Genomic DNA, 115343 nt, shown 5'->3' with positions numbered 1-115343 from the left:
TTAGCTATGTATGTTTTGATATTCTCTGGTTAACTTAGTATATCCGTATGATTTTATGTGTTTCTCCCAGTAGTATGTATAATTTTTCAAGTCAACTATATTGTTAACTGTTTAATGCATTATTTTCAAGTGTTTCACAATTCGCTATGATGAAAGTCTAAATTACTAAGTACGCATGTACTAAAAGGTAACGCCCATGAGTATCAATATTGTCACTCTTGTTGGTCGTGTAGGTAGCGACCCTGATATAAAATATTTTGAATCTGGTAGTGTTAAGTGTAGATTGACGCTAGCTGTAAAAAGGCGATCGCGCAACAGTGATGAACCTGATTGGTTCACTCTGGAATTATGGGACAAGACGGCTGAGGTAGCAGGTAATTATGTGCGTAAGGGAAGCTTAATTGGGATAAAGGGTTCCTTGAAGTTTGACACATGGAGCGATCGCCAAACAGGAGCAAACCGTTCAACACCAATTATTAGAGTAGACCAACTAGATTTATTAGGCTCTAAGCGCGATTCAGAAGGAGGCGGAGATTTTTCGCCAGAGAATTTCTAATTGGGCATTGGGCATTGGGCATTGATTATTAGTCCTTTGCCCTCACAAATGACAAAGGACTAATGACAAATGACAAATGACTAGTAACTAATTTGCAGCGTCACCGATGCTTCTACTTGCTGTTCACCACCAACGACAGGAGTAGAAGCATCAGCTACTTTGGCAGCTTCTGCCCTTAACAACATCGGTGGTGGTGGAGGCGCACTGGCATTATTAACTTGAATGCTCACCACTTCTTTGGATTTGAAACCCAAGGCACTGAAAACAGCATCAGCTTGCTGCTGGGCATCTTGAGTAGCTTTTTTTAATGCTTGTTTTTGAGCAGATGCGATCGCTTCATCATTAGCAACAAAACTAATACCGTTAATTTGTGTCGCACCCGCTTTCACTGCATTATCTAATAATGTCCCAGCTTTCTCAGTAGGAATTCTAAAACTTACAGTGTTATTGGCAGCATAGCCTGTAATCCTTTGCACATTATTGGTGTAACTGTAAACAGGATTAAGCTGGATACCAGTAGTTTGTAATTTTTCAACATTTTGGCTCTTGAGGAACGCAACTACAGCTGATGACCTCTGGGCAGCTTCTTGTTGTACCTCTTGGGCTGTTTTCCCCTGAATTTCTACTCCTAAATTGACCTGCGCCAAGGTTGTAGGAATTGTTTCTACTCCACGACCACTAACACTAAGAGTTCGCCATAATTTCTCTTTTTCTTGTGCTAACGTAGGCAATGTAAAATTTACACATAAAAGCATTGCTAAAGGCAGTATTTTCCACAATTTTCTATTAGAAAACTGTGAACCGGATAAAGCGGCTCTAGTCATAAGATTTGCACTCCTCAAAGTATCCACAGATGTTTTTAATCAACGTATCTAGGAATTTTCTGGTGGCTGTTGAAAATCAACAGTCACCACAAGTTTTTCACAACTCAAGTGCGATCGCTAGATACGATTTGTATGTTCTTACTTTGACACTGCCATAATCAAAAGCTGAAATGGTTACATTTTTGGAAACTAAAAAAATTACACCAGTACTTTCTTAAGCTAGTTTTGAGGATTTGTAATGAGTTAGCGCGCTCTTCTCCCAAGGGTAGACGCCAAGGGCGATAGCGCAGCGTTAGCGAGTCCGCGAGCGACGAGCGTCACCCGTTCGCGCAGCGTCTCCGTTAGGAGAAGGGTAAGCACTTTAGTGCTTAGAAATAAAGACTGAAGTCCTTACTACGAACTAGGGACAAATTAATTTATTTAATCTGTCCATCGTATTTCCATAGGATGTTTTTCAGAAACGCGTCAAAATCAAAGAGAAGGATTTTCAGAGAACCCATGCATTTGTTAGATCCAATCAACTTCTCTTTTCCTCTGCTGGCTACCGCAACACAAGCCGCAGACAGTTCAATGGTAGTAGCAGCAGTGTTACTAAGCTTAGTAATCGTTTATCTCGCCAGCAAAGTTGGTGGAGAGTTATCAAACCAAGTGGGTTTACCGCCTGTCTTAGGCGAACTTGTAGGTGGTGTGGTAGTTGGTATCTCTGTTTTCCACCTTTTAGTATTTCCAGAAGGCGGCACAGACAGTTCTAACTCTTTGATCATGTCCTTCCTTCAAATCACTGCTGGTTTAACGCCAGAAGCTACTCCAGCCGTGTTTGCAGCGCAGTCTGAGGTCATTTCGGTTTTGGCAGAATTGGGTGTAATCATCCTACTGTTTGAAATCGGCTTGGAATCGAACTTAAAAGATTTAATGGCAGTTGGTATCCAAGCCACAGTCGTTGCAGTAGTGGGGGTAGCAGTACCCTTTGCTGCTGGTACTGTGGGGCTGATGACTTTGTTTGGTATTAGTGCTGTACCCGCAATTTTTGCCGGGGCGGCTTTGACTGCCACTAGTATTGGTATTACTTCTAAAGTGCTGTCAGAGTTGGGGCGACTCAATTCTAAAGAAGGGCAGATTATTTTGGGTGCTGCCGTAATTGACGACGTTTTGGGAATCATCGTTTTAGCGGTAGTTGCCAGCCTAGCTAAAGATGGCGTGGTGGATGTCAGCAAAGTCATTTATTTGATTATCAGCGCCACTGGTTTTATTTTGGGAGCAATCCTACTAGGGAATGTTTTCAATAAGTCCTTTGTAGCGATCGCTGATAAACTCAAAACACGCGGTGGATTGGTAATACCAGCATTCATCTTTGCTTTTGCTATGGCATACCTTGCCGCCGTCATCCACTTAGAAGCAATTTTAGGAGCTTTTGCGGCGGGTTTAGTTCTAGAAGAGACAGATAAGCGCAAAGAACTACAAACGCAAGTCTGTCCCATTGCCGATATGTTAGTGCCAATTTTCTTTGTAACTGTTGGCGCAAAAACCGATTTGGGAGTTTTAAACCCAGCAATTCCCGATAATCGGGAAGGTTTAATTATGGCAACTTTCCTGATCATAGTAGCCATTCTCGGTAAAGTAATCACAGGCTTAAGCGTGTTTGGTCAACCGGAAATCAACCGTTTAGCGATCGGTGTAGGGATGATTCCTAGAGGGGAAGTCGGATTAGTATTTGCTGGTGTCGGTGCAGCCAGTGGCGCTCTCTCGAAACCATTAGGGGCAGCAATTATCATGATGGTAATCTTGACAACTTTTTTAGCTCCTCCTTTGTTACGATTTGTATTTCCAGATCCCAAAACTGTGGATTCAGTCTCAGACCAACTGATTTTAGATGGTACCTCTGGAACCTCGTTGGTAATTGAACCACCTCAGCCAAGAGTACCAGCATCAAATGACACTAGCAATTTGGAAGTAACCCCAGAATCTAGCGATCGCTAATCTTTGGGAATGGGGAATGGGAGGAAACTTGTTCAACAAGAGGCAGAGGCAGTTCTTGCTGGAGGGAAAGGAGCAGGGGAACATGACCCCTGACTCCTGCCGTGGGAATGAAGGGGGAACATGGGTCTGATTCCCGCAACAAGAGCTAAGTGGTTTTCGTATTGAAGGGGTCAAATCCCCTTTCTGTTCTATCCCCCTTGCTCCCTGCTCCCTGCCCCTTTTCCTCTTCTTCAATAACTCTCCCTCATCTCCCTCATCCCCCAATTATGCAGTGGAAACTTCTCTTCCTAAATTTCCGTCCCGTCTGATTGTAAAATAATCGTCTGTTTATAATTTCTACCACCATTTGGAATGTTATTTATTTCCAGTTTCCTTTGGCTTGTGAGCCTTTATTTGAAAATCTTCCAGGTAATTGGGGAGTAACACCCATAAATTTTGCTAGATCCCTCAAAGGAATGGGAATTATCTATTTAGTACATTGATGGCGAAAAACAAAAAACAGTTATCAGTTATCAGTGAACAGTTATCAATTATTAGTTTTCTAGCTTCCTTGGGAGTCAGAATTCCTACCTCTAAAGGTGGAAATTTTCACATGGGAATTTAGACCCAATATAAAACCTGGTAACTGATTTAAGCGCGTCTTTATACCATCTGAAAAAATCAGAAAAGGCATCAGAGGTCAAGTTTAGATGGTGACGGTGTGATGATTTACCAATGAGTTGAGATATTGAACAAGAGGTAAGGGAGCAGAGAGCAGGGAGCAAGGGGGATGGAAAAGAAGAATTGGGGCAGAGTGGAGCTTGGCTGGAGAAGAGGAATTAGGGACAAGGGGGAAGACTTGTTGCAAGTTCTTACCTCTTGTCACGTTGTCACCTTGTCTCTCCTGCTCCCTGCCTCTTCATTGACGCCTCCCATGAACGTGAATTAGGAGAAAGAACTGTGAAATTACATTGGTTACTACCCAGCACTATTGGAACTATCTTCATGCTATCGTCGCCGGTAATGGCTGCGAGACTTGAATCTTGGCGCTTTGATGCCAATCAAAACAGGCTGGAAATTAATACTGTAGGAGCAGTTCAACCCCAGGCACAACTAATTTTCAATCCAACTCGGCTGGTAATTGATTTGCCAGGAACCACATTTGGGCGTCCGCAGCTAACCCAACAGGTGGGCGGTGGAATTCGCTCGATCCGGGTTGGGCAGTTTGATGCAGAAACAACCCGGATAGTTGTAGAACTGACTCCTGGTTATACTTTAGACCCTAAAAGAGTGCAATTTGTAGGTACAACTGGCGATCGCTGGAGGGTGCAATTACCTAGACCAGAAGTGGATAGAGTAGCGTCATCTCCCACTTTATCTCCCAGAAGTGCCTACACTGTTGTTACCCCAGACTCTGAACCTCAACCTAGTATTGCAAGGGTTGCCACTACTACTCAAGGGGCAACTAAAATTGAGAACTTACAAGTAACAGGCGATGGGTTGTTCATTCGCACCAGTGGTGGTGGTAATTCTCCAATTCGGGTAATTCGGAGCCGCGATCGCGCTAGTATCTTCATGGATATCTCTGACGCATCTTTATCACCACGTCTGGCGCAACAGAATAATATCCCTGTGAACAGACATGGTGTTAGCCGCGTCGAATTCACCCAACTACAAAACCAACCTCCTAGCGTTCGCCTGACTTTGCGGGTAGATAAAAATAGCCCCGACTGGCAAGCCACTAATACTAACAGTGGTGGATTAGTAGTTCTACCTAGTCGCGTTGTCAGATTGCCTGGAAATAATAATTCTGACAATCAGACACAATCATCCTTCTTTCCCACCAGTAGACCATCTGCCGATAACTCGCCAGCTACAATTGAGTCTGTAAAACTGGCTGATAATGGCAGACAACTGCTAATTAGAGGCGACCAAACTTTATCTGCCACGGGAACCTGGGATAGATCCTTAGGTGTGTTCCGCGTCACAATTGCTAATGCCAAGTTAGCTAAAAGAGTTACAGGCCCGACTTTTGCTCCCAATAGCCCCATTGTTCGAGTCCGTCTGCAACCCCAACAATCCAACACAGTTGTTGTTTTAATTCAACCAGCAGCCGGAGTGCAACTTGGGCAACCCCAGCAAATTGGTGACCAGCTTTTGGTTCCAATACAAGGTTCTCGGCGAGTTGTCGCCCTCCCTGGAAGACCCCCCTATGCTTTACCTGGGCTACCACCACCAAATCGGGGGCCATTCCCAGACCCAAACAATCCCAATCTCCAACCGCCAATACAACCACTGCGCCGAGTTACCAATGGGCGAGTGGTAGTGATTATTGACCCCGGACATGGTGGCAAAGACTCTGGAGCGCTTGGCATTGGGGGCGCGCGCGAAAAGGATGTTATCTTGCCTATTGGTAAGAGACTGGCTGAGATTTTGCAGCGAAATGGCGTACAAGTTATTATGACCAGGGATTCTGACTATTTTGTTACCCTTCCAGGACGGGTGCAATTAGCAGAACGAGCTAATGCTGATGTGTTTGTTAGCATCCACGCTAATTCGGCAGGTGCGAGTCGTCCCGATGTTAATGGCTTGGAAGTATATTATTACGATAGCGGTCTGGATCTAGCTCGCATTGTCCGTAGTAGCATTCTTCAAAACATTAGTACTATCAAAGACAGGGGAGTGCGGCGAGCCAGATTTTATGTGCTCCGAAAAAGTTCTATGCCCTCCATTCTCGTGGAAACAGGTTATATGACTGGTCGACAGGATATGGCTAGGCTCAGAACTTCAGCTTACCAAAATCAAATGGCAGAAGCGATCGCTCGTGGCGTGCTTCAGTATCTAAAGAGAAGATAAGTAATTTAATCGAAATTATTGAGTAAATACATCTAATCTTTACCAACTTTATCCAATTTAGTAGTAAACAATTTAAGTATTTTTGCGGCGGGTTCAAAGTAGCTTCTTGGTTATTGTCATCTGATGATTTGCAAGCCGAGCAATTTTGGATTTTGGATAGCGAAGCGTTAGCGAGTCCTCGAGCGTCTTTTGGATTTTGGATTAACCCCAGTAATAAAGGGATGGGGGTTGAGAATTTTAAATTTTCGATAATGGAATTATTTCACACCACAAGGAGTGTTAGTGTATCAAAGTGTTAGTCCGCCATGAACCAAAAATAAAAAAATCTAAAATTAGGAATCTAAAATCTAAAATTGACAGTCAAATTTATATAGGTCATGGCATGGCAAAATCAAAGGAGCGTGCTATATTTTACGCCATTAGCTGTGTCTTAATAACAGCGCAAAACTCAAGTGTGCGCGGTGACGGTGTGAGGATTTGCCAATATGTTGAGATGTTGACGGCTCCCATGAATGTGAATTAGGAGAAAGGACTGTGAAATTACACTGGTTACTATCCAGTATTATTGGAACTATCTTCATGCTGTCGTCGCCGGCAATGGCCGCGAGACTCCAATCTTGGCGTTTTGATACCAACCAAAATCGTCTGGAAATTAATACTTCGGGGGATGTTCAACCCCAAGCACAATTAATTTTTAACCCCACTCGTTTGGTAATTGATTTGCCAGGAACCACATTTGGGCGTCCGCAGTTAACACAACAGGTGGGCGGTGCAATCCGCGCTATCCGTGTTGGGCAGTTTGACGAACAAACAACGCGCATAGTTGTGGAATTGACTCCTGGTTATACTCTTGACCCCAAGGAAGTACAATTTGTTGGCACAACTGGCAATCGCTGGATGGTACAATTACCTAGACCAGTAGCTGAAAATGTTCCCTCAAATACTGGAGGACAACAAGAACAAGCTATAGCAACAGAGACTTCACCGAGAACATTTCCACCAGTGTTCTCCCAAAGAAATATTTACAACGTAGTGACACCAAACTCTGTCAATCCACCTAAAAACGGAATGCTTGCCGCCAGGGTTACTCAAATTGAGAACTTACAAGTCACAGGCGATGGTTTTTTCATCCGTACCAATGGTGGTAATCCTCAGATTCAGGTAAATCGTAGCAACGATCAAAGGGCAGTTAACATCGATATTACTGGCGCTACTTTATCACCAAATTTAGGGCAGCGCGATTTGCCGATTAATCGCTATGGTGTCAGCCGCATTCAGTTCAGCCAATTACAAACAAGCCCATCTGTTGTTCGCATGACTTTACAGGTGGACGAAAATAGTCAAAATTGGCGGGCAACAACTAGCAGTATTGGTGGTTTTGTAGTTCTGCCCAGTCGTGGCATTGCCCAGTTGCCTGGAGGCAATAGTTCCCGTCCAATACTATCTAATAACAACTCACCTGCTACCATTCAGTCTGTGCAATTGGCTGGTAATGGGACACAACTACTGATTAGAGGCGACCAAGCTTTATCTGCTACAGGAGGCTGGGATAGAACTTCTGGTCTGTTCCGTATTACCATCAACAATGCTCGGTTAGCTCCCAGAGTTACAGGCCCGAATTTTAATGCTAATAGCCCTATCCTGCGGGTTCGTCTGCAACCACAAGAATCCAATACTGTCGTCGTCTTGGTTCAACCAGCAGCCGGAGTACAAATTGGGGAACTCAATCAGGTTGGCGACCAGCTTTTAGCTTTAGAATTACAACGCTCTAGTAGCGTCACACCGTCGATTGGTTTACCTCCTCTGCCATCGCCAAACCTAAGTCAATTCCCAAACCCCACAGACAACCCCCGTCCTATCTCCCAGCCACAGCCGCGCCCCTCCGTTCCTAGAGGGAAATTACTAGTTGTGATTGACCCAGGACATGGTGGAAAAGACTCAGGTGCCCCAGGTTTAGGCGGACTTTTAGAAAAGGATGTAATTCTGCCTATTGGTAAAAGGGTAGCAGCCATTTTAGAGAAAAATGGTGTACAGGCAGTACTCACACGCGATGCTGACTTTTTCGTAGAACTTCAGGGACGGGTAGAAATTGCCGAGCGGGTTAATGCGACTGCCTTTGTTAGCATTCACGCTAATTCGGTTGATAATCGCCCTGATGTTAATGGGTTAGAAGTATATTATTATGATAGCGGTTATGCTTTGGCTGAAGTAGTTCGCAATACCATCCTCCAGAATATCAGTACAATCAAAAACCGGGGAACTCGCAAAGCCAGATTCTATGTCCTTAGAAAAAGCTCTATGCCCTCGATTTTAGTAGAAACAGGTTATATGACTGGTCGAGAAGACAATCCCAGATTGGGAACACCAGAGTATCAAAATCAGATGGCAGAAGCGATCGCTCGTGGCATCTTAAAATACTTACAGCGATAATATAGTACAAATTACTATTAAAAGGTGGTATTTAGACTTTTTTGGCATCCAGAATTTAGTAGTCAATTTGGAGATTGTCTGCTAAATTCTGTATTTTAAATCCCAAAACCTAAATTTATATTTGCCCGTGTATTCATCTTCGATTTTTGAAGCGAATCTTGACAATTTTTCTGATCAAGAACCGCAACGTGCCCCAATTGGCATCTTTGACAGTGGTGTGGGTGGTCTGACAGTACTGCGACAACTATATCGGCAACTCCCCAATGAATCAATTATCTACTTTGGGGATACAGCCCGACTCCCTTACGGAATTCGTTCCCAAGCAGAAATTTTACAATTCACGCATGAAATTATTACCTGGCTACAACAGCAGCAGGTAAAAATGGTAATTATGGCTTGTAACACCAGTTCTGCCCTAGCCCTGGAAACCGTGCGTCAGGAATTCAACATACCGATTTTGGGAGTAATCCTACCAGGTGCAAAAGCTGCGGTGCAACAAGGAAAGCGGATTGGTGTAATTGCCACTCCCGCTACAGCTAAAAGTAATGCTTATAAGCATGCAATAATCGAAATTGCTCCTGAAGTTCAAGTCTGGCAAGTTGGATGTCCAGAGTTTGTGCCACTCATCGAGCAAAACCGGATTCACGACCCCTACACTGCTGAAGTAGCACGAGCTTACCTGGAACCTTTACTAGAGCAGGAAATTGACACCTTAGTTCACGGTTGTACCCATTATCCCCACCTTACACCAGTATTGCGATCGCTCCTCCCTTCCCATGTCCAACTGATTGACCCAGCTGTTCATGTCGTAGCAGCTTGTGCTCAAGAGTTAGACTTACTAGGCTTAAAAAATACCCATCTCCCACTGCCAACTCGCTTCGCTGTTAGTGGTTGTCCAAAACAGTTTTCCCAGTCAGGAGTACAGTGGCTAGGCTATACCCCAATGGTTGAAGAGGTTTGCTTCACTGATACCGCTATTTCCCAACTCTAATAAAACTAATTTGTCCTTAGTCATTGGTCATTGGTCATTTGCCAATGCCCAATGTCTACTGACTATTAACTGCTTCAGTCACCTTTGCCCTTACTGATATTTCCTGCTTGTGTTTTCCTTCGGTAGATGAAGAAAAACTTCTAGCAACAGTCTTTGTACCCGTTCGCTTTGCCAGTGCTAATAATAGGTAGACTGTGAACAAATATCCAGACGCTAAAATAAAAATCATCATAGGTATACTTCCGTAAATCATTGTTCTACTAGCACCTTTCTAAAGAAATATAAAATTCTATAAAATTAGCAGAACCTCAGCCAAGCAAGTGCATCTTGATGGCTGTAGCTTCATAATGGCAAAATTACCTATAGAGATAAAATTCTCTATAGACAGATAATTTATTTTCTAATACGACTTCTTGCAGACCATAGATCCCACAGCAGTTAGATTGCTAAAAAACAATCTAAAACCATGATTCTTTGCGGTCTACTTGATCTGCTTTATTTTTGATCACATTGCTGTGAAAGGAGCAATGCTTGCGCTCAACGTGCGCTGAAGACGTGTAGCGGCTTCCCATAGGGATATCGCATAGCTCCAAACCAGGAGTTTCGCGGCTCGTAGGAAAAATTAAAGGAATTATTTCCTGAATTTTAAACTACGACTAATTATTTTAGACCTACATCACCAAGTCAGTAAAATCAACTACTAGGTGACTTACTTTTGGGGTGTGAATATCTGAAAAATTTAAAATTCCTATATTTTAGCGTAACACAACGACCTTAAATTTTGAGCCTATTCGACTGCTAAATTTCAAATTTTTTGAGTAGCTACACTTCAGTCCTGAATAAACTTAGTCTGATTCGTTGGTGACTAATCTAAGTAAAATCCGTTTTGTCAATAAGCAATATTGCTTAATTTATGTTTTGAATTGTAGCGAGAAAGGTGTACCGAGAAACTACTGAATATAATTTAAGCCAATATTTATTCCCATGTACTTATAACTCGTGTATGAAGTTATTGTTAAACCTGAGTTATCAAAAATTAAGCATAATTGCTTATTGACAAACACGTTATTAACCTTAAGTATCACCTATAGACTCATGAAAATGGGATTACCTTATGAAAACTTTGCGCTGGCACAGGGTTATCTTAAAATGAGTGTAGGATATGTAAACTTTCGTAACCTAAGTCAGAGTCCGCCCATCCATGACCCCAGCCACCTCCCTGTTTACCCCTGTGGAAGCAGACCTGCGACTACTAGCAGATAACCTAAAAGAGCTAGTTGGAAATCGCCACCCCATTCTGTTTGCAGCAGCCGAACATTTATTCGGTGCTGGGGGAAAGCGTATCAGACCAGCAATTGTCCTGCTAATATCGCGGGCAACAATGTTAGAACAAGACATTACGCCGCGTCATCGACGCCTAGCTGAGATTACAGAAATGATTCACACAGCTAGCTTGGTACATGACGATGTGGTAGATGAATCAGATGTGAGGCGAGGCGTTCCTACCGTTCATAGTTTGTTCGGTAATCGCATTGCCATATTAGCAGGAGATTTTCTTTTTGCCCAATCGTCCTGGTATTTAGCAAACTTGGACAATTTGGAGGTAGTAAAACTTCTCTCAGAAGTCATTATGGATTTGGCTACTGGTGAGATCCAGCAGGGATTGAATCGTTTTGATGCTAGTATCTCTATTGAAACTTACCTTCAGAAGAGTTATTACAAAACAGCTTCATTAATCGCCAACAGTTCTAAAGCTGCTGGGTTACTCAGTGAAGTTTCGCGAGAAACTGTTGAGCATCTATATAGCTACGGTCGTCATTTTGGTATAGCATTTCAAATCGTTGACGACATTCTAGATTTCACCAGTACAACAGATACCTTGGGTAAACCAGTAGGGTCGGATCTGAAAAGTGGTAATCTGACTGCACCCGTTTTATTTGCTTTAGCCCAAAAACCATCCTTGGAAGTGCTAATTGAGCGAGAGTTTGCTCAAGAGGGAGATTTAGAGCAAGCCCTAGCACTAATTCAAGATAGTCAAGGCATACAGCAGGCGCGAGAGTTAGCTGCTCACCATGCGAAGCTAGCAATTGAACATCTTGCAGTTCTCCCACCCTCAGAATCCCACCAGGCATTGATTAATATAGCTGAGTACACACTGAGCCGCCTTTATTAAATCATTTAGCAGTTAACAGGTACTTTAGGGGAATTTAAACCCCAAGTAAAATCTTCCACCTGTTCTTAGGTGGAGAAATTTTGCTCAATGGTTAGCTAAATTTTGAAAAATGTTCACTGATAACTGTTTGTTAAGCAATTTTAGATTAGGCGAAAAATTAAGCCGATCGCTTGGTTCTTTAAAGAACTAAAAGGTTAGTAACTGGCATTAATTTATTTTCATCAAAAACTTTTTCAAACAAATTTGAGATTTAAAATTTTGGATGTGGGATTGTATCTAAAAAATCCCACATCCAAGTTTTTTCTATGCAATATCAGGGGGTATCTGTTTAGGCGATCGCTGTTGTCGTAAGTGTTTCTGTATGAGTTTTTCTAGTTCAGTTCGTCGAATTTCAACGGTATGGGTGGTCTTACCCGGCGTCTCCAAAAAAACGATACTATCTACGGGTTCCAATGCCACCAATTGGAACAAAATATGGGTGACAGGGATAATTTTAGCTAGCATTTGAGGGTCAAGCCCAGCAGGGGAAATTAGAGAGACATCCTGTATGGTAGGGAAAGCGTAAACAACGCGCTTTTCCAGTCCTGGATTAGTAAGATTGCTCAATGTAGTTAAAACCCAGCTTGATTCTGAATTTTGGAGAATATAGTACTGGGAGTGACGTAATTTTTGAGCGATCGCTCTAAGGGCAGGAGCAATTGCTGCAATCAAATTTGGTGTCATACCATCGCGGGGTGCATTGTCAATCAGCAATTGAATTTGTGCTTCTAAATCCATAATGACTTGTATACGGCTTTTGGGTAATGGCAATAACATCTATCAAAATGTGAACAATCCCATCCAAGTTGGGAATAATAAAATCAGCCACATTCTCAATATAGGATTGGTCTGCGTTTAGCTTATACGTAAAACCGAAAAAGCCAACACCCACAGTCGTACAGGTTGTATTTAAATACTTAGGGTCTTTTGAAAACCGAGACTATGAATTCAGCCGCAACCGCAACTATTCCATCTGCAAATATTCTGGGAGAAAATTCTAAAGGCGTGGAGGTGATCTTTCAACTCCTGTCCAGGGAGTTTCAACAATCAACCAAAGCTTCGGAACAGAATTGCCACGATGTAGCAAGACGTATTACCACCGAAGTCTATCGGATTTGCCAGGAAAGCAAACGTATCCAAGCTTCTGGATCTGTAGAAAGCTCGGCGATGACCCTAGCTCGGCATCGGCTACAACAGTGTCTCAGGTACTATCAGTTGGGTTCAAACCGGGGCAGGGTAGAATTACACAGTACTTTGAGTGCCATTATTTATCGATACATTAATCCGCCTCAGAAGCAATTGAGTTATCAAGGGCGACTGACTATAATTGAAGATTTTTTACAGAGTTTTTATCTGGAGGCATTGAACGCTTTCCGGCGAGAAAATCAACTTGGTGCTACTTATCGCCCTCAGACGCTTCTAGAATTGTCCGAATACATGGCATTTACCGAGCGCTACGGCAAACGACGCATTCCCTTACCAGGCCGTCAGCAGCAGCTAATTATCTTGCGGGCGCAAACTTTTTCTCAACAACAGCCCCCAGAAACTAGCGTAGATATAGAACAAGCCGCAGAAGGCAGCAATAATGAAGGCGATGGTTGTTGGGAAGAACCAGCAGTGCATCAATTACGCTCCACAATGGCAACGCAAGCCGAACCCGAACCTGAAGAAGATACCTTGCGTTCCGTTGTAGTTACAGAATTAATGAATTATCTCGAAGAACGGCAACAATCTGACTGTGCTGATTACTTTTCTCTCCGCCTCCAGGATTTATCAGCACAGGAAATTGAGTCAATTTTAGGTTTAACCCCTCGTCAGAGAGATTACTTACAACAGCGCTTCAAGTACCATTTGATTCGGTTTGCCTTGTTACATCGTTGGGAATTAGTTCACGAGTGGCTGGAAGCTTCTTTACATACCAATTTGGGTTTAACTCCCCAGCAATGGCAAGTATACACAGCACAACTGGACAGTAAGCAACGATCTTTACTAGAGTTGAAGCAGCAAGGACAAGCCGATGAAAAAATCGCAAAAACTTTAGGGCTGTCAATGGCACAACTTCAAAAACGATGGTTTAAGATTCTTGAGCAAGCTTGGGAAATTCGTAACTCATTAGTGTCCGGATCAGGTGCATCTACTCATGAATAGTGACTCAGAATCCTTACAATCTCAGTGTCTCGGTTGGTTATTGACAGATGATGTCAAAAATAACAACCAATCTGTAGAATGTCAGGAAAATGACGGGGTAAAAAACCTCCACAATGAAGCCACTGCTTCAAAAAGCAGTGAGCCAAAATTGGGAGGAACGCCCCAGACCTTTCAATTAGGAGAAATTCCTACTGTGCTAGATCGTTTCCAAGCTGTCCTTAAGCATCGCTTACAAATTCAAGCCCAAGAACACCCACCTTTATTTCCTTGGGAAACACAATTAATCGACTATCCCGATTGTGTAGATGAGCCTTCAATGACGCTCGTTCCTAGCTGGGGGTGGATGGTACAACAGTCGAAGCTGAATCTGCCACGTCCTTTGCCTGAGAAAGTTTTTCAGCAATTGCTAGAAAAATGTCAATCAATGGTGACATCTTCGGTGCCTCTGGGAGCAAAATTAGTTCAAGTGGTGGAGAACTTTTTTCCCAACGAGTCTCAAGCACTAAATGATATCGCGGGATTGGTGCTAAGAAGCACCTATCGGTCTGTAAATACTTTGGATGTGCCCAATATTCAGAGCGATTATTCAGATTTACAACCGCGTCAACAAATGGCTTTGTCGTTGCTGGCAGCTAAACAACTGCTGGAAAATCTGACTCTACCACTTTCAGCAGCTAGTCCAGTGGTGGAAAGACAATGGCTAACCACTGTCGGTAATTTGAATATCAAAGTAGAGTATCAGTCTGTAGGTATTACGAAGTTACTTGTTGAGGCTGAGTTACCTGTTAAAGGAACTTTGACACTTCGCACAAGTGGAACTTTAGCAATGGCAACATCTTCAACTCCCGGATACTTAAGTGTAGAGTTAGGCTGTGAGCAACTTAACCCAACTTATACTCTGGAAGTTGAGTTTCCAGAAGTAGACGAACAGTCGCTTTTGTTTGTGATCAATCTCACTGTGTAACCTTAATTACCACCGCTAGCACGTAATGTCGAATATCTTAAGGTAACTATTGCCTAGCTGTTGCCTTGGGGCTTTTTTTGTCTTTAGATACTACTAGCAACAGGGTGCTTACTTATACTTAAAGCGTGGTTACAGGTAAGCAGTGGGTGTAAACTTACCCTCCATTCCATAATTGATTTTTGTGGGTAATGGTCAGTCTACTGGGTTACTAGCAAAGCCTGGGAAACGAGTCAGTTTTGTTGTGCTGATTTCGCCTTTATTTTATCAAGCCACCAATTTTTCATAACGAATTTATTCGATTGGATTGTTTTTTTATACAAAGTTATGTTCCAATACGGTTCAGTTAAGGCTAAAACTCTTTGTCAAACTCAATTTTTTTAACGTAGACGCTTCTCTACGAGACGCTACGCGAACGGCTTGCCGCAGGCTACCGCCAAGGACGCCAAGGACGCAGAGAGAAGAAAGAAATGCTTAACTGAACTGTATTGAGTTATGTTCGCGCTTGGCGTTACAGTTCGTGGTAACGTCATATCATGTTCGCTTGATTACTTTAAAATCGAAGAACCCCACCCCCAACCCCCTCCCCACTCTTCGAGAGGGGGCTGTGATGGGATCTTATGTAGTTAGGAAATGTTATAAAGTCAAACTTTTAACATTTAAAACTCCTGTGAGGAATTTAATTTGTAAAATAGGCACTAAACCTTAACAGATACATCAAAACAGGATAATAAAGCTTCTTCTAACGGGAATACTTTAAATTAGGGGGAACAGTTTCGTCCTCAGCATTGTTTCCGTGGAATTTTCACTTAGACTCGAAATGCTTAACTTATCCAGGATGAATCGATTTTGGCGTGTCTCTGTAGGTAATTTATGGCAGCAAAATCCGCAGCGATCGCCTTTAATAGAAGTAGAAGATTCAATTTCCTTGCGGGTGCTGGTGCTAGCATTGGTTGTTTTGGGAATTGTGGCGACGGATATCGCTGCCGAAACTTCATTTAGCTTTTGGGCGTTACCTCTGAGCGTATTGGGTGCGATTTGGAGTTACTATCGTCGCCGCGATCGCAATGTTGCAGTTAAGTTTTGTATCGCCATCGGAATGTTAGTGGCACTGGGTGCTTTCTTTGGGCGATTAGTGGGAGAGTTGAATGATACACGGTTGGGTTTAGCGGAGTTATTAATTCAACTCCAGGTGTTACATAGCTTTGATACACCCCGCCGCAAAAATTTGGGCTATTCGATTGTTATAGGACTGATTTTATTGGGTGTGGCGGCAACGTTAAGCCAGACTTTAGCATTTGCACCTGTGTTGCTGTTATTTTTAGCGATCGCTCTCCCAACTTTAGTATTAGATTATCGCTCACGCTTGGGTTTACAGCCATTAAAAACTCAAAATGAAAAATTCAATCAGAAGAATTCTTCAACTCTTAATTTTAAATTTTTAATTCTGAATTTCTTCCTAATTGTCGGTCTGGGACTGGCAATTTTTGCTGTTTTACCCAGATTTCCTGGCTATCAGTTACGGAACTTTCCTGTAAGTTCTGCGATTCCAATAAAAGGTAATTTCACGGGACGCAGTATTATTAATCCCGGTTATGTCCGCGAAGGTAAAGGTGATAATCAAGGCAGTGGTACGGGACAAAATCAAAATGGTCAACCAGGTAAAGTAGATAATAACTTTTATTACGGTTTTAATAGCCAAATTAACCAAAACCTGCGGGGCGAGATGAAACCGAAAATTGTGATGCGGGTGCGATCGCAAGCTGAGGGTTTTTGGCGAGTTCTAGGATTTGACCGTTATACGGGTAAGGGCTGGGAAGTTTCCCGTAATGAAGATGTTACAACTATCAAGCGATCGCCTTGGTCTTACCAAATCTTCCTGAATCGACCTTTGATTACTGGTAAAACCCAAGAGATAGTACAAACTTATACAGTGGTTGCGGATTTGCCTAACCTAATTCCGGCGATGGCTTATCCCAAAGAGATTTACTTTCCCACACCAATGATCGCTGTTGATAAGGAAGACGGATTGCGATCGCCTGTAGAGTTATCAGAAGGACTCACTTACACAGTAGTTTCTGAAGTACCATACCGCGATCGTACTCAATTAGGTGAAGCTTCTACTAAATATCCACAAGATATTCAACAGCATTATCTGCAAATTCCTCCCGAAATTTCCGAAAAAGTCCGGCAACGTACCGAAGAAATTCTTGCTAACTACAATCAAGAACGAGTTGCAAAGTCCACTAAAAGTCTAGATTCAGCCTATGAAAAAGCTCTTTACTTAGCTCAATATTTAAAACAACGTTACTCGCTTCCCCAAAATCCCTTAGATTTGCCTTATTTGGGAGAAAAAGATGACTTAGTAGAAGCTTTTTTATTCAAATATAAAGGCGGTTATCCAGACCACTTCTCAACAGTTCTGACGGTAATGTTGCGTTCCATTGGCATCCCAGCCCGGTTGGTAGCAGGGTTTAGTGCAGGAGAATTTAATCCATTTACAGGACTATATGTTGTCCGTAATACTGATGCTTATGCGATGACGGAAGTATATTTTCCTAAATATGGGTGGTTTGCCTTTGACCCGATTCCCAATCATCCCCTTATACCTCCATCAGTGGAAGATACTCAGACTTTTAGTGTCTTGCGTCAATTGTGGCATTGGGTTGCTGGATGGCTGCCTTCTCCAGTGACAGGTTTGTTGAATAATGTATTTGAGACAATATTCAAGTGGGTGATTAGAGCAATCGCTTGGTTTTTAGCTTTATTCTCTCAAGGTTGGTTTGGTGTATTAACTGGCTTAATCTTGGCAACTACAGCAGCTTTCTTTGGTTGGCTGGGTTGGGGACAATGGCGAGAGTGGCATAATCGTCGATGGTTAAAGAAATTGCCAGCAATGGAGAGCCTTTATCAACAAATGTTGCAATGGACAACCCAAAAAGGTTTAGGTAAGCATCCAGCACAAACACCTTTAGAGTATGCCAAAGGATCGTACCAGCATCATGCCCCAGCAACTGCTGAGGTCATAGATGAGATTAGCCAAGCTTATGTTAGTTGGCGTTATGGTGGTCATGCTCCTAATTTGAAGCGACTGCGAGAAAGATGGCAAGAATTGAAAAAGACTCCTAATTGACACTCCCCGCGCTGAAGGAGCATTTCTGGCTTGTTATATCGTTTACAAAGTCTACAAAGTTTATCTGATAGACATTTCACGTTGTTTATATTTTCTACAACATCGTTCATTTGCCATACTTCTTGATGTTGAGTTAGGTTGAGGGGGAGTATTATCTCCCACCCCTCCCAATTAAAACCGGATGTGCAACTCTTGGTTCTAACAAGGGTGAAATCTTTAATATTAATAAGTAGTTATACTAATATTGTCTGCATCACAAATGTAATAAAATCAACACAGTAAAATATAAAAACAAAATATGTCAAGTAAAGAATCGAGAGAATGGCATTTAACCCCCAGTGGATGGGTTGCTGGAACATTGCAACACGATAGTGGACGTAATCCCATTTCGCCACCTGACAATAAAGTTTTAACTTGTATCTATAAAGAGACTATAGTTCCCGATGCTATGGCATTATCAGGTTATGGCGAACCAGGCTTTAATCTATCTAGCAATGTTAGCGTCATTTGGGGTTGTTCAAATCATCAGCTTATATCTGAGCTTTTAGATAAATTTGGTTCATGTCCTGAGCGTATATAAATTGTTAAGTATTTCTTGTTTTATAAACATATATGGGTCAATTTATTACTGAAACCCTTATTTTTAGTGTTGTTTTAATTCCACTAGCTTTAGGTTTAGGTCATTTTTTAGATTTTGACAAAGTTCAAGGTATGAGCCAGAAAGAATATAAATCTTATATGAAAATTATAATTTTTAAATGTTGGATAATTTTATTCTTACCTCTCAGTCTGTGGCTACGATTCCAAGCGACTCATGAATGTACTAAAAATTTATTTTAAAAAATAAGGTGATTTAACGAACTCAAACAGAAATAAATAATATCTACTTAAAATTTTAAACGTATTTTTGTAGCGCTATAGTGAATCATTTTTTTGAGCTTCAAACTGTCTACTCAAATCAGGTTGAACACTGGACAAACGTTGCTGTACAGATTCAGCTAACTGTTCTCTGTGATTAAGGTAGGATTTTACAGCGTTTTGATGCCGAAGATAGTAAGCAATGGTGCTGTAAATATCTGACAATGATAGGGTAGAGTACCTTTGGACAATAGACTCAGGGGATGCGCCATCCTGAAAAGCTCGGATTACGACCTCTAGCAAAACTCTTGAATTGCCAACTCGAATTGCTCCAGTTTCATCTTCTCGGAGAGGAGGTGTGTCACCCTCTAAAACGAAACTCATGGGCTAATTTCCCTAATTGATTGGATGTAATGGTAACTTAACTCGGGTGCGATCGCTGCCACTTCAATTAAAACAGGCGATCGCAATTAGTGAAATACAATATAATTTAAGCGAATTTACCAAATTAGCTGTTATTTTGGATTTCGTCTAATTTGGCACGCACTGCTTGGATATCCTGCCACATCAACCATTTTGGCGCACCTCTTTCTTTAGAAGGGTTACGCAGCAAGTAGGAAGGATGAAAAATTGGCATACATAAACGCCCTTCCCACTCTAGCCACTGTCCGCGAATTTTCGTAATCCCCCGCTTATCGCCTGTGATGCCTTTGACAGCAGTTGCACCTGTTAACAGGATTATTTTGGGGTCAATTATACGAATTTGTTCTAGTAAGTAGGGTAAACAAGCTGCCACTTCTGTTGGAGTAGGAACTCTATTATCTGGTGGGCGACATTTATTGATATTAGCTATATATACATCTTGCTCAGTAGTCAGATGCACGGATGCCAAAATTTTCTCTAGCAACTGCCCCGATCTGCCTACAAATGGTAAGCCGGTTTCGTCTTCATTTTGACCAGGCGCTTCCCCTATAACCATAATTGGGGCTTTGAGATTACCGCGTCCGACGACAGCATGAGTCCGAGTGTCTCCCAATGCACAACGGTGACAGCTATTGCAATGCTGTGCCAACTCTGTTATGTCAGAATAAGTTCCCGGAGCGATCGCAATTTTAGCGTCTGTAGGAATCAGTTCTCGTTGGTTAAGGGTTGAGTCGTCGAAGAGGCTGAGTTGGGTTTCGCTGCTCATGAAAATTAGGATTTTGGCATCAGCACCATCTGTCTTATCTGAATTAAATACTGCTCTGGTTGGAGATTTATCAGAATCAATAGACTTTTGCTGAATACTTAGTTATTTATACAAATCTTATTGTATCAGTTAATTTGAGACAAAATTCAGTCATCATAAAAGCAGTACCGTCCTGATATGCTGGGGGAAACCATGTTACATACCCCGCTTTTTGCCGATCGCACCCATGCGGGTGAGGAATTGGCGCGAGTTATTCATGATGTTTTGACTCAGCAAACTATTGATTCTGGGGTAAAGCCTATACCAATTGTTTATGCTTTGCCAAGAGGGGGTATACCAGTAGCAGCACCAATAGCACGTCTTTTGGATTGTCCGTTGACAATTGTTGTGGCGAAAAAGATTAGCCATCCAGAAAACCCAGAGTTAGCAATTGGTGCAGTGACTACTTTTGGAAATGTTCTTTGGGCTGATCAAAAGCTATCTCGTTTTAAAAATGATGCACGATGGCGAGAAGTAGCTTTAAATAAAGCGATAAACCTTGCTAAGTCTCTTGAGGCTTTATTAATTCCTGCTTGTCCGCAGGTGAATGTAGAGAATGCGACGCTGATCTTAGTTGATGATGGCATTGCTACAGGTATGACAATAGCAGTAGCGGCAACTGCTCTCAAAACGCTTTCTCCAGCAGCAGTTTGGCTATGTACTCCAGTAGCACCACAAACATTGCTACCCTGGTTAGAACAGTGGGGCGATCGCACCATTGTCTTGCAAACACCAGAACCCTTTTGGAGTGTAAGTAATTTTTACACCGAATTTCCTCAAGTAGATACATTAGAAGCTCTTGCGTATCTCCAACAACAAAAGACAATGGAAGAAATTGACCTATGCGAGTAATTGTATATTATTAATTCTAATTATCTGGAAAAGCAGAGGGCGGGAGGTAGGAGGCTTTTATTTTTTCTTTTATTCAGAATACTCGGAAAGTGACAAAAGCTGTTTAGGGACGCGCTCGCTTCCGTTATGAATGGAGGAAACAAGTAAAACCCTTTTCCCTTCTGCCTTCTGCCTCCTACCTTGTTTTTTAGGAAAGGGATAAAACCAACTTTTTTTGCTAAAGTTTCTTAATTTAGACAGGAATTATTGCAATTATGTAAGTAATCGGACATAAATAAATGTAAATGCTAATTACTATTATACAAAGTTGCACATTAATTCCCTCAGACTAGAAGTCTGGGTTATATAAACAAAGCCTACCTTTGCAGGCTATTTTGATAATGTTTATTGAACAAATTTCAGTTTTGCAAAAATTTTTAGCAAATTATCCGAAAATCTGGAATTTTTACTTGTAGTTGAATATTAAGCTCTCAATAGAATATGTATATCTATTATTCTTAGTTAGTGATTTGTTAGTAAGTAGTCATGTAGTACTTGGTTAAATAAAAATTATTTCTGGATTAATAATAAGATAAAAATATTTATGGTTTATCCTTACTTATTCTTCTGGTATCACTTATCAATAAATATTCAGCAGCAAATTATGATTTTTACTTGTAAGCATTTTTAATTTTCTATGATGGGTATATAATAACAAAATCAAAGCATCATATACACAAATCAGCATGACATAATTATGATAGAACAAGTGAAAATCATTAAACTCGCTGGAAACTTAAACGCCACAACTTCACAAGATTTTCGACAAAATATTACTGAAAGTTTAAAATTAGGTACAAAAATTGTGTTAGTTGATTTTCAAGATGTAACATTTATGGATAGTTCTGGTTTAGGAGCTTTAGTATTAGCTTTTAAAAGCTTGCGGGCAGCAGATAGTAAGCTTGTTCTATGCTCAGTTAATGAGCAAGTCAGGATTTTATTTGAACTGACTAATATGGATAAAGTATTTGAAATATTTCCTAGTCAAGACGCATTTAATCAGGTTTTAGTTCCAAAAACTTAATTAATCAAACTTAATTTGCAAAATAGATAAATCATCATCAAAAGCATCTTTGGAGTTCAGAGCGATTAAATAACTCAGTACGTGGTCGAGTTGGCAATCAACCGGATTTTGTAAGCTAACTAGTAGCTGAATAAAAGCATCCAAACTCCAAAGTGTGCCATCTGGTTTAGTGATTTCATAAGCACCATCACTAAAAATGTAAAGAGTACTGAATTTTTCAATATTACAAAATCCATCAATATATTTTGCTTCTGGAAACATTCCAACGGGCATACCAGGGGTTTTCAAGAGTTGAACTTCAGACTTTCTTGGAGATGTGCCACTTACTAAAATAGCTGGTGGATGACCTGCACTAGCATAAATTAACTGACCGTTGGTTCGGTTGTAAACTCCATACCAAATTGTAAAGTATTTGTCATTTTGATAATTCATCTGAAAGGTATCGTTCAAAGCTTTCAACACATCACTAGGCTGATAATAATTTAGGCTTTTAAGCGCACGGGAACGCAGCAGATTCAGCACTGAAACAGAGGGAAGAGTAGCTTTGAGTCCATGTCCGGCAGTATCAAGTAAGTAAATTGCCAAATAATCATCATCGAGCCAATAGTAATCGAAACAGTCACCGCCAAGTTGGCGCGAAGGAATGAATCGAAAATTTATATTGAAGGGTTCAGTCATGGGAAAAGGCAGTAGCGATCGCACATATTCTGCGGCTTCTGACATTTCTGATTCTAAAAGCAACTTTTGAGCCTGCAAATCTCTACTCAACTGATGCAGACGTAATCCCGCTCTTACCCGTGCTTGTAATTCATTATGCTCGATAGGTTTAGAAATAAAATCATCAGCGCCAGCATCTAGACCTTTGACGCAATCGGCAACCGAATCTAAAGATGTTAATAAAATAAAAAATGTAGTGAAAAATTTAGGATCTTTCTTAATGTGCTGGCAGACTTCCAGACCAGTTAACCCTGGCATAATCCAATCACAAATAATTAGTGCTGGACGATAAGCCAATGCCTTTTCTATTCCTTCTTCACCGCTACTAGCAGTAACTATCTGATAACCCTGCTTTTCCAGCATCCTTTTCAGAAGTATTCTTATTGAATAATCATCATCAATTATTAATATTTGAAACATAAAAGATTTTATTAGACACTAATTAATAAATTATTGCTATTGCTCTAAAAATAGAAAATAAAAATAGTTTATCGGCTAAAGAGTTAGTAGTATATGTATGTTAATACTACTAACTCCTTTCTATTTTTCTGTCGGATTCATGATTTTTCAATAGTCATAAAACATTATGGGGGTGCAAGAGGGTTCACCCACAAGAGGATAGTATTTTTTAGCTGGTTTAAGTCGCGGTATGCTTCTTGTTTGAACCATTGCCCTAAGGCATCAAAGGGGGTAAAAGATGTTCCAGTTTGCCATTTAATGTCTTGACCTAGAGGTGTTGTATGAGTTCCTGGTAACGTTTGTATTGTCACCATTTGATCAAAGCGTTCTTGTAAGATTTTGGTTAAAGCTGCGGATTGATCAATTGTGTCATTGCTAAATTTTATTAATAAATTGCGCCTAATGTCATAACGCTCTTGGACAAGCTGGTTAGTTTCCAATGGTGAGGGTGTAAACTCAATCGCAAAAGTAGAATTGAACTGTTCTACTAAGGGGATAGCTTCTTTAGCGGCGTAGTTGTTGAAGGATATTAAAATATTGCCTGCGCGTTCTACTTTAAAGAGACTACCAATCAGCAAGTGAAGTTTACAGCCCATACTGTGCCCCATGCCATAGATGGGGTAGTAAAGCTTGCGTAATGCCCCAGAATCGTGTAAGCGTTCTAGAGTGCGGTCAAAGTTTAGCAGCACAGATTTTGCGATCGCAGTATGATCCAAAGTATTGACGAAAGGTGTAGCAATTACAACATAACCTTTACTTGCCAATTGTTCGAGTAACCAGCGATAAGTGATGTGGGGTGCAGTGGCGACAAATGCACCTCCTAAAAAATGGATGATACCTATAGGATTTCGGGGAATGATTACCCAGTTGCCTCTAACTTCTTTCCAGTCCATGCGGATAAGCGATCGCTTACTTGATATTCTTTATGTTAGACCGGCGATCGCAACTGTGGGAAAGATTATCCAAAAAGCCACTGAGTGTAGTGAGTAGGCTTGAAGTCAAGACTTTCGCAAATGTTAAGAAAGATCCGAGGCTTACTAGGGAAGGGGGAGAATTCAAAGCCTCTCTCTTTGCAGAATAAAGGAATAGAAGTGAAGTTTTCCAGATCCTGTGAAAAGTCAGATTATTTCTTGTATTACACATCTCGAAATCAATATTTTTGCTTTTAGGCATAAATAAATTTATTTGCTCTGAAGCCTTTATAGCAGGTTGATTTAAATATCTTTCCCCCAACAAGAACTTCACCGTGTTCCTCTGTCTATAAAGGCCATTACGAATTACAAATTATCTTAGCGTTGAGTCTGTAATCTTTTCATTTCGTGTTGTACATCTAATGCAATCTGTAAGGCTTCATTGAGTAATCTTCCATGTTCAGTAGCCTGTTCGTTTACTTGCATGGCTGTTAAAGTTGCTAAATTGTTGACGAATAGCTCTGTATTACTAAGGATAAAACTTTTATTTTCTCTCAAAATTTTTTCTGTCTTCAAAGCACGAACTAAATCTGATTTAGTGAGTTTTAGCGCTTCAATAACGCTCTCTCTTTCCTTTATAAGCACTTCTGGATTACCAGCTTCTTCTATTTGATCATTGATATCTATTGCTCTAATAACAGTGTTATATCTTTCAACATCATTTAACAAAATTTGCAAAGAATTTGTCATGTTAAATTTGACAATTTTATTTTGACTTTTCCAAATTAAATATAATATGCTTTGGGTAAAACCGCCAATCCAAAGACCTAAGATAATTAATAATATCCAAGATGGAATTGTTATCCATGCTACAAATACTTTTATAAAAATATCAAATAAAAGATAAGCAAAAACAAATGTAGCAAACCCAATAAAAATTACAGTTGCTCCTTCCGAGCTTTGAATTTTTTGAATGTATGTTTTTACTAATTCTTTCAGAGGTTTTGTAATGATTAAAAGTTGATCGTTAACAGGTAAATTAGTCAGCTTTTGTAGTTCATGCTGACTAATTTCCAAACCCTGCAAATCATCCCTCACAGCTTTTTAATCCTTGCCATAATAGTTATTTAATCTAATATAGCAATCAAATTTCTGGAATGTTGGCATTTTGTCTAAACTTTTTCAAGTAAGTTAATAATTTTTTGTACGATCTGATACTTTTTTACCAAGATGGCTATTTTTACTATATAAATCATATTTTATTTCTAAAAATTATCGTAAACGCATAGCGGCTTACCGCAGGCAGGCTATCGCCTTCTGGTGCGTCGGCTTCCATTAACGCACAGCATCTCACAGAGAAATCGCAAAGAGCGTCAAGAAGGGAAACATAAAAGTTCATAAATAATTTAGGACTGCTATAGCAATCCTAAACCGTTTGTAATAATAAATTAATCGCAGAGGTGCAAAGAACGCAGAGAGAAGAATCGGTAAATTTCATGACTCATTTATGATTGCTATATATAAGAGTAACAGGCTGTATCTTGTACCATCAAGACTGTTACCGTTACTTTTGATTAGACCAAATTGGTAGTTGATTAACTTTTTTGAGTGTTAATTCTACATAAGTTGTTTGGCTTTGTCCGATTGTTGTTGTACCAAAATAGCCTTGAGAACCGCTATGAGCATGAGGGCCTGTTTTCACAACTGTATAACGTTCTTGACGACGAGCTTTATTGAAAGGTGAACCTACTGTGATTGGCCAGCGTGAAGCAAATACAATCTGGCTAATATCTTCAATCCAATCTCGGCGACCTACAAGTTGGTATACATGCTCAACTGCATCAAAGCCGTTTTCACCATTAAAATCACCACCTATTGAGACAACAATTAATTCAGCATTTAGCCACTGATCGAGATAATTAACCGCACCAAGAGCAACTTGCACTCCACCACTGGTTCCAATTAAAATCAGTTTGAGTCTTTGTTTTGGATATTTGGGTAAAGGATATACAGCATTCATACGATTAACGATCGCATTCGCAATTCCCAAGTTATAAATATGTCCATAACGGTCATCGGCAGAAATAGCAAACCGCCAGAGATTACGAATTTTAATTAAAACATCTGTATTAGAGAACCAACCATCTGCTTTTTCGGCTGCACTCCACAGAGGTGCTAACAACCGTCGCCCTCCTAAACTTTCGTTAGCAGCGGAGTAAGGAAAAACATCCCGCACTGTTACACAATTAGGATGAATTCGCTCTAATTCATTTAGAAAAAATTCTTCACCTTGAGTTAATTGATTGGCAGAGAAATCTCCCACTCCTGGTAAAAAAACTATATAGCAATCAATATTTTGCGATTTTTCAAGTTTAGATGAAAGGTTATCTCTGGGCGACTTTTTTATTAAACTTTTCTTAATACCCAAGCTTTCAGAACTTTGACTCAACCACCATACCAAAGTCCCAACAGGGGCAATAGTTCCCCAAGCAAGAAGTATTAATCCTGCTAAAACTAACAGTTTTAATGTTCCATTTTGCAAGCATAGTAGTAATTGTCCGCCAATCTTACGCATTTGATATTATTGTTTTATAGAGGTTGTAGGTTAAGTAATGTTAATATTTAAATTTCGATTTTTGATTGCTTGTTTTATAAAATTCTGTTTTGTATAATTTTTCATCTTTCATTATTTAGAACAAATGAACACCAATAATATCAAATCAAAATCAAATTTGTGTCAAACACTTCGGTATGCTCTAGCATTGAATGGTAACTTCTATGAGAATGCCCGCAATACACATAAAAATCGTAAGTTAGCCCTAAATATTGTAATTTTGGGTGCTGTTTCTCATGCCATAGGGAGTGGTGTAATCTTATTAATAAATCGAGCTACGGTTTTTGTATTTTTGATAAGTCTTTTAATTAATGCGATCGCTATTATCATAGGATACTATTTTTGGACATTCACAATTTGGAAAATTGGGCAATGGCTCAAACCCATAGATCCTACTTACAATGATTTACTTATTCCAATAGGCTTTGCCTATGCACCACAAATACTAAATTTTTTAACTCTGATTCCCTTATTAGGACGACCAATTGAGTTAATTTTGGCGGTGTGGAGTTTGTTAGCGGTAATTGTCGCAGTGCGCCAAGGATTAGATATTACGACTCGACGAGCAGCATTTATCTGTTTAATAGGCTGGCCTTTAATTCAAATTGCGATCGGTTTTGTACAAGTTTTGGAGCAAGACGTAGTAAAATGGACAAACTAAATGTGTGAGGCTAAATCAGAAAAGCTTGCTTGAGCATTCTAGACAATTAATAGATGGAACCCATAAATCAAGTCTGCTTGTTCAATACTTTGCATGAACTGTGGTATTGAGCAGGATAGAGACATAAAAATGCGGCTAAGGATATAAAAATAGTCGAGATAAGGCATTACCACGACCTTAAACGGGCGTAGAGAGACAGTAATACCAATTCTCCAAAATGAAGCAACAGATGTAAATCAGGAAAGTCTTGTTGCATCTAGGTTTCTTAATTGCGTTAGCAAAGCGGGGCGTAGCCCATTGCGAATTGCGAATTGGTATAACGCCCTTCCCGATGCTCTAAGGGAGAAAATTCAAAGTCTCTCTCCTTAAAGGAAGACAGAAATAGAAGTGAGGTTTTCCAGACACCGTGAAAAGTCAGGTTTCGCTGCGGATTCATTCCGGTGACTATATCAAAAATTCTTTCTGTCCTCTGCCTTTGCTGTTAATCCAATGCTCAAAAACAAGATCCCCCTAGTCGTGTTTTTCATCGAGCTAGGGGGATCACATATGTGGTAGTCTATAAGAGATTCGGTATAGTTCCTTACGACTTGATTCTATAGCCTATATTTTAGTTTGAGTAGTCTTACCATTAGAATTTATAGTATTTTTACACCTTCTTAATCAATGCTTCATCCCTGTTGTTCTTTGGGGAGGCAGTATATGTAAGTATGACAGTACGCAATATGCGTCACTTGCCGTTTTTGTGGATATCTGTAAAAAGATATGTAACTATGGCAATACGTAATATGTGTCACTTGTCATTTTTGTGGATATCTGTAAAAAATATGAAACTCAAAATTGTTGCTACCGTTGCTCTGTTAGCTTGTTTTGGATTTGCAGAGCAAGCCCTTGCATCAAATCAGCTAGATTTAGATCAGCTGAAGGCAACAAGTACCTGTCCTAGATGTAATTTGAGTGGTGCTGACCTTACTAAACTGAATCTAAGTGGAGCAAATTTGCGAGGGGCTGACTTGAGTGGTGCTACATTATCTCAAGCTGATCTCACGAATGCCGATCTTACTGGCGCAAATTTAGAAGCTGCGGTTTTGAATTCGGTCAATCTCAATGGTGCTTCCTTAACAGGTGCAAATTTAAAATCAGCATCTCTGGAAAATGCCGATTTGTCTAATGCCGGTTTCATCAGCGCTAATTTGGAAGCAGCAAACTTAAAAAATGCCAAATTGGAGTTTACCAATTTTCGGGGGGCTAACTTCCGACTGACAACTTTGGCTAATGGTGTCGTTACCTCCGACAAACCTTATGGCTGGTCGTTAGAACGTCAGAATATTAGAGCATGTAACGAGTTCAAACCCGAAAATACCTTAGGCACAACCTGTTATTCAAAATAAACTGGGGAGTAGGGAATGGGGAGTAGGGAAGGGAGCATTGATTATTTCTCCCTCATCTCCCTCATTCCTCTCTGCTCGTCTTCTTGCTTGACTTATCCTTGTATAGCAAAAGCATTTTGTTTGTTAACAGTTCTTTATCATGGGAAAAAAGCCTATAGATTAATTGAATCCATGCTTACCCATATTAAAGACTTAGCAACAAAACTAGCGCCCCGCCTAATTGAAATTCGCCGCCACATTCACTCTCACCCAGAACTGAGCGGCCAAGAGTACCAAACAGCAGCTTTTGTGGCTGGTGTTTTGTCTTCTAGTGGTCTGCACGTACAAGAAGGAGTTGGCAAAACGGGCGTTATTGGAGAACTGCAAGGCATTAGCGAAAATGACCATTTATTGGCAATTCGCACCGATATGGATGCCTTGCCAATTCAAGAGGGCACTAATTTAGAATATGCTTCTCGTGCAGATGGTATTATGCACGCCTGCGGTCACGATGTCCATACCACCGTGGGCTTAGGAACGGCAATGGTACTGTCCCAAATCGCTGAAGAGTTAGGTGGGAAAGTACGATTTTTATTTCAGCCAGCCGAGGAAATTGCTCAAGGGGCAAGCTGGATGGTGAAAGATGGGGCAATGGAAAATGTCTCAGCTGTATTAGGGGTTCATGTTTTCCCTTCTATACCCGCAGGATCTATTGGCGTGCGTTACGGGGCATTAACAGCCGCAGCTGATGATTTAGAGATTCTGATTATGGGAGAATCTGGGCACGGGGCGCGTCCCCATGAGGCGATTGATGCGATTTGGATTGCTTGTCAAGTAATTACTGCATTGCAACAAGCCATCAGCCGGACGCAGAATCCCTTGCGTCCTGTAGTATTGAGCATTGGTAAGATTAATGGTGGCAGAGCGCCGAATATAATTGCTGATAAAGTGCAGTTATTGGGAACCGTGCGATCGCTCCATCCTGAAACCCGGGCCCATCTCCCAAACTGGATTGAAAACATTGTATCTAATGTTTGCCATACCTATGGGGCAAAATATCAAGTCAATTATCGCCAGGGTGTACCCAGTGTCCAAAATGATTATACCCTAACGCAATTGTTACAATCAGCCGCAGAAGAAGCTTGGAGTAGCGATCGCGTTCAAGTCTTACCCGAACCTTCCCTTGGTGCTGAAGATTTTTCTATGTATTTGGAACACGTTCCCGGTTCCATGTTTCGTTTGGGTGTCGGCTATAAAGAAAGAATGATTAACCACCCGTTGCACCATCCCCAATTTGAAGTCGATGAATCTGCCATTATCACCGGGGTTGTAACAATGGCATATACCGCTTATAAATACTGTCAGCAAAATTTGTAAACAGAAACTCCCAGCGCTAATGTGCTGGGAGTTTTTGTTTAACTAACTTTTTTTAGCGGATATAGAAAGCCCGAAAGCCTGCTACACCTTAGATTCGCTAACAACACCGAGCTTTTGTTGAATTCGGGTTTTAGCGGCTTTGAATTCAGTAGCAAGTTGTTCACTTTGCTCAGTACTCAAATTGTTGCGAATGGCAGCAAACAGTGTGCTTTCTTCTTGACGAATATGATCGCCAAGAGCATCCAATAGCTGTTTGACTTTTTCTTTGAATTGAGGTGAAGATGGGCTAATAGCCTTAATTTCCTCTAATGCCTGCTTCGCATGAGCTTGTTCGTCAAACAATTCTTGGGTATTATCTTGACCGTAGAAAGGACGTACTCTTGGATATACTACTTCCTCTTCAGCTTCAGCGTGGGCACTTAAATCCTTGTAAATTTGACCGAAATACTCTTGGATCTTCTGTGGATTGTCGCTTTGCAGGAGTTCGGTAAATAGGGTATTTACCTTGTTGTGATCGAGGCGGATGACATCCTGGATATTCAGATCGCTTTTGTCACTGGTTTGGGTAACAGCACTACCTACTACACCACTTACCGCAGCCATAGCGTCTTGAACACGCGCCCAAATGCCTTGATCTGCATCTTGTCCAGTTAATTCACGAACACCCAGAATTTCCAGAATACCTTTGAGTTGTTCTTGGTGAGCGCGGTTCTCAAAGTTAATGGTATTCAAAGGTGCGATCGCTAACAAAACATCAGCACCAACTTTTTGAGCAGCCTTGTGAACTATCAAGCCACTCATTACGAGTTGATGTTTCAGCAATTCATGCTGAGATACTTTTTCATAAAGGCTTAACTCAGAACCTTTGAACAATTCACGAGCTTTTTCAATGAATTCTGTAACATTTTTTTTGGGTTCAGCCTGAATGCCATACTGACCAATTACAGTTTCCAAAATGCCAAGATTTTTTTCGTCATCGTTGAGAAAATTGCGGATGCGATCGCCAATTTCGGCATCAAGTCCTTGGGTCAAAAGCGATCGCTCATTTTCGATAACCAATTGTTGAAGTGCTTTAATACTTGCCAATTTTACAGCAATAGCATTGCGTTTCGTATCATCTAAAGTAGTTACCATCCGTGTTCTCCTCGGCAAAGTGTTCATCATTATTACTTGATATAACCTTGACACAGAGGTTAGGGAGATTCCATCTTTCTTTTGAGCGATCGCACTCACAACTCAGGGTAGAGAAATAAAAATTTTCGTTACATTTTCTGCTTTTATACTTTTAGATAGATAATATTTAATTTTAAAACTATATCCTGAGATAGATAGTTTTTAAGTTTTGTTTGATAATGTTCAATTTCTTAATATCAAAAAAGAGTAAATATTAATCAGCAAATACATTGTATTTTCCAAAAACGTTGGAAATTATTAGTGTAATTAATTCTTTATGTATGAATTAGCGTGATTAAAAATTAAAAAAGTATCTCTTCTATTAATTTAAAATATTATCTTAATTTTTTCGTAAGCTATTAAAGCTTCCATAGTAGTATCTACCAAAATATTTTTAACTATAATACCTGACTGGGCGCTGTTAAAAATAGTATTTTTTCTGAAAACTATCCATCATTTCCTTTGCTAAAGGATGATAACCATTGTTATTCAAAAATCCCAAAGGTGACTCTTTAACCTGATAGCTAATGGCTTCACCAGTTGTTACCAACCTAGCGAAGTGTTCGCAATTCCATCCTAAAATCCCATAGTGCCAGTCCTTGAAGAGTTGATAAGCAATGAGACATCTATCGAGAACTTCCTTCCTATCCAATAGTTTCACTGATTTGACTACATGAGCCTTTTTTGGAATAGGGAATACAGCAAACCCACTTCCACCAAAGTTAAAAACGTGAGTATCAGAGATAGTTACGTGATAGTGTAATGCTAGATCGTTATGATGCTCTCTATGATGAATAAGTAATCCTGCATTGGAACTACTATAGTCCGCATAAGCATGGAATTCACTGATAATATCGTCCATCACTGAAGAAGTAACTATATTTTCAGTAGGAAGATCAATCTTAGTAGGTTGAATTTTTTGAATACTTATAAGTGATAACCATTCTTTTATTGAATGAGGTCGTTCCTCTGGCTTAACCTCCATACCCTTGAGGATTGCCTGATTTACTCTATCACTAATACTATAATTAATTTTTTTTGGTTCCTCCAATGGCGTACCAATTGCTCTTAGTGGTGCAAGGGTTGGCACTTCTCCAGTTAGCATAGAATATAGTGTTGCTGCTAAAGCATAAACGTCAGTATAAGCACCTCTTTTTGCTCTTTTGTCATATTGCTCAATTGGTGCAAAACCATCAGATAAAATTTGTGTATGAGTTTGAGTGAGATTCGGGGTAAATTCCCTTGCAATACCAAAATCAATTAACACAGCCTCAGAATTATTAGAACGCAACATGATATTTTGCGGTTTCAGATCCCGATGCAATAAACCGTTATTGTGAACTACGATTAATGCTTCACCAATCTGCTGAATGTAGCGTAATGCTTCTGCTTCTGGCAAAACGCCTTGATTCTCAATTCGACTAGCTAAATCTTCCCCAGGAATATATTCCATTACCATACACCACAGGGAATTTTCATTGATTACTTCATCAATTTTCACAATATGAGGATGACTACATTTAGCTAGTTTTATTGCCTCATTCAAAAAATCTTGCTGAAACTTAGCAAAATCAGGACGGCGTTGCACTTTATCATTTAACGTTTTAATGGCAAAGTAACGCCCGTAATTATCTCTGGCGAGATAGGTAATACCAAAGCCACCTTCACTTAATTCTTCTTGAATTGTGTATTTCCCACTCTGCAATTGCTGTCCTAACACCCAAGCCATTGTTTAAAAGTCCAAAATGCTGGTGTCAATTGTGGCACAAGTTAAACTAATTTACAGAAAAAAATATATATTAGAAGTTTTAACCAGGCATTTACCCACTCTTCAACTACCTGAGTTAAATTTTTTAAGTTGAGCGGGTAAATAATTCAACATTAAGCACATGATTTAGGCTGCCTAACTTTCTGCGTTATGCGGCGTTTACAAACCTCACCGCAATTGTGACGATTACGCTAGAATTGTTAAAGGTTCTTTACAGAATTTGCCGATCATCCCCAATTCTGTTAAAACAGCCTAGCATTCAAATGTAAATCTTATAAACCCCCTCTAGAGTTCACCAAAAGCTTCTATGACGCTCCCAATTCGCAACGTCGCCATCATCGCCCACGTTGACCACGGCAAAACCACGCTGGTTGACGCACTCCTCAAACAATCCGGCATTTTCCGCGAAGGCGAAGACGTTCCGGATTGCGTTATGGACTCCAACGCCCTAGAACGGGAACGGGGTATTACTATCCTTTCCAAAAATACGGCGGTTCGCTACAAAGAAACACTAATTAATATTGTTGATACTCCTGGACACGCCGACTTTGGTGGCGAAGTTGAACGCGTACTTGGCATGGTTGACGGATGTCTTTTGATTGTCGATGCTAACGAAGGCCCAATGCCCCAAACGCGCTTTGTTCTGAAAAAAGCTTTAGAAAAAGGGCTGCGCCCCATCGTTGTAATCAACAAAATTGATCGCGGACAAGCTGACCCCCACGTTGCTGTTGATAAAGTATTGGATCTGTTCTTGGAATTAGGAGCAGATGAAGACCAGTGTGATTTTCCTTATCTATTCGCTTCCGGGATGGGAGGTTTTGCTAAGGAAACCTTGGAAGCAGAATCAGTAGACATGCAACCCTTGTTTAACGCGATTCTGAAACATGTTCCATCACCAGTAGGCGATCGCAACAAACCTCTGCAATTACAAGTCACAACCCTAGATTATTCTGAATACCTGGGACGGATTGTCATTGGTAGAATTCACAATGGTACTATCCGTTCAGGACAACAAGCGGCTTTAGTTACAGAAAATGGCACCATCGTCAAGGGTAAAATTACCAAGTTGATGGGCTTTGAAGGACTCAAGCGCGTAGACCTGGAAGAAGCAACCGCAGGTTATATTGTGGCGGTGGCTGGTTTCGCTGATGCTTATATTGGGGAAACGATTACTGACCCCAACGAACCGCAAGCTTTACCACTAATTAAAGTGGATGAACCAACCTTGCAAATGACCTTCTGGGTGAATGATTCGCCCTTTGCTGGTCAAGAAGGGAAGTTGGTGACATCAAGACAAGTCCGCGATCGCCTATTCCGCGAACTTGAAACCAACGTTGCTTTGCGCGTTGAAGAAACCGATTCTCCCGATAAATTCCTCGTTTCCGGTCGTGGAGAACTCCACTTGGGTATCTTAATTGAAACCATGCGCCGGGAAGGATTCGAGTTTCAGGTATCTCAGCCACAGGTTATTTACCGCGAAGTAAACGGTCAACCTTGCGAACCTTACGAACTCTTGGTATTAGACATTCCTGTTGATGCTGTGGGTAGCTGTATCGAACGCCTGGGACAACGCAAAGGCGAAATGCAAGATATGCAACCTGGTAGTGGCGATCGCACCCAGTTAGAGTTTGTCATCCCCGCCCGTGGATTGATTGGTTTCCGGGGTGAATTCATGCGAATGACTCGTGGTGAAGGCATCATGAACCACAGCTTCTTAGATTACCGCCCACTCAGTGGTGATATTGAAGCGCGTAACAAGGGTGTTTTAATCTCCTTTGAAGAAGGTGTATCTACCTTCTACGCCATGAGAAACGCCGAAGATAGAGGAGCATTCTTTATTACTCCCGGCACAAAGGTTTACAGAGGCATGATTGTAGGCGAACACAATCGTCCGCAAGATTTGGAACTGAATATCTGTAAAACCAAGCAGTTGACCAACCACCGCGCGGCTGGTGGCGATGAATTGGTTCAGTTGCAAGCACCGATAGACATGAGTCTAGAGCGTGCTTTGGAATACATTGGCCCCGATGAATTGGTGGAAGTTACACCCCAATCAATTCGTCTACGGAAAATGTCGAAGAAATTGGCAAAACGGTAATTTATAGCGGTAGCTTATCTTACTCACCCACTCATTTAATAACATCACAAAACAAAGCCTGCTGACGCAGGCTTTTTCGTTTAGTAATCTTGTAGTAGTTAAATGTAGTACTATACGCTACTATAAATTAATCAATCTATTTAGAGCGAGTCAGTCAATTCGATTCGCAAACATACTAGCTAAAGGTTTCTTATATGAGCAATGAAAATAAGAATAATACTTACAATATATATTTAGGGGATGGTGGGAACTTTAACAAGTCTATTGAAGGGAATTATTTACAAGTACACGGTAATTACATAAATAATGGTAATTATATAAATATCAGTCAGGATTTATCTGAAGCTGCTACACAGATTCAAGAGTTATTACGCCAGCTAGAAAATCAGGGCTATAATCACCAAGATGCTCAACAGAAGGTAGCTAAAGACTGGGCGAATGAAGTTCAAAAGAACCCTAGAGCTAAAGGTAAACTTATTAAATTAGGGCAATCTATATGTGATGCTGCTGCAAGTGCTGTCATAGGAGAAGCTACGCTAAATGTGATTAAATTAGTGTTTGCTTCATTAGGCATTCCTGTGCCATTTTAAAGGCTCAATTATTCCTATGCCATAAAGCACTGATCAGAAATTGAAATATGAAAATTCCAATAAAGCAAATATTCAGAGAGTTCTATCTTCTGAGCAATCGGCTTTCGTTGGTTGAGAAGTTAATATACGGTTTGTTTGGCATAGCTTTAGTTAGGGCTGTATGCCTAACGATTCTTAATTTATCAAAAAAAATCATTGATTATGTTTTAGCAAACTATCAGATGATTTGTGCTATTTTTTTCGACGGACTTGCTATACTCATATTTGGATTAGGCTTCTATTTATATATTTTAAGAGTTAGGAATAAGCAAAACAGTTTAAATGAAAGCTCAGTAGATGATGAGACAAATAAACCTCGCAATATCTATACAGAAGGGGGTAATTATAACGCAAATATTAATGGCGATCAAATTGAGATATATGGAGATGTTATTAACATAAATCAGGATTTTTCAGAAATTGCTCAAGAAATTCGTGAGTTAATAACTGAACTAAAAAATCAGGGTTATAGTGAAGAAGATGCTAAAACAGAAATTGCAACTGAATTAGCAGAAGAAGCCCGTAAAAAGCCCAAGGTTAGAAAAAAGCTTTTTATATGGAAAAAATCTTTTAGTACTAACACTAAGAAGACTAATGATGAAACTGAAGTAGCAAGAGAAGTTGTTGCTAGTGCTACAGCCTATAGTCATACTTCTTCTAAAGATTTCACTGAAGTAGTATCGGGGCATTATCAAAAACTAGACGAATTACTTCAAGCTAAGAATTGGAAAGAAGCTGATTTAGAAACGGCTAAGATAATTTATATAATATCTCAGAAAGAGTTACCAGAAACTTCAATATACAAAACTTACTTTACAGATTATTTTTGCTCAGAACATATAAAAGTTCTTCCAAGAAAAGACTTAAATAATATAAATAAACTCTGGTTAAAATATAGTAATGGGCGGTTTGGATTTAGTATTCAAAAACGCATTTGGAAACGTCTTGGAGGCGGTTCTGATACAACTTATAATAGTGAGGAAATACAAGAAAAATTTGGTGATGAAGTTGGCTGGCGCAAAGAAGGAGATTGGGTATATTACTCTGATATTTACTACTCGCGGACAGCACCATCTGGGCATCTTCCAATATGTTTAATGCTAAACTCAGAGAAATCTGAGCGATGTGATATTGATTTTGAAATACTAGAAGTCATTGTTGGGCGTATATCATGACTATTCGTGAAACTGCAATCGCCAATTAGCAGCATAGATTTCCAGTGCGATCGCCCTTGCCGTACATTTAGTCAAATCTTTGAGTAACAATGAAGAGGACTGAAAAAGGCAATTATCATGACTATTCGTGAAACTGCGTAGGCGTAGCCCGTCGTAGACATCGCTCTTACGGAAATATCTCTGTTTGAGAAAATGTATTGACAACGTAAATACACAATATCTACTATGTAAGGTATGGATGTGTATTTCGTGCTTAATGGTGTCACTTTCGTTTGGAACGAAGAAAAAGCTTGGATAAATCCCAGCAATCATGATGGCGTGACATTTCAGCAAGCCACAGAGGCATTTTTCGATCCGTTTTTAGTGGTTGTTGATGCAAGTCGCAATGATGAAGAAAGAGATGCTGTTATTGGCTTAGACAGACGATGGAATCTTCTGTATGTCGTCTACATTGAACGTGAAAACGACATAATTCGGATCATTTCAGCTCGTAAAGCTACACGTAAGGAGCGAGAATATTATGAAAGCTGAAGCACTAAAAAAGCGACTCGATAAAAATCGTCCAATGACTACAATCACAATTCGCATTCCCGAAGATGTCATTGAAGATTTAAAAAGAATAGCACCATTACTGGGATTTTCTGGCTATCAGCCGTTAGTTCGTGCCTATATTGGGCAAGGTCTAAGATCCGATGTGGAACGACTCGATGGTGATACTGTCTCAGCATTGATTGCTAGCTTGAAGCGTCACGGTGTTAGCGATGAGGTTATCCATGAAGCCCTCAGTGAAGTTACTAAAAAATAGTGCAATTACGATCGCCCTTGCCGTAAATTTAGTCAAATCCTTGAGTAACAATGAAGAGGACTGAAAAAGGTAATTATCATGACTATTCTTGAAACTGCGATGCTTTCTCTACAAGAGGCTTCGCCAACGGCGAGCTTCGCTAACGCAAAATTGCAGCAACTTTCTGAACCACTCTTGCAAGAAGTGACCGCCTTCATTGATTTTGTTATCCACAAACATCAAGTTAAAATTGCTGAGAGTCAGCCTGATGAACCACTTGTGGAAAAATGGTCACAATGGTTTGAGGCTGTGGATTCCCTAGAGGGATCTCCACCTGAATCAGTCAGTAATTATCAGCAACTCCTACTCGACAAGTATCGGCAACAAGGGCTAGAGTCGTAGACATCGCCTCTCGGTACTACTTTTGTTTCCCAAAAATTAGATAAGACTGATACTTTTAAGGTAAATAATTATCATCTAGTAATTGAACAAGAGTGTAAGGACACTTTTCTAGAAAAATAGTTAAATCGGTTTTAATTTTCACAAAATCAACCGCACTTTGATAAATATTCTCTAAATCATCCTGTAACTTGTTTATTAAATTCGTCGTTAAATGATTATTTAAGTCATATTTAAAGGTTTTAATTTCTCCAATCCAATGACGATGGTTTCTTTCATATTCCACCTGCCAGTATTGGAGTAATAATATATGAATAATGATTTGCCTTAAAAGACCTTTGGCTTTAGCTAAATCTCTTTTCCCCAAACTGATTAATTCCTCAATTAAGTTTTCTACATCAATTTGGTTAAACTGCTTTTGCTTTAATAATTTAATAGTTTCTTCTAGCCATAAATTTTCATCGGTTTCATAGAGTTGTTTTAAGTTGGTAGTAATTGTCATATTTTTAGCTTCTACCTACATTCGATAATTTAATCATATACATAAATTTATAGATGCAAACCACCAAAATCCAGAGAACTGGTAAAGACTATCAATGCACCAAGTTAATTTGAAAGAAGCTGAGACTTGTCTAGCAGAATTAATTGAAGAGGCGGCTGGTGGAGAAGAAGTCATCATCACGCGTAATGATGGGACATCTTTCAAAATTGTGCCACTTAATGTAGAGTTACGTCCCAAGTTTGGTAGTGCTAGGGGTTTAGTAAAAATGTCAGATGATTTTGATGAGCCGTTGGCAGATTTTGAGGAATACGCTCAATGAGGCTCCTGCTCGACACCCATACGTTTTTATGGTTTATTGAGGGCAGTTTCAATCTCAGTGACACAGCAAAAAACCGGATTGAAGATCAGGAAAATCAAAGGTTTCGATAAGGACATCAGGCGCAACCCCTAAGACACTGTGAATTTGGGATGGTGTTGGGTTAAAAAAGAAACATGAAAATCATCAAACCCATCACCAATTGGTTAGAAACCCGCGCCAGTGCCCCTGCTTATGGCGGTTGGGTACTAGCAGCAACAGCTATTTGTTTTTTTGGCGCAGGTATCAATACTATGGCTGGTTGGCTCTACGCCATTAGCGGCATCAGTTTTGCCCTTTTGGGTGTAGCAGCCATCTTACCGCCGCGATCGCTCACAAATCTATCCATCACTCGCCGTCCCATTCAACCTGTGTCAGCAGGCGACGATCTGACAGTAGAATTAGAAATCCGCAATCAGACACAGCAGCCTGTAAGCTTATTGCAAGTTGAGGATATATTACCTTTCGTCTTAGGGAAACCAGTACAAAAGGCTATTGAAACAATTCCTCGCCAAGGTAGTTACCGTTGGGTATATTACCACCCTACCCAGCGCCGGGGCGTTTATCGCTGGCATACAGTCGAACTAGGTTCTGGTGCGCCTTTAGGGTTGTTCTGGTGTCGCCGTCAGCGTGATTGTGCTGCTACTGCGATCGTCTATCCCACAGTATTACCCCTGGCTACTTGCCCCCTAGTAGATGAAATGGGGCAAGAAGAGAGCAAAAGAGGTGATCCTCGTGGTAAACCCTTGCAGATAGCGACAACCGGGCTGGTGCGATCGCTCCGTCCTTACCGCATCGGAGATCCCACCCGTCTGATTCACTGGCGAACTAGCGCCCGCTATGGAGAATTAAGGGTGCGAGAGTTAGAAATGGTTACAGGTGGACAAGAAATAGTTATTGCTCTTGACAGTGCTAGTAATTGGGAAGAAGAAAACTTTGAACAAGCAGTAATTGCCGCAGCATCACTGTATTTTTATGCACAGCAACAGCAATTACAGGTGCAATTATGGACAGCATCTACAGATTTAATTAAAGGCGATCGCTTTGTATTAGAAACCTTAGCAGCAACTAGAGCATTAGAAGATGCCAGTTCAGCAGTTCCTAAAAGATATGCTTTGATTTGGCTAACTCAAAACCCCTTGAGCCTTGCTACTCTTCCTCAAGGTAGTCGCTGGGTTTTGTGGCCAAATATTTCTTCACCAGCAGAACAAGAGGTAATCAATTGGGAACACCCTGGTATAGTTTTGCAAAGCGATCGCGCTCTGCAACCTCAACTACAAAAAACATTAAATTCGTATTAATCAATACCTTCGGCAAAAACACATCTTAGAAGGGCTATACAAACAAAGCCTACTTTTACAGAATATAAAACTTTTAGCCCACGCAGGTAAACTTTGTTTGTGTAGCCGCAACTTTTAGTGGTTCGGGCAAAGTGCAAGGTTTGAGTTAACTTTGGTTTAGCTGTTTACGTCTTAATACTGAACCAATACTTAAAGTACCTACTGCAAATAGCGCTGGTAGCAATGTAGGTTCGGGAATAGATGTAGCTTTTTCATTAAAGGTAAAGTTATCAAGCGCAAACTGTGTCCCAGTACCACCAAGATAATTTGGCTCAACTCCACCAAAGGACGTAAACTTTAATTCATCAACACCAAAATAATCAAAATTAACTAAAGTTGGCTGTGTCGTATCTACAATCACAGTTTTTGAATACAGGGTTGCACCATTCTTTAAACCTTCTACAGTAACCGAAAGACCATTATTCCAAGTAGCTGATAGGTAAGCACTGTTGAAGTCAAAAACACTATCACTTACTAGGGCTGGGTTTCCAAATCCGTTGAAAGCCACATAGTCTCCTGAGACTCTTCCATTGTCTTCACCTGTACGTCTAACTTTAGGACTTGAGCCATTTATGTAGTTAAAATTATTCCAATTAAATCCACCGTAACCGTTAGGAATCTCATTAAAATATGAAATAGGCGCTATATCATCAAATGTTAAAACAGTTGCTTGGGCTACTGGGGCTACTGCTCCTATTCCCAAAACGATGACTGTTGCTGCGATCGCAGTAGTCGGTAACTTTTTTGCAACAGTTGAAATACTCATAATGGTAGTAGTTGTAACTATTGAAAAGTTTGTGTTTTTTATCACACGCTTTAGACCATACACTAAGTTTCAATAAGTAACAAGTGTTACTACTTAGTAATTTCATAAAATCTGATAAAGTTATTATGAAGAGAATTCAGCACAATGTATAAATAAACAAAGCCTGACATAAGGTTAATAAATGGATCGCACTCGGTGTCTTCCGTTATAAGTGTCACAGTGTCGTTTTTTGATTGAAATAAATCAACCTCTTGACTTTTAAATTCTGCCTCAAGATGCAACTTGAATTTTGATTAGCCTAGAAGTTAAGCTTGTGTGGTTTTTAGATTTTCTCTGATCCCACACACCAGACATATCAACCTTTAAGCAAAGGTAAAACAACTTGAACGCGTAAGGTTAGGGAAATCCACTCGTAATCCCTTAGTGAGGCTGAGGTACAATGCAAAGAAATATTTAAATTATGAGCGACATGATCACATCAGAAAATAACACAAAATCCAGCGATAAAAGCCTAGAGGCAATGCGGCATTTTTCTGAACAATATGCCAAGCGTACTGGAACATACTTCTGTTCTGAACCTTCTGTTACCGCAGTTGTCATTGAAGGACTAGCGAAACATAAAGATGATCTAGGTGCGCCTTTATGTCCCTGTCGCCATTACGAAGATAAAGAGGCTGAGGTTCACGCCACATATTGGAACTGCCCCTGTGTGCCAATGAGAGAACGCAAAGAGTGCCATTGCATGTTGTTCCTCACCCCTGACAACGAGTTTGCTGGGGAAAAACAAGAAATTTCTCTCGCAACAATCAAAGAAGTACGAGATAGCATGGGATGAGCGAAACCATCCCCCAAGAGTTTTGGCAAGGCGTAGAACAGTTCAATTCTGGTCAGTTTTACGCTTGTCATGACACTTTAGAGGCTTTGTGGATTGAAGCCAGTGAACCGGAAAAAAGCTTTTATCAAGGCATTCTCCAAATTTCTGTGGCGCTGTATCATTTGGAGAATCGCAACTGGCGAGGTGCAGTAATTCTGTTGGGAGAAGGCAGCAATCGCCTTCGCCGTTACCCATCCAGCTACAGTGGCGTTGATGTAGATGAGCTATTGAATCAGAGCGCAGTGTTATTAACGACATTACAACAAATAGGGCAAGACTTGATTACATCTGGTAATTTGGGTGAAAATCAAGTCTTATCTTTGCCTAGAATTGTGCTGTCTAGTGATTAGACATCTGGTAATTAATTGTGCGTTGCCCAAAATCCTTAGTAGGCACAATTCATGTAGACGCAAAACATCTTAAGGCAGGGTAAGCTAATAATCACTTAATTTGCTTGTTGAGACTGCAAGGGGGCAGAGGAGCAGAGGAGCAGGGGAGAGGGTTTGAAGTTTTTCACCAAAAATTTAATTGTGCAACTTGTAAGCACAAAAGCTTATTGTGCCTACGGCGTTGCTGATTCCATGTATGAAAAAGATTTTGCATAATACAGAATCTTGGTAGAGACTTACCAGTGCTACATCTCTACAAAGATACATCAACGCCGTGCTTACGTTATTTTCACTCAGATGTCAATTTCCTGAAACCTTGAGGTTGGGGGTAGCGTCACTATTTCAGCCAGTAGTTATCGGAAATCACTCCAGATTGTATATTTCATATCTGGATAAAGTACTTGAGATAATTAGAATGCAAGCTGAAATCCTGAATCCCCAATTGCTATGATGCCCTCCTATCAATTGCCCATATCCCAGATACGTCGCTTTGGATTAGCTTTAATGCTGCCAGTTGCACTCTTGGGCACTTTTGCCTTTCCTACTCAAGTGCAAACCGCTACTGCACAAACATCTCAGGCAAATCGACCCCTCACTATCCGCGCTGATGTGCAAGAATATGACGCGAAAAACCAAGTAATTACTGCTCGCGGTAATGTGCAAATGTTATATCCGGCTCGCCAGATTCAGGCAACATCTGCCCAAGCACAGTACTTTAGTAAAGAACGCCGAATTGATTTCAGTGGCAACGTCTATATTTTGCAACAGGGCGGTAATAGTATCCGAGCGGAGAAAGTAACCTATTTAATCGACGAAGGGCGATTTGTTGCTTTACCCCAATCCAACCGTCAAGTAGAGTCCATCTACATGATTCAGGAATCAGATAATGATGGACAAACTGCAACACCTGCCCCAAAAACACCACCTTTGAAGCCTTCTAATTAGCATTTACCACCAACAAAGGGCGGCTCCAGCGTGAAAATTGTTTTAGAAAATATCCACAAATCTTACGGCAAGCGAGTAATTGTCAATCGTGTCAGTCTTTCTGTTGCTCAGGGCGAAATCGTTGGTTTACTAGGCCCCAATGGGGCTGGTAAAACAACGACATTTTACATTGCTACAGGTTTAGAAAAACCCAATCAAGGAAAAGTTTGGTTGGGTAATCTAGACGTTACAGAAATGCCAATGCACCAAAGGGCCCGACTGGGTATTGGCTATTTAGCACAAGAACCAAGTGTTTTTCGCCAGCTTTCGGTAGAGGATAATATTCTGTTGGTACTAGAGCAAACGAATGTGCCACGATGGGAATGGTCAAGACGACTTACAACTTTACTGCGGGAGTTTCGCTTGGAAAAATTAGCCAATAGCAAAGGAATTCAACTTTCTGGTGGTGAGCGACGGCGGACGGAATTAGCAAGGTCTTTAGCTGCGGGAAAAGAAGGGCCAAAATTTTTACTTTTGGATGAACCATTTGCAGGAGTTGATCCGATCGCAGTCTCAGAAATTCAGCAAATTGTCGCACAACTGCGCGATCGCGGCATGGGAATCTTAATTACAGATCATAATGTCCGTGAAACCTTAGCTATCACCGATCGCGCCTATATAATGCGCGAGGGGCAAATTCTCGCTTTTGGCGCTGCTGACGAACTCTACGGCAACCCCCTGGTGCGACAATACTATTTAGGTAATAATTTTCAAGTCTAAATTAATCATTATTTAGTTAATAATTTAAAAGCTATTTTAAAAAATTAAATATAGATTTGTTAGTTAATTTTCAGTTATTAAAAATTAAATTTAAATCCTAAATGTAGATATCATTTATTTCGCCAGGGTTGCTAACATTGAACTTTTCAAGCTAGTCATGATATCAAAGAAATTTACGTCTTTCTACAACCTATTTTCGCTGCTACCTTTTACGATCATGGATCGTTACCTTGCTAGCGAATTGTTAGCGCCGTTTTTCTTTGGTGTCGGAGCTTTTTCATCAATTGGCGTTACTATCGATGCTGTATTTGATTTAGTCAGAAAAATTGTAGAATCTGGGCTACCCATAGACATTGCCATTCAGGTTTTTTTGTTAAAGTTTCCTAACTTTATCGTTTTAGCCTTCCCTATGTCTACGCTGCTGGCTACTTTAATGACTTACAGTCGTCTTTCTAGCGAGAGCGAACTAATTGCCCTGCGTGGTTGTGGGGTGAGTGTCTATCGGATAGTGCTAACTGCGGTGCTGTTGAGTCTTGTGGTTACAGGAATGACATTTGTGTTTAACGAACAAATTGCACCAGCAGCAAATTACCAAGCGGCGATGACTCTGGATCAAGCTCTCAAATCAGATAAGCCAACTTTAAAACAGCAAAATATTTTCTATCCTGAATACCAGGATGTTATACAGCCGGATGGTTCTAAGAATAGGATTTTGCTCCGCTTGTTTTACGCCGACCAATTTGACGGTAAACGGATGTCAGGTTTGACGATTATAGACCGTTCAACAAAAGGTCTGAATCAAATTGTGGTATCAGAAACCGCTCAGTGGAATCCTTCTCAAAATGTCTGGGATTTTTACAACGGTACTATCTATTTTGTTGCTGCCGATCGCTCTTATCGCAACATTGTCAGATTTGAACACCAACAACTGCAACTACCGCGCACGCCATTAAGTCTGGCAGAAAAAAGTCGGGACTATGGTGAGATGAATATTGCTGAAGCATTAGATCAACTACAAGTAGAACTTCTCGGTGGCGATCGCCAAAAAATTCGTAAACTCGAAGTGCGGATTCAACAAAAAATCTCCTTGCCTTTTGTATGCGTAGTTTTTGGCTTAGTAGGTGCAGCAATGGGAAGCATACCCCAGCGAACTGGAAGAGGTACCAGCTTTGGGATTAGTGTCGTAGTAATTTTTTCGTACTATTTAATTTTCTTTATTACTGGTGCGATCGCCCAAGCAGGTGCTCTCTCTCCCTTTATAGGGGCTTGGTTGCCCAACTTTCTTTTTCTAGGAATAGGTCTATTTTTATTGATGCGAGTTGCCAAACGTTAAATCGAGATAGCAAAGAGTAGAAGCAAGAGGAATAAAAAATTACTTTTCCCCCTCTGCTCCCTGCTCCCCTGCCTCTTTCTTCATCCCTACACTTCAATTACGGATGATAATTTCGACATTCTGGTGCATTTGGGTTTTCTTTACAGTATTCTTCAAAAGAGACTTTGGCTGATACCATACCCTCAGCTTTCTGATGAGCGGCTTCTGCTTGAAGTTCTTCTACCTCATCCCAAGCGGCTGCACAGGCTTTAGAATAAGCACCTTGTTCGGTGCAAATAGCGCGAGAATGCTCAATGGCTTTTTGAATTCTCTCTTCCAGCAATAGGGATTTTGGCGCTTCCACAAAATCGCTTTTGGTCAAAATGTCGGTAATTGAAATGATGCCCAACAACTTACCTTGAATCACAGGCGCTCGATGAATACCAGTGTTAGCAAATAACCGCGCTACATATTCCACACCTAAATCAGGATTGACCACAATGCAGGGCTTGCTCATAATTTCGTAAACCCGCACTTGCTTTGGGTCTTTACCGTAGGCTGTTACTTTATAAACAATATCCGTTTCTGTGACAATGCCATAAGCATCATTGTCATAGCGACGATCTACAACTAGCGCCCGCAATTTTTTGTCCTTCATCAGCCCCACTGCTTCAGCAACAGTCGCCGAACCACGAATGGTAACTACATTTTTGGTCATGATATCTTCAGCTTTCATCATTGCTGTAGTCTCCTGGTTAATAGTACGGTGCAGCACAGTGCCTTCAGAGGCATATCGGAGCATTGCAGCACACAGTTTAATTTCCTAACTAGGAAATAAAAAAGTTGAACTTTTGTCCAGCTACAACAATAAATTAGACCAGTTGTCAACTCGTGATGTTATCCACTGTTACCGATACCCAAAAATAAGCATAAATTGCCATAACTTTCTAAAAAATCTCGCCGAAGGACTCCAGCCCTTAAAAAGTAAATTTTTGACTACTACATGTCTATTGGTACTGACTAATAACTGATGGAGAAGTTAGGATAAAATTACTATCCAACTTCAGTTGAGATATTCCTGTTTAGAAAAACAAAATAATTAAACACCAACGCTTTTACCTTCCGTCAAGTTTTACCGATTTCGAGTAAATTTCAATTATCAATCCCATGCCAAATCGTCATTATCCTCCCGCCTACTTACGCTATCTCAAAGCCAGGTTATGGAATCTAGGGCGACCTGGTTTTTGGGGCACTGCAATTTTTTTATCTATAGTCGGGCTAGTAACTTGGGAATACTGGTCAAACCCAGATATTTTTGTTTATAAGCAAAAAAGTCAAGTTGCTTCACAAGAGCCTACTGATTCCTCGCTGTCAGAAGAAAACAAAGCCATTGCAGCAGATATTGATAATCTGCCAGTTTTATTTAATGACTTTAATCAAGCAACTCCTTTAGTAACGCCAAATAATCCCAAGGAAAATACTGAAGCGAAAAATAGTCAAAACTCCTTAGAGGATGTAATTAAAAAACAAAATTCTGCTAATGATACCAAATTAAATCCTGGTCTAGGCGTTAATGCTGATACCTCTTCAAGTTTTAAAAATCCCTTTGTTGTACAAACAGAAAATTTATTGCGGACTGGGACGGTTGATAATAATAGCCAGTTTTTAGGTATTAAGCCTTTAACTACAGCGTCTGAATCAACAGAGGGAGAAACACCTTCTAGTCTGAGTATTGGATTGACAAATCAAACCAACAAGAATCAAAATTCTGTCCCCACCAACCCTCTGCAAGCAGGATTCAACCAATCGACAAACCAGCAATATTCTAGTTTCAATGGAACAGGAACTCAGACAAATGGCTTGAGCCGAGCCTCTGAGCCAGGAACAACATTGATACCACCCATTAATAGCTTACCCAATCAGAATTCTTTACCAAATGCTGGGTTAACTACTGGAACAGGCTACACCTCAACGGGTACGAACTTACAGCAAAATCCCTACAGTAATGTAAATAATTTAAATAACGGTCAAATATTGCCTAATAACGGATTAAATACTGGTACAGGTTATACATCAACGGGTACAAACTTACCGCAGAGTCCCTACAATAATTTAAATAACGGTCAAATATTGCCTAATGTAGCACCAGTAACGCCCCCAGGCACGTATGCAGTACCAAGTAATATTGCACCTTACTCTAGCCAAATTCCAAATCAAAGCGTTGTCACTCCCACAAACCCTGTAGGATATGGGAATTATGGGTTGCAACAACCAACGCAACCACCACAATCTAATTATGGGAATTATGGGTTGCAGCAACCGACGCAACCACCACAATCTAATTATGTGTTGCAGCAACCAACACAGTCTAATTCCTTATATCTTCGCCAGATTCGAGACAGGTATAGAGGTTCAGATCAAAGATGATTTTAAGCACCTTGGCTGGATAAAGTCTAGCTAAGGTGTTTGTGGGCTATTTGGAATAATTGGAACTTCTGGTGTTTCGGGTTGTTGCTGTTGTCGTTGTAAATATTTACTCAATACATAAGCCATATCTCCACGGGTTACAGGTTTTAATGGAGAAATATTGCCTTGAGCATCTGTATTAAGAAATCCTTCAGTAGCGACTGTAGCGATCGCTTTTCTAGCCCAAGTTGGGATAGACTTTTCATCTGGATATGAGGCCAGAATATCATTCACAGCCTCATCGGGAAACTGAAATACACCATAAGCCTGGGCGAAAATAGCAAGAGCTTCAGCCTTTGTCACCTTTTGGTTAGGAAAAAATTCATTACCCCGATAGCCTTTCATGATATCAGTTTTTAAGACTGTCTGTATATCATTAAATGCCCAATGAGAACGAGGAACATCGGGAATAGCTAAATTTTCTTTGCTAACAGCTTGTCTTTTATTTAGCCCAAATGCTTTTACCATGATAGAGGCTAATTCGGCCCGACTGAGTAACTTTTCTGGATAAAACTTGCCTTCAGAATAGTTTGTCATCCATTTGATTGCAGTTACCTGTTGAATGGCATCAGATGTGACTCCAGAAGTATTTTCTGGCACTGAGACCTGAGCAATTGCTGGTAAATTTTGTAGTAGTGCTACTAAAGATAAAGTAATTGAAAGCTGACGCATTATGATAACCACTTTTAGCTGCTAAGTGAATTTAAAAAACTACGTTACTGAGGCTAACGCAAAATTTGGTATTTTTAATAACCTGTAATTCAGCTAGTGACGAATTTAGGCTGGACAATGTTGCTCTATGTATGTAGGTGTACCTATAAATTTTAAAAATTAGGACTTTGTTCAAAATCCCAGCACTTCCCATGATTCCAGATTCTACCAGTGTGTTCACATTCTGATTTATCGTCAATCCAAGGAATTGAAGTAGGGTGATAAGAGCTAGATGTGGGAGTAAGTGAAGACAATGCAGAAGAAAATATAGTGTAGCTACAAATCGATAGAATGATTAGAAATCCTAAAAGGAACAAGATATTGGCAGGAGTCCAAAAAGGATATAAACCTCTTTCAGAGCGTAAACGTACTTTCGAGCGACGTTCTGAACCTGCTAGCAACACCAGATAAAACCTTAATCCGGGAATTGGTACTGAAACTCTTATGTCTAAAGAATGACGTGTCCTAGCACGAGAGGCCAAACCCCATTTTATGGCTTCTAATTGCTCCACCGTAAAGGTATTTATTACTTCCGGGTCAATCTCAGCGAAAAGTTGCTTAAAATTAGGATCAGTATACTGATGGTTTTTCATATAATTTGTATAGCAATATACACATTATTACATTAGTCATCTCCTTTGTTCCGGACACTAAAATATTTTATTTTTTAGAATTCCCTAATCAAGGAAGTAGAGATAAGCAAAAACTTGTTTTTTACCTTTCATCTTTTGAGGTTATCTGCCCACTACTATGGACTATAGTCAGTTTTTCAGGAGTTTTGGCAATGACCGCAGCAGCAGATCCCGTAAAGTTGATGAAGCAAGAAGTTGGCAAAGCCGCCGCCGCTTTAGTAAAGTCGGGTTCTATTGTAGGCTTAGGTACGGGATCAACAACAGCATATACAATTCAGTTTTTGGGCGATCGCCTCAAGTCTGGCGAACTTAAAGATATCATTGGTATACCGACATCATTTCAGTCAGAAGTACTGGCGAAGCAATACGGTGTACCTCTTGCCACCTTGGATGCTATTGACCACATCGATATTGCCATTGATGGCGCAGATGAAGTTGATCCGCAAAAGAATTTAATTAAAGGCGGTGGTGCAGCACATACCCGCGAAAAAGTCGTAGACTACCTGGCAGAACAGTTCATCGTTGTGGTAGATAGTGGTAAGTTAGTAGATCGCTTAGGTTCTACTTTCGCTGTGCCTGTGGAAGTTATTCCAATGGCAATTACTCCTGTGACTAATGCCATCAAAAAACTCGGTGGCAAACCAGAACTCCGCATGGGTGTAAAAAAAGCTGGGCCAGTGATTACAGATCAAGGCAATTTTGTTTTAGATGTCAGATTTGACTCTATTGAAGATCCAGTCAACCTAGAAAAGACATTAAACAACATTCCTGGTGTTCTGGAAAATGGTATTTTCGTTAACTGTGTCGATTTAGTTTTGATTGGTGAAGTCAAAGATGGTCAGCCATTAGTGCGGCAACTGTAAGAGTTATAGATTTTGGATTTTAGATTTCACAGACATCTAAAATCCAAAATTAAACAATGATATCTGCACAAATTAATTATGCGTTATCCAGAACAATTGTAGAGACGTAGCAGTGCTACGTCTCTACGTTCTTTTTCACCAAATGTCTAATATTTATTTTTAAGACAGTGGCTACAGACTAGAATTGAGCGCTAAACGATGACATTAGTACCGACTACCAAATTTGTAGAGGTGAAATTATTCAAAGTTGCAAAGGTATAAAAATTGTTACTCAAGTAGGCAAACTGAACTTGTGTAGAAGTATCCGATTGCACAAACCGCAGATAACCATCTGAGATGGGATTACTGCTACTGTAGTCTTCACTCTTAAACAAGTCAGTAAGGATTAACTTATCCTCGCTTTTATTAAAGTCAGTGATTGTATCACCATTGCTAAGGGTTCGATAGATGAACTGGTCATTACCGCTACCGCCAGTCAGCGTATCACTAAAATCACCGCCAATGAGCATGTCATTACCAGCACCTCCAATGAGGCTATTATTACCATCACCACCAAGCAGGGTATCATTACCATCACCACCAAGCAAGGTATCCTTACCAGCGCCACCGCGTAGCAGGTCGTTGCCACTCTTGCCGTCGATGCGGTCATCGCCTCCCTGACCATTAATAACATCTGCTGAGTTATCAAAGCCATTGATATTGTTGTTCAGGTCATTGAGAAAGGTAACTGTGTTCTTGTTAGAAATAGCGTTTTGGGTGGAGTTGGCATCGAAGACATCAAAGCTTTCACTAATACTGGTTTGCCCATTAAACAGGATATTGCCCACTGCGGATACGTTCTCTAGGTTTTCCAAAGGAAAGTTCTGTAAGATAACTTTGTCATCAGCCACCCCTTCAAAGGTGATTTCCAGATTGTTACTATTCTGGTTTAGTAGCAGATTTCGGGCTGTTAATCCAGCACCTTGAAATTTCAGGGTATCCACTTCGGCAATGATTGCTGCTGATGGGTTTGAACCTTTACCTAACCCACCGAAATCGGTGATGGTATCAACACCGTCACCTAAGTTGTAAACAAATTTATCTTTGCCACCGCCACCAGTTAAAATGTCGTTGCCTTCATTACCTGTGATGGTATCGTTCCCAGCTTGAGCGTTAATTATGTCACCGTAGTTCTTGCCTACTAAATTATCAGCGCCATTGGTTCCATTCAGCCCGTTAAACTCTAATGTGCCAATATCAACTGTACCCTTAGATATTCTGTTAAATCCAGCGCCGCGTTGATCAGTGGTGATACCTGCCCGAATCAGAGCATTATTACCAGAATTAATGGCGGGACTATCGCCAAGTAAGGCATTAGTAAAGGTTGTACCACCATTATTTTGCAGGGGGCTGAGTCTTGGATCAATGGGGTTGGTTCTGGTGCCGACAAGGGTGCTGGTAGTAAAGCCAGTGCTACCTGTGTTGTCGCCAATTAGGTTATTACCAGCGTCGGTGAAGTTGCCGGAAACGTCGCGGGAAAAACCAGTATCGCGGGGATCATCAGGATAGACAGTGTAGGAGTTGCCTGCAATGATGGTATCGCCAACGATAACATTGCCGCCATTATTGACAACGCCCCCACCGTTGCCAAGAACACCGTTATAGCTAAAGCCCTCTGCTATGTTATTAGTAATAGTGTCATTGGTGAGGGTGAGAGTGCCACTGTTCAAGATGCCGCCGCCGGTATAATATGCACTATTATCAGAGACAGTGCTGTTAATCAGGCTAAAAGTACCTGAGTTAGAGATGCCACCGCCGTCTGCCGCACCATTACCAGAGACAGTGCTGCTAATAATATCGACAGTGCCTGAGTTATAAATTCCGCCACCGTAAGATGGGTAAGGGTCAGGGCCTCCCCGATTCAGACCACTGGCAAACGCATTATTATTAGAGACAGTGCTGTTATTTATACTGACTTTGCCTATGTTAAATATGCCGCCACCATAGGCTGTGTTGTAACGGACGTTTGCATTATTGCTTGAGACAGTGCTGTTAGTTAGGCTCAGGTTGCCTTTATTAAAGATGCCGCCGCCTAAGAACGATCCCCTATTGCTAGAAACAGTGGTTCCCGTCAGGCTGAGAGTGCCTCTATTAAAGATGCCCCCTACTTCCCCTTTATTGTCAGAGACAGTGCTGTTAGTCAGGCTGAGGCTGGTATTGCTATTGAGCAAAATACTGCCTAAGGGATCATTAGCATTAGCAATTTTCAAGCCATCAATGCTGGCATCTGTCCCAGAACCGGATATCTCGAACACGCCTGATGAATTATTTCCACTCACAATCAGGTTAGATGCCCCAGTCCCCAAAATGGTAATATCATTGGTTATGCTTAATTTGCCAGAGGTCAGGGTGATGATATCTGGGGTGGCATCGGTGAACACGCCCGCAAAGGTAATCGTATCTGCCCCAACGGTTGCATTGGCATTGAGGATAGCCTGCCGTAATGACCCCGATCCAGAATCGTTGGTATTAGTCACGACAAATGTGCCAGTATTAACGGGTGGCAAAGTGATAGGGGACTGAACTTCGTAAGCACCAATATCAACTGCACCGTTAAATATCCGGTTAAATCGAGTGCCGCGTTGATCAGTAATTACACTAATAGGAACTAGGGAATTATTGCCAGCATCAATAGCCGGGCTATTCGCAAGTAACGCCTGGGTAAGGGTTGCACCACCGTTATTTTGCAGCAGTCCGAGTTTGGGGTCAATTGGGTTAGCACTTGTGCCGACGAGGGTACTGGTGGTAAAGGCAGTGCTACCAGTATTATTGCCAATCAGGTTATAGCCGGAGTCAATCAGCCCACCACTCACGTCGGGGTGTATATCACCGGTGGTGGACTTGTCAAAGTTGCCTGCAATGATGGTGTTACTAACCTTGATGTCAACAGAGGAATCAGAAGAATTAAAAACACCCCCGCCATTACCAGTACCATTACCATCTGAGTCAGCTGTGTTGTTATTAATTGTAGTGCTGATTAGGGTGAGGCTGTTGTCACCGACGTAAGCGTAGCCATTGTATATGCCACCGCCATCCTCTAATGCTATATTGCCAAAGATGGTGCTATTGGTTAGAGTAGCTGATCCGGAACCATAACCATCATCATTTCCGTTAAACATGCCACCGCCGGAGGTTGCAGTATTGCCAGAGACAGTGCTATTGGTCAGGCTGAGAGTACCGCCTTGATTATAGATGCCACCACCGAAGTTTGCCGTATTGCCAGAAACGCTGCTGTTAATGAGGCTGAGAATACCAATACCACCTTTATTAGGAGAACCGTCATTAAAAATGCCGCCTCCGGCAGTGTTTTTATTAAAAATCTTGCTTGCCCCGGTATTGCCAGAAACACTGCTGTTAGTTAGGCTGAGACTACCACTGTTATAGATACCACCTTGCGTATTACCAAAGACGCTAGTGTTAGCAAGACTGAGGATGCCGCTATTAGAGATGCCACTTCCTTCTGTATTACCAGACACACTGCTTTTTACTAGGTTGAGGATGGAAGTTCTATTAACCTTAATACTGCCGCTAGCGATCGCCAGTCCATTAATATTGACACCTGTCCCTAATCCCGATATCTCGAATACTGTAGAGGCATTCTTTCCACTCACAGTCAGCTTAGATGTCCCAGTCCCCAAAATGGTAAGATCATCGGTAATTGTCAATGGGCCGGAAGTAAGAGTAATAGTGTCTGGGGTGGTATCTTTGAATATTCCCCCAAAAGCGATCGTATCATCCCCAGCAGTAGCGTTGGCTAAGTTGATTGCCTCCCGGAGTGTCGTGATGTCGTTATTGCGATCGCCATCATCTATGTCCCCAGTATTATTCACCGTGAATGTCGCCAATACCCCTGCGTAAGCCTGGCGCGTCGTTTCTGCAAATGCTAAACTCACTTCCATATCAGTATCAGTGGTGCGGACTTCTAACTCCCAGTCACCACCTAATGCTGCATTGCCAATTCGCCCACGAGAAGCGGCAATATTTGCTTTGGTGAGTTGGTGTAGTTTGTCTACAAATTCTGTCCCTCCATCACCCAAAGCTACATTGCAACCATAGATGAGTAAGTTCCAAAGGTTATTATTTTTGGCAGAGGTTGCAAATATCTTTTGCCATAGTTGCAATTGCTGGCTGTATTTGTCGAGGGTATCCAGTCCCAAGTGGGTGTTGCCCAATTGCAAGTAACCTGGGGCACCGTGGCACACAATATGAATATTAGTCAAATTCGGGCGATGTCTAGCGACAAGGCGCTGCGCGTCTACGCAACTCGCTAGAATTTCTGTAATTTGTTCAACACCGTCCTGTGTCGAGTCAAGCACGAAGACTTGGGCATTATCAAGCACACCATTAACCAAATTGCTATAGTCTTCAACTGCCATGTCAATGAAGACTAAACTATGAATATAAGAAGTAGAAGTTGTAGGATTTACTTGGAAGTGTGAGGTTAGTGTTGCCATTTTTTTACTTCGAGCTAAGGTAATGAGAAAAACTCAAACAAGTATCTCATTTTGGTAGGTATATACTTAAGCTTCAAACTGAAGTTGTTGCTTTTTGGATTTTTTAATATATCTGCTTTTTCAGTATTTTTTATGCGAAATTACAGCAAATTTATAGTTGGTGAGGTAAACAACGATTCGTCTGTTACCCCAGGTATAAAGCGTCTTTTACACTTGTACTCTGAATTATGCTATTTTAGTTAAACATTAAAAATTAGCTTCAAAATAAAGTTTAAAAACTCAAATCATTGCCAAAACCATAAAATTTTAGTAGAAAATCTTTGTATTTATATAGCAAGGCTTTCAGAACTTTATAAAGTAATACCACTATAATATATAATAACTAACCGACAAATTTATTACACAACATTTAACCTAATTGCACTTTCTCTGCCGACTATTAATAGCTTCTTTAAGACCCCTTCACTTCTGAGTTAACTTTTTGAGCGATGTGAAAAGCAGAGATATATGAAAGTTGCAGAGTACCTCCAAAATCATTTTCTATACGATGTCTCAATCCCAAAAATAAAGAGTCTTTCTTTTCTGGATCTAATTTTATGTATGGCGAATAAGTGTTCAAAAGTGTTAAATATTCATCAGCAGTGTAGCTTACTTCTGATATCACTTGTCCAGATATCAAGTCTTTGAATTGGCCCGAATCAATGGCCATATTTCCCAATTGTCTCAAGATGTATTCTTGTGTTTTTTGGTCTTCATATCGGTCAAGAGATGGAGTGTGTAGTTGATAGATTTGTGATAAACTTTGATACACTTCATAACTGGGTTGAAGTTCTTTGTTCCACAATAAAATCAGGTAGCCATTTTCTTTTAGGGCATTTGCTGCTTTTGGATATCCAATTTCTGGTGATATCCAATGAAAAGAACTCGCTGCTAAAATGGCATCAAATTCAAATGGCTTGAGTTCCCACTCTTCAAAAGATATGTTTTGAATCTCTACATTAGAATACAGTTGACAATTGTGTTGAGCTAGCCGGAAAAAATCTGGATTGGGTTCTAAGCAGATTATAGAGCAACCCAATTGAGCGATGTCTACCGTTGCAGTTCCAGGGCCACATCCCACTTCCAGAATTTTTGAGTCAGTAGAAAGTTGAGCAAGTTCTACAACTTGGTGAATCAACTCTTGAGGATAGCAGGGTCTTGCCTTATTGTAAGCTTCTGCTGCCGGAGAATACCAATTTTTACGCTGTTCGAGGTCTCTACTAGAGTAGCTGATTATTGTTTGTTTGAGGTCTTTCATAATCTCTTTAATTCCTGTAATACTGCTTTTGCTAGCTTAATTTCTATTTTTATGAAAACTCCGGCGTCTGCGGCCATTTTCCAACAAAGGTTTTTGCAACGGTACTACCTCAGCTTCGCTACTTTCGCGTGCTACTCGAATCAGTAACCCAGCAGCTATTAAGCTAGCAATCATAGAATTACCACCATAACTAAACATGGGTAAAGGTAAGCCAGTAGTAGGTAGAGAACCTGTAGCAACACCAATATGAAGCAATGATTGTCCTACCATCAAAATTGTCACGCCGATCGCTACCAATCGATGTATTGTATTTTTAGCCTTTAGCGCCACGATTAATCCAAGAGTGGCAAATGTAGCTAAAAGTGCTAACAACACCATACTGCCAACAAAGCCAAACTCTTCGGCAAATACCGCAAAAATAAAATCAGTATCCTGAATGGGTAAATAAAACAGCTTTTGTTGAGAAAGCCCAAATCCAGCTCCCCAAGTTTTACCAGAACCCACAGCTAGTAGACTTTGCACCAACTGGTAGCCATCTCCTGTCGCATCCGCCCACGGATTGAGGAATGACATTACCCGCTTACGCTGATATTCTTTAATACTAATACTAAGTACTGCTAACATCACTCCACCAATAGCTGTTCCTCCCAGATACTTGTAAGGTAAGCCAGCTGCTAGAGCAATTAGCCAAATAGTCATACCGCAAAGTGCTGTTGTACTCAAGTTAGGTTGAGCAAGAATTCCTAAAAGTACTAGACCGAAAATACCCAACCAAGCCAAACGAATCCGCCAACTGATTCGTTCCCATTGACCAAAAAGCCGCGCACTTTGCAGCACCAAAAAGGGTTTAATTAATTCTGAGGGTTGAATCGGAATAGGCCCGATCGCAATCCAACGCGCTGCGTCAAAAGCCTTTTTTCCTAATCCTGGAATCAGTGTAATGAAAATTAACGTCAAAAACAGTAATAAAAACCAATGGGATACTCCCAAAATTTTCTGTAATGGCGAATTAACAATAATATTGAATCCGATTAAGGACACTAAGACCCAAAGCAGTTGACGCTTAAAGTAGTACAAGCCATCATGATGATTGCCATCAGCGACAGGATAGGATGCTGAAAATAGCATGATCAAACCGACGAACAGCCAAATCAACGTTAACCAGCGCAACAGCCGCGCTTCTAATGCCCAGTTGGAGACTGAACTATCAAAAATTGGAATCAAGCGGCGTAGATTCACGATCAGTACAGGTAAAAAGTTAGGAATTAGGAGTTAGAAATAAAACTCATAAATCATAACTTATAACTCATAAGCAGGCTTTACAACCATAAATCTTAGATTTTTCAACTTCAATACACCTCTAGTTCAAGATTTTTGACAAATTGCGATCGCTACTATCTCATACTTAGATAGTGTTTTATACTAAAAACATATTGTAAATACTTAATTGAGTATGGCTATAGTTAAGAGCGATCGCTCAAAAGCTCAAAAATTGACTTAAAATATTCTTAGAGAACTCCAAAAAATAAATTATCCAATTTCTGGACTTCACTACGATTTTCCCTCACTTTGCCCCCTCCCCCCTGCCTCTACAGCGATGGTATATTTTTTTGGAAGTCCTTTATAAGGCGGATTATAAGGATAATTATTTAATTAAACTTAATGATTGCACAGAATTAGCTGCTTGTTTGTCTATAGATAGAGGAATTTCAATCCAGAACTCACTTCCTTGTCCAGGTTCTGATATACATCTTAGTGTTCCCCCATGTTTTTCAACTACAATCTGATAGCTAATTGATAAACCCAATCCTGTACCCTTACCTACAGGCTTAGTGGTGAAAAATGGATCAAACAATCGTTCTTTAACTGCTTGTGTCATTCCTGAACCATTATCAGCTATTCGGATTACACAGTTCGTTTCGATGACTTCTGTAGTAATTGTAATTGTATTAGAATGGGCATGAATTTCTGCGATCGCGCGTTTACTTTCATAGTCATCGAGCGCATCGATTGCATTACTGATAATATTCATGAATACTTGATTGAGTTGACCAGGGTAGCAATCTACTAAAGGTAAATTTCCATAGTTTTTCACTACTTTGATAGCAGGATGATCAATACTATTCTTGAAGCGACTCTGTAAAATCAGCAAAGTACTATCCAATCCCTGGTGAATATCAACTCTTTTCTTCTCTGCTTCATCAAGACGAGAGAAATTCCTTAGAGACAAGACAATTCCAGAAATCCGTTCGGCTCCTACTTCCATCGAATTTAGGATTTTGGGCAAATCATTTAGTAAAAAATCTAACTCAATTTCCTTAATGTATTCTTGAATTTCTGATACAGGATTGGCATAAAATTTTTGATAAAGATGCACAAGTTTCAGCAAACACTGCGTATAATCCTTGGCATATTTCAAATTACCGTAAATAAAATTAACAGGGTTGTTAATTTCGTGAGCAATTCCTGCAACTAACTGCCCCAGACTAGACATTTTCTCAACCTGGACTAAGTGGGCTTGAGTTTGTTGTAGGTCACGAAGGGATTTTTCCAATTTTTTGGATTGAGCCTCAGCTTCAGCTAAATCCTCCTTCATTTGTAGCGCACTCTGTAGTTGTTCTTTTTGCTGTTTCAGTTCACTTGTTAACTTTTTGGCATCAGCCAAAGCAGTATTCTGAGCTTGCAGTAGAAACAGAAAATCAACAATTGGGTCGTGGATTGCAAAGTCTTTGAGTTTGATACCCAGAGGAGCGAGGTTAGTTGTATCTGTAATCCAGGGAGAACCTAAAAAAAATATTACCTCCTGCTCTGGTTGATACATCATCTGACCCTTAAGCTGCATCCCATTGTGGATAAACTTTAATATAAACAAAGCGCGGGACTGTTTAGTAATAGTATCAAAATCGACCAAAATTTTTGGACGATTAATCTGGAAATGCTGCTCAATCAATTTACCAACTAGCGGTTCAGGACAAATGCGCCTTAAAACATCACCAGCTTGTACAATTTCCCGATTACGGTTAAAGGCAAAATGGATGGGAAAAGCTTTCGTCAGCAACTCTGGCGAAAGTGTAAGGTGAGGAGGAGCCATGCTACTGCATTCAATTTGGTTTATAAATCACTAAAAATTCATCATGTTCAGCACCCTCATCTCGATTCTGGGTTTGGGTAATATAAACTTCTGTGTCAAACTTGCTTCCTAATCCCTTAACTAGTCCAAAAATCATTGGCGTTAGCCCTTCTCTATCAGAGCGATAATGTAAGCTCAGAGAATTTTCCTCTATATCACTACACTCAAATGATGGAGGTTGGAGTTTAGGAAAGCTAACTCCCACATGAGCATGAAGATTATCAAGGTTTTCTAAAAACTCAGGTAGTGTATCTCCACTCATATCCATCATTTCGCCATAGCCTTCTTGAGCTGTGTACTCAACCCAAAATTCTCCAAAAGCTTGCATAATCTGTGAGGCAGGTAAACTCAGAACGACACTAGCAGCTTTTACCAGCTTGTGGGTGATGTCATCGGGATAGCCTTCCATACTGAGAAAAACATCTTCATCCACCTCTGCTTTGTGCTTAATTTTTTTCCAAGTCTCTTCGCCAAAGCGACTACACACCATATCTTGAATCGCCTTGTTCACTAATCCGTACATGGAAGCCTCTTCTTGCTGCCCTAATTTTGCTTTGTGAATTTGCCCAAGACTCGATAACTAATTCTTAAAAGGGTTATTTAAATAACAAAATTTTCCGTAATCAAATCTTGAAATGTTTTATTACAGTTTAAAAAATGGGGAAAATTATTCATATTTAATTCTACAAATGCTCATTATTACAACCGTATTTTCACTTATTCCTTTTATCGAACAGAATTCAGGAGTTAGGAACCAGAATGGGCTAAAGGACTTCCAAGAAATAAATTATCCAAATAAACGAACCACAGAGACAAGGCAGCGCGGTCTTGGGGGTTTCCCCCATGAGCGACTGCCGCGCAGAGAACACAGAGCAATAAGGAGAAAGTTTTTTCGCCAGTTTTTTGAGTATTTTTTTATTTGGAAGTCCCTAAACCTTAGCTATCCGATAACAGAATGAATTTTGTCCGACACTTCGACTAAGTGCATCGCTGGCAGATAAATAACCGGGTTTAAGATTCAAATTGACTTTGACAAATAGTTTCAGTTTTAAAACAAGCGTATTGCTTTATACTCAGAGTTATCGTCTTGTAGAAATGTTCAACTTTTAACTTTCAGAAATACTAGCCACAAAAAAGAGGTCTTTATTGACCTCTTAGCAATTCTCTAAAATAATGTTTTATCTACAGCAATTAAATCAAGCCAGTATTAGCGCCTTGCTTACCAGTTGCTAGTTCCACCTTGATGATTGTGCCACCTGCTTTTTGAATGCGTTGCTGTTCGCGGAACCAATTTTCATAAGGAACTAGCTTAGTGAAGTAAGTGTTTTGGAGTTCGCGTTGGGTACGAATTCTGGTTTGGCTGGGAACTAGAGCAGTAATTTTAAAAAAACGGGCCATGTTTTGAAAATCTCCTGTAAAATTTGTGAAAACTTTTTTATCTCAAAATATTGAGTGCAAATCTTTTAATCATTCAAAGGCTGGAAATCAAACATCAATACTAGACCATCAACACTCATCAGTGATCATTTACCAAGATAAGCAATATAACGTTCTAGCACTCACGGCTGATTTCCAGACCTTAATAAAGCCGCACCTAAATTCTTAAGCGCAAACTAGTTCTTAGCTTAAGCCAGAAGAGATATAGTCTAAGTAAACACCCATTTCCTTACCAGCATCAGAACCAACCAAACTAGCGGTTACTTCCTTGATTGCTTGGATAGCTTGCACGGTAGCACCAACGGGAACTCCTAAAGAGTTGTAGGTTTCTTTCAAGCCATTTAATACACGCTCATCCAAAATGGAAGGATCACCAGCTAACATAGCATAGGTGGCATAGCGGAGGTAGTAGTCCAAATCACGGATGCAAGCAGCATAGCGGCGGGTGGTATACATGTTACCGCCGGGACGGGTGATGTCAGAGTATAGCAAAGATTTTGCTACAGCTTCTTTAACGATCGCAGCAGCGTTAGCGCTGATGGTGCTAGCAGCACGTACTCGCAGTTCGCCAGTAGAGAAGTAGCCTTTTAGCTTTTGTAAAGCAGAAGAGTCTAGGTATTTACCTTGAACGTCTGCGGAGTTAATTACAGCAGTGATTGCGTCTTGAGCCATGTTGTTAATTCCTTATTTCCAACCGTATTGCAATACTTGTGTTTCGGCAGAGAAACAGCATCACCCTATAGCAGGGCACCAACTAAATAGTCGAAGTAAGTACCAGCTTCAGCAGCATCATCACCAGACAGCAATGTACTAGCTACATTCTTCAGTCCACGGATACCTTCAGCAACACCATCAATAGGAGTTCCCAAGGACTTGTACAGTTCACGCGCACCGATAACACCAATTTCTTCGATGGGGGTAACATCACCAGCAACGATACCGTAGGTAACGAGGCGCAGGTAATAATCTAGGTCACGCAGACAAGTAGCAGTCAATTCTTGACCGTAAGCGTTACCACCAGGAGAAACAACATCAGGGCGCTTTTGGAACAGTTGATCGCCAGCTTGCTTAACCAGGCGTTCACGGTTTTCTGTCAAAACTTGAGCAATCCGCACACGGCGCTCACCAGTAGCAACAAAGGATTTGATCCGATCCAATTCACCAGGGCTGAGGTAGCGAGCTTCTGCATCAGCATTCACGATAGCTTTCGTGACGATACTCATTAATGGATTCCTCCAAATACGAATGAAACCAGGATTTGATTAAACTAGTGCGACTTTAAATTCGGTTCACTGAGTTTGTTTTCTCGTTCTTTTAGATACAACAGTTTAATAACTGTTACGGCTAATAGATTACGAGTTTTCTTGAGTCAACACAAGTAAACAAGCTTTGAAACTCAGTTACCTTCCGCAAAACATTTTCCGGCATTCTGTTGAGCATTTATTGCTGCTCTTAACACTTTGTAATATTTTTTTTCAGAATTTCGGGTTTTAGCTGTAATCTGAGAGCAATATTAAGAAAGGTTACGAAGGGGCAGGGGACTAGGGACTGGGGACAGTAAATTAATCTGTACCCTATTCCCTATTCCCTATTCCCTATTCCCTATTCCCTATTCCCTACTGGAAAGCGGTTGTAAGGTACAACATCTTCACCGAAGTAACGGCTATATTCTGGACTCTCGACTATTGCTTCTACAGCAACCGACAAACCACCATCAGCTAGTAGATTGTGATACTGGCGAATTTCTTCCTGATCTGCGGGTGTACGCCCCAACAGATGGCGGAAAAGGAACTCAACCACCTTTGCATGAGGATAAGGTGATAAGAAGCGCTGGCGATAGATTTCGGAACTAGCTAGTTGACGCACAAACTCTCGGACGGAAATTTCACCATTTTGGAGTTTGCCCTCTAGGTCACTACGGCGGAAATTATCAGGCACTTCACCGCTGAATACATCCAATACTTGACGGTAAATGGCGTTGATTGCCTGTTGTCTTTCGGCTTGGTTTGTGATTTCAGCTATACGGTAAATACGTGCATGTTTACGTACAGCCACTTCCACTGATTGTCCGTTTCCATTGTTGTAGGAACGACCCAGTTCAGCAAATGATATCTGACCATTGGTTTGCGTTGCTATATCTGCGATCGCCTGTGCCAAAAGCGGCGTATCGCTAGCTCCGGTGCGAGCTTCTACTGGCTTAAAGCTCGGTACAACTACGTCATCATTTTGCTTGGTAAGCTGGTTGTACAGCTTTTCTGTATTCGGGAAGTTTGCCGCAGGTAGGGTTGGGAAGCGACGGTAAGGCACCGTATCTTCACCAAATACCTCGTTATATTCCACACTATTTACCAAAGCAGCAATAAAGGCACGAATACCTTGAGTAGCCAAAATCTGGTTATACTTACGGATTTCTGCTTGGTCTAGTGGCGCACGTCCCAAGAAGTGTTTGGTTCCCAACTCAATTACTTTGGTGTTGGGGTAAGGTGTGTAGAACTCCTTCAGGTAGAGGTTAGAATAACCCAAACCTTCAATAAACTCCTTCACACTAATTTCGCGATTACCCAGTTTGCTTTCCCACGCCGTAAATTCATTTTTGGCGATATAGGGTGCAATATCCCGTTCAAAAATCTGGCGATACGCAGCACTAATCAAAGTTTGCACTGCAACTTTGTCATTGGTATTCGCCACCAGTTTGAAGATTTTGCTTTGTTCGCGTTGCTTACTAACGCCTTGATTAATGCGGAACTGAATATCTGGTTCTGACCGATTTTCTGTAACTGTACCCAATGTCACAAAGCTCGGCGTTACTTCCTTCTGAACTTTCGCTGCAACATCTTCACGAATACTACCAACGCGCAATTGTCGCCCTGATACACCACTAGGAGTCAGATACCGTTCGTAAGGAATTGTATCTTCACCAAATGCTTCGGCATATTCTACGCTGTTAATAATGGCATCAACTACCGCGTAAAAGCCCTGTTTAGCAGCGATGTCAAAGTACTTGTTGATTTCTTGACGACCATAAGTAGGACGACCCAACAAGCGGCGGTGAATATATTCGATCGCTTTACAAACATAAAGCGATGACCAGTACAGATTACGGAATACATCCGACTTAGCCAAAGCACGGATAAACTCTCGTACAGAGATGTCGCCGTTTTCCAGCTTGATTTCCAATACCTTGGGGCGCTGACCTTCGTAAAGATCGCGACCGAAAACTTGCAGGTAAGCAGCTTTAATCACTGCTTGCGTCGAACTTTCAGAGAATCTGACGCTAGAACCTTTGTCAGCCTTTCTACCGATAGTACCAGGTAGTTGATCTAACTTGAACACCTTAGGCCCAAGGGTACCAGGAACTTCACCCCGGGCGTTGGGATTGCTATTTTGGTTATTAATCCCTGCCCCTTGGTGAATCAGGATGCGCTTAGTATCCTTGCCAAAAGGAGCCGGACTGGTGCTGGGGTTGCGAGTTTCTTTCGGGAAAATCGCCCCAAATTGAATTTCCAAGGGGTCATTCCCAGAACCATAGGGATGTTGGTCTGGTAGTGGTTGTTCGTAAGCAGCAAATGTGGTGATGAACTGAGGTATCTTGCGGAAAGGCGCACTGTAGTTAAACAGGTCTTGCTGCGGCCCCCAGTTGCGACATTCTTGTGCTTCTTGACCAAGACCCCGGAGGTAGGGTACTGTTTCTTCGCCAAAATAGTCACCGTATTCAGCAGAATCTACTAAGGCATCTACTAAGGCTGCTAGACCACCATTAGAAATAATCGAGAAGTATTTTTGTACTTCTTCGCGGCTACTTGGCCCCCGTCCCAAAATGTGACGGAAAGCTAATTCAATGACTCGGCTGTTAATAAAAGGCTGGTAAAACTGTTTTTGGTAAAGGGGAGATTTAGCTAAACGACGGACAAACTCCTTCATGGAGATGTCGCCATTTTTCACCTTGGATTCTAGATCAGATATTGACAAGCTATAAGCACGGGTAATATCGCGCTCAAAGATTTGCCGATAGGCGGCTTTGACAACCTCATTTTTTTCACTACTTGACAACCCAGGTTTCATCACAAACTTGGGACGCCGTTCTGACGCACTAAAGTAAATTTGCGGCAGTTCCAACCCTTGTTGGTCGCTAGAGGGGCGTTGGCGGAGTTTATTTGAAGGTGTAGCTGCTTTGAATTCTGTTAGCAAAACATCCATGTACTGAGACACAATTTCTGTAGCCTCAGGATCTTTGCGGAAAAAGGAAAGTGATCCGGCTTTGATTTCTTGCAAAGCTACCAGCGTTGCTTCACCAGAGCAGGCATTTTCAATTATTTCCCGTAAACCCCGTGTGTTCACCGCTATGATGTTAGGGTCGCCAGCAACGATCGCATAAGTAGCGTAGCGCAAGAACCAGGATAAATCCCGCAAGCTCTTGGCCATGTTGCTTGGGCCATAGCGAGCAATGTTAATTGGTCTGAAACCCGGAGGTGTCGGGCCACTGGGGGATGAGTTAAATATTGATCGTAAATTTTCTAGGAACCCACCACGACTTTCAACGTAGGTTACAGTTCCCAGTTGCATCCCTTGCTGAACATTAGCACCAGCACTAACAGGTACTATTTCTACTTCTCTGGGCTTTTCTAAAAAAGCCATTGGTGAACCACCGACAAAAATCCGGTTGGCAGCGCGAGATACAATAATCTCGGCATTATCCGTCAGCGTCTGGGAAATTTCTAGACGCTTTGCACCAGATGCAAAATAGCTTGCCAGTTCATCTAATTCACCACTTCCCAAAAAGCGGTCTTGCTGCTCGGCTTGGGTAATTGTCGCTACAGCTAGGGTTTGATATAGTTGCGGACGCGCAACTGAGCTTCCACCACTTGCCTTAACACTCATCGGATTTGTAAAACTCCCATCATAATCATTTATGTGTTAAGTCTGGATCGCTTTGAGGCTTGACACATCGGTGCGTCTGTGCTTTATAAGCTTGAGAGTAGTGCCTGCAAAACTGCCAGTAAATTAACCCGGTTAGCTTTTAGATTAGAACGTTTTGCGTTCTCAAAGCTGGTTTATTAAGAACTGTGTAGAACCGTAGCTTAGATACATCCAGTCTTAAGAGTACATACTCTTGTTTGGCTGAGACAAAATCTAAGTTTTGTAACATAGAGTAAGCATGGTCTACTGATGCCGAAAACCTTTATTTTGATGTTTGTGGCAGTGTCTACCCTACGATTATTACAACTTATACAAAATTTTAGTTGAAAGCAAGTTGCCTACAGCAATGTTGGTGGACAGTAGTCAATAGTCGATGTTAAGTTGTTTTTGCTACTGGCAAATGAATATTCATAACTAACGTCATCCTGTAAAAATTTCTGAAGATTTGGTGGTTTAAGCATTTGCTCTCAGCATTCTTTAACCGTAAAATACGATGTACAAAAGTTATAAATTTAACCGTTTACTTCATGGTACTCTGTCTGCGATCGCAGTTATTTTAGCTGTCACTCCCGTAAATGCGCTTCCAGAGCAAAATATCAGCAGCGTTGTTAAGTGGGCAAAGACCAAACCTCAACTGCCAACTCTGAGATACAACAGCGAAGCCCACGGCTACGAGGGTACAAAGGGAAATTTATACTTTTATGCTGATGTCACTTCTAAAAATGGGACGGTGACTAAAGAAGGCATAACCGTTAGTGGTGATAAACGCCTCAAATTCACCATAAAAAATGCCAATGCAGTGAAATTGTTACAAAATATTTATAATTCTAATATTGCCAATGACTTCCAGAAGTCCCGATATATTACTAAAGTTGGACGTGACCAATTTTATCGTGGACAAAAGTTTGCTTACATCGCTGCTGAGGTACAAGGTGGGTCATCATTGCAGATAATTCCCTTGAATAAATTGCAAGAGTTTATAGATAATGCTAAATATTGCCAAACCAATCAGTGCGACGTTTAACTAAGGATTTATAAGAAATAAACGAACCACAGAGACGCAGAGAACACAGAGAGAGGGAAAATAGAGAAGATTTTTGTGTCAGTGTTGGGATATTTTTTATTTGGAAGTCTCTTCAGTCTGTAGTCTGGAATCTACATAAGCATTATCAGTAAAGAAAGGTACGCAATCGCTAATATTGTAGGCGGCGGACAGTTCAACATCTGACTCAAAACCTTTCTCAATCAACTCTTTACCCGAACTGCATTTTTTCAAGTACCCTAATAAATCCTGCTGGAAAGCTTTAAATGTTGTTACAGCTACTTCGGCTTCTGGTGATAGACTGCCTTGTAAATAACTCAGAATTGCCCCAGCACCAATTAAATCTTCAAATGCAGGGCGGAGGCTACTATCTTCTTTCCACCTTTCACCAGCAGGAATCACAGCGATTTTATCACCATACTTTTGAGCAACCTGTGCTACAGCTTGGCAATTTCGCAAGCAGCCAGCCAAAGTTGGGGTATTCCCTGTATGTAAAGTCAGAAAAGAACCATTAGGTGAAGGTAAAACTAGTCTAGTTCCAGCAGGAATTTCAGCTACCGATTTTGGTGAGAGAGAATATCCAGTTGTAGTCCAACGTTGTCTATGACTTGCTAACTCTGCTTGTACTGACTTGGCATAATCTATAGCTGATTTATCTTTATATGCGTAGGGAAAAATTATCGCGCCGTTGTTGGTGGCAATTTCCACGCAGGTAGAAAAAGAGAGAATGTCAACTATTACAATTACATCACTGATAGGAGCAAGTTGAGCAACTCCTTGTGGCCCCCATTCACAGCGTAAATTAAACTCTGATTGGTTGTAAATCATTGGTGCGATCGCAAAAGACAATATGATAAAAATCAAACCACAAATTAACCAAGCCAGTGATCTTAATTTGTCTCAAGGCTAAATTGACCTAAATGTTATAATTAATATAAAACTTGAAATATCAAAATATTATGAATTTAGCTGTAAAAAGTACCTCTATAACAACTGTACCTAAGTTAACTTATGATGTGCTGATTGAAAATCGGAAGCAATAGAAAAAGTCAGTCAAAGTTTGCAAACTCGATTAGAAACAGCCAAAATTGTGACTTTAGAAATTGAAGTACCCAAAGTAGAAAACCCTTGGATGAAATTTGCGGGAATGTTCAAAGATGATCCGCAATTTGACGAGATGCTAGGATATATAGAAGAATATCGCCGTGAACTTGATGCACCAATGGAGGAATATTATCAGCAACTCGATGTGGAGAATGAAACTAAGTGACTTTATGGATACTTGATACTGATCATATCTCACTTTTTCAACAGAGGCATCCAATTGTCACGCAGCGTATCAATGCAGTCAATTTTGAAGACATTGCGATAACGATAATTACGATTGAAGAACAACTACGTGGGAGATTTAATGTAATTAGAAAGGCTTCCTCGCCTGATAAATTGTTATTAGCTTACGCAAAGCTACAGGCTACTTTAGAATTTTTTCAAAATGTGCGTTGGCAAAGCCCACCGTAGGTATCGCTAGGATTTGACCAGTATGCTATTAATTGTTACGAAGACTTAATTCGTCAAAGAATCCGCATTGTTACTCAAGATTTACGTATTGCGGCAATTACGCTGTCAGCGAATGGGATTTTGGTTACACGCAACCGCAAGGATTTTGAAAAAGTTTCTAATTTGCTTTTAGAAGATTAGACTATATCTTAAAACTTATAACCTAAAAAACTATGTTATCTAGTACTCCTTAGAATTTAATCTGAGTTTGATCACCAAAGTAGTTTAATATTTATTGAGTTATACTGGACAAACTTTCTTTAGTTTTTAGTTTATTTACAATGCTTTCTTCCAAGAGATGATAGAGAAAATGAGGTGTGTTCAAATTAGCTGAATGTAAAAGTTTTTGATAAACTTGGCAAGATAAATCATCATTTAAAATCCTGTTATGAATGATTCTTGTCCATTCAGATGCATCGATCATTAATTGGGGTACAACTTTAATAAAAGACGTAATTTGTTCTTCTGTCTCAAAAGATTCAAGAAAATGAATTAAGCTGAACATCACTTCTGGGTGTTGACATTGATCGTCTAAAACAAGATGATATGCAGATAAATTTTGCTCATCAGGATTATCAGCTATTTCAGCTAAAGTATTTTCAAAGTCGGTAACTTGCTGTTGAGTTTGCATTAAGCGATTTTCTCTTAAAATTGCCAATAGATTGTTTTGATTCATGGGTTTCAACCTACTTTATCAAAAATACCTTGCCAAGTTAGTCTATTCAGGTTAATTAAACTTTGCAAACTTTTCCTGATTTCTCTATTGTATAAACCTTGACGAAGATAAATAGAACGCACATCCCAAACTTCTTGGGCCAATGTTTCCCTCGCTAATAAGCTTAAATTAGGAGATTTACCGTAAGAAATTGTTTGCCGATGACGACCTCCTTTTCCTGGTGATAAATGTTCCATCATAATGGCAATTCCTTTACCTGTAGTATAACCAGGAACTTTGGCTTTCATAAAAGCATCCGCAGGTATATGATGAGGTGTAAGGTTATCGCCTCTACGTCCTAGTTTGAGTAAGTCTCCATAAGTACCTATACTGCCCTCTCTAGGAATAAGTTGACCTTGATTATTAATAATGTTTTATCCCATATTCGCTATTTCTTTTGATTAGTATTCTAATTACTAAGGGTAAGGATTCAGGTGTTTAAAACCCCGTCACAGAGCTAGTTTCAAAATTGAGTTTCGCTTATTAACATACCTTTAGTCGCAATAACGCACGAAAATATAGTCGTTATGCAATTCTTATTGAGAATATAAATTTGTGACTAATCCCTAGAAACCTTTATCAACAAAAGCTCGTAGAGATTTTGGTATGACCTGAATCCTTACTACTAAGGTAAATTTACTCGGCAGTATAGTAAATTTCGTAATTTTGCCCAGTAAGCAGAAATTTATGAAACTTGCCAAAACCATCGATAAAAACGCCAACAACACGCAATCCCGATAACGGACACCAAAGACCCACCAACAAAACCAAAGACAAAACTAACAAAACCTAATGGAATACACAATAAAAGCAAATAACACCACAATACACGCTTAAGAGGCATAACAGGCATATCAAAAGATGATTGCGAAAATTGAGATTGAGTTGGCTGAACTGAAGATGAAGTAGTCGTAATATTGGATGTTACCGATGGTAGTGATGCAAGCTGCCAAATCTTGATAGTTTTGTCCCCACTTCCACTTATTAAAGTTTTACCATCTGGACTGAAGGCTATCGAAAGAGAATGTCCCTGAAGAGTGTAGATTTGCGCTCCCGTTGCAATATCCCATAGTTGTTGATGGCGATCGCAATTATTTGTCTACCTGAAGTGTCCAGCATTCGCTAAACTCAGAAATGCTGCGTTATTCCTCATCATGTCCGACTCCCAAACCGTTAGTGCTGCTGTTGCCAAACTCTACAATACTTACCCCTTTCCGCCAGAAGCTTTATTGGATGAACCACCCCCAGGCTACAACTGGCGCTGGAATTGGCTAGCCGCTCATAACTTCTGCACAGGTCAAAAACCCCAAAGGCAAGATATTCGGATTTTAGATGCAGGTTGCGGTACTGGTGTAAGTACAGAGTACTTAGTTCACCTCAACCCTCAAGCTTCGGTTGTGGGAATTGATCTCAGTACTGGCGCTTTAGCTGTAGCAAAAGAACGTTGTCAGCGTTCAGGGGCTACCCGCGTTGAATTTCATCACCTCAGCTTATTTGATGTGGAACAGTTACCGGGTGAGTTTGATTTAATCAACTGTGTTGGTGTTTTGCACCATACCTCCGATCCCATTCGCGGTATTCAAGCTTTGGCGAAAAAGTTAGCCCCAGGCGGTTTAATGCACATTTTTGTGTATGGGGAATTGGGACGCTGGGAAATTCAACTCATGCAAAAAGCGATCGCACTTCTTCAAGGTGACAAAAAAGGCGACTACCGCGATGGTGTTCAAGTCGGACGACAAATATTTGCTTCATTACCAGAAAATAACCGAATTGTCAAATACGATAAGCAGCGTTGGTCATTAGAAAATCACAAAGATGAAAACTTTGCGGATATGTACGTACATCCCCAAGAAATTGACTACAACATTGAGACGCTGTTTGAATTAATAGATGCTTCGGGATTAGAGTTTATTGGTTTCTCAAATCCGAGTTTCTGGGATTTGGAGCGACTTTTAGGCAAAGCACCAGAGTTAGTTGAACGGGCAAAAGATTTGAGCGATCGCCAGGTTTACCGCCTGATAGAATTACTAGATCCAGAAGTAACTCATTACGAGTTTTTCCTCGGTCGTCCTCCCTTAATTAAGTCTGACTGGTCAGACGATAACGCCCTACTGGCAGCAATTCCCGAACTTAATCCTTGTCTTGAAGGTTTTCCCAGCCAATGTTTCTTTAATTACGATTACCAGATTGTTAATTTATCTGTACCAGAGTTTGAATTTATGCAAAAGTGTGATGCTAATTCAACAGTGGCGGAGATTTTAGCAGGTGTGCAACTGGGATTGGATGGGGTAAGAACGCTTCTTCAGCAGCAGCTAATTTTATTGACACCTGTTTAATTACACTGACGTTGATACTAAGTTAAGATTTGTCAATTTATACTCGTGGTGAAGAGCGATCGCCCATCACCACTTTTGGCAAATTAATGTAAATTAGGAAAGTGCCTAAAAAACTAGGGTATTGTACATCCCAAAAGTTGGAGCTTTCTGGAATTCAGCAGTGGTGCGATCTTTAATGACTTGCCGCTACTCTACAATTTCTGATTTGCGGTACGTTCATCCGCTCCTCAAGCACCAGTTGATTTTATTGACACCAACTTAATTCAAACTTTGGAGGAGAATTATTCACTCAAAAAACTGAAATTGGAAGAAATTTTGAATTTTCAGGCAGTATTTATTGATTATTCACCCAAATACTCTCTCACATGATTAGCCGCTCTCTCGCTTCTGTGAGCGCGATTTTACTGACTGCCTGATGTTGACAAGAAGTTAATTGTTTTTTCCTAAAGTATTGTTACCGGATCGTGATATGATTCAGCTGACTGAATGTGCAGTCATCATATTTAACTGTACTGGTTTCAAGTCCCGTGAGCTTGTCAGACGAATCAATTGCGCCCACTCCGACAACGCAACAAGATGCTAAAACTGGTTCTGGAGACACAGAATCAGGTAACTCCATGCAAGAGTTCCATCAACTCTTCCAGCGATTGTTAGTAATCACGCTTGTCTTGACGGGGGTTATTTTTATCTCTGTGTGGATTTTTTATTCCTTAAACATTGCCTTAAATTATTTAATTGGGGCGTGTACAGGTGTGGTTTACTTAAAAATGTTGGCTAGAGACGTTGAGCAGCTTGGTAGTGAGAAAACCAGTCTGAGCAAAACTCGTTTTGCTCTGTTTATTGGAGTGATGATCGTGGCAAGTCGATGGCGTGAGCTACAGATTCTGCCCATTTTTTTGGGATTTCTAACTTACAAAGCCACGCTCTTCGTTTATATGGTGCAAATTGCGTTCATTCCTGATTCTTAAAAAGTCAGGCTCACAAAGATAGTAATCCCATCCTCGCTCGTTGGGGAAAATGCTTGAAGAATGCAAATGCTTAGTGTCTTAAACGCCTTTAATTCTTTTCCCCTCGCCGAATTAGAAGTAGGTCATCATTTCTACTGGCAGTTGGGCAATCTTAAAATTCATGGGCAAGTTTTTCTCACCTCATGGTTTGTGATTAGTATTCTAGTAGTGGCTTCAATTGCTGCTACTCGCAACGCACAAAGAATTCCCAAGGGCATCCAAAATTTGATGGAATATGCCCTAGAATTTATTCGCGATCTGGCCAAAAACCAACTTGGTGAGAAAGAGTACCGCCCTTGGGTGCCATTTATTGGCACATTGTTCTTGTTTATTTTCGTATCGAACTGGTCAGGTGCGCTAATTCCCTGGAAGCTCATCAAGCTACCTTCGGGCGAATTGGCAGCTCCCACCAATGACATCAATACGACTGTCGCATTGGCATTGCTGACCTCCTTAGCGTACTTTTACGCAGGTTTTAGCAAACGGGGTTTAGGTTACTTTAAGAAATATATAGAGCCAACACCTGTTTTGTTGCCGATCGCAATTCTCGAAGATTTCACCAAGCCCCTCTCCCTAAGCTTCCGACTATTTGGTAATATTTTGGCGGATGAATTGGTAGTGGCGGTGCTGGTGCTGCTAGTTCCTCTATTTGTACCTCTGCCTGTAATGGCCTTGGGTTTATTTACCAGTGCCATTCAAGCCCTGGTTTTTGCCACCCTAGCCGGAGCATACATTCATGAGGCAATGGAGGGGCATGGTGAAGAAGGACATGAGGAGCATTAAACTTCTCAGTTGATAGCACAGTTCCAAGAGCATATTCGCTCAAAACATCGCAAAGCGCGATCAAAGAACTCATGTGCAGCGTGAAAATCACGTTTCTAATCGTTAACGCACTTTTGTTAGTTTTGTAATCAAAGCAAGGAAAATCAACATGGATCCATTAGTTCAGGCTGCTTCAGTTCTCGCTGCTGCTTTAGCGATTGGTTTAGCTGCAATTGGCCCTGGTATTGGTCAAGGAAACGCTGCTGGACAAGCAGTAGAAGGTATTGCTCGTCAACCTGAAGCAGAAGGAAAAATTCGCGGTACTCTGCTATTAACCTTGGCATTCATGGAATCCTTGACTATCTATGGTCTAGTAATTGCCCTGGTATTGCTGTTTGCTAATCCTTTCGGCTAATACCTGAAATTTTTGTGAGTGTGGAGACGTGAACCATCACGCCTCTACAATCTAAGAGGTTTTAGGTATCTCAATAGTTATAATGTTCAGTTGACCCTTGTTGGCTATGGGTCTCTAAAATATCAAAGGTTGGATGACGTTGCTAGCCATGAACACTGCTACTCCAGCCAAAGAGGAGACAAATGTTTGATTTCGATGCTACCTTGCCCTTCATGGCATTGCAATTCCTGCTACTAGCAGCTTTGTTGAATGCAATTTTCTATAAGCCACTGACCAAGGTACTAGACGATCGCGATAATTATATCCGAACGAATACCCTTGAGGCGAAAGAAAGCTTGGCAAAAGCCGAGCGTTTAGCCGCCGAATATGAGCAGCAACTCGCAGACGCTCGTAGACAATCGCAAGCTACTCTAGAAGCAGCTCAACTGGAAGCTAAAAAAATTACTGCCGATAAAATCGCTGAAGCCCAAAAGGAAGCTCAGTCTCAACGAGAACAAGCTTCTGTTGAAATAGAACAACAAAAGCAAGAAGCTTTTCGCACCTTAGAGCAACAAGTTGATGCTTTAAGCAGACAGATTCTAGAAAAACTATTGGGGCCAACTCCAGTTAGATAAGCTAACTAGACTGGCTCTGCGAAAGCATACGCGTAACTGGGCCCTAGTCCAGAGCGCAAAATTTAAGTGTCAAATAAAGGCACTTTTTCCCTTCTGGGGAAAGATACTTAATTTCCTTACGGGGAAAAGATACTTAAATTTCCTTCCCTTGGGAAAAATACAACGTATTAGCAAGCGAGCAGCGCACTTGTAAATGGGTATCATGGGGACATTCTTATTACTTGCCGCAGAAGCGAACGCTGTTCACTCTGAATTGGCAGAAGGCGCAGCAGAAGGTGGTTTCGGTCTAAACCTAGACATTTTTGAAACCAATCTGATTAATCTAGCGATTCTGGTTGGCATCTTATTCTACTTCGGACGTAAAGTTTTAAGCAATATCCTGAACGAGCGACAATCCAATATTGCCACCGCAATTCAGGAAGCAGAAGGGCGCTTAAAAGAGGCTTCAACTGCCCTTTCCCAAGCGCAAGAGCAGTTGAAGCAATCTCAGGCAGAAGCAGAACGTATCCGCCAATCGGCCACAGAAAACGCCCAAAAGACGAAAGAAGCCTTGTTGGCGAAGGCAGCGCAAGACGTAGAACGCTTGAAACAAACAGCAGCAGCAGATTTAAATACCGAAACAGAGCGAGCGATCGCTCAATTACGGCAACGAGTTGCTACACTAGCATTGCAGAAAGTCGAATCGCAGCTTAAAGGCGGGATTGCCGACGATGCTCAACAAAGTTTAATTGATCGCAGCATCGCACAACTGGGAGGCAATGTATGACAAGTCAGGTAGCAACAGCCGAAGTCGCCCAACCTTATGCACAGGCGCTTTTGTCAATAGCGCAATCGAAAAATTTGACAGAAGAGTTCGGGGAAGATGCGCGTACTTTACTGGGACTGTTAAGAGCAGACAAACAGCTACAAAACTTCTTCAGCAACCCGTTTATTCAGGCTGAGAACAAAAAAGCTCTCATCAAACAAATACTCGGTGAAGGCGCTAACCCCTACTTACGCAACTTTTTGTTGGTATTAGTAGACAAACGCCGCATTGCATTCTTGGAATCGATTTTTCAACAATATCTGGCGCTGTTGCGGCAGCTGAATCAAACCGTATTAGCGGAAGTAGTTTCAGCCGTTCCCCTCACAGAAGCTCAACAGCAGGCAATCATTCAAAAGGTCATTGCCATAACTAATGCTCGCCAGGTAGAGCTAGAAACCAAGGTAGACAGTGAGTTAATTGGTGGTGTAATCATAAAAGTAGGTTCGCAGGTAATTGATGCCAGTATTCGGGGTCAGTTGCGTCGCCTTTCATTGCGCTTAACTAATAGCTAGAAAGTTAGGAGTAGAGACGCGATTAATCGCGTCTGTACAGGAGTTAGAGTAGAGACGTGATTAATCGCGTCTGTACAGAAGTTAGGAGTTAAGAGTTAAGTAAACAATAATTTATTTTGACTTTTAACTTTTAACCTTTGCTTTTTTAACTCATCGCTCTTAACTCGTTACTCTTAACTCATCACTCCTAACTATTGAATTTTCCCGTCTCGAAAGCAAACAAGATAGACACATGAGCATATCAATTAGACCTGACGAAATTAGCAGCATTATCCAACAACAAATCGAGCAATACGATCAAGAGGTCAAAGTTGCTAACGTTGGTACTGTTCTACAAGTTGGTGACGGTATTGCCCGGATCTATGGTCTGGAAAAGGCTATGGCTGGGGAACTCTTAGAATTTGAAGATGGCACAATTGGCATCGCCCAAAACTTAGAAGAAGACAACGTGGGCGCGGTGCTTATGGGTGAAGGGCTAGAAATTCAAGAAGGTAGCTCTGTAACCGCTACTGGTAGAATTGCTCAGATTCCGGTAGGAGAAGCCTTAATTGGACGAGTTGTAGACGCTTTGGGTCGCCCCATCGATGGTAAAGGAGACATCAAATCCTCAGACAGCCGTTTGATTGAATCTCCAGCGCCTGGTATCATTGCTCGTCGGTCAGTACACGAACCCATGCAAACGGGTATCACAGCTATTGACTCAATGATTCCCATCGGTCGTGGTCAACGGGAATTGATTATTGGAGATCGCCAAACCGGTAAAACTGCGATCGCGATCGACACCATCATCAACCAAAAAGAAGAAGATGTAGTTTGTGTCTACGTTGCGATCGGTCAAAAGGCTTCCACAGTCGCCAACGTAGTACAAACATTGCAAGAAAAAGGCGCACTTGATTACACCGTCGTCGTCACTGCTAGCGCCAGCGAACCAGCAACCCTACAATACTTAGCTCCCTACACAGGCGCAACTATTGCTGAGTACTTCATGTACAAAGGCAAAGCTACCCTGGTAATTTATGACGATCTCTCCAAGCAAGCCCAAGCTTATCGCCAAATGTCACTACTGCTGCGTCGTCCACCCGGACGCGAAGCTTACCCTGGAGACGTATTCTACATTCACTCCCGCTTGCTAGAAAGAGCCGCAAAGCTAAGTGACGAATTAGGTAAAGGCAGTATGACCGCCCTACCAATCATCGAAACCCAAGCTGGTGACGTATCAGCATACATCCCCACCAACGTAATTTCCATTACTGATGGTCAGATATTCCTATCTTCTGACTTGTTCAACGCTGGTATCCGTCCAGCTGTGAACCCCGGTATTTCTGTATCCCGCGTGGGTTCTGCGGCTCAAACCAAGGCAATGAAAAAAGTTGCCGGTAAAATTAAATTGGAACTAGCCCAATTTGACGACTTACAAGCTTTCGCTCAATTTGCTTCTGACTTAGATAAAGCCACTCAAGACCAGTTGGCACGGGGTCAACGGTTGCGCGAACTCCTCAAGCAGCCACAAAATTCGCCACTCTCAGTATACGAGCAAGTAGCAATTCTCTACGCTGGTATTAACGGTTACTTGGATGACGTGCCTGTAGATAAAGTCACAACCTTTACCCAAGGTCTGCGTGAGTACTTAAAGACTGGTAAGTATGCCGAAGGAGTAAGAGCCTCCAAAGCATTAGGTGATGCAGAAGAAGCTGCTTTAAAGGAAGCACTTACCGAATACAAGAAGACCTTCAAAGCAGCAGCGTAATTAAAGGCAGGAGTGAAGAGTTAAGAGTTAAAAGTTAATGAAATACTCCTAGCTCTTGTACAGACGCGATTAATCGCGTCTCTGCTCCTAACTCCTGTACAGACGCGATTAATCGCGTCTCCTAACTCCTAACTCAAGAATATGGCCAATCTAAAAGCAATACGCGATCGCATTCAGTCGGTCAAAAACACCAAAAAAATCACAGAAGCCATGCGTCTTGTAGCTGCGGCTAGAGTGCGCCGGGCGCAAGAACAAGTGCTAGCGACTCGCCCCTTTGCAGATCGTTTGGCACAAGTATTGTATGGTTTGCAAAGCCGTCTGCGCTTTGAAGAAGCAAACCTACCACTGCTGAGAAAAAGAGAAGTTAAGTCAGTCGGGCTGTTAGTAATTTCAGGCGATCGCGGTCTATGCGGCGGCTACAATAGTAACGTTATTCGTCGTGCAGAAAATCGCGCCAAGGAAATCAAGGCAGAAGGTTTAAACTATCAATTTGTGTTAGTCGGACGCAAAGCTACACAGTACTTTCAACGCCGAGATCAGCCTATTGATGCTACCTATAGCGGCTTAGAGCAAATTCCTACCGCAGCAGAAGCCAATCAGATTGCCGACCAACTACTTTCCTTGTTCCTTTCCGAAGAAGTAGACCGCATTGAATTAATCTACACCAGATTCATTTCATTGGTTAGCTCCCGTCCTGTGATACAAACTCTATTGCCCCTAGATCCGCAAGGACTAGAAGCAGGCGATGACGAAATCTTCCGCTTGACAACCCGTGGCGGTAAATTTGAAGTAGAACGCGAGAAAGTAGCTAGCCAAGCCCGCCCGTTGGCTCCTGACATGATTTTCGAGCAAGATCCAGTGCAGATTCTGGATTCTTTGTTGCCCTTGTATCTGAGTAACCAGCTATTGCGAGCGCTGCAAGAATCGGCGGCTAGTGAACTAGCAGCCCGGATGACAGCCATGAGTAATGCTAGTGAAAATGCTGGTGAATTGATTAACACCCTTACGTTGTCTTACAACAAAGCTAGACAAGCTGCAATTACGCAAGAACTCCTAGAAGTTGTTGGTGGTGCTGAAGCACTAACTTAGGGTATAGCTAATCATTTATTTGTAGTGCATTGTAATATATAGCCAATTGCTAATTATTTTAAGATTAGCAATTGGCTATTTAGTATTTGAGACTTTTATAGATGACATTAACGGCATACGGGCCCTTATGTACTGAGGTTTACGAAATAACTAAACCCATTGGTCAAGATTACCCAGATATACCATACTACATCAAACATCTTTCATCAATTGGTGGCAGAATTTTGGAGGCGATGGTAGGAACGGGACGATTACTCATTCCATTGCTAGAAGCTGGTATCAATGTTGAGGGTATTGATACTTCACCAGATATGTTGGCAGCTTGTCAAAAACACTGTACTGACAGGAATTTAAATCCTGTTTTGTATCAAAGTTGTGTAGAAAATTTTGATATCCCTGGTAAATTTAGTGCAATTGTAGTTTCCTTTGGTTCATTCATGCTGCTAGAAAAGCGAGCTACTGCTGTGGCTGTATTGCAAGCTTTTGCTCGATACCTGGAACCACACGGGCGAATCTTTATTGATTTAGAGTTGCCTATTGAAGATTTTAAAACAGAGAACATTGTTAAACAGTCATTGCCAATCAACTGCCCAGATGGCTCAACAATCCTTTTACAATCTACATCTCGGCTAAACTGGCTCAATCAAGTTAACACAACTGTGATTCGCTACGAGAAGTGGAAAGAAAGCAAACTTGTTGCTACAGAGTTACAAAATCTTTCCCTACATTGGTTTGGACGCGACGAGTTTATTATGTGTTTACAGAAAAACGGTTACAAAGACATTACCGTGTGTGCCAACTATACTGATAGTCTAGAGCCAACTTCATATAAAGATACCCTGTGTTTCTCAGCAGTACTGGCATAAACCAAAAATTTTTTGTCAATAACACATTTCTAAAACCACGTATTATAATTGAATTATGAAGCGCATGGGTCCGTCACGGTTTCGACAGGTTGGCGAACGCTGCTCTGTGATTCAGGTCGAGAGTGAGTCTCCTCTCGGAAATCAAAGGCTCAAACAAAAAGTAAATGCGAATAACATCGTTAGCTTTGCTCGTAAGCCTGCTTTAGCAGTTGCCTAAAAACCTCTTATAGGTTCGAGCGTCTTTAGTTTGACTCCGTTAAGGACTGAAGACCAAACCCCAACGGATGCTCTAGTAAGCGTTCTCTGGTTGGCTTGCTAGCTAAGATTAAATCAGAGCATCCTACGTTCGGGATAATGAACGATTCCCGCCTTGAGGGTCAGAAAGGCTAAACCTGTGAATGAGCGGGGGGTTAATACCCAATTTGGACAGCAGTTCGACTCTGCTCGGATCCACTAAAAATAACTAACAAGTCCGCCAAACAGTTTAATGTTTAGGTGGATTTTGTTTTATAAAAAGAATTCAGAACTCAGAAGTCAGAATTCAGTATGTACTTTGTACGACTCCCTAGCGCAGCTTCTTCTCTTTTTAACTAGGACTTACGTACACTCTACGAATTCTTCTCTACTCTACGAGAAGCTGCGAAGTCACAAAAAAATACCGAGACTAATAATATCTAACAAAAATCAGAGTCTCGACTATGTCCACCATGATATCTTGCCTCGACCAAAGCCCAAATTTTCTACGACGTAGATGATTTCTGTAACCAATGGGAAAGTCTTTGGCAGAAAGTACCACAATTGCCATCGGCAACAGGAGAAAAGCGCAGCACTTCCCGAATGCATCTATCAGAAGTGATGACAATAATCATCGCATTTCATGGCAATGAATATAAAACTTTCAAGGAATTTTATACCATCATCTGTTTCACCTGACGAAGCCATGAGTAAAGTGTGCGCCCGACGAATCATTCGCGCCGTTGCTTTTCCTTTTTTCACTATTTCAACTAATTGTTGATGCTGTTCTTGTGTTAGTTTTACTATGTGCTTTTTTGGCATACTCTTCTGATCTGCGATCGCTCAACTCTCTGTTTCCATTCTAACCCTGCAAAATTAATACAATAGACCATTAGTAGTATGTCAAGTTTAAATTAATGGGAAAGCAAGTTCATAGTAAGCACTGAAGTCCTTAATAAAAACCCTGGAAAACTACTAGATAATGGGTTATAAATCATATAGATAATTATCAGCACAATCTACCTAATCCCTTCGGATGACGCTCGTTCGCCCTTGGCGTGTCGTAGACAAGACTCGCTAACGCTGCGCTAACGGTAGTTGCTCATGGGAGAAACCCCCATCGCCCTTGGCGTCTCCCCTTGGGAGAAGACCGCACTACCTCACCAAAATCTAAAATTTAAAAACCAAAATAGAAAAAGTTATGCCCTACGAAAAGTTAGAAATTACCACACCAGCACCCGTCTTATCTTGGGCAAATCACTCTTTAGGCCCAGAAGAAACTAATATGGCAAAGAATGTAGCATCACTCCCGTTTGTGTTTAAGCATGTCGCATTAATGCCAGATGTTCACTTAGGAAAAGGTGCTTTAGTGGGTTCTGTAATTGCAACTAAAGAAGCGATTATCCCGGCTGCTGTCGGCGTGGATATTGGTTGTGGAATGAGCGCTATCAAAACATCATTTACCGCCGAACAACTAGAAGGTAAACTGAAGAAAATCCGCCTGGATATTGAAGCAGCAATTCCTACTGGATTTAACGAAAATAAAGACATTGAAAAATCTGTCAGTAATTGGCAACACTGGGAAGATTTTAAAGACTTGCATCACGGCGTGCAAGACTTACAAAGTAAAGCAATGAAACAGATGGGTTCTCTGGGTGGAGGAAACCATTTTATTGAAGTGTGCCTTGATACAGAGAATCAAGTTTGGTTGATGCTGCATTCTGGTTCGCGTAACATCGGCAATAAACTCGCCCAATGTCATATTCATACAGCCAGAGAATTAGCAAAAATGGCTGGTAATAAATTGCCTGACGCTGATTTAGCTCACTTCGTCGCTGGTACGCCAGAATTTAAAGCATATTGGCACGATTTGCAATGGTCACAAAACTATGCGCGTGTCAACCGCGATGTGATGATGGCGCGTTTTAAGCATATTGTCGAGAAGCATTTAGCAGGTGGGAAGGCAACGAAACCTTTATTGCAGGTTAATTGTCATCACAATTACGCTGAAAAAGAAGTGCATTTTGATGAGGATGTATACGTGACTCGTAAGGGTGCAGTCCGCGCCCAGACTGAAGATTATGGGATTATTCCTGGTTCGATGGGGGCAAAGTCTTTCATCGTTAAAGGTAAAGGTAATGCTCATAGTTTTTGTTCTTGCTCTCACGGTGCAGGGCGTTTAATGTCTAGAAATAAGGCAAAAAATGTCTACACACTGGATGATTTGATAGAGCAAACAAATGGCGTAGAATGCCGCAAAGATGAGGGTGTGTTAGATGAGATTCCTGGTGCTTATAAGCCAATAGAGCAAGTTATGGAAAATCAAGCGGATTTGGTTGAAGTTGTAGCAACGCTCAAGCAAGTTCTTTGTGTGAAGGGATAAGTTTGTTGGGTGGGTAATGCCCACCTTTTTTATTTTTTTAAACGTAAAGGCACGCTGAGGTAAGCGCAGAGGTACGCTGAGGAATAAATGATTGTTTTAAGTGAATCGACTGAGCAAATAGAGTCATCTGTTAGCACTAACGAAAAGAAGTTAATAGTGTAACTTTGTCACGCATTAGCTTACTATCTTTTTTGTAGTAGCTCACAAGTTAGTAGGCAACATGAAATCTGAACAACTCTCAGCCATTGAGGTGGCAAGCGGAAATCTGGTGCCGATGAGCAGTAAACCTCCTATTTTATCCAGCACTAATCACTGGAAAGGGATTGTGCTTGAACAGCATCATTTACCTGCCTTTGAATGTCCAGAGCTTTGTTTACAGCAGCACAGCATTAATATTTGGCTTGGTAATTCATGTCAAATAGACTGGCGGCTAGCAGGTGGAAGGTTACACAGTACGCAGATGAGGAGAGGTTTGGTTAATGTCACTCCAAAGGGGATTCCGACTCAAGCGCGTTGGCACCAGGAAATAAAATTTCTTCTAGTTTCTTTTGATTCCAGTCTATTTAAAAGAGTAGCAGATGAGACGATCGTTGGGAGCGATGTCTACGACGGGCTACGCCTACTCACTATTGAAATTATCCCACAGCGCGGAGTCTGCGAGGTTTAAACGTTTAATGGGTCTTTCTCCACATCAATACGTTATTCAATGTCGGATTGAACAAGCTAAATTTTTACTCACTTCTACTCAATTACCTATTATCGAAATTGCACTTCAAGTAGGCTGTTCTAGCCAAAGTAACTTTACCACCCTTTTTCGTAAGCATATAGGAATCACACCCAAAGCATATAGAGAGATGATATAAATTTTGGGATTTTGCAAGATTTAAAAATTTTGAAAGCAAGTTTTCAGAAGACAAAAGTTTCACTGACAATTTATTCTCATAATTGACCAGTGAAATCGAGAAGATCGTGCAAAATAGCCAATACGAACAACAGTATAAGAAAAAAGTAATTGATTTCTTCGATAGCAGAACTAGCTATGACAACGATTATACAATTCATCGCGCTCTGCCTCTACTAGATTTAGTTCAACTGCAAAAGGGACAAAAAGTATTGGATATGGCAACAGGCACTGGTATCATTGCTATTGCTGTTTCACAAATTATTGGTTCTGAAGGAAAAGTCACTGGAGTAGATTTTTCTTCAGGGATGCTAATTCAAGCACAACAGAAAATTGAAGAATTAGGCTTACAAAATATCGAACTTATTGAAGCCGACGCTGAGTATATCGACTTCAATGATGAGAGTTTCGATGTAATTCTTTGCTCTACGGCGATAGTGTATTTTAAAGATATTCCTGCTGTTCTACGTAAATGGTATCGTTTTCTCCAACCAGGCGGAGTTGTAGCTTTTTCTTGTTGCTCTGAAGAATCTTGTGGAGCGCCACTCATCATCGATATTTGTAACAAACATAATATTTTGCTGACAAGTATCAATGAGCCAACAGGCACACCCGAAAAATGTCATAATCTGCTTGCAGAAGCTGGTTTTCAAAATATTGAAGTGAAGACCCAACAACTAGGTTTCTACCGCAATCTAGAGCAAGCTAAAGAATGGAATGGTGAATGGTTTCATCCTAGAGAAAACCCTTTGTTAGAACTTTCATCAGAGCAAATAGCAGAATTAAAAGCAGAGTATCGTCAAAAAATTGAAGCAGAAGCAACAGAGCAAGGAGCTTGGTACGAAAATCTGACTTTTTTTGTAACTGGTCGAAAGGTTTAAAGCAAACTCTAACTTTCTATTGTATTAAGCCAATTTATCAAATCAGCCTCACTGGCGAAATCTAGTAATACTTCACCCAAGTTTTCTAACTGAGTCAAGGATAACTCTTGCAACCGGGATTGTAACTGAGAATTAATTGAACCAAGCCTACGAGTTAATAGACGCATCACTAGCCTTAGTTCTGATTGTCTTCCTTGTTCAATGCCTTGTTCAATGCCTTGTTCAATTCCTTGTTCAATGCCTCGTTGTCTACCTTCTTGAAGTCCTTCTTGGAGAATTTCTTGATAAATGCTAGATTCTCTCATATCTTCTCTCCTCAAAAACTGACGAATTAATTCTGGCTCGAATACCAACCCTGCTAGAAGTTGGGTACATACCGAGATACTCTGCTTGGTAGCTTCTTCTTCAATCATACTCACCTGAACTGCTACCTGTTGAAGTAAGCTTTGAGGAGAATCTGTTCGCGCCAAAGTTGCCAGAGGTAATAAACCAGGAGATAACAATAAAGGTTCTGGATCTTGTTCCCAAATTCTGATGACAGAGTAACGGTGAGTAGTATTGCGGGCAATAAATTGATCTACAAAGACAGCTTCTGAAGTTGTCGGTTTAAGAAAAATTACTATCTGCTCGATATCACAATTGTATTGTCGATATAGCCGCACCCAATAGTCCAACATCCGCAGTGGCAAGGGTGGAGTCGATGCTGGTAAGGTTTGAAACTCTAAATGCAGTATTTGATTGGCAGTTTGCAAAAAGGTTACAGAATCGGCACGAATTGGTTCTTGATTTAATTCTGTTTTGAGAATCTGGATATCCGTTGCTTCAGATGCGAGTAAGTAGCGGATAAAATCTTCTGGATACTGCTCAACCAGATATTTCAGGGTGTTGTCGTATGTCACTTTGATATCAGTTTAGACATCAACTCATGTAGAGACGTGATATCGCCACATAGTTTGTCCAGAAAAAATTTAAACGGAGGTATATTGTTAGCGCTACTCTACGAAAAAATGCTGTTCGCTGATAGCGCTAACATTTAAATTTGGTGTCTTTTCAAAATTACATTGTCAAAGATTGAGGATTCGTCTCAATCAATTTCGTTAAATCTTGCAAGAACGCCGCAGCATGGGCACCGTAAATAATGCGGTGGTCAGAAGTAATATTCACCTGCATTTGTTGCCGCACGCCAAATAAACCGTCGGGTGTTGCTACCACTTGCGGACGGGATGCCCCGATCGCTAAAATTGACCCTTGTCCAGGCGGTAAAATCGCATCAAATTTATCTACGCCAAACATCCCCAAGTTAGACAGTGTAAAAGTACCACTGTTGTATTCTTGAGGCTGTAGTTGTTTTGTCCTGGCACGTTCTACCAAAGATTTCCAAGTACGCGATAGAGAATAAATATCCACTGCGTCTGCATTTTGCAGCACAGGTGTAATTAATCCGCCATCATCCATCGCTACTGCTACGGAAATGTTGATATCAGAATGATAAACAATACCCTGGTCTGAGTAGCTAGCATTTAACAATGGGTGTTTTTGCAACGTTACCGCTACAGCTTTCGCCAGTAGCGCTGTCATTGTCACGCCTTTGGATTTAATTTGTTTATAAAGTTTGTCTAATCCATCAGTGGTAATTGTATAACCAACACGGAAGACGGGCACGGATATGGTGGCTACCATGTTCCGCACTACGGCATTTTGGAAAGTAGTTAGAGGCGTGATTTGACCAGGAACAGCCGCTACCACTGGCGCGGGTGCTGGTGTATGAGGTGCTGGGGGTGCAGGGGTGCTGGTTGGTACAGGTGCTGGTGGGGCAACTGGGGCAGGGGCGGGTTGTTTGTCCTTATTGGACAATGCTTCTACATCTTCGGCGACAATGCGACCGTGGGGGCCACTGCCTTGGAGTGTAGTTAAATCAACTTTAAGTTCTTTGGCTAATTTGCGGGCACGGGGTGAAGCTACAAGCCTTCCTTCCTTGTGGTTAGACCCGTTTTGAGACGCTAAGGCAGGTGTTGCAACTGAGGCTGTGGCGGCGACTGGTTCCGGGGAAGCGGTAGTAGTAGCAGCCGCGCCAGAGGAATTGGCAAGAGACTTGGCCTGTTCAATTTCAGCTTCCGTTTCGGCGATGAAGGCGATCGCAGATCCTACTGGGGCAGTTTCACCAGCTTCAACTATGATATGGGCAAGAAATCCCTCATAAAAGGTTTCTACATCCATATCTGCCTTATCTGACTCTACAACCACCACTGTTTCGCCTTTTTCCACTTTGTCTCCTGGCGATTTCACCCAGGAAACGATTTTGCCTTCCGTCATGGTGGAACTCAGCGCCGGCATAAATACTTCGTGAATGCTCATAGGGTGGTTTGGGAATCAATGGTTTATGGACTTTAACAGTTTTTATCAGATCGAATTGTATCTTGGTAGGAGAGTTTTGGACTGGAGATTTTATATTTTTATTGAGGAATAGGGAGTGGGGAGTGGGGAATGGGGGGAGTTACTAACTTTTAACTCTTGTACAGACGCGATTAATCGCGTCTCTCCTAACTCTAGGAACCTAAATATAACTTAGAGGTCTATAATACAGAGCTATCGTCAATGGTTAGCCAATATCTCGATCTCGTTTTAGTCGTTGACTTGGAACAACCATCACGAGTTTCTCACAGATTAAATGGGATTGCTATTTATATTCCTCATAACTACTGCTTAAGATACAGGAGCTTCTCACAGGTAGAGGATATAGAATGCAGTTCAATCTAGAATTCAAAATTGGTCATAAACCTATTTGAAATTCCTGTTTATTTTTATGTCGGCAAAGTTGAAATTCTTTTTGATTGTGATACTAAGTATCTTTGCCACTGCTGGCGCTGGAGTATATATTACCTACCAGCAATCTACACCGATTGTTGAGACTAGTGATGTACAAACCCAGCAGGTGGGAGCAATACATCAGTCTCAAGAGGTTGTGGCATACTCAAAGCGTTCAAATTTTAAAACTATACCTTTAGAAAAGCTCAACTCATCTCTCCAAGGTAGCGATCCTGCTACCCTTGCGCTGAATGCCTTTGATGACATAGGAGCAGTAGGAGGAACGCGAAAGGTAGAGGTAGCTTATCCACAACGAAATCAGGCCCTTGTGACGATTACACAAATCAAGGGGGGTAATGATTCGGTTGGTATTAAATATCGAGTTGAGATGACTACTTTTGGGCGATCGCTTTTTATTAGCTCACCTCCAGTCTGGCAAATTGTTTGGGCTGGCTCCCAGGTGGAATGTTGGGCTGGGAGACGCTCCCAAACAAAGTTAAATCACATCTGTCAGTAGAGACGCGATTCATCGCGTCTGTACATTGGTCATTAGTCATAAAACAAATGACATAGACGCCTTAGCGGTGAAGCAGCGAGGTCTTCTCCCAAGGGGAGACGCCAAGGGCGATGGGGGTTTCCCCCATGAGCGACTGCTGTTAGCGCAGCGTTAGCGACGTTAGGAGCGTCACCCGAAGGGCTTCCCGCAGGGTAGGACAAATGACAAATTTAAATGTCGCCGCGAATTTCTTCTACAACGCCATCGCGGAGAACGATTTCCACTTGCATTTTGCTAATCAGGTTATCACCAATCTCTACCCGGAAAAAGCCTTCCATTTGGAATTGGTTGACTTCTTGATCTTGCTGAAGAAACTGCACTTGTTGGAGATTTTGCAGCAATTGATTTTTCTGCTCTAGAAATTCACTTTTCTTTTGATTGACTTGGAGTTGGATATTGTCAATTTGTTGGAGGGTCTGGGGGCCTGGTGGTTGTAGACTCTGCTTTTGAATTGCAGCGATCGCTCTTTGTCCTTCTACGTCTAGCTGTTGCAGTTGCTGGTCAAGTTGATTGATTTGCGTTTGTAGTTGCTGTTGTACTTCCTCTTTCCAGAGGGGAGTCACAATGACTTTGACGTTAACAACACGTTTCAGGAGCAAGTTAGATTTGGAGACATCCATAAATATTTCACGTTCACTCTTACTAGTTGGGAGGTGGAATAATCAGGCAAACATGCCGTCAATAATATCGTGATAGCGTTCCGTAACGACGTGTCGGCGAACTTTTAGTGTTTGTGTCATCAAGCCATTTTCGATGGAAAACGGTTCCAGAATCAGTCTAAACGTTCCAATGCGGTCATCCGGTCGATAACCTGGACGATTTTGCACTTCCCGATTCAATTCTTGCCGAAATAAATCCTGGATCATTCTACTCTCGAAGTCAATTTTTTGAGTAGGTGAAGAAGTAACCGAATCGTTGGGCGTATCCAGTGTCAGATTTTGACTGGCTGCCCATTTTTCTAAGGCTTCGATATTGGGGACAATTAAGGCTCCCAGGCTGCGCTGATCTTGACCGACGAGCATAATTTGATCGATGTATGGCGATCGCAAACACACATCTTCGATCGGCTGTGGCTCGATGTTTTCCCCGTTGGTCAATACAATCGTATCCTTTGCTCTGCCAGTTAGCACCAAGTCGTCTTGTGGTGTCAGCCAACCCAAATCGCCGCTATCAAACCAACCATCAGCGTCAATTGCTTTCGCTGTCGCTTCCGGATTTTGGTAATAGCCTTGCATAATCTGCGGCCCCTTCAACAATACTAAGCCTCGCTTTTCTACTGGTAAAGGCGTTTTTGTTTCAGGATCTACGATTTTAGCTTCTGTAGCTGGAAGTGGTTGCCCTGATGCACCAATCAAATTTCGCCAAGGACGACGCACATGGGTAACAGGAGAAGTTTCTGTCAAGCCGTAACCTTGCAAAATCTGCACACCAATAATCTCAAAGAAATTATCTATGTGTCTGGGAAGCGCACCGCCGCCGCTAATCATCTGCTTAATTTGTCCCCCGGTGGCTTCTCGCACTTTGGCATAAACCAGTCGTTCTCCCAAAGTATGGAGGGGTAATAAAGCAGATGCTTGGATCTTAGCTGCTAATCGTTCGACGGCTGAAGCATGAAGATTATTTAAATCCAATCCTTGAGCAACCCGCCGCGCTTTGATATATTTCTCGCTATTGCTCAATAAAAACTTAATTAAGCGTTGTTTATTAGCTGGTTGTTCGCGGAACTGCTTTTGCACTCCTTCATAAATCGATTCCCATAGCCGAGGTACACCCACCATGTAGTTGGGTTTAAATTGTCTCAAATCTGCTTTTACCGAGCGCAAGTTGGTATAAACTTGTGTGCAACCTTGAGATAGTAAATAATATTCAACAGTTCGTTCGTAGCTATGCCAGGAAGGTAAAATACTGAGAACGATATCGCCTACATTTGGTTGTACTACTGTCCTGAAAGTGAGTACTTGGTGCATCAAGTTGTTATAAGACAGCATTACACCTTTGGGTTTACCTGTGGTTCCAGAGGTGTAAATTAGGGTTGCTAGAGCATCACGATTTTGCTTGACTGGCACAAAATTATGATTTTTCCCAATTTCGAGCAACTGGGTAAAGTTCAGCGCCTTTAGGGTTTCGTCTGTCGGTGGTGCTTCATCCGACAGTAATATTACCACCTGAATAGGTAAATCTTTGAGACGGTCTTGCAGTTTTTTAAGTGTTTTTAAATCTTCAACTACGATCGCTGTACTACCACTATTAGCGATGATAAATAGCAGTTCTTCTTTTTCTGCTTGGGAGCTACGCACTGCATCAACGGCTCCAGCAGTCATTATCCCTTGATCAGCAATAAACCAGCGAGGACTGTTGTCAGAAATTAAGGAAATGCGATCGCCTACCTTCACTCCTAACGCCTGCAACCCAGCAGCAAATAGTTGCATTTGCTCCGCCAACTGGGTATAAGTAATTACTACTTCTGGTTTAGCATGAGGGCTGCGGAGGGCGACAACATCACCAAATCGCCCAGCTGCCAAAGGCCAAATTTCTGGCAGCGATTCCACATTTGTGTAATCTACCAACCGCTTTAATGCCTGCCGTTCTTGTTCGCTAATATTAGATAAAAAAGAAGACGCGGTTTGGGTTTTTGACATAACACCTTACCTAAATATCGTAAACGGATCGTTTTCCAGCTTATTTTGTTATTACGCTACAATAACCGTCCTTATTATCCACATTCCCCTCTGTGTATGATAATTCCAGGAATTCCACGTTTATATTTACAAAAATTTATGTTAAAGTTAATTTACATAGACTGCAAGCAATGATTGTGTTTGCAGCTAAGAACAGCGATGTCTACGACGAGCTACGCCTACGTTTCACAGGAGATGATTACCTATGAATTTGATAGACGCTATACTGCTAACGCTGCTCAACATTGCTGCTTGCATGGCGTTTCCTAAGCTTTTAGCCCTTTTTCTGGCCCAGAAAACTAAACTTACTGAAGCGTTGCCGAATGCTTCCAAATTACAAGCAGCTAAAATTGAACTTACAAGTTTTCCTTATTGTACAGTTTACCAATTGACAGGCAGCCAATTCTGTAAATTTAGTCCTGATTTCTGTGCTAATTGTTCTCCGAATTGATGGACAAATTACCAGTAAATTATTTTAAAAATTAGGTGAGGTAGATAAACTACCTCACCTAATTTTTGGCAACCCAACCGACTTTAACGTTGCCTAATGTCTACCTATGAATAGCGCAAAACTCCATTAATATTGTCTATTCCCTTAATCAGAATTGATGTTGAGTTGTATGTGCCATTAATTCTCCGGCAACTTGCCGTTAAGGTAGCTCCAGCAACATTAATGTTGCGACAAGAATTTTGATAACTACTAGCGGATCTGGGGTTACTAGTATAAAGCAAAACTCCATTCCCATTGAATATTCCCCGAATCAGGATTGAGGTTGAGTTGTATGTGCCATTAATTCTACGGCAACTTGCCGTTAAGGTGGCTCCACTAACATCAATGTTCCGACAGGAATTTTGATAACTACTAAGATCGGTGGGTGCTGCAAAAGCAGCATTGATAGGAATTGTAGCTATGATTGCACCACAAGCCGCAAGACTCATTAAACGTGGTGAACGACTTAGCTTTGCGAGATAAGACATAAGTATTATCCTTGAAAAAATTAAGTTTTATTGCCCTTTTTTTACATGAAAAAGGACAATATAAATATTACCATCTGTGTTCAATAGGTAAGTATAAAAATTTATAACTATATAATTGGTAATTATGAGTACAACGTTTACGTAGCATCTCGTAGAGAAGCAATCACAAAGACTTTGACGGGTTTACATTTTGTTACAAAGTTAGCTTACAAGTCTGCTGATTCTTGAAGTAAATTGTCCTAGCGTTATTTTATATCTCTGGATAGAGAAAAATAAGATGATGACTATGAATATTTTTCATGACTTTTGATCTTTGACTTCCGCCTTGCGGTACAAGTCACCTTGAGATTGTCAGAATATATTTAGTTAGCTTATATGTAATAAAGCAAATTCAAAATCCTGATTTGAAGCAATTGTACTAATTTTGCTGCAAACTAAAAATATAGTAAACACCAATTTTGAATTCTGGAGAATCACAATATGAGTTTAATGGATGGTATATTACTGACGCTGCTAAATACTGTTGCTTGCCTAGTGCTGCCTAAATTGCTAGCAATTATATCCGCGAAAAGCCAAAATACTGCAACCTCAGAAGTTTCCAACTCTGAAATCCCCAGCTTTTCTTAATATAAGCTGACTATATAGAGATATCGCCTTGATGAAGAGAAAATTTAGTTATTGCTGCAAGGCGATATCTCAGTGTAATATTCAAAAATGAAAGTTTGAGATTATTTATTATTTATTCTTGCTGTAGTTGTTTTAGGTCTGACGATAACAAAAAATGCGATCGCAGTAAAAAATAACATTTGCCAAGTTACCAAATTCCAGCCACCGAGATTCCAGCATAATAGACCAATGCTAGTACCTACAGAACCGCCAATAAAATAGGTAGTCATGTAAACTGTGTTGATGCGACTATTCGATTGAGCATCAAGAGTGTATATTCTTGCGACGTTAGTAACTTGGGTTGCTTGTACACCTACATCTAGTAACAGTACAGCAACAGCGATCGCCAGTGCAGAATTAGAAGCAATTTTAGCAATTACTAAGCTTGCAATCACCATCGATACAGCAAGAGTTAAGGAACGTTGGGAGTTACCTTTATCAGCTAGTTTACCAAAAACTGGTGCCATTAATGCACCTGCGATCGCCACAAAGCCATACATCCCAATTGTGTCAGATTGAAAATTAAAAGGTGTTCCGCTTAGATGGAAAGTCAATGTTGTCCAAAATGAGCAAAACACACCAAACAATAACCCGCTAATTAAAGACGCTTCTCTTAATAATGAAAAACGTTTTAATTGGTGGAGTGTTGAACTTAATAATGCCAAATAATAACCATTAAACTCATTTTTTACACTTGGTAAATAGATATTTAGCAAAACAATAACAATTAAAATCATTCCTGCCGAAAATCCATATACATAACGCCAACTCAACCATTCAGCAATATATCCACTAAAAACCCTTGCTCCTAAAACTCCAATTAATATACCAGTAAAAATGTTGCCTACGGTTTGACCTGTAGTTACTCTATCTATACTTGCTGCTAAAGGTAGAATAATCTGAGCGGAAACTGTCGCAATCCCAATTGCTATGCTCAATATCCAAACTTCGGCGATATTTTGTGAAAACGTCATGCCTATCAATAAACAGAATAAACATATCAGTAAGCAAAGAATTAATTTTTTCTTGTTGATTTTATCGCCCAAGGGAATTAAAAAGAAAATCCCTAAACCGTAACCAACTTGCGTAAGCACAGATATGCTACCCGCTTCGCCTTCACTGACTCGAAAAGATGATGCAATATCTTGAAGGATTGGCTGATTATAATAAACATTAGCAACACAGACACCAGATGCGATCGCCATAATCAATACCTGGACTTTAGTTAATGCGTTACTTGAGATTTGTTTTTCCATTCAACCTAAGTACACTATAATTTAACTGCTTGAGGATTTGAACGGCAGTTGCTACAAGCCAAGAAACTAGTCTAACGCACTAACTTCTCCTAAGTTTTAGATTATTACCTAAAATTTGAAATTATCACTTGCGATTTTCACGCCGCCATTTACCCCGTACTAAGCGAATTTCATCATAAGTATAGCTTTCACCAAGTTGTTCTCGAATTGGTGTTAAAGAAATATCACCAAGCACTTCTAAAACTTGCCAAATTTTTTGTTGATGTTCAAGAGGTACTAACTGATTTATATCTACAGGCTGATTTTTTTCAATCAAATCTGTTAAATGACGAATAATTGTTGTAGGGCGAATATTGCGTTTTTTGGCAATTTCATTAACACTCAAACCTTGTTTATGTAATTGTAATGTGAATATTTCTGTGTCAGAAGGTAAGCTAACAGAGGGTGTAAAACTAACTTGGGGCGGATCTATTAAACCTTTTTCTTGACGGTAGGCGCGAATTTCTGCAAGGAATTTATCGCCATATTGAGAAAGTTTGTGACTACCTACTCCCGAAAGTTTGCCAAATTCGATTAGTGTTGTAGGTTGTACCTGTGCCATCAATTTTAGGGTAGAATCCTGAAATACAACATAAGGTGGTACAGATTGTTCATCAGCAAGTTGTTTACGGAGCGATCGCAACCTCTGCATTAATATCTCTGCTTCAACAGCCTTCTCGCTCCCTTCTTCCCAAGTAACCTTCTGTGCTACGGGAACAACAAGGGAAACTGTACGCTGTCGCCGCATCACTTCCCAACTAAGGGGGTTAAGTTTCAAAACTGAGTAACCATCGCTAGTCTGTTCTAGCAACCCTTGATGTAAAAGCGATCGCGCCAACATTCGCCATTCATCTACACTTTTATCTTTGCCAATACCATAGGTAGAAAGTTTATCGTGTTCGTACTGGATAATTTTGTCTTTTTTTGCCCCCCGCAACACATCAATAATGTGCAGCATCCCAAATCTTTCTTTACAACGCGCCACACAAGATAAAAACTTCATGGCTTCAATTGTCCAGTCTTGCATTGGTTTGGGATGACGGCAATTATCGCAGTTACCGCAATTACCGGGAAAACGTTCCCCAAAATAACCTAGCTGAATTGTCCGCCGACAAACAGTACCTTCAGCATAGTCAATTACTTGACGCAGTTGTTGTTTAGCAATCAACTGTTCTTGAGGGTCAGTTTTTTGGTTAATACTCCATTCAATAGTTTTAATATCACTGAAACTAAAAAAAAGCGTACAACGTGAAGGTTCATTATCCCTTCCCGCCCTACCTGATTCTTGATAATAACTTTCTAAATTACGCGGTAAATCAAAGTGAATTACTAACCGCACATCTGGCTTATTAATTCCCATTCCAAAGGCAATTGTTGCCACCATGACGCGCACATCATCCCGAATAAATCGAGTTTGATTGCTGCTGCGTTCTTCATCAGTTAATCCGGCATGATAAGACAAGGCAGAAATTTTATCATTTTGCAATTTAAAGGTGAGTTCATCAACTTTTTTGCGTGTTAAGCAATAAATAATTGCTGAACCTTCATTTTCTCGGATGAGTTCTAATAATTCAGCATACGCAGACTTGGTTTTAGAACGAACTTCGTAATAAAGGTTTTGGCGGTTAAAGCTAGCAATGTGGATACTAGGTTGCTTTAGCCCTAGTTGTTGGATAATATCAGCACGGACGCGATCGGTTGCTGTGGCAGTGAGGGCGAGTGTAGGAACATCAGGATAGCGTTTCCGCAGAGATTTCATCTGGCGGTATTCTGGGCGGAAGTCGTGTCCCCACTCAGAGACGCAGTGGGCTTCGTCAATGGCAAAAGCCGCAATGCCAATTTTTTCTTTGACTAAATCGAGAAACGGGAGAAATCTTTCACTCAAAAGACGTTCTGGGGCGACGTAAAGTAGTCTAACTTTACCGGTGAGGATGGCTTCTTCCCGCGATCGCACTTTATAGGGATTCAAACTACTATTGAGAAATGTGGCGTTAATATTATTGTTTCGCAGTCCTTCTACTTGGTCTTGCATCAAAGCGATTAATGGCGACACCACCACCGTTAAGCCTTGTTTGATTAATGCAGGTAACTGAAAACACAAAGATTTTCCCCCACCCGTAGGCATCACAATCAATAAATCTCGATTTTGCAGCGCATCTTCGATAATTTGCCGTTGTCCGGGGCGGAATCTGTCGTAACCGAAGTGATATTTTAGCGCTTGTTCGAGATTGGGGTACTGAAGCATAGCGATCGCTTTTTCCGGGGCTGTCTGCGTGAGTAGTTATTGAAGATATCAGGATTTTAACTCACATCATCGGCAGCTTTGGGAAGCCCTGCGTTTCTCTATGATATTCTAAAATCTCTAATTCACCTCAGCATCTACCTAAGCGAGGATTTGTAGTTATTCTTTTACCTTGATGCCCTACCTGATTACATTTTAACTGTAATTCTAAAGCATCAATCTTTCGTAAAAGCGACACTCCCCATACTATAGAAATCATCAACTTGATTGTCATTCCCACGAGCAAAAGTGTCACTATTGTAGCAGTTTTCTTTTGTTGAATCAGCCTTTTTTGTTGTTCTGCAAGTCGTGCTTCAATTTCTTTGGCGCGTTCGGCTTCTAATGCGTGCTGCATTTCTCGCCGATCTAATTCTTCACTAGCAGCTAAAAATCGATAATCTAAGTTACTCAAGCTTTTGCCATTTGCCCAAGCTTGAGCATCAATTAAGGCTTGTCCGCGCAAGAGCCGAGATTCATCTTTTTCCTTTGAGGCTATCCATGCATTGAAGGTTTCGTAGTAGGGGCGTAAGTAAGCTAATTTTTTTCCTACCCATTCTAAATTGAAAACTTCTTGATAAATTCGATTTTTAATTTGGAGAAAACCTTGTTTTTTGACTACTAAACCAGATAACAACAGTTCTCCCTGTTCTCGGCTATCGTCGGCTAGGACTTTCACTCCTTGGAGAATTTGTTGATAAATTCCCAGCAATCTTGCGGCAATTTGTTCGTTTCCCAGGATGCGATCGCGAATTGTCCGTAAATGCTCTGGTTCATCTTGTGATTCCCATTTTTCGATAATGTACGATCGCACTACATTTTCTATCCAAAATTCTTCTGCACCAGGGGGAATTTTGAATTTTTTACTCACATCATTTTGAGATAAAGTGACAAGTAGGCGACATAGCTTTTGAGTAAGAAATGGTTGTCCTTCTGTCCAAGCTAATATTTCTTTCAAAATTTTTTGGGGATGATTATCTTTAATATTCAGTCCTAAAGATAAAGTTTGAGCTTCTTCAAATGTAAATCCATTTACTTGAATGGCTTTACCTATATTAAACGGAGTAGTATTATTTCGATATCGAATTAAGTCTGAAGGTGTTGCAACACCAAAAATTGCAAATGTAATCCGATGATAATCTTGATCAATTGCTCGTTGGTTATAACAAAAGCGAATCAAGCTAAAAAAGTCATCAACAGAGAAATCGAGGCTGAGAATGCTATCAATTTCATCAATAAAAATGAATAGTCTTTCGTTAGGAAACTGAGCTAACAGAATTTCCGAAATAAATCGGCTAACTTTCTGAACTAAAGAAATATCTTTTTGTTCTTGCCACCAGCTTTTCAAATTGACTTTACCTAACAGTTTAAAACCTAACCATAAATCACCTACCACTCCCTTATACCATTGCTCTGGAGTTATATTGTCACAACCGATATTAGTCATATCAACGGTGGCACATTTAAAGCCCTCTTGTTGAAAGCGATGCTTTGTTTTTACCATAAGTGAGGATTTGCCCATTTGCCTACTGCTCAGGATGTAGCAAAATTCTCCCTGCTTCAAGGCTTCGTAAAGTTCTACATCTGCTTTGCGCCCAACATAGCTAGGAGCGTCAGTTGTCAGGGTTCCACCAACTTGGTATCGATAATTGTTCATTTGATTTAAGATTTTAAACTAGTTTTCATTTTTAATAAATGAATTTGCATCGAGATAATTGATTAAATTCATATTAAGAACGAGAACAAGTATTTTTATTATCTCTGTTTCAATAGTTTACCAGAACTATTATGATCCTGAACGTCCTAGTTGTTGGCTAAAATAAAAGCGATATAACTCACACATTGTATGAGCTTGATTGCCGTTTAATTGAACCAAGCCCATACTTTCTAGCTTGTAAGCAGCGATCGCGTCTAGCTCCACTTTTTCGTCTGTGGCAATTACCTTTTTCATAGCTAACATTAATTCTGGTTCTTTTTGGAGTAAGCTCAACAGTTCTCGTAAATGCTGACTGTAAATTCCCACTTGTGTAGATGCGCTTTCTAGTAACACCTCTAATGTTATTTCTTCATGATATAAATGATAAAGCGCCAGGCTCACCAAATAAGGATGTCCTCCTACCATTGCTTGTAAAGGTACAAGGCGTTTTGCCCCTTCAGAGTCTGCTGCCCAATGTAGCCCGTAAGCTAATGCTAATTTCTGTATCTGATTGAGGGTAAACGGCGGCAATGTAATTGTGATCCCAACATTAAAAGGCGATTGGTTTAGCTTGAGTGGAATATAAATCTCTGTGGTATGAACTACTACCATTCGTAGTTTTTGCCAGATTTGATCCTGCTTTGCTTGTTCGTGCCAAAATCGCAGCATTGGCAGAAAGTCTTGGGCAATATTGGGATGTTCAAAAACTCGATGGACTTCATGCAAAGCCAAAACTACAGGACTTTGCTCAATGTATTGCAGCAGATATGCTTCAAAATAGATTTTGCAGCTTACCTTGCTGCCCATTTCCGTATCCCAAAAATCATCTAGACAGGGAAGGAGATTTAATTGTCTGCTGACATTGACACAAAACCAACGCAAAAATTTATCCAGAGAAGCAAAAATATCTTCGTCAGCTTCTTGAAAGTCCAAATAGGCAATTTGATAACCTTGCTCTTTAGCATAAGCAATCATTCGGTTCAGCAGAGAACTTTTTCCCGTTTTTCTAGGTGCTTTAATTCGGATTAAGCAACCAGGGTGTAAAATCTCGTTATAAACAAGTTCTTCTAAGGGAGGGCGGTTGATGTAAAGAGGAGAACCCAGTGGTACAGGGCCGCTTGGAAATTCGATCTTGCTTGCTGAAGACAAGTCTGGAGAAACCATTTCTAAGCTAGATTCTTCGCCCAATTTTTCTTGACTCTGATTCTCTCGATCAGTTATCTTCTCTTGGAGATATTTCTGCAAGGCTAAATGCAGATTTTTTTTCGTTATTTTCTTTCCAAGTGCAACGGAAAGGTCTTGCCACAACTCAGAGCCAACTTCTTTGATGTAATTGTTGCGGTAGCCTGATACCTCTGCCATTTCCTCGTAAGTTTTGCCCAACCACGATTGAGATAGCACAAAACATTGAATTGATGCAAGAGGCTTGTCTTGCAAAATTCTTTCTACTGCTTGCAGAATATCTTCCACGAATATTACTATTAAAGGTTAAACAGTTAGTAGAGACATTTATTCAATTTTAGTATATTAATAATATACAACCGATTAACAATTCAAAATTCAAAATTCAAAATTTAAAGATACTTCAATAGTTCAGAATTCAGGAGCCAGAATCCAGAATGGATTAGCGATTTTAAACGCGCGTGATATTAAATTCTTTTTTTTGTGACTCTTAGCCCTGACTTGACTACTGGGGTATTCTAAATTCAAACATTCTGAATCAATACGCTTGGCTTTGTGGAAAATTGTAGGTTGGGTTGCGCTTTGCTTAACCCAACCTACACATTTCAAGGTTTTTGGCGCTAACCTAAGCATATTGAATTCTGAATTCTCTCTTCAGCAGGACTTCTCATTTCTTCAGTGCCAGAGTCAAACCATCTGCGATCGCTACTAAACTCAGACTAACTCGCTGGTCAAGATGCAGCTTTTGATTAAAGGCACGAATCTTTTTAGTTCTATTATCTTGCACTTGGGGGTCGGCAACCTTACCTGACCAGAGGACATTATCGATCACAATCAGTCCCCCGGGACGCACTAATTGTAGTGATCGCTCATAATAACCATCATAGTTGCTCTTATCTGCATCGATAAAAGCAAAATCAAAGGTTTCCGCTTCTTTGGTTGCTAGTAGCCGATCCAAAGTCTCCAAAGCTGGGGCAATGTGCAGTTGAATTTTATCCGCCACTCCCGCTTGCTGCCAATAGCGCCGAGCGATCGTTGTAAATTCATCACTCACATCACAGGCTACCACTTTACCGTCTCTCGGTAACGCCAATGCTACCACCAAAGAACTATAACCTGTAAATACCCCAATATCCAAAGTTTTTTTAGCTCCCAATAACTGCACCAATAATGCCAAAAATTGCCCCTGTTCGGGAGCAATCTGCATTCTCCCTATTGGATACTGGGCTGTTTCCTGTCTCAGTTGGGTTAAGATTTCCGCTTCTCGCAAAGAGACTGATAGTAAATAGTCATAAAGGTTTTGTTCGAGTCCTAGTGTTTGAGTTGTCATAAAATTGGGGATTATGAACTTGTGAATGAGTCTTTGATACTCGCCAAGGATTTTTTAGAAGTCAAAATTATCTTTAAATACAACTCAGTATAATGATCAAAGCGATGTCTACGACGGGCTGCGCCTACGCTCAGGATATTTAGATCATGCCAAACCTCAAAGAAGATGATAACCTCTTGCTTAAGGTGTTAACGCAAGCCAAAACTATCGCTGTTGTGGGTTACTCTGATAAACGCCATCGTACCAGCTATCAAATCGCCCAATTTTTGCGGCAAGTTGGCTACAAAGTCTATGCCGTCAACCCTTTAATTAAAGAAATTGACGGTCAATCCAGTTATGCTGCACTTCAGGAATTACCAGAACCTGTGGATATTGTTAATGTGTTTCGGCGTTCTGAGTACTTGCCAGCAATTGTAGATAAAGCAATTTCGATCAACGTTAAAACTGTGTGGGCGCAATTGGGTATCTGGGATCAATCATCAGCACAAAAAGCAACAGAAGCAGGACTCAACGTAGTGATGGATACCTGTATCAAAATTGAGTATCTACGGCTGAGAGTGGATTCCGCAAGAAAAGTCTAAAATTACAATCTACTTTTACATCGCTCATTATGCGTACAGATAACTCTAAAAGGAAGGTAGATTGTCATTATTGCGCCAACAGCGTAGTTTACTCCCGTAGGCATCGCACACACATTCTATATATGTAGAGATATTGCATACCAAGCCTTTGTTTGAGTTACTTGCCTAAACCCTTCTAGAATAAAAACTATTGTAGGGAAATTTTATTACTAAACTTGCTTGTATTCTGGGAGGTATGATGAGCCGTCCAATAATTCTTGGTATTGTAGGCGACAGCGCTGCTGGGAAAACAACACTAACGCGAGGAATCGCTCAGGTACTCGGCCCAGAAAATGTGACGCTGATATGCACAGATGACTATCACCGTTACGATCGCCAACAGCGTGCAGAGATTGGCATCACTGCCCTCCACCCAGACTGCAACCATTTAGATATTATGCAGCAACACCTGTCGCTGCTACGCACAGGACAGCCAATTCTTAAACCAGTTTATAGCCATAAAACTGGCACATTCGAGCCACCGCAGTATATTAAGCCGAATAAATTCGTGATTATTGAGGGATTACTCGGTTATTCTACGCGTGGTGCCCGCGATTGTTACGACGTGAAAGTTTACCTAGCACCGCCTGAAGAACTACGCTCTAAGTGGAAAGTTAAGCGAGACACACAAAAGCGCGGCTACACACCAGAACAGGTACTAGCAGAATTAGAAAAACGCGAACCAGACTCAGCAGAGTTTATCCGTCCGCAGCGACAATGGTCTGATATAGTAATCAGTTTCTACCCACCCACCGGGGAAGATGATGAAACCAATGGACACCTGAATGTGCGTTTGGTACTACGTCCAACAATTCCCCATCCAGATTTTACTCAGATTGTCAACTCTGGCTATGGTAATTCTGACTCAGCAATCCGCCTGGGACTAGACAGAGATATGAGTAAGCCGGTGGATGTTTTAGAAGTTGATGGTCATGCAACCTTAGACCAGGTGAATAAGCTAGAGCATATCATTTGTTCTGATATGCCCCATTTACGAAGTATTTGCGATCGCGAAAGTAATCCCGAACTGGGAAAAATTGCTGGTACAACTGGAGAAACACTCCAAAGTTATCCTCTCGCTTTGACTCAGTTGATCATTACCTACCACATGCTCAAAGCAACGCAAATTTATCAGTGAGCAGTGAAAATGAAGGGATTTACAGGGTTTGCGATTGCATGTAGTGTTTTGTTGGGCTGCTGAATTATGCAATGCCTACGGCGGTAAACTACGCCCTTTGCTGACGCTATTCAAACTTCAGAAGATGTTTGGAAAGTCCAAGAAGGTATAATTTGCCATTCTGAGTGAAGCCTCTCATAGAGAAGCACAATGAAGAATCTAGACTATAGGTTTTAGGCTGCTGTCACTCGCCTTTAAGCAAACCGTAGGCAAGTGTATTGAATATACCGTTTTGAGTTTTCGTATGTTGCCTTAAGCACCCTTCTAGCTTAAATCTGTTTTTCTCTAAAACCTTTACTGAAGCGGTATTGAAATCAATAACATGAGCAGTTAGGCGAATCACTTCAAGATTATCAAACGCGTACTTAACAAAAACACGGAGCGCATCAGTAGCTAATCCTTGCCCACGATATGCTTTAGCTAGCCAATAGCCAATCTCTGCTCTATGTGCTTGTCCAACTTTTAAGTCATCTACACCAACTGAGCCAATTAAATAACCTTCAGGGTTGCGAAGTGCAAAGGATATTTCTCTTCCATTTTCTCTCAAAAACTCAAGCCTATGCTGTATCCACCAATCTGCGGCAGCTTCTGTATAAGGATAGGGAATGACAGGAATTGTATAAGAAATACTTCTATCGTTGAAATGTTCTAAGTAAGCAGTTTTATCTGTGGGGTAAATGCTAGTTAAATGAAATCCGTCACGGATATTGAGTTTCATATCGGAGATTTATGACAGATTATTGAATTATATTAGGTAAACTAACATTTATCTAATCTCAATTACCACACATATAACAGCATAGTTGATAAAGCCACCTAACTCTAGGTGTAACAGCTTGCTATTGATGACCATTATTTTTGTGAAGGCAAGATGTGCTGAAAGGAAAAAATTGCTAAAGATTAAAGATTTTTTCAAATTAAGATAATTTCTAGAGCAAACAAGGGATAACTAAAGATAGTTTGATGTGTGGTAATGATTATCTTAGTTTATGACCTATTGCCTCAGAATTGCCGACCTACCTACAAATGAGCGTCCGCGTGAGCGATTAATGACACATGGTGCAAAAATTTTAGCCACAGCAGAGTTAATCGCAATTCTTCTAGGCACCGGTCAGGGGCCAGGAAAACTATCAGCCGTGGGTTTGGGACAATATATTTTGAGCGAATTAGGCAAACACCAACGCGATCCTTTGGTAGTTTTGCGAGAAGTTAGCCCTGCTGAGTTGATGCAAATTTCTGGTGTTGGCCCAGCGAAAGCGACAAGTATCTTAGCAGCAATTGAATTGGGTAAACGCGCCTTTCAATCTCGCCCCAATGATGGCACATTAATTGATAGCCCACTTGCTGCTGCTGCTACCCTCAGTCAAGATTTGATGTGGCAAATACAAGAACGTTTTGCAGTGGTGCTTTTAGATGTTAAAAATCGCTTATTAGGTACACAAATAATTACCATTGGCACAGCAACCGAAACCCTAGCTTCTCCTCGCGATATTTTTCGGGAAGTTATTCGTCAAGGTGCAACGCGGGTAATAGTTGCCCACAATCATCCTTCTGGAAACCTTGAACCCAGCCAGGAAGATATAGAATTGACGCGTCAGTTATTAGTAGGGGCGCAGCTTTTGGGCATTCCGGTACTAGATCATCTAATTTTAGGTAATGGCGCTCATCAGAGTTTACGAGAACTGACAACTTTATGGGATGAGCATCCGCAGGGGGATTAAAGCAATTCGCAATTCGCAATTCAAACTTGTGAAAATTGCAACCCGCAGATTACCGACAACTTTTACAAAGTCGGGGATCTTGTTGATCGCGAATTATTTAAGATTGTTATGTTACGACTAACTACAAAACATCTTCAAGCATAGATGCCAATTCTTTATTTAACCGACCGGATTTGACAAATTCTGCATACAAAAAACCAAAGGCAACTACAGCCATGCCATCATTTAACAAGCTTTCGCCTTCCATTAAGGTGACAAGACGACTATCTACACCCAGTTCACGAAACAAAGCAGTGACAGAAACAGGGTCAGTTGCAGATAGACTGGCTGCAATGAGCATTCATTAATTTTTTGAGCATTTGTTCCCATCTAAGAACTACGGCGCTCAGTGGCGAGTAGTTTCCGCAGGCTCCTTCGGTTGTGTCTGGGTTGGCTGTTGTTTGGTTCTGGACGGGATTACGTATGCTACTGCACCAACCCCAACCATTCCACCGCCTATGATATACATAATATTTCTGGTGAAGTATTGGGAACCGATATATCCAAAAGTGATTGCTGCCACTGTTGTGACAATCATTTGAGGTAGTTTCATATTTAAAATGCTGTTGTTTGCTTAATGAATAAACGAGTCTTTAACAGTTAGTCTATTCATTAATTTGTCGCTGAGGCTTTTCAGCTAACGAGGCACTAGCAACAAAGCTGGAAAACCCAACAAGCATCCAGCCCAAACAGATATGTTTTCTTGTCTGCCATTCATGCTCTTTACTGAGGGAAATTGATTTTGTGTTCGCCTCAATAATCTCTAAGCCCCAACACGAAAGCGTGCCTATCCCAAATAAGCAAGTACTGGCAATAGAGGCAACCGCAATTGTGTTTAGAATCCGACTAGTAAAACTTGGATTTATCCCAACAGGCTTTTGCTGACGGCGATTACGGAGCAGGACTAATTCGCCTGTGCCTAGACGTTTTATATGCTCTTGTTGAATCAGACGATAAGCAAGTTGTTGATTATTAGTCATTTCTTGTCACCAGCATTTAGTTTTAATAGCATCCATATCAGTGAACACATGATAAACTTCCGTGACAGGTTGTACTACATTCCACAGGGAGGAATCAAATTTTCTTTGGTAAGAAGTTAGAGGTAATTGCACTAATAAGGCTATAAATTTTAATTATTAAACTGGTATTTTTCGAGTAACTCTTTGACTTGAGCAGCTACCAAAGGATGTGGATCTTTTTCTAACTGGGGGAGGATTTGTCGGAGAACACGATGTGAAACCATGTTTAAATATGCGATCGCAGCTTCTCTAACAAAGCCGGTTGGATGACGCAAACACACCAAAATTTCAGAACTTGTCAATGGCGTGCGAGTTACTTGAGCAAAATGAAAACAGCAAGCTAGACACCAGTCAGAAAGGAAGTTACCCAACGTCAGCAATCTGTGGAGGCGATCGCTAACTATCATATTTTCATATTCTATGATTTTAGCTTCTACCAGATGTTGCAATTTTTCTGGCAGTGGTCGGTTATCTAAAATATTCAGCAACAGAGATTTTGAAGACAAAGTTATGGTATGCTCTAGGATTTCTAACCCTCGCGCTAAGTTTACCACTGAGAGCGATCGCAAATTAAATGCTGCTGCCTGCATCTTTTCTGGCGAGTAAAGCAGTTTCAATAGCAGTAACAGCCGCTCTTTAACATCCAATTCCAATTCTAAAAGGGCGCGTTGCAATAACTCAGAGACAATCACAATCCTCTCACTAGATTGCTGATTTGCTTTTTCGTCTAGTGTTTTCAAGTCTATATATGCAGCGTAAATCTCACCTAAAAACTTCAATTCCTGCTCAATTAAATTTTCTACCCGACTTTCATAAAATCGGTCTACTAAACCTTTAATTCCTGGTTGTTTGTGTATTTTTAGTAAGCTGCGAAGAATATGATCCCTAGTTGTACCCCAAGATGTTTCCAATTTTTCCCATAGAATCTCCAATGCTTCTTGAGTACCAATTTGAGCAATGGTACGCCAAGCGTACATTCGCACTACTTCTGGTTTGTAAATATTGGTAGCTACCCGCAACAGCATCTCTATAACTTCATTCTCTAGCCGGACTAAAGCTGACATTGCTGTAGTGCGGGTTGATTTGTAATAAAGTGCTGCTATCAATGCACAATAGTACTCTTCTAAATGGGTTGCTGCAATCATTTCCAATACGGCACAGCGCACCCGTAACGACTCATCTTGTAATAAATTCGGAATGTGAATTCGCAACGCCTGTAAATAAACTGCTTCTCTAAGCGCCCTGACTCCATTTACTCGTTCCCGTTCTTTCTTATGAGTCAACATCCGGCGCATAGTTTGGGTAGCTGCTACCTTCTGCATAGGCGTTCCCTGACGTAAAACCAAAGCGGCGGCGGTGGCGCGGATGAGCGAGTTATGCCGGGGGTTCAGGTATTCTTCTAGGATACTTAAATTGGGATTTGGTTCAGCTAGCCAAACGTAGCGTAGCGCTAGGGCGAAAACTTCGGAGTTAGTTTCTTGGGGTTGTTCTAGCAAAGGACGGATAGCAGCTAGATAAGCGGGATTTGCACCTGCTGTCAGCATGACTTCCAAACTTTGGCACTGCAAATCTGGGGTTAACTTGACTAATAAAGGTGCTAAAACTTCCGCACATCCTTGGGGATCAATTTGGGCTAAAAGTTCAATACAAGAGCGTTTATCTGCTTCGCTGCCTTTTTCTCCCAAGGCTTTGACTACACCTTGCTTGAAGAATCGTAAGCCTACATTGGTTGCACTTAACTGGCCCCGTGCCACACTCAAGACTAACAGTTCAACATAGCGCGATCGCAATTCCCAAACTACTTTTAAACAGGTGCCAGTTATCAGCATTGTTTCTGCTACTAACACCCACTTTTGCAACGGTACGGGTATAAACTGTCCACAAAACAATATAGTTGCAAAAATTAGCACTCCTGTCAAACCTGTAGCGATCGCTTCGGCAGTTCCACCAGATAAAGTCTGCATCCGGCTGCGAATTGCCTCTGGAATTGGTTGGTACAGGATGGGGCCGCTACTCATGACAAAGGTGTAGCGTAGAAGTTCATCAAAGAATTTGACAATTACTAAACCCCAAAAAAAGCTTTGTGATTGGATAGCGGGAATTAAATAAAATAATACCAGCACTCCTGGTAGTGAAAAGCCTACGGTAATAGGTAAAAGCGTCGCTGTAAAAAATACCCCCATCCGTTCGATAATTCGGCTGGAAATAAACCACTGCAACAATAACTCACACAGTCCTAATGTCCCACCAAAAAGACCTAAGAAGCTGGCAAGTTCTCGGTCGCCCAAATTAGATTGAAGTTCACGTAGATATTGAAAATCTATTAATAACCCAATGACTTGCAATAGACCGACAAAAGCAAACAGTTGCCAAACATATCGCTTCAAAGGACTTTTAATAAAACGCTGTCGTGAAGCTTGTTCTTCAGTAACTAGTTTTTGTGGCGTTTCAGGAAAAGCTGCTCGATATTGATGAGTTAAATATAATAAAATCCCCGACCCTAATAAAATTATTATACAAGCGATGAAGATGATCTTATTCAGCGTGGTGTATTGCAATAGCCAAGGCAAACTAAAGCCACTAATCACATCTGCGACTAAAAGCCCACTACTCACCAATGGGTAAGTCCGTTTAATCTCCCGAATATTAAATATTTGGTTGGCAACGATAGAAGTATTAAGGTCATTGACTACATAAAGTGCATCTACCCACAGCCGCAGCACAAATGCCGAAATAACTGCCAGGTATGAAACATGCGCTCCCCAACGTAATACAACTAATAATAGTAATGGCATCAACATGCAAGGGGCGATCGCTACAATCACCCGACGCAAAGGAAAAATCTTTTGCAGCCAAGAGTATAAAAAAACTAGTGCTGCACTCATAACGGCACTGGCAATATACATCCACGGCAGTAAATGAGTCCCATATTCGTCCAAAAACAGCGCCACAGTACTGTCCTCTGCCCACCGCAATCCTACACATACAGTTGTGTAAAAAAAGAACATGAGTTGAGTTCGTTCACTCTCCTCTGGCCGGAGATTCACCCACTGTAGTAGTCTTAGGCGTGGTAAAGCAACTTTATTTGGAGCCAACCAGTAATTTTTCAGTTCCATGCAGTTTTATTTTCTGGTAGTATCACCGCGTAATGGGGAGCGGGGGAAGCAGGGGAGCAGAAGAAGAAAATATTTCCTCATCTCCCCCATCTCTAGGAAATAACAAAGGGCAACTGAGTACTATGTTTCCCACTTAGCCTTCAGAATTATCGATTTTAGATAAATTTATACAACCTCACTGCTTTGGGCGCATGTTGCATGGAAACGAAACATCAAAAAATCCCCTAACTTTAAGCCAGGGGATTTTCAAACTTGGTCTATTAATACAGTTAGAGGATTATTTTTTAGGCGAGATGAGCATCATCATGTTTCGCCCTTCTTTTTTAGGCGCTTGTTGCAGTTCCCCAAATGGCTCCAAATCAGTTGCCATTCGCTTAAGCAAATCTTCTGCTAGGTCGCTGTGTTGAATTTCTCGACCCCGGAACATGACAGTAGCTTTGACTTTATCGCCATCTTTCAAAAAGCGCTCTGCTTGCTTAACACGCACGTTGTAGTCGTGTTCTTCTATTTTGTAGCGCATCTTAACTTCTTTGACATCAGCCGTGTGCTGCTTTTTCCGGGCTTCCCGCGCCTTTTTCTCCTGCTCAAACTTATATTTCCCGTAGTCCATAATCCGACAAACTGGCGGGTCAGCTTTGTCACTAATTAGCACCAAATCTAACTCTTTCTCTTCTGCTAGTTGTAGTGCTTCTTGTGGGAGCATAATTCCCAGTTGGGCACCATCAGTATCAATTACCCGAATTTTCGGGTAGCGGATTCGTTCGTTAATTTGGGGCAGATCGCGAGTTCTTTTCTTCTCAATCACAGGCATTATGATTTGTGGGAGCTCTTAATGAAGGATTTGGTGTGGTCTTGATTGGTATGCCTCAGAGGCAAAATACAAAAATAACTCAGGACTGAAAACATAGTCTACAGTTCTAGAGTAACTAATCCATAAAAGAGTTGCGTCCTTGTATTTGTCATTCTACTAACTCTGAGATACTTTCTCTCCAATAGTTAATCTAAATTACACAACCTAGACTCATGTTAAATATTATTACAATGATTTAGCAATACTTTTTGCGATGGCGTAACCGTCTACCGTAGGCGATCGCATTAAGCAACAATTGAGCAACATTATATCTCCATAATACCAAGCTCACAGATGCAGGACATCTAGCACAATTAATGTAACATATTACCTTACACAGAGTAAGCCTAGTGGTTTGTCTCATTAATTTTGATGAGTTCGTAGTACGTACAAAGCGTATTTAAGAATCAGATATAACTTTGTGTCTACCCTCTTGCGCTAAAGTTACATAAAAACGTGCATTTAAAGCCAGGAGGAAAGAGTTGTGAAAGCAGTCTTGATGACAGCAGCTGGCAGTCCCGAAGTTCTGCAACTACAGGAAGTGCCAAACCCTAGTGTTCCTGTAGGTAATAGTGAACTCTTAGTGCGTTTGGTGGCGGCTGGTATTAACCCCATTGACACTAAACTTCGTAGCCGAGGCACTTTCTACCCCGATCGCACACCGACAATTTTAGGATGTGATGGTGCTGGTATAGTCGAAGCGGTAGGTGCTAGTGTTCAGCGTTTTCGCCCAGGTGATGAAGTATATTTTTGCTATGGTGGATTGGGCGCACACCAAGGTAATTATGCTGAATATACCGTTGTGGATGAGCGGTTTGTAGCACGTAAACCCACGTCTATTTCCTTTGCTGAAGCAGCAGCAGCGCCTTTAGCGTTAATCACCGCTTGGGAAGCTTTATACGAACGAGGACGATTGGAACCCGGCGAAAAAGTTTTGATTCATGCAGGTGCTGGTGGTGTCGGGCATGTAGCAATTCAATTAGCAAAACTTAAAGGTGCTACTGTTTCCACTACAGTCGGTTCTGAAGAAAAAGCTAATTTCGTCAAACAATTAGGTGCTGATCATGTAATTTTTTACAAACAAACAGACTTTGTACAAGCAGCATTAGATTGGACTAACGGCGAAGGCGTAGACTTGGCTTTTGATACCGTAGGCGGCGAAACCTTTCACAAAACCTTCCCCGCAGTGCGAGTATATGGTGATATTGTGACGATTCTCGAACCAGATGCCAACACTGTTTGGAAAACTGCTAGACAACGCAATCTCCGCATTGGTTTAGAATTAATGCTCACACCAGCGTTACTAGGATTAGAAGAAAGCCTCCAGCACCAGGCAGAAATTCTCGAACAATGTGCCACCTGGATCGATGAAAGCAAATTAAAAATTCATGTTAGTCACAAATTTCCTTTAAAAGAAGCCGCTAAAGCGCACCAACTAATCGAAAGCGGTTCTGTGACAGGTAAAATTGTTCTACTGATTAGCGACGATTGATCGAACAATTTGCATAATTTATTTTTTAAACATAGATACACCCAGAGGTTAAACGCAAAGATACCCAAAAACTTCACTCTGCGTCCCTCTGCGCTTCCCTTCTCTGCGAGACGCTTTGCGATTGCGTTCCTTTGCGTTTTACTTCTTCTCCTCCTCCCCCTACCTACTTCAGCAGCACAAACGCAACCAGAACGCACACCCTTAACTCTAGAATTATTACAAGAACGTCTACGCACACCTACACTCCGCGAAGGCAATTTGACCGTAGATTTGCAGAAAATGGTGATTGATTTGCGCCCAGAAAATGCTAGCTTTCGTGATGCCTTTTATCAACTCATGCGAAAAGGACTAAATGCAAAACCTCTGGGTTTAGACCTCAGCTATACCCTAATTTTAGGGGATTTTGTAGGCAGCGATTTAGGTTTAAGAACCCCCTTATACGCCCAAGCGATCGCTTCAATTTTCAGCGTCCCCGAACAAAAAGAACTAGAACGTTTGCGCTTCGTTTGTCTAGAGTCACTCACGAACTCCAAAGATTGTCGATCGCTGTTAGGAACACAATCAACTCCATCCAGTGAAATCGCCGTTTTTCGTGGTGTCTTGACACTAGTGCAAACTCGTTTCAATGGCGAAATGAAGTTTTCCAATACATTTTTTCTTCAGTCTGTGGATGCCCTAGGTGCAACTTTTCTTCAATCCACTAATTGGAACGAAACCAGATTTGCTCGTCCCGTCAAATTTAACAGTGCTAAATTCAACCAACCAAGCAATTTTCAAGGCAGTATTTTTTTTGAAAAAGCTAATTTTAAACAAACTCAATTTCAAGAAACTGCTGATTTTCAAGGCAGTATTTTTGAAAAAACTGCTAACTTCAACCAAGCCACTTTTAAGCAGTTAGCTAAATTCAATAGTGGGCAGTGGCGAGATAATGCTGATTTTTCTAATGTCCGTTTTGCGAATCAAGCCCAGTTTAATAAAGCAAATTTTAATCAGTTCCTCCTTTTAACAGAAGCAACTTTTGAGCAAGCTGTCACATTTCGAGAAGTGGAGTTTAATCAATCGGTAAATTTGCAAGGTGCAAGCATTCTCAACCAAGCAGATTTTAGCGATGCGAGGTTTTCTCCAGAAGCTTGTTTAAGCGTACCCGGTTTAACTTTTAACTCTAACCAAGCAAAAATTTTAGGCAATCCGGGTCAGATTGGTAAGATGTTCTGCATCCCTACATTGCAAGGTAATCAAAACATCTTGCGGAATTTGGGGCAAAATTTTCGTCAGCAACAACAAGTTGCCGATGCTAATGAACTGGAATATACAAAACAACAACTCCGATTAGTAGAAATGAGTCGCCGTTTGACAGCTACAAATATTAATAGCGCATCCGTCGCAAGTTTGATTAATCTGGGTTTTTCTGCAACTCAAGCCGAAGCGATCGCCCAACGTCGTCTGATAAAATCGTTTCGCAATAGCAGTGAGTTACTGACCTTAGCAGATATCGATTTAGAAAAATACACACAACTGAGTAAGCGCTTAATTGTTGGTGAACCTCTTTCGATCATTGGATGGTTACTGCAAGCTTGGAGTTGGTTGGGGTTGAGTGTACTGCTGTTGTTGAGTGGCTATGGTACGAATTTTTGGTTAGTCTTTGGTGTGGGAGGAGTTGCGATCGCTTATTTCGGCTTACTATTTTGGCTAGTGGATCGTTATCGTCGGCTGCATCCTGTACCAATTATTCCCACATTTTACGAAACCATTTCGATATTTGTGAGTTTTAGCGTTTTAGAATTATTGAGCTTACTAGCCATCTTTCGTAATGCTCAACAACCTTGGCTGACATTGGGGTGTCTTTTAATAATTATTGTCCCCGTCCCAATAGCTTTATTGATCCGACTTTACCAACAAGGTCGTTATCACGATTTAATGGATGTTTCTTACTTTACAGAAGACGGGACATTCCGCCAATTACGATTGTTGATTGGACGTTTGCCAGTCATACCAAGGAATCAGACATTTCGGGAACGATATATGCCTCTATTGTGCGATCGCCGTTGGAACTGGCTCAACTACTATGATTTTAGTCTCAACAACCTAGTTAAATTAGGATTTAACGACATTCGACTGCGAGACGAACACCTACCTGGTATCGTCTCTGCACTTGCTTGGTATCAATGGAGTTTGGGTGTAATCTACATCACGCTAGTTTTGTGGACACTTTCCCGCACAATTCCGGGATTGAATTTGCTGATTTATCTGAAGTAATTCTTTAAAGCTTTTTTTGCTGTACTTCGTAGTAGTGTTAGGTAAGTAGGCATGATAAAACTAAGGTATGTTGAGTTTTATAAAAACCTTGAAACTATTTACTTATAGTCTCTTTTCTAACCTTATAGTTTGTTGCATTGCTTTATTTTTTATCACCGACTTACTTAATATCATGCAACGTATTGCAGTGTGTTGTAAATTGTGCTATTGATTAATATCAGTCTGGCGAGATTACATCGGCTAAAAGTAATAGAAGCCCGGTTAAACGCAAATTAATTAAGTATCTAAAAATTTGGCAAATTTATCAAAAGATTGTTTATTGCAATATAATATTTAACCAAATTTAAATTTATTATACAAACGTATCAGTTAACTTTTTCAGTTCTATCTAAAAATAACTAAAATTTTGATATATTTATCAAAGTATTTTTCATTGTCTTTCAAAATTAACTCGTATAAATTGTAGGTGAAAGTAGCATTTATGAAAGGTTTGTTATCTACACTTAATAGAGATAACCAAATAATCTAGTAGCTACCAACTAGCTTTGCTAACAATAAAACAACCAACAAAGTCACAAAGCAGACTTAATCTTTGTTTATTTTATGTTGCGATGCTAGCAAAATTTTTATCAAAACAATAACGAGGATTAATTCTAATGGCAGACAATTCAAGTAATAGTGGTAGCGGTAAGCCCTCTACTAGTGGGAACGATGCGATTGGACAATTTGCACAATCACCCTTCGGTCGCTTAAAAGAAGTTATCCCTGAGAAAGACCTTCCCAAAATATTCAGTGGTGTTGGTAAAGGAGAAAGTGGTGGTAGCCCATTTGGTGGCGGTGCTACTGGTAGTGATGCTACCGATAGCAGTAAAGCTGATTTAGCCTATGGTGGTAATCCTTTCGCTGGCGACAACTTCTGGAATATCTTTGCAGGCGGTGTCAATCCATCCAAAGTCGCTGGTAACTCACCCGCAGGTGGTGGTAAGCAAGGTAGTGGCAGCGACCCTTTAACTGGTGCTGCTGCCAATAACCCATTCGCAGGTGGTAAGCCACCCGCAGGCGATGGTAAGCAAAGTAGTGGCAGCGACCCTTTAACCGGTGCTGCTGCCAATAACCCATTCGCAGGTGCTGAGAAGCCACCCGCAGGTGGTAGTAACCAAGGTACTGGTAGCCAGACCTATGGTATTAGCACAAGTGAAATACCGAACGGGTTCGATTTGAGGGTTACTATTGACAGCCTAGTTAACTCAAAGCTTGACAAGGAATCGGTTGGTGGTGTCGGTAGCGGTAACCCATTTGCTGGCGGTGTCGGTGGCGGTGCTGGTAGCAGTAACCCATTTGGTGGCAATGGCAGTGGTGGTAACCCTGGTAGTAACCCATTTGGTAGCGATGCCAGTGGTGGTAACCCATTTGGTGGCGGTGCCGGTGGTGGTAACCCATTTGGTAGCGGTAACCCATTTGCTGGCGGTGCCGGTGGCGCATAAGTATTTGGCGGTCGATAAATTTCGTTCGCTTAATAGAATCCTTGTGAAAATCAGCAGATAAATAGAGGAGAACAATAATGAGTTCTTCAGTACATAGTATGCTAGTGCAGCTTGGCATAAATAAACATACAATTCGATAAAACTCAAAAGCGTGTATTATCGGTGATGTACCTTCCGCCTTATTGTACTAGTTTGCTATTTTACGCCCTAAAACTTTTTACAGGTAAGGATTTGAGAAATACTTCCTGCTAATTTGACAGTAAGATGATTAAAGCCTTTATTATTAAATAGATTTGGGTTTAGTAAATTCACAATTGGTATAAGAAGTACTGAAGATCCTATAACCTTTTTAACTAATAATAGGAAAAATAGTGCCAATGGAAGAGTCTGTTGTCAATCCCCTTAATGGTGGAGTTAATCCTTTAAATGCAGGTGTCCTTAACAGCGTTAGTTCTTTTGCTCCCAATGTCAATTTGTCTACTGAAGGCAACCTGTTGACGGGTAGTAGCAATCTGTTATTAGGTAACGGTAACAATTCCATTCCAGGTGGCGGTATTAATCCGTTTGCAGGCGATGCTGGCAGTGGGCTTCAGAAATTAATATTTGATCGATTAAAGTCAATTTTAGGTGATAACTTTTTCAAGGATATTGACAACACATTGGCAGGAGGTAGTAATCCTTTTGCAAACAGTGGTTATCCAATTCCAAGTGGGGCTACTAACCCTTTGGCAGGTAACGGTAATGCGATTCCAAGTGGGGCTACTAACCCGTTTGCAGGTAACGGTAGTGCGATTCCAGGAGGAGGTAACCCATTTGCAGGAGGAAGTAACCCGTTTGTAGGCGGTGGTAATGCGATTCCAGGTGGAGGTAATGCAAACCCATTTACAGGTGGTGGTAATCCGATCGCAGGCGGTGGAAACCCTTTTGCAGGTGGTGGTAATGCGATCGCAGGCGGTGAAAACCCTTTTGCAGGCGGTGGAAACCCCTTTGCAGGTGGTGATAACCCGATCGCAGGTGCTGGAGGTCTGCTTCAACAATCGCCTTTCGATCCATTGAAAGAAGTCCTTGGTAATAATTTACCCTTTAGTAACGCTGGGAATACATCTAATCCTAGTAGCCAAACCTTTAATGAGGGGAATGCACCGGTTGGTAAAGGTAACAAGAACCTTGGTGATAATAACGCAACTATTGGTAATTTTAACTCGGATTATGGCAGTAACAGCGCAACCATTGGCAATGGAAACTGGAACTTTAATAATGACAATGCAACTATTGGTAATGGCAACTGGCTATTTGGAAAGAGTAATACAACCCTTGGTAACGGCAACTGGTATTGGGATGACGGAAGTAATAATTCAACATTAGGTAATGGTAATTGGCACTTCGGCAGCGACAACGCAACTATTGGAAACGGCAATTGGGACTTTGGTACTGATAACACAATTATTGGTAATGGTAACTGGGTTTTTACCAATGGAAATGAAATTATTGGAAACGGCAATTGGTTAGCAAAGACTGATAACACAAAAATTGGAAACGTCAATAATCTCAGCAGTTTAAAGTTATCCCCTCTAGGGATCAAAACTGATGTTAACAATCTGATTGACTCTCTTATAGGTAAAATAGGTAAAAATTTTCTTGGGTTCACAGGAGATTTTGATAAATCGAGTAGCCAAACCTTTAACCGCCTCATCTCTTCTAAAAGTGTTGGTAATGATATTGATATATCTAGCGATATTCAACAACTTTTGGCATCACTCAGCCCAATTCAAGGGAATTTCATCAATTATCAGCCTGTGCAAAACCCTCAACCTGTCCCAGAATCTGCTTCTTCAGTGCCATTGGTAGTGATGGGACTCGTGTGTTTGTTATTGTCACTGTTCAAAAAACAACAACACTGTTAAGGTAACGTGAGGCATAATAAATGCCGTTCGTTGGAAGCTTAAGGCAATGGACCTCTTGCAAAAGTACTTTTTGCAAGAGGGAAAAAAGGGGTTCATGTTAAAGGGGAAGGGGATAATACAGAACCTTTCCCCCTTCCCCCTTACCCTTTTCCCGACTTATGCAAGAAGTCTAATACAGTGTATACGATTGACTTTGCTCTACACATTGAAATTTGAGTTGTATAGATGGGAACTCTAGATTAAAGAAACTTACTGGAGAGTGATTTCTATGTCTACGACCCCAATTAGTGCAACATTGGCACAAACAGACAGAGATGCTGTGTTGCAAGCCATTACCACCATTAAAGAAAAGCTACCATTTTTAGTTGATTTGAGTTCCGACGATCGTAAGACTTTACCCAAGATGGGAGATAAGAGTCGAGCCTTTGTCAGCAAAGCATTAGAGGTGGCGGCGCAGAATCCAGAGTTTTTACCGCGATCGTTCGACTTAGAAGAGATGCGGAAGGACGTACAATTATTTGAAGCGTTGTATCCGGTGCTGTTGTCGTTGACGCAGTTACAAGAATTGGTGGATGATACATCTCTTGCAGTTGGTAGTGAAGCTTATGCAGCCGCCTTACAGGTGTATAACTACGCTAAAGCCAGTGGACAAGGCGCGGGTTTAGATGCAGTGGTTGTAGAAATTGGACAACGATTTGCTCGTAAATCTGGAAAATCCAAGTCTCAAAAAGCAGCATTGTAGATAATAGCTCAGTACTTGCACTTAAAAGATGCAACATTGAGGCTCAGAATTTGGATGTTGGAGTTAAAAGCACGACATTTCGAGTTCTGAGCTTTATTTTTGGAGTTCAAAGGCTCAAAGTTCGAGTAAAAAGGTGCAACTTCCGAGTTCAGAGGCTCAAAGTTCGAGTAAAAAGGTGCAACTTCCGAGTTCAGAGGCTCAACGT

103 protein-coding genes, 1 other RNA gene and 2 pseudogenes are annotated in these 115343 nt (G+C 41.0%); 58 read left to right on the top strand and 48 right to left on the bottom strand.

Translation table 11 applies throughout. The annotated features are described in order from the left end of the window. Positions 1 to 196 precede the first annotated feature (196 nt). A complete protein-coding gene (locus RMZ43_RS12290) occupies positions 197 to 556 on the top strand; it encodes a single-stranded DNA-binding protein (protein WP_322646723.1) in 360 nt (119 codons plus the stop codon). 80 nt (positions 557 to 636) lie between these two features. On the opposite strand, the gene RMZ43_RS12285 is transcribed toward RMZ43_RS12290, so the two are convergent. Beyond that, positions 637 to 1380 carry an SIMPL domain-containing protein gene (locus RMZ43_RS12285; protein ID WP_322646722.1) on the bottom strand — a complete coding sequence of 248 codons (744 nt, stop codon included), beginning with the start codon at positions 1378 to 1380 and terminating at the stop codon, positions 637 to 639. A 498-nt stretch (positions 1381 to 1878) separates the two neighbouring features. Here RMZ43_RS12285 and RMZ43_RS12280 point away from each other — a divergent pair, with 498 nt between their 5' ends. The 4 genes from RMZ43_RS12280 (at position 1879) to murI (ending at position 9613) form a co-directional block, all read left to right on the top strand. Continuing rightward, positions 1879 to 3357: a cation:proton antiporter gene (locus RMZ43_RS12280; protein WP_322646721.1), complete on the top strand. Its 1479-nt coding sequence runs from the start codon at positions 1879 to 1881 to the stop codon at positions 3355 to 3357. A 939-nt stretch (positions 3358 to 4296) separates the two neighbouring features. Then, the gene (locus RMZ43_RS12275) at positions 4297 to 6192 is read left to right on the top strand and encodes an N-acetylmuramoyl-L-alanine amidase (protein WP_322652279.1); all 1896 of its coding nucleotides are present in this window, start codon (positions 4297 to 4299) and stop codon (positions 6190 to 6192) included. A gap of 534 nt (positions 6193 to 6726) precedes the next feature. Further along, positions 6727 to 8622 carry an N-acetylmuramoyl-L-alanine amidase gene (locus RMZ43_RS12270; protein WP_322652280.1) on the top strand — a complete coding sequence of 632 codons (1896 nt, stop codon included), beginning with the start codon at positions 6727 to 6729 and terminating at the stop codon, positions 8620 to 8622. Positions 8623 to 8749: 127 nt separating this feature from the next. After that, positions 8750 to 9613, top strand: coding sequence for a glutamate racemase (murI, locus tag RMZ43_RS12265; protein ID WP_322646717.1), 864 nt, complete (start codon positions 8750 to 8752; stop codon positions 9611 to 9613). A gap of 55 nt (positions 9614 to 9668) precedes the next feature. Here the strand turns inward: murI and RMZ43_RS12260 are convergent, their stop codons facing one another. Beyond that, positions 9669 to 9866: a hypothetical protein gene (locus RMZ43_RS12260; protein WP_322646716.1), complete on the bottom strand. Its 198-nt coding sequence runs from the start codon at positions 9864 to 9866 to the stop codon at positions 9669 to 9671. A gap of 948 nt (positions 9867 to 10814) precedes the next feature. Between RMZ43_RS12260 and sds the strand changes: the two genes are divergently transcribed. After that, positions 10815 to 11786, top strand: a complete 972-nt coding sequence (sds, locus tag RMZ43_RS12255) for a solanesyl diphosphate synthase (protein ID WP_322652281.1) — start codon at positions 10815 to 10817, stop codon at positions 11784 to 11786. A gap of 303 nt (positions 11787 to 12089) precedes the next feature. Here the strand turns inward: sds and RMZ43_RS12250 are convergent, their stop codons facing one another. Next, positions 12090 to 12563, bottom strand: coding sequence for a hypothetical protein (locus RMZ43_RS12250; RefSeq protein ID WP_322652282.1), 474 nt, complete (start codon positions 12561 to 12563; stop codon positions 12090 to 12092). A gap of 204 nt (positions 12564 to 12767) precedes the next feature. Here RMZ43_RS12250 and hetZ point away from each other — a divergent pair, with 204 nt between their 5' ends. From hetZ to RMZ43_RS12230, 4 genes are all read left to right on the top strand, one after another. Next, positions 12768 to 13973, top strand: a complete 1206-nt coding sequence (gene hetZ / locus RMZ43_RS12245; protein ID WP_322646714.1) for a heterocyst differentiation protein HetZ — start codon at positions 12768 to 12770, stop codon at positions 13971 to 13973. After that, positions 13966 to 14937: a PatU gene (locus RMZ43_RS12240; protein ID WP_322652283.1), complete on the top strand. Its 972-nt coding sequence runs from the start codon at positions 13966 to 13968 to the stop codon at positions 14935 to 14937. Before hetZ ends, RMZ43_RS12240 begins: the two co-directional genes overlap by 8 nt. An 835-nt stretch (positions 14938 to 15772) precedes the next feature. Continuing rightward, positions 15773 to 18067: a transglutaminase TgpA family protein gene (locus RMZ43_RS12235; RefSeq protein WP_322652744.1), complete on the top strand. Its 2295-nt coding sequence runs from the start codon at positions 15773 to 15775 to the stop codon at positions 18065 to 18067. A 298-nt stretch (positions 18068 to 18365) separates the two neighbouring features. Then, the gene (locus tag RMZ43_RS12230; protein WP_322652743.1) at positions 18366 to 18647 is read left to right on the top strand and encodes a hypothetical protein; all 282 of its coding nucleotides are present in this window, start codon (positions 18366 to 18368) and stop codon (positions 18645 to 18647) included. 335 nt (positions 18648 to 18982) lie between these two features. On the opposite strand, the gene RMZ43_RS12225 is transcribed toward RMZ43_RS12230, so the two are convergent. Further along, positions 18983 to 19309, bottom strand: coding sequence for a DUF433 domain-containing protein (locus tag RMZ43_RS12225; protein WP_322652742.1), 327 nt, complete (start codon positions 19307 to 19309; stop codon positions 18983 to 18985). 124 nt (positions 19310 to 19433) lie between these two features. After that, positions 19434 to 20114, bottom strand: coding sequence for a uracil-DNA glycosylase (locus tag RMZ43_RS12220; RefSeq protein ID WP_322652741.1), 681 nt, complete (start codon positions 20112 to 20114; stop codon positions 19434 to 19436). A 192-nt stretch (positions 20115 to 20306) separates the two neighbouring features. Between RMZ43_RS12220 and RMZ43_RS12215 the strand changes: the two genes are divergently transcribed. Together RMZ43_RS12215 and RMZ43_RS12210 are read left to right on the top strand one after the other, a co-directional pair. Further along, the gene (locus RMZ43_RS12215) at positions 20307 to 21005 is read left to right on the top strand and encodes a phosphoribosyltransferase (RefSeq protein WP_322646708.1); all 699 of its coding nucleotides are present in this window, start codon (positions 20307 to 20309) and stop codon (positions 21003 to 21005) included. Positions 21006 to 21741: 736 nt separating this feature from the next. Next, positions 21742 to 22068, top strand: coding sequence for an STAS domain-containing protein (locus tag RMZ43_RS12210; protein ID WP_322646707.1), 327 nt, complete (start codon positions 21742 to 21744; stop codon positions 22066 to 22068). On the opposite strand, the gene RMZ43_RS12205 is transcribed toward RMZ43_RS12210, so the two are convergent. The 4 genes from RMZ43_RS12205 to RMZ43_RS12190 form a co-directional block, all read right to left on the bottom strand. After that, a complete protein-coding gene (locus RMZ43_RS12205; RefSeq protein WP_322652740.1) occupies positions 22069 to 23205 on the bottom strand; it encodes a PP2C family protein-serine/threonine phosphatase in 1137 nt (378 codons plus the stop codon). Between the two features lie 164 nt (positions 23206 to 23369). Next, a complete protein-coding gene (locus RMZ43_RS12200) occupies positions 23370 to 24137 on the bottom strand; it encodes a DUF1350 family protein (protein ID WP_322646705.1) in 768 nt (255 codons plus the stop codon). A 396-nt stretch (positions 24138 to 24533) separates the two neighbouring features. Continuing rightward, complete coding sequence (locus RMZ43_RS12195) at positions 24534 to 25253, bottom strand: hypothetical protein (protein WP_322652739.1); 720 nt, start codon at positions 25251 to 25253, stop codon at positions 24534 to 24536. A 466-nt stretch (positions 25254 to 25719) separates the two neighbouring features. Next, positions 25720 to 26730, bottom strand: coding sequence for a hypothetical protein (locus RMZ43_RS12190; protein ID WP_322652738.1), 1011 nt, complete (start codon positions 26728 to 26730; stop codon positions 25720 to 25722). A gap of 124 nt (positions 26731 to 26854) precedes the next feature. Here RMZ43_RS12190 and RMZ43_RS12185 point away from each other — a divergent pair, with 124 nt between their 5' ends. From RMZ43_RS12185 to RMZ43_RS12175, 3 genes are all read left to right on the top strand, one after another. Next, complete coding sequence (locus RMZ43_RS12185; RefSeq protein WP_322652737.1) at positions 26855 to 27430, top strand: Yip1 family protein; 576 nt, start codon at positions 26855 to 26857, stop codon at positions 27428 to 27430. A gap of 824 nt (positions 27431 to 28254) precedes the next feature. Beyond that, entirely contained in the window at positions 28255 to 28818 is a 564-nt protein-coding gene (locus tag RMZ43_RS12180; RefSeq protein WP_322652747.1) for a pentapeptide repeat-containing protein, read from the top strand. Positions 28819 to 28989: 171 nt separating this feature from the next. After that, the gene (locus RMZ43_RS12175) at positions 28990 to 30174 is read left to right on the top strand and encodes a M20 family metallopeptidase (protein WP_322652736.1); all 1185 of its coding nucleotides are present in this window, start codon (positions 28990 to 28992) and stop codon (positions 30172 to 30174) included. 81 nt (positions 30175 to 30255) lie between these two features. On the opposite strand, the gene RMZ43_RS12170 is transcribed toward RMZ43_RS12175, so the two are convergent. Both RMZ43_RS12170 and RMZ43_RS12165 read right to left on the bottom strand, forming a co-directional pair. Beyond that, positions 30256 to 31308, bottom strand: a complete 1053-nt coding sequence (locus RMZ43_RS12170; protein WP_322652735.1) for a hemerythrin domain-containing protein — start codon at positions 31306 to 31308, stop codon at positions 30256 to 30258. 460 nt (positions 31309 to 31768) lie between these two features. Beyond that, positions 31769 to 33076: a serine/threonine protein kinase gene (locus tag RMZ43_RS12165; protein ID WP_322646698.1), complete on the bottom strand. Its 1308-nt coding sequence runs from the start codon at positions 33074 to 33076 to the stop codon at positions 31769 to 31771. Between the two features lie 346 nt (positions 33077 to 33422). Between RMZ43_RS12165 and typA the strand changes: the two genes are divergently transcribed. From typA to RMZ43_RS12150, 3 genes are all read left to right on the top strand, one after another. Further along, positions 33423 to 35213: a translational GTPase TypA gene (gene typA, locus RMZ43_RS12160; RefSeq protein WP_322646697.1), complete on the top strand. Its 1791-nt coding sequence runs from the start codon at positions 33423 to 33425 to the stop codon at positions 35211 to 35213. 194 nt (positions 35214 to 35407) lie between these two features. Then, entirely contained in the window at positions 35408 to 35803 is a 396-nt protein-coding gene (locus tag RMZ43_RS12155; protein ID WP_322652734.1) for a hypothetical protein, read from the top strand. 47 nt (positions 35804 to 35850) lie between these two features. Beyond that, entirely contained in the window at positions 35851 to 37017 is a 1167-nt protein-coding gene (locus RMZ43_RS12150) for a GUN4 domain-containing protein (RefSeq protein ID WP_322652733.1), read from the top strand. On the opposite strand, the gene RMZ43_RS12145 is transcribed toward RMZ43_RS12150, so the two are convergent. Then, complete coding sequence (locus tag RMZ43_RS12145) at positions 37018 to 37221, bottom strand: hypothetical protein (RefSeq protein WP_322652732.1); 204 nt, start codon at positions 37219 to 37221, stop codon at positions 37018 to 37020. It lies immediately after the preceding gene. 30 nt (positions 37222 to 37251) lie between these two features. Here RMZ43_RS12145 and RMZ43_RS12140 point away from each other — a divergent pair, with 30 nt between their 5' ends. The 3 genes from RMZ43_RS12140 to RMZ43_RS12130 all read left to right on the top strand — a co-directional run bounded on the left by RMZ43_RS12140 (position 37252) and on the right by RMZ43_RS12130 (position 38203). Next, entirely contained in the window at positions 37252 to 37548 is a 297-nt protein-coding gene (locus RMZ43_RS12140; RefSeq protein ID WP_045872627.1) for a BrnT family toxin, read from the top strand. Continuing rightward, a complete protein-coding gene (locus RMZ43_RS12135; protein ID WP_322652731.1) occupies positions 37538 to 37822 on the top strand; it encodes a hypothetical protein in 285 nt (94 codons plus the stop codon). The genes RMZ43_RS12140 and RMZ43_RS12135 overlap by 11 nt, the downstream gene beginning before the upstream one ends. Positions 37823 to 37900: 78 nt before the next feature. Beyond that, on the top strand, positions 37901 to 38203 hold the full coding sequence (locus RMZ43_RS12130) for a hypothetical protein (RefSeq protein ID WP_322652730.1): 303 nt from the start codon (positions 37901 to 37903) through the stop codon (positions 38201 to 38203). Between the two features lie 55 nt (positions 38204 to 38258). Here RMZ43_RS12130 and RMZ43_RS12125 read toward each other — a convergent pair whose 3' ends face one another. Next, on the bottom strand, positions 38259 to 38702 hold the full coding sequence (locus RMZ43_RS12125; RefSeq protein ID WP_322652729.1) for a DUF29 domain-containing protein: 444 nt from the start codon (positions 38700 to 38702) through the stop codon (positions 38259 to 38261). Positions 38703 to 38796: 94 nt separating this feature from the next. Here RMZ43_RS12125 and RMZ43_RS12120 point away from each other — a divergent pair, with 94 nt between their 5' ends. Further along, entirely contained in the window at positions 38797 to 39021 is a 225-nt protein-coding gene (locus RMZ43_RS12120) for a type II toxin-antitoxin system Phd/YefM family antitoxin (protein ID WP_322652728.1), read from the top strand. A gap of 173 nt (positions 39022 to 39194) precedes the next feature. Then, positions 39195 to 40358: a DUF58 domain-containing protein gene (locus RMZ43_RS12115; protein WP_322652727.1), complete on the top strand. Its 1164-nt coding sequence runs from the start codon at positions 39195 to 39197 to the stop codon at positions 40356 to 40358. 145 nt (positions 40359 to 40503) lie between these two features. Here RMZ43_RS12115 and RMZ43_RS12110 read toward each other — a convergent pair whose 3' ends face one another. Then, on the bottom strand, positions 40504 to 41163 hold the full coding sequence (locus RMZ43_RS12110) for a PEP-CTERM sorting domain-containing protein (RefSeq protein ID WP_322652726.1): 660 nt from the start codon (positions 41161 to 41163) through the stop codon (positions 40504 to 40506). 469 nt (positions 41164 to 41632) lie between these two features. On the opposite strand from RMZ43_RS12110, the gene RMZ43_RS12105 reads away from it, so the two are divergent. The 5 genes from RMZ43_RS12105 (at position 41633) to RMZ43_RS12085 (ending at position 45463) form a co-directional block, all read left to right on the top strand. Further along, entirely contained in the window at positions 41633 to 41998 is a 366-nt protein-coding gene (locus RMZ43_RS12105) for a ferredoxin thioredoxin reductase catalytic beta subunit (RefSeq protein WP_109012622.1), read from the top strand. Then, positions 41995 to 42387: a DUF309 domain-containing protein gene (locus RMZ43_RS12100; RefSeq protein WP_322646688.1), complete on the top strand. Its 393-nt coding sequence runs from the start codon at positions 41995 to 41997 to the stop codon at positions 42385 to 42387. Before RMZ43_RS12105 ends, RMZ43_RS12100 begins: the two co-directional genes overlap by 4 nt. 486 nt (positions 42388 to 42873) lie before the next feature. Further along, complete coding sequence (locus RMZ43_RS12095; protein ID WP_322652725.1) at positions 42874 to 43371, top strand: LptA/OstA family protein; 498 nt, start codon at positions 42874 to 42876, stop codon at positions 43369 to 43371. A 30-nt stretch (positions 43372 to 43401) separates the two neighbouring features. Continuing rightward, complete coding sequence (gene lptB / locus RMZ43_RS12090; protein WP_322652724.1) at positions 43402 to 44130, top strand: LPS export ABC transporter ATP-binding protein; 729 nt, start codon at positions 43402 to 43404, stop codon at positions 44128 to 44130. Between the two features lie 217 nt (positions 44131 to 44347). Beyond that, a complete protein-coding gene (locus tag RMZ43_RS12085) occupies positions 44348 to 45463 on the top strand; it encodes an LptF/LptG family permease (protein WP_322652723.1) in 1116 nt (371 codons plus the stop codon). A 97-nt stretch (positions 45464 to 45560) separates the two neighbouring features. Here the strand turns inward: RMZ43_RS12085 and RMZ43_RS12080 are convergent, their stop codons facing one another. Further along, a complete protein-coding gene (locus RMZ43_RS12080; protein ID WP_322652746.1) occupies positions 45561 to 46181 on the bottom strand; it encodes a CP12 domain-containing protein in 621 nt (206 codons plus the stop codon). Positions 46182 to 46609: 428 nt separating this feature from the next. Here RMZ43_RS12080 and RMZ43_RS12075 point away from each other — a divergent pair, with 428 nt between their 5' ends. After that, complete coding sequence (locus tag RMZ43_RS12075) at positions 46610 to 47869, top strand: hypothetical protein (RefSeq protein WP_322652722.1); 1260 nt, start codon at positions 46610 to 46612, stop codon at positions 47867 to 47869. A gap of 30 nt (positions 47870 to 47899) precedes the next feature. Here the strand turns inward: RMZ43_RS12075 and RMZ43_RS12070 are convergent, their stop codons facing one another. Then, positions 47900 to 48580, bottom strand: a complete 681-nt coding sequence (locus RMZ43_RS12070; protein ID WP_322652721.1) for an S-layer homology domain-containing protein — start codon at positions 48578 to 48580, stop codon at positions 47900 to 47902. Between the two features lie 152 nt (positions 48581 to 48732). After that, positions 48733 to 49212 carry a hypothetical protein gene (locus RMZ43_RS12065; RefSeq protein WP_322652720.1) on the bottom strand — a complete coding sequence of 160 codons (480 nt, stop codon included), beginning with the start codon at positions 49210 to 49212 and terminating at the stop codon, positions 48733 to 48735. Between the two features lie 191 nt (positions 49213 to 49403). Between RMZ43_RS12065 and rpiA the strand changes: the two genes are divergently transcribed. Further along, positions 49404 to 50114 (top strand): ribose-5-phosphate isomerase RpiA, encoded by a 711-nt coding sequence (rpiA, locus tag RMZ43_RS12060; protein WP_322646681.1) that lies wholly within the window; start codon positions 49404 to 49406, stop codon positions 50112 to 50114. 191 nt (positions 50115 to 50305) lie between these two features. Here the strand turns inward: rpiA and RMZ43_RS12055 are convergent, their stop codons facing one another. From RMZ43_RS12055 to RMZ43_RS12015, 9 genes are all read right to left on the bottom strand, one after another. After that, positions 50306 to 54607 carry a DUF4347 domain-containing protein gene (locus RMZ43_RS12055; RefSeq protein ID WP_322652719.1) on the bottom strand — a complete coding sequence of 1434 codons (4302 nt, stop codon included), beginning with the start codon at positions 54605 to 54607 and terminating at the stop codon, positions 50306 to 50308. A 451-nt stretch (positions 54608 to 55058) separates the two neighbouring features. Further along, entirely contained in the window at positions 55059 to 55904 is an 846-nt protein-coding gene (locus RMZ43_RS12050) for a class I SAM-dependent methyltransferase (protein ID WP_322652718.1), read from the bottom strand. 36 nt (positions 55905 to 55940) lie between these two features. Next, positions 55941 to 57143, bottom strand: coding sequence for an FtsW/RodA/SpoVE family cell cycle protein (locus tag RMZ43_RS12045; RefSeq protein ID WP_322652717.1), 1203 nt, complete (start codon positions 57141 to 57143; stop codon positions 55941 to 55943). A 406-nt stretch (positions 57144 to 57549) separates the two neighbouring features. Continuing rightward, positions 57550 to 58995 carry a sensor histidine kinase gene (locus tag RMZ43_RS12040; protein WP_322652716.1) on the bottom strand — a complete coding sequence of 482 codons (1446 nt, stop codon included), beginning with the start codon at positions 58993 to 58995 and terminating at the stop codon, positions 57550 to 57552. 10 nt (positions 58996 to 59005) lie between these two features. Continuing rightward, positions 59006 to 59557, bottom strand: coding sequence for a heme NO-binding domain-containing protein (locus tag RMZ43_RS12035; protein WP_322652715.1), 552 nt, complete (start codon positions 59555 to 59557; stop codon positions 59006 to 59008). A 668-nt stretch (positions 59558 to 60225) separates the two neighbouring features. Continuing rightward, positions 60226 to 60432, bottom strand: a complete 207-nt coding sequence (locus RMZ43_RS12030) for a phycobilisome linker polypeptide (protein ID WP_109007263.1) — start codon at positions 60430 to 60432, stop codon at positions 60226 to 60228. A gap of 222 nt (positions 60433 to 60654) precedes the next feature. Next, positions 60655 to 61143, bottom strand: coding sequence for an allophycocyanin subunit beta (gene apcB, locus RMZ43_RS12025; protein WP_229487373.1), 489 nt, complete (start codon positions 61141 to 61143; stop codon positions 60655 to 60657). Positions 61144 to 61208: 65 nt separating this feature from the next. Next, the gene (apcA, locus tag RMZ43_RS12020) at positions 61209 to 61694 is read right to left on the bottom strand and encodes an allophycocyanin subunit alpha (protein ID WP_322646676.1); all 486 of its coding nucleotides are present in this window, start codon (positions 61692 to 61694) and stop codon (positions 61209 to 61211) included. Positions 61695 to 62073: 379 nt separating this feature from the next. Continuing rightward, complete coding sequence (locus tag RMZ43_RS12015) at positions 62074 to 65349, bottom strand: phycobilisome rod-core linker polypeptide (protein WP_322646675.1); 3276 nt, start codon at positions 65347 to 65349, stop codon at positions 62074 to 62076. Between the two features lie 532 nt (positions 65350 to 65881). Here RMZ43_RS12015 and RMZ43_RS12010 point away from each other — a divergent pair. After that, on the top strand, positions 65882 to 66412 hold the full coding sequence (locus tag RMZ43_RS12010) for a hypothetical protein (RefSeq protein ID WP_322652714.1): 531 nt from the start codon (positions 65882 to 65884) through the stop codon (positions 66410 to 66412). A 96-nt stretch (positions 66413 to 66508) separates the two neighbouring features. On the opposite strand, the gene RMZ43_RS12005 is transcribed toward RMZ43_RS12010, so the two are convergent. Continuing rightward, positions 66509 to 67294 carry a 2-phosphosulfolactate phosphatase gene (locus RMZ43_RS12005; protein WP_322652713.1) on the bottom strand — a complete coding sequence of 262 codons (786 nt, stop codon included), beginning with the start codon at positions 67292 to 67294 and terminating at the stop codon, positions 66509 to 66511. 196 nt (positions 67295 to 67490) lie between these two features. Here RMZ43_RS12005 and RMZ43_RS12000 point away from each other — a divergent pair, with 196 nt between their 5' ends. Beyond that, complete coding sequence (locus RMZ43_RS12000) at positions 67491 to 67700, top strand: hypothetical protein (RefSeq protein ID WP_322652712.1); 210 nt, start codon at positions 67491 to 67493, stop codon at positions 67698 to 67700. 519 nt (positions 67701 to 68219) lie between these two features. On the opposite strand, the gene RMZ43_RS11995 is transcribed toward RMZ43_RS12000, so the two are convergent. From RMZ43_RS11995 to RMZ43_RS11985, 3 genes are all read right to left on the bottom strand, one after another. Further along, positions 68220 to 68663, bottom strand: a complete 444-nt coding sequence (locus RMZ43_RS11995; protein WP_322652711.1) for an Imm30 family immunity protein — start codon at positions 68661 to 68663, stop codon at positions 68220 to 68222. Positions 68664 to 68668: 5 nt separating this feature from the next. Beyond that, a complete protein-coding gene (locus RMZ43_RS11990) occupies positions 68669 to 68950 on the bottom strand; it encodes a hypothetical protein (protein ID WP_322652710.1) in 282 nt (93 codons plus the stop codon). 437 nt (positions 68951 to 69387) lie between these two features. Then, positions 69388 to 69717, bottom strand: a complete 330-nt coding sequence (locus RMZ43_RS11985) for a hypothetical protein (protein WP_322652745.1) — start codon at positions 69715 to 69717, stop codon at positions 69388 to 69390. A gap of 139 nt (positions 69718 to 69856) precedes the next feature. On the opposite strand from RMZ43_RS11985, the gene RMZ43_RS11980 reads away from it, so the two are divergent. The 12 genes and pseudogenes from RMZ43_RS11980 to RMZ43_RS11925 form a co-directional block, all read left to right on the top strand. Next, positions 69857 to 71038: a class I SAM-dependent methyltransferase gene (locus RMZ43_RS11980; protein ID WP_322652709.1), complete on the top strand. Its 1182-nt coding sequence runs from the start codon at positions 69857 to 69859 to the stop codon at positions 71036 to 71038. Between the two features lie 527 nt (positions 71039 to 71565). Further along, complete coding sequence (locus RMZ43_RS11975) at positions 71566 to 72006, top strand: ATP synthase subunit I (RefSeq protein ID WP_190729970.1); 441 nt, start codon at positions 71566 to 71568, stop codon at positions 72004 to 72006. A gap of 60 nt (positions 72007 to 72066) precedes the next feature. Further along, positions 72067 to 72828 (top strand): F0F1 ATP synthase subunit A, encoded by a 762-nt coding sequence (gene atpB, locus RMZ43_RS11970; protein WP_322652708.1) that lies wholly within the window; start codon positions 72067 to 72069, stop codon positions 72826 to 72828. 148 nt (positions 72829 to 72976) lie between these two features. After that, entirely contained in the window at positions 72977 to 73222 is a 246-nt protein-coding gene (atpE, locus tag RMZ43_RS11965) for an ATP synthase F0 subunit C (RefSeq protein ID WP_012411162.1), read from the top strand. Positions 73223 to 73404: 182 nt separating this feature from the next. Beyond that, entirely contained in the window at positions 73405 to 73836 is a 432-nt protein-coding gene (locus RMZ43_RS11960) for a F0F1 ATP synthase subunit B' (RefSeq protein ID WP_322652707.1), read from the top strand. Between the two features lie 193 nt (positions 73837 to 74029). Then, complete coding sequence (locus RMZ43_RS11955; RefSeq protein WP_322652706.1) at positions 74030 to 74602, top strand: F0F1 ATP synthase subunit B; 573 nt, start codon at positions 74030 to 74032, stop codon at positions 74600 to 74602. Beyond that, on the top strand, positions 74599 to 75153 hold the full coding sequence (gene atpH, locus RMZ43_RS11950) for an ATP synthase F1 subunit delta (protein WP_322652705.1): 555 nt from the start codon (positions 74599 to 74601) through the stop codon (positions 75151 to 75153). Before RMZ43_RS11955 ends, atpH begins: the two co-directional genes overlap by 4 nt. Positions 75154 to 75385: 232 nt before the next feature. Then, positions 75386 to 76900, top strand: a complete 1515-nt coding sequence (gene atpA / locus RMZ43_RS11945) for a F0F1 ATP synthase subunit alpha (protein ID WP_322652704.1) — start codon at positions 75386 to 75388, stop codon at positions 76898 to 76900. A gap of 141 nt (positions 76901 to 77041) precedes the next feature. Next, positions 77042 to 77989 carry a F0F1 ATP synthase subunit gamma gene (locus tag RMZ43_RS11940; protein ID WP_322652703.1) on the top strand — a complete coding sequence of 316 codons (948 nt, stop codon included), beginning with the start codon at positions 77042 to 77044 and terminating at the stop codon, positions 77987 to 77989. Positions 77990 to 78090: 101 nt separating this feature from the next. Beyond that, positions 78091 to 78855 (top strand): class I SAM-dependent methyltransferase, encoded by a 765-nt coding sequence (locus tag RMZ43_RS11935; protein ID WP_322652702.1) that lies wholly within the window; start codon positions 78091 to 78093, stop codon positions 78853 to 78855. Between the two features lie 66 nt (positions 78856 to 78921). Beyond that, positions 78922 to 79311, top strand: a transfer-messenger RNA (tmRNA) gene (gene ssrA, locus RMZ43_RS11930). Positions 79312 to 79553: 242 nt separating this feature from the next. Next, positions 79554 to 79773, top strand: a pseudogene (locus tag RMZ43_RS11925) (IS982 family transposase); the annotation flags it as partial. Here RMZ43_RS11925 and RMZ43_RS11920 read toward each other — a convergent pair. Beyond that, the gene (locus RMZ43_RS11920) at positions 79702 to 79911 is read right to left on the bottom strand and encodes a hypothetical protein (RefSeq protein ID WP_322652701.1); all 210 of its coding nucleotides are present in this window, start codon (positions 79909 to 79911) and stop codon (positions 79702 to 79704) included. The pseudogene RMZ43_RS11925 and the gene RMZ43_RS11920 sit on opposite strands and share 72 nt — an antisense overlap. A gap of 379 nt (positions 79912 to 80290) precedes the next feature. Here RMZ43_RS11920 and RMZ43_RS11915 point away from each other — a divergent pair, with 379 nt between their 5' ends. The 4 genes from RMZ43_RS11915 to RMZ43_RS11900 all read left to right on the top strand — a co-directional run bounded on the left by RMZ43_RS11915 (position 80291) and on the right by RMZ43_RS11900 (position 83254). Continuing rightward, complete coding sequence (locus tag RMZ43_RS11915; RefSeq protein ID WP_322652700.1) at positions 80291 to 81472, top strand: RtcB family protein; 1182 nt, start codon at positions 80291 to 80293, stop codon at positions 81470 to 81472. Between the two features lie 220 nt (positions 81473 to 81692). Further along, positions 81693 to 82139 carry a hypothetical protein gene (locus RMZ43_RS11910; protein ID WP_322652699.1) on the top strand — a complete coding sequence of 149 codons (447 nt, stop codon included), beginning with the start codon at positions 81693 to 81695 and terminating at the stop codon, positions 82137 to 82139. Beyond that, the gene (locus RMZ43_RS11905) at positions 82051 to 82335 is read left to right on the top strand and encodes a helix-turn-helix transcriptional regulator (RefSeq protein ID WP_416212421.1); all 285 of its coding nucleotides are present in this window, start codon (positions 82051 to 82053) and stop codon (positions 82333 to 82335) included. The genes RMZ43_RS11910 and RMZ43_RS11905 overlap by 89 nt, the downstream gene beginning before the upstream one ends. 106 nt (positions 82336 to 82441) lie before the next feature. Further along, positions 82442 to 83254: a class I SAM-dependent methyltransferase gene (locus RMZ43_RS11900; protein WP_322652698.1), complete on the top strand. Its 813-nt coding sequence runs from the start codon at positions 82442 to 82444 to the stop codon at positions 83252 to 83254. A gap of 8 nt (positions 83255 to 83262) precedes the next feature. Here RMZ43_RS11900 and RMZ43_RS11895 read toward each other — a convergent pair whose 3' ends face one another. Further along, complete coding sequence (locus tag RMZ43_RS11895; RefSeq protein ID WP_322652697.1) at positions 83263 to 84153, bottom strand: Rpn family recombination-promoting nuclease/putative transposase; 891 nt, start codon at positions 84151 to 84153, stop codon at positions 83263 to 83265. Between the two features lie 157 nt (positions 84154 to 84310). Continuing rightward, a complete protein-coding gene (locus RMZ43_RS11890) occupies positions 84311 to 85609 on the bottom strand; it encodes a dihydrolipoamide acetyltransferase family protein (protein WP_322652696.1) in 1299 nt (432 codons plus the stop codon). Between the two features lie 448 nt (positions 85610 to 86057). Here RMZ43_RS11890 and RMZ43_RS11885 point away from each other — a divergent pair, with 448 nt between their 5' ends. Continuing rightward, complete coding sequence (locus RMZ43_RS11885; protein WP_322652695.1) at positions 86058 to 86576, top strand: hypothetical protein; 519 nt, start codon at positions 86058 to 86060, stop codon at positions 86574 to 86576. Positions 86577 to 86785: 209 nt separating this feature from the next. Here the strand turns inward: RMZ43_RS11885 and RMZ43_RS11880 are convergent, their stop codons facing one another. Beyond that, on the bottom strand, positions 86786 to 87235 hold the full coding sequence (locus RMZ43_RS11880; protein ID WP_012412623.1) for a YlqD family protein: 450 nt from the start codon (positions 87233 to 87235) through the stop codon (positions 86786 to 86788). Between the two features lie 42 nt (positions 87236 to 87277). Then, positions 87278 to 89254 carry an AMP-dependent synthetase/ligase gene (locus tag RMZ43_RS11875; RefSeq protein WP_322652694.1) on the bottom strand — a complete coding sequence of 659 codons (1977 nt, stop codon included), beginning with the start codon at positions 89252 to 89254 and terminating at the stop codon, positions 87278 to 87280. Between the two features lie 244 nt (positions 89255 to 89498). Between RMZ43_RS11875 and RMZ43_RS11870 the strand changes: the two genes are divergently transcribed. Beyond that, positions 89499 to 89744, top strand: a complete 246-nt coding sequence (locus RMZ43_RS11870; protein WP_322646653.1) for a hypothetical protein — start codon at positions 89499 to 89501, stop codon at positions 89742 to 89744. Positions 89745 to 89848: 104 nt separating this feature from the next. Here the strand turns inward: RMZ43_RS11870 and RMZ43_RS11865 are convergent, their stop codons facing one another. The 6 genes from RMZ43_RS11865 to RMZ43_RS11840 form a co-directional block, all read right to left on the bottom strand. Further along, entirely contained in the window at positions 89849 to 90271 is a 423-nt protein-coding gene (locus RMZ43_RS11865; protein WP_322646652.1) for a CVNH domain-containing protein, read from the bottom strand. 728 nt (positions 90272 to 90999) lie between these two features. Then, positions 91000 to 92193, bottom strand: coding sequence for an MFS transporter (locus RMZ43_RS11860; protein WP_322652693.1), 1194 nt, complete (start codon positions 92191 to 92193; stop codon positions 91000 to 91002). A 124-nt stretch (positions 92194 to 92317) separates the two neighbouring features. Further along, entirely contained in the window at positions 92318 to 94477 is a 2160-nt protein-coding gene (gene recQ, locus RMZ43_RS11855; protein ID WP_322652692.1) for a DNA helicase RecQ, read from the bottom strand. A 127-nt stretch (positions 94478 to 94604) separates the two neighbouring features. After that, entirely contained in the window at positions 94605 to 96167 is a 1563-nt protein-coding gene (locus RMZ43_RS11850) for an AAA-like domain-containing protein (RefSeq protein WP_322652691.1), read from the bottom strand. Positions 96168 to 96296: 129 nt separating this feature from the next. Then, positions 96297 to 97676 carry an AAA-like domain-containing protein gene (locus tag RMZ43_RS11845; RefSeq protein WP_322652690.1) on the bottom strand — a complete coding sequence of 460 codons (1380 nt, stop codon included), beginning with the start codon at positions 97674 to 97676 and terminating at the stop codon, positions 96297 to 96299. Between the two features lie 379 nt (positions 97677 to 98055). After that, positions 98056 to 98718 (bottom strand): class I SAM-dependent methyltransferase, encoded by a 663-nt coding sequence (locus RMZ43_RS11840; protein ID WP_322646646.1) that lies wholly within the window; start codon positions 98716 to 98718, stop codon positions 98056 to 98058. Positions 98719 to 98864: 146 nt separating this feature from the next. Between RMZ43_RS11840 and RMZ43_RS11835 the strand changes: the two genes are divergently transcribed. Continuing rightward, complete coding sequence (locus tag RMZ43_RS11835; protein WP_322646645.1) at positions 98865 to 99299, top strand: CoA-binding protein; 435 nt, start codon at positions 98865 to 98867, stop codon at positions 99297 to 99299. A 238-nt stretch (positions 99300 to 99537) separates the two neighbouring features. Then, positions 99538 to 100476: a phosphoribulokinase gene (locus RMZ43_RS11830; protein ID WP_322646800.1), complete on the top strand. Its 939-nt coding sequence runs from the start codon at positions 99538 to 99540 to the stop codon at positions 100474 to 100476. Between the two features lie 223 nt (positions 100477 to 100699). Here the strand turns inward: RMZ43_RS11830 and RMZ43_RS11825 are convergent, their stop codons facing one another. Beyond that, positions 100700 to 101233, bottom strand: coding sequence for a GNAT family N-acetyltransferase (locus tag RMZ43_RS11825; RefSeq protein WP_322646644.1), 534 nt, complete (start codon positions 101231 to 101233; stop codon positions 100700 to 100702). Between the two features lie 271 nt (positions 101234 to 101504). On the opposite strand from RMZ43_RS11825, the gene radC reads away from it, so the two are divergent. Next, entirely contained in the window at positions 101505 to 102236 is a 732-nt protein-coding gene (gene radC, locus RMZ43_RS11820; protein WP_322646643.1) for a RadC family protein, read from the top strand. Positions 102237 to 102420: 184 nt separating this feature from the next. Here radC and RMZ43_RS11815 read toward each other — a convergent pair. From RMZ43_RS11815 to infC, 5 genes and pseudogenes are all read right to left on the bottom strand, one after another. Further along, positions 102421 to 102576: pseudogene (locus RMZ43_RS11815) on the bottom strand (cation:proton antiporter); the annotation flags it as partial. A 45-nt stretch (positions 102577 to 102621) separates the two neighbouring features. Then, entirely contained in the window at positions 102622 to 102828 is a 207-nt protein-coding gene (locus RMZ43_RS11810; protein ID WP_322652689.1) for a hypothetical protein, read from the bottom strand. Between the two features lie 52 nt (positions 102829 to 102880). Then, positions 102881 to 103255: a hypothetical protein gene (locus tag RMZ43_RS11805; RefSeq protein WP_322652688.1), complete on the bottom strand. Its 375-nt coding sequence runs from the start codon at positions 103253 to 103255 to the stop codon at positions 102881 to 102883. A 149-nt stretch (positions 103256 to 103404) separates the two neighbouring features. Then, a complete protein-coding gene (locus RMZ43_RS11800) occupies positions 103405 to 106410 on the bottom strand; it encodes an MFS transporter (protein ID WP_322652687.1) in 3006 nt (1001 codons plus the stop codon). 277 nt (positions 106411 to 106687) lie between these two features. Continuing rightward, a complete protein-coding gene (infC, locus tag RMZ43_RS11795) occupies positions 106688 to 107221 on the bottom strand; it encodes a translation initiation factor IF-3 (RefSeq protein WP_100898496.1) in 534 nt (177 codons plus the stop codon). Between the two features lie 523 nt (positions 107222 to 107744). Here infC and RMZ43_RS11790 point away from each other — a divergent pair. The 5 genes from RMZ43_RS11790 to RMZ43_RS11770 all read left to right on the top strand — a co-directional run bounded on the left by RMZ43_RS11790 (position 107745) and on the right by RMZ43_RS11770 (position 115138). Next, positions 107745 to 108752 carry a zinc-dependent alcohol dehydrogenase family protein gene (locus RMZ43_RS11790; protein WP_322652686.1) on the top strand — a complete coding sequence of 336 codons (1008 nt, stop codon included), beginning with the start codon at positions 107745 to 107747 and terminating at the stop codon, positions 108750 to 108752. 9 nt (positions 108753 to 108761) lie between these two features. After that, a complete protein-coding gene (locus tag RMZ43_RS11785; protein ID WP_322652685.1) occupies positions 108762 to 111008 on the top strand; it encodes a pentapeptide repeat-containing protein in 2247 nt (748 codons plus the stop codon). A 656-nt stretch (positions 111009 to 111664) separates the two neighbouring features. Beyond that, positions 111665 to 112492 (top strand): hypothetical protein, encoded by an 828-nt coding sequence (locus RMZ43_RS11780; RefSeq protein WP_322652684.1) that lies wholly within the window; start codon positions 111665 to 111667, stop codon positions 112490 to 112492. A gap of 377 nt (positions 112493 to 112869) precedes the next feature. Next, positions 112870 to 114396: a hypothetical protein gene (locus RMZ43_RS11775; RefSeq protein WP_322646634.1), complete on the top strand. Its 1527-nt coding sequence runs from the start codon at positions 112870 to 112872 to the stop codon at positions 114394 to 114396. Positions 114397 to 114664: 268 nt separating this feature from the next. Then, on the top strand, positions 114665 to 115138 hold the full coding sequence (locus RMZ43_RS11770; protein WP_322652683.1) for a hypothetical protein: 474 nt from the start codon (positions 114665 to 114667) through the stop codon (positions 115136 to 115138). Between the two features lie 8 nt (positions 115139 to 115146). On the opposite strand, the gene RMZ43_RS11765 is transcribed toward RMZ43_RS11770, so the two are convergent. Then, the coding region (locus RMZ43_RS11765; RefSeq protein WP_428850721.1) for a hypothetical protein at positions 115147 to 115343 on the bottom strand (197 nt) is incomplete at its 5' end.

The sequence above is a fragment of the Nostoc sp. CmiVER01 genome (assembly GCF_034531135.2).
Lineage (GTDB): Bacteria > Cyanobacteriota > Cyanobacteriia > Cyanobacteriales > Nostocaceae > Nostoc.
The sequence above is the reverse complement of the archived record's forward strand: the minus strand, read 5'-3'. Positions and strand labels throughout refer to the sequence as shown.

Coding starts and splice junctions, on each gene's coding strand:
- RMZ43_RS12290 (WP_322646723.1), top strand. CDS start 197: ATGAGTATCAATATTGTCACTCTTGTTGGTCGTGTAGGTAGCGACCCT.
- RMZ43_RS12285 (WP_322646722.1), bottom strand. CDS start 1,380: ATGACTAGAGCCGCTTTATCCGGTTCACAGTTTTCTAATAGAAAATTG.
- RMZ43_RS12280 (WP_322646721.1), top strand. CDS start 1,879: ATGCATTTGTTAGATCCAATCAACTTCTCTTTTCCTCTGCTGGCTACC.
- RMZ43_RS12260 (WP_322646716.1), bottom strand. CDS start 9,866: ATGATTTACGGAAGTATACCTATGATGATTTTTATTTTAGCGTCTGGA.
- sds (WP_322652281.1), top strand. CDS start 10,815: ATGACCCCAGCCACCTCCCTGTTTACCCCTGTGGAAGCAGACCTGCGA.
- RMZ43_RS12250 (WP_322652282.1), bottom strand. CDS start 12,563: ATGGATTTAGAAGCACAAATTCAATTGCTGATTGACAATGCACCCCGC.
- hetZ (WP_322646714.1), top strand. CDS start 12,768: ATGAATTCAGCCGCAACCGCAACTATTCCATCTGCAAATATTCTGGGA.
- RMZ43_RS12240 (WP_322652283.1), top strand. CDS start 13,966: ATGAATAGTGACTCAGAATCCTTACAATCTCAGTGTCTCGGTTGGTTA.
- RMZ43_RS12235 (WP_322652744.1), top strand. CDS start 15,773: ATGAATCGATTTTGGCGTGTCTCTGTAGGTAATTTATGGCAGCAAAAT.
- RMZ43_RS12230 (WP_322652743.1), top strand. CDS start 18,366: ATGTCAAGTAAAGAATCGAGAGAATGGCATTTAACCCCCAGTGGATGG.
- RMZ43_RS12225 (WP_322652742.1), bottom strand. CDS start 19,309: ATGAGTTTCGTTTTAGAGGGTGACACACCTCCTCTCCGAGAAGATGAA.
- RMZ43_RS12220 (WP_322652741.1), bottom strand. CDS start 20,114: ATGAGCAGCGAAACCCAACTCAGCCTCTTCGACGACTCAACCCTTAAC.
- RMZ43_RS12215 (WP_322646708.1), top strand. CDS start 20,307: ATGTTACATACCCCGCTTTTTGCCGATCGCACCCATGCGGGTGAGGAA.
- RMZ43_RS12210 (WP_322646707.1), top strand. CDS start 21,742: ATGATAGAACAAGTGAAAATCATTAAACTCGCTGGAAACTTAAACGCC.
- RMZ43_RS12205 (WP_322652740.1), bottom strand. CDS start 23,205: ATGTTTCAAATATTAATAATTGATGATGATTATTCAATAAGAATACTT.
- RMZ43_RS12200 (WP_322646705.1), bottom strand. CDS start 24,137: ATGGACTGGAAAGAAGTTAGAGGCAACTGGGTAATCATTCCCCGAAAT.
- RMZ43_RS12190 (WP_322652738.1), bottom strand. CDS start 26,730: ATGCGTAAGATTGGCGGACAATTACTACTATGCTTGCAAAATGGAACA.
- RMZ43_RS12185 (WP_322652737.1), top strand. CDS start 26,855: ATGAACACCAATAATATCAAATCAAAATCAAATTTGTGTCAAACACTT.
- RMZ43_RS12180 (WP_322652747.1), top strand. CDS start 28,255: ATGAAACTCAAAATTGTTGCTACCGTTGCTCTGTTAGCTTGTTTTGGA.
- RMZ43_RS12175 (WP_322652736.1), top strand. CDS start 28,990: ATGCTTACCCATATTAAAGACTTAGCAACAAAACTAGCGCCCCGCCTA.
- RMZ43_RS12170 (WP_322652735.1), bottom strand. CDS start 31,308: ATGGTAACTACTTTAGATGATACGAAACGCAATGCTATTGCTGTAAAA.
- RMZ43_RS12165 (WP_322646698.1), bottom strand. CDS start 33,076: ATGGCTTGGGTGTTAGGACAGCAATTGCAGAGTGGGAAATACACAATT.
- typA (WP_322646697.1), top strand. CDS start 33,423: ATGACGCTCCCAATTCGCAACGTCGCCATCATCGCCCACGTTGACCAC.
- RMZ43_RS12155 (WP_322652734.1), top strand. CDS start 35,408: ATGAGCAATGAAAATAAGAATAATACTTACAATATATATTTAGGGGAT.
- RMZ43_RS12150 (WP_322652733.1), top strand. CDS start 35,851: ATGAAAATTCCAATAAAGCAAATATTCAGAGAGTTCTATCTTCTGAGC.
- RMZ43_RS12140 (WP_045872627.1), top strand. CDS start 37,252: ATGGATGTGTATTTCGTGCTTAATGGTGTCACTTTCGTTTGGAACGAA.
- RMZ43_RS12135 (WP_322652731.1), top strand. CDS start 37,538: ATGAAAGCTGAAGCACTAAAAAAGCGACTCGATAAAAATCGTCCAATG.
- RMZ43_RS12130 (WP_322652730.1), top strand. CDS start 37,901: ATGACTATTCTTGAAACTGCGATGCTTTCTCTACAAGAGGCTTCGCCA.
- RMZ43_RS12125 (WP_322652729.1), bottom strand. CDS start 38,702: ATGACAATTACTACCAACTTAAAACAACTCTATGAAACCGATGAAAAT.
- RMZ43_RS12120 (WP_322652728.1), top strand. CDS start 38,797: ATGCACCAAGTTAATTTGAAAGAAGCTGAGACTTGTCTAGCAGAATTA.
- RMZ43_RS12115 (WP_322652727.1), top strand. CDS start 39,195: ATGAAAATCATCAAACCCATCACCAATTGGTTAGAAACCCGCGCCAGT.
- RMZ43_RS12110 (WP_322652726.1), bottom strand. CDS start 41,163: ATGAGTATTTCAACTGTTGCAAAAAAGTTACCGACTACTGCGATCGCA.
- RMZ43_RS12105 (WP_109012622.1), top strand. CDS start 41,633: ATGATCACATCAGAAAATAACACAAAATCCAGCGATAAAAGCCTAGAG.
- RMZ43_RS12100 (WP_322646688.1), top strand. CDS start 41,995: ATGAGCGAAACCATCCCCCAAGAGTTTTGGCAAGGCGTAGAACAGTTC.
- RMZ43_RS12095 (WP_322652725.1), top strand. CDS start 42,874: ATGATGCCCTCCTATCAATTGCCCATATCCCAGATACGTCGCTTTGGA.
- RMZ43_RS12085 (WP_322652723.1), top strand. CDS start 44,348: ATGGATCGTTACCTTGCTAGCGAATTGTTAGCGCCGTTTTTCTTTGGT.
- RMZ43_RS12080 (WP_322652746.1), bottom strand. CDS start 46,181: ATGATGAAAGCTGAAGATATCATGACCAAAAATGTAGTTACCATTCGT.
- RMZ43_RS12075 (WP_322652722.1), top strand. CDS start 46,610: ATGCCAAATCGTCATTATCCTCCCGCCTACTTACGCTATCTCAAAGCC.
- RMZ43_RS12070 (WP_322652721.1), bottom strand. CDS start 48,580: ATGCGTCAGCTTTCAATTACTTTATCTTTAGTAGCACTACTACAAAAT.
- RMZ43_RS12065 (WP_322652720.1), bottom strand. CDS start 49,212: ATGAAAAACCATCAGTATACTGATCCTAATTTTAAGCAACTTTTCGCT.
- rpiA (WP_322646681.1), top strand. CDS start 49,404: ATGACCGCAGCAGCAGATCCCGTAAAGTTGATGAAGCAAGAAGTTGGC.
- RMZ43_RS12055 (WP_322652719.1), bottom strand. CDS start 54,607: ATGGCAACACTAACCTCACACTTCCAAGTAAATCCTACAACTTCTACT.
- RMZ43_RS12050 (WP_322652718.1), bottom strand. CDS start 55,904: ATGAAAGACCTCAAACAAACAATAATCAGCTACTCTAGTAGAGACCTC.
- RMZ43_RS12040 (WP_322652716.1), bottom strand. CDS start 58,995: ATGGCTCCTCCTCACCTTACACTTTCGCCAGAGTTGCTGACGAAAGCT.
- RMZ43_RS12035 (WP_322652715.1), bottom strand. CDS start 59,557: ATGTACGGATTAGTGAACAAGGCGATTCAAGATATGGTGTGTAGTCGC.
- RMZ43_RS12030 (WP_109007263.1), bottom strand. CDS start 60,432: ATGGCCCGTTTTTTTAAAATTACTGCTCTAGTTCCCAGCCAAACCAGA.
- apcB (WP_229487373.1), bottom strand. CDS start 61,143: ATGGCTCAAGACGCAATCACTGCTGTAATTAACTCCGCAGACGTTCAA.
- apcA (WP_322646676.1), bottom strand. CDS start 61,694: ATGAGTATCGTCACGAAAGCTATCGTGAATGCTGATGCAGAAGCTCGC.
- RMZ43_RS12015 (WP_322646675.1), bottom strand. CDS start 65,349: ATGAGTGTTAAGGCAAGTGGTGGAAGCTCAGTTGCGCGTCCGCAACTA.
- RMZ43_RS12010 (WP_322652714.1), top strand. CDS start 65,882: ATGTACAAAAGTTATAAATTTAACCGTTTACTTCATGGTACTCTGTCT.
- RMZ43_RS11995 (WP_322652711.1), bottom strand. CDS start 68,663: ATGAATCAAAACAATCTATTGGCAATTTTAAGAGAAAATCGCTTAATG.
- RMZ43_RS11990 (WP_322652710.1), bottom strand. CDS start 68,950: ATGAAAGCCAAAGTTCCTGGTTATACTACAGGTAAAGGAATTGCCATT.
- RMZ43_RS11980 (WP_322652709.1), top strand. CDS start 69,857: ATGTCCGACTCCCAAACCGTTAGTGCTGCTGTTGCCAAACTCTACAAT.
- atpB (WP_322652708.1), top strand. CDS start 72,067: ATGCAAATGCTTAGTGTCTTAAACGCCTTTAATTCTTTTCCCCTCGCC.
- atpE (WP_012411162.1), top strand. CDS start 72,977: ATGGATCCATTAGTTCAGGCTGCTTCAGTTCTCGCTGCTGCTTTAGCG.
- RMZ43_RS11960 (WP_322652707.1), top strand. CDS start 73,405: ATGTTTGATTTCGATGCTACCTTGCCCTTCATGGCATTGCAATTCCTG.
- RMZ43_RS11955 (WP_322652706.1), top strand. CDS start 74,030: ATGGGTATCATGGGGACATTCTTATTACTTGCCGCAGAAGCGAACGCT.
- atpH (WP_322652705.1), top strand. CDS start 74,599: ATGACAAGTCAGGTAGCAACAGCCGAAGTCGCCCAACCTTATGCACAG.
- atpA (WP_322652704.1), top strand. CDS start 75,386: ATGAGCATATCAATTAGACCTGACGAAATTAGCAGCATTATCCAACAA.
- RMZ43_RS11940 (WP_322652703.1), top strand. CDS start 77,042: ATGGCCAATCTAAAAGCAATACGCGATCGCATTCAGTCGGTCAAAAAC.
- RMZ43_RS11935 (WP_322652702.1), top strand. CDS start 78,091: ATGACATTAACGGCATACGGGCCCTTATGTACTGAGGTTTACGAAATA.
- RMZ43_RS11920 (WP_322652701.1), bottom strand. CDS start 79,911: ATGCCAAAAAAGCACATAGTAAAACTAACACAAGAACAGCATCAACAA.
- RMZ43_RS11915 (WP_322652700.1), top strand. CDS start 80,291: ATGCCCTACGAAAAGTTAGAAATTACCACACCAGCACCCGTCTTATCT.
- RMZ43_RS11910 (WP_322652699.1), top strand. CDS start 81,693: ATGAAATCTGAACAACTCTCAGCCATTGAGGTGGCAAGCGGAAATCTG.
- RMZ43_RS11905 (WP_416212421.1), top strand. CDS start 82,051: ATGAGACGATCGTTGGGAGCGATGTCTACGACGGGCTACGCCTACTCA.
- RMZ43_RS11890 (WP_322652696.1), bottom strand. CDS start 85,609: ATGAGCATTCACGAAGTATTTATGCCGGCGCTGAGTTCCACCATGACG.
- RMZ43_RS11885 (WP_322652695.1), top strand. CDS start 86,058: ATGTCGGCAAAGTTGAAATTCTTTTTGATTGTGATACTAAGTATCTTT.
- RMZ43_RS11880 (WP_012412623.1), bottom strand. CDS start 87,235: ATGGATGTCTCCAAATCTAACTTGCTCCTGAAACGTGTTGTTAACGTC.
- RMZ43_RS11875 (WP_322652694.1), bottom strand. CDS start 89,254: ATGTCAAAAACCCAAACCGCGTCTTCTTTTTTATCTAATATTAGCGAA.
- RMZ43_RS11870 (WP_322646653.1), top strand. CDS start 89,499: ATGAATTTGATAGACGCTATACTGCTAACGCTGCTCAACATTGCTGCT.
- RMZ43_RS11865 (WP_322646652.1), bottom strand. CDS start 90,271: ATGTCTTATCTCGCAAAGCTAAGTCGTTCACCACGTTTAATGAGTCTT.
- RMZ43_RS11860 (WP_322652693.1), bottom strand. CDS start 92,193: ATGGAAAAACAAATCTCAAGTAACGCATTAACTAAAGTCCAGGTATTG.
- recQ (WP_322652692.1), bottom strand. CDS start 94,477: ATGCTTCAGTACCCCAATCTCGAACAAGCGCTAAAATATCACTTCGGT.
- RMZ43_RS11850 (WP_322652691.1), bottom strand. CDS start 96,167: ATGAACAATTATCGATACCAAGTTGGTGGAACCCTGACAACTGACGCT.
- RMZ43_RS11840 (WP_322646646.1), bottom strand. CDS start 98,718: ATGACAACTCAAACACTAGGACTCGAACAAAACCTTTATGACTATTTA.
- RMZ43_RS11835 (WP_322646645.1), top strand. CDS start 98,865: ATGCCAAACCTCAAAGAAGATGATAACCTCTTGCTTAAGGTGTTAACG.
- RMZ43_RS11830 (WP_322646800.1), top strand. CDS start 99,538: ATGAGCCGTCCAATAATTCTTGGTATTGTAGGCGACAGCGCTGCTGGG.
- RMZ43_RS11825 (WP_322646644.1), bottom strand. CDS start 101,233: ATGAAACTCAATATCCGTGACGGATTTCATTTAACTAGCATTTACCCC.
- radC (WP_322646643.1), top strand. CDS start 101,505: ATGACCTATTGCCTCAGAATTGCCGACCTACCTACAAATGAGCGTCCG.
- RMZ43_RS11810 (WP_322652689.1), bottom strand. CDS start 102,828: ATGAAACTACCTCAAATGATTGTCACAACAGTGGCAGCAATCACTTTT.
- RMZ43_RS11805 (WP_322652688.1), bottom strand. CDS start 103,255: ATGACTAATAATCAACAACTTGCTTATCGTCTGATTCAACAAGAGCAT.
- RMZ43_RS11800 (WP_322652687.1), bottom strand. CDS start 106,410: ATGGAACTGAAAAATTACTGGTTGGCTCCAAATAAAGTTGCTTTACCA.
- infC (WP_100898496.1), bottom strand. CDS start 107,221: ATGCCTGTGATTGAGAAGAAAAGAACTCGCGATCTGCCCCAAATTAAC.
- RMZ43_RS11780 (WP_322652684.1), top strand. CDS start 111,665: ATGGCAGACAATTCAAGTAATAGTGGTAGCGGTAAGCCCTCTACTAGT.
- RMZ43_RS11775 (WP_322646634.1), top strand. CDS start 112,870: ATGGAAGAGTCTGTTGTCAATCCCCTTAATGGTGGAGTTAATCCTTTA.
- RMZ43_RS11770 (WP_322652683.1), top strand. CDS start 114,665: ATGTCTACGACCCCAATTAGTGCAACATTGGCACAAACAGACAGAGAT.